We start from the raw sequence: 115,343 nt of genomic DNA on the forward strand, positions 1-115,343 counted from the left end.
ACTTCCATTCTTCCGATCCTCCCACTCCATGATAAGCCTGTAGTTTTGTGGTTCCCATAAGCCATAAGACATATCTTCTGCAGACCCAAAACTCAAATACAAAATTAAAAAAGAATCTAATTAGTTGCTGAGCATCGACTCGCATAATTCTGGTAAACGTCGCTAGTAAATACATATATAAAATAATGACCCCAGTGAACACAACGTAATGGAGAACCACTTTTAGTTTCCCGCCTTGGTCAGGAAACCATCGATGAAAGACAACCGCCACGGTCGGAAAGAAGATAAACTCCGAGGTAAAACTAATTTTGGTTGCTTTTTCAAATAGGCGAACTTCTGTTGATAAGGCTCCAAAGGCTGTAAGAACAATGCCAAAAATCCAAGTTAATGACTGAAAAAAGAAAAACACTGCCATAAATTCTCGCACTCTTGATTTTGGAATGACAATGAGCAAAGTGATAATAGAAACAATCCAAATCATAGCGAGAATGAAATAATCAAAGTTCATATACTGCCTCCTTATGGAGTTAGTATTAGGAGTTTATTGGATACAAATACTTTTGGGTTTGTAAAAATTGTAAAAGACATGGGAAAAGTCAAGGGGACGGCTCTTCTGGCTTTTTGCCAGCGGAACCGTCCCCTTACTTCGCAGACAAAATTGATGCACAAGAACCGTCCCCATGCCTCACCCATGCTTAAGCGCCTTCATGCTGTACATGTTCTTATCAGCTAATTTCAATAGGTCATCAAATGTTTTTCCTTCGCTGGGATATAGGGCTGCACCGATGGATACGCGGATTTCAACCTCAACAGGTGATACGTCTTTCAGATTTTTATGGATTTTGTCCATCATTTCAGCCAAATTTTCCTTTTTCTTGGTTCCTGGGGTAATGATTAAAAATTCATCTCCACCCCACCGTGCGAGGATATCCTTTTCCTTTACACTTTTCTTTAATTGAGCAGCGATCGTCATTAAATATTGATCACCGGCTTTATGGCCATAAACATCATTTATCACTTTAAAATCATTCACATCCAGCAGCAAAAGAGCAAAGTTTTGGCCCTTCTGTGTAGAAATATACTTTTCAACAAATCTTCTATTGTAAAGTGTCGTAAGGATATCCTTTTCTGAATAATAGATGGCAATATCATATTGTTTCCCGAACCACCAAGCAAACGCAAGCATAATAGGCAATCCGATTATTTCAAACCAGCTTGTATATCCATCCCTATAAAAATAATAGCTCATATATAAGGAATTAATGATTAAAACCATCAAGAACGTTACAACCCTGCCTTTTATTCCCATAAGACCATCATCCTTCTTATCATTTAAAAAATTCTTTACCCCTTCGGAAAGTTTCATATGGACTATTCTCACGGTTTTTAAAGTGTGCCGGTGAAACGGCCCTTTTGTTTTTTGGCCAATATGCTGCCGATAGGAAAATGGTCGTTTCTCTTCATTATGATGTCTTCTTTTTTCCTTTGGAATAGGCTTAGAAAAGCATCCGCAATTTCAGGGTCGAATTGCTTCTCTTTATTTTTTTCAATCTCTAGCAGCGCCAATTCCAACGGCACCTCTGGACTGTAGGCACGTTTTGAAATGATGGCATCAAAGGTGTCCGCAACCGCGACGACTCGAGCGGCTAATGGGATCTCTTCCCCTTTTAATCCGCTTGGATAGCCCTTTCCGTCGAATCTTTCATGATGGTATAAAACGATGTCTAAAATCCCCTTATCTTGAAACTCTTTCACGTGTTGAATCATTTCGCAGCCAATTATAGGGTGTTTTTTTATAAAAGAAAATTCCTTCTCCGTTAATTTTCCTGGCTTTAAAAGGATGGATTCAGGGACCCCGATTTTTCCAATATCGTGCAGCAATCCTCCTATTCTGACGGTTTCAATCATCTCATTTGGTAATTTCAATTGCTTAGCGATTTTTACGGCATAGTCCGATACATTGTGGGAATGTCCGGATGTATAGGTATCCCTTGAATCTAATGCATTGGATAAAGCAGAGATTAATTCTAAATGATCATCCTTTATCTTCTGGCTTTTTTTCATGAATCCAACCGAAATATACAGAATGATAAGATAAGTAACTTCTAGGATCATGAACCTTAGTAACGTGTTAGACTGCAGGTCAAGCTGGAACCTGCTATAAACCACCAACGTGGTTACGGTAACCAAGAATGAAGTGGACCGCCGATAATAGCCGATGCCTAAAAAAACGACAGCGAGGATAAAACCAAGATATAAATTTTGCTCCCCCATTTTAAGGAAATGAAAAAAAATATTAATCCCCATAAGAATTATAAAACCATAACGAAAAACAACTGGATTATTTAATACATCATTCATTCTAAGCTTCAAACGATTCTCCCCCAAACACAAATCAATGGGCATATTTATCTAATGACAATTTTACTATATCTATCATAAAAAATAATTTTTCCCAGCCAGAATTCAAAATTTCGACAAAAAGCTGATGCATGGGGACGGTTCTCTTGCCTCACTTTATCCAAAATCATCTATGAATGATGCACGAGAACCGTCCCCATGCCCCATACCTAAAATTAACCCCCATAAAATGACAAAAAAACTAAACCCCGCCATGTAAGCGCTTGATGTATACTAGAAGGAGTGTATTTTAAAGTTTAGGAGAGTTTGCTATGTGGTTTGTTTTTGCTGTTTTGGCAGCTACTTGTTTTGGATTGAGGGGAATTCTTTATCATTGGACCTCGCAGCGGCCGATTGATCGTAATCTTATGCTGTTAGGCGTTTATATTTCTGGAACCGTTATCACCCTGGCCAGCAATGTAGTGTTCCAGCAGCCGTGGACTATTGAAGCATTGTTAGGTTTCCTTTTGGGGCTATTTTCGTTTATCGCAAATGCCTCGATGTATAAGGGTTATGCCGTCGGCAAGGCCTCGATTATCGCATTATTTACAGGACTGCCGCCGCTGGTAGTCGTGATTCTTGCTTACATCCTTTGGCGCGAAGCACTTTCAACGTGGCAGTTCATCGCATTCTTCATCGTGTTGGTTGGTCTGCTTTTAATCAAATATTCACAGGATTTAAAGCTCAATCAATTAAAAGGGATTCAATGGGGAATCTTGACGATGCTGTTTTTCGGGTTTACCGACACGACCGTAAAACTAGCTACCTTGTCTGGTGCTTCAACGTTTCCTGCTTTAACGGTCATGTTTGCAACTGGTGCCGTCTTGTTCGGACTATCATGGGCATTGGGCAACGCCAAAGCAAACAAAGCCCGGCATGAAGCGGCAGCCGCTGTTGAAACAGGGTTAACGGAGCGTGCCGGCAGCTGGACCGTGAAAAAAACACTCGGTGTTGGAATGGGAGTGGGAATCACCAATGCAGCAGGTATGATTTTAATCTTCCCAGCCTTCCGCGATGGGATTACCGGAATTGTCTCCGCCATCGTCGCCATGAACGTGGTCTTTGTCATTCTTTACGCCCGCTTCTACCTCAAAGAAGCCTGGAACAGACGCGAAGTCACTGGCCTCATCCTGGCCTTTATCGGCATCCTGATATTGCGGGTCGCCTCGTAGGATGATGCATAGGGACGGTTCTCATGCCTCATTTTGTTGGTTCACAGGGACACGTTTGGTGCACAAGAACCGTCACCATGCATCAAAAAAGCGGCCAATTTCATTTAAACTGAAATTGGCCGCTTTATTTATTTTTGCTCATTTATTTGTCTCCATGTTTTATTGATTGATCATGTTTTCTTCTGTTTGTTCCGGAAAATAGTCGGAAATACGGGTAAACAGGTAAGTGAGATAAGATTGAAGTTCAAATCGGTCTTCTTTTAAAAAGTCGTCAAACGAAGTTTTACTTTTTTCCACGTCTCTTCCCCTTTCTTCGTCGTGATTTGGAATTCTAGACATACACCATATCTAAATAAAAATAATTTTACCTTAAGATTTTAATCCTCGGTTAAATGCCTAGCCTTACAGTATCAGCCCCGCCCTACGCACAATACCATGATGGCCACACGCGCCATCCACCTGTTCTCATTATAATTGAAAACGGTTTCATATTCAAAGATTATTATATTACAAGTTTTGACAAAGTGCTACAAACGAAGTGGCAACCACCCAACCAGCTGGAAATTGGCGGTTTTTTATAAATCAACCTGTATAATAATTAGTGATGCATGGGGACGGTTCTTCTGCATCATTCCCCATCCAAATTCAAAATAAAAATGATGCATGAGAACCGTCCCTACGCTTCATATTCTTTTATTTGTTCTTTCAAGGACAATATGTAGTTCATCATTGCGACTCTGACGATGGAAGGATAGTAACGGTTATAAAGCTCTTGTTCACATTCTTCTAAATCCATCTTTTTTACTTCGATAATCTTGTTTAATTCTTCTACTGTCATTAATAGCCACCCCTACCTTTTAAAATATCTCTATTTCTGCCAATCTAATAAACTTCCCCAAGATGTATCTATATTTTAAGGATAGACACTTTTTTCATAGATTATACCCACGTGTCGCTTCTTACAAAATACTTATAATAAAATTAATATTCCTCTCCGGGTAACGCAGACGTATAATTAAAGATAAAGGCTTGTACTGCCGAGTCTGGGAAAGCTGAATCCGAAGGCCAGGGACGAAAATGATTGGCGAAAAACAAGCGAACCACCTTGCTAGTTTCCTTTAGCAAAAGAGGTTCGCTTTTTCGAGAAATCCATATAAAAGTATTCATCTAAAAATGAAGCATAAGAACCGTCCCCATGCCTCATTCTCCCTAATCTACCACTCCTTTTTCTAATATATCTACATGTGCTTTTAGATTTACTTTTATATGCGGGTATTGATTTAACCATTTTTGGTCTTGAAAGTTTCTTACCCTGCTTCTTACTTGTGTCCCTAGTCCTAATGGATCAATGTGCAATTTTTGAAACGAGCGAATCATTTCAGTTCCCTGTGTTTCTAATTGTTTCTCCATTAATTTCTTAATATGCTCGACTGCTTTTTTGTTGGTCTTTTTCCCCATCGTTTCTCTAATAATTCCATTCACCTTTAGTTGGATCGTGATTTCCGGCTTATTTTTTTTGTTCTCTACATGGAAATTATGTTTTGTATGAATATTTTCGATGGCAATAAAATGATGGTTTCTTAATCTAAGCTTATAAGTCCCCTGCTTGACCTTCTGTAAAAGCGCCTTAAAAATAAATTGATGGTCTTGACGGAGGCTTTTCACATATCGGTCCCCCTTAAATAAAGCAATCCCCTTTATATGAATATCTTTACCTTTTTGTCCGATTAAAGGTAAAAACGGATCGCTTAACTTGGAGTAGTAGGTGTTTAAAAACTGATGAAGATTATAAGTGGGCACCAAACCTACATCCATATTTTGTTCGATTAACATGGATAAATAAATACCCGTATCACGGTCACCATACCGTTTACTTAAAATCCTTTCTGCCTCTTCATCTGTAACCGCCAAAAATAATCTTTCACTGATAGAAGGATCCCTTTGTAAGGTATCAATGAGATCGCCAATTCCTTGTTTGGCAAGTTCTTTACTATATAGTGCCACTTCCAATTTGCCGTTCACCATTTGCCTAGAGGAAGCCATATTAATTTTCTTGAGGGTTTCCTTACTCAGTTCATCACTGGCAGTAAATGTTTCATTTCCAACGCTCTTATCAGGTTTATATATCGGGAGAACAGATGTTGCTTTAATGATATATTTGTTTACATAGTCGTATCCGACAGCTGATTCCATGTTAATATCATCTAAAATCAGTTTTGGAACACGGCCAAATCCAAAAGCACAAAAAAGAATGAGGATAACCGCCGCTGCCTTTGCCTTTTTCATCATATCTTTTTCCTCATCTTAAACCGAATGTGATAACAAACAAAAAGAACAGGCAGATAGCAAAACAATATATAAAATCCAATTTCTGACGCCCATTGATTGTATTGCTGAATCGTTTCTCTTTCTGTTAAAAAGCAGCTTATCGTAAAACAAATGAATAAAAGAACAACGAGAGCTTTCTTCTGTTTAACCTTAAACAACTTCTTAATTCCGCGGCTTGCTGACCAAAACATCAGACAAATAATTGGCATCATCACGACTGCCCACGTGGTAACGCCAATTATTTCGAAGCGCTCCACAAAGGGTAACTTTATAATCTTCCACATCATTAACGTTGGCCATATGACGATTTTTAGATACTCCTGATCAAAGAAGGCCAATGTTACAATCATGATGAGCAAATATAGGAGTGTAGTAAAAAGATTTCCATAATGCGCATATTTTTGCGAACTTGCCGGATTTTTAATAAACGGATAATAAAATAATAAATATTCAAACCCGGAAAAAGATAAGGATGCTCCCTTAATCGATTTCGCCATATCATAAATGGAATGATCGAAGATGGGCAGCAGATTTCGAAAATTTGAAAATTCAATTGGTACAAAGAAGGTTAGAATCAAATAGGCAGGAAACACAACAGCTAAAAAACAAATACCAGTAACGGCGCGGAATCCGCTTGTAACAACATAATAGACAATAAGCAACAAGACTAAAGCGAACGGCCATGTTTTTAGTAAAGGAAACATCCACACTTGAACGATTTCAATATACGACCGAAGCACTGTGATTGCCATGGTGAGAACATAAAGAATAAAAAGAAGGCTAAATAAATTGCCGATCCATTTCCCGAATGTACGTTGGTGAATTGTAAATAAATCGCCCTTATCATTATTTAGCATTGTGTATATCATCCAAATCAAAATATGAATAATGAATCCAGTAATAATAATCGAAATCCAGGCATCATGACCTACAAATTCTGCGAGCTCCCGTTGAAAGCTTAAAACCCCTACCCCATATTGCGTCCCATGGACAAGGAAGGAAACAAGAAAGGGAGAGACAAGAAACTCAGGTTTAATTTCCGTTTTCATAACAGCCCTCCTTCGCTTAGGCTCCTACTCATCTATATCCTTCACCTCACTTGCTTTGTTCTTTAAAAATCGCTTCTGATCCTGAGGCTGTAAAAAATGCGGTCTGTTTGATTGTAAAGAAAATGGCAATCGTATGATGGCATCTTTTAAATCCTTCATTCTAGGAGGATAGATTGGTTCTAAATAAGGTCTGCCTAACGATGTTAAACGCAATAAATGGTTCATTAAAAAGAGAAAAGCAATCGCAATCCCCAATAGCCCCCACAATTCCGCCATCAACAGAAAAGGAAATCGCAGCAATCGAATCGTATTACCCATTCTGTAAACCGGGGTCGTAAACGAGGCCAAAGCCGCAAGGGCGACAATAATCAGCAGTACATTACTCGTTAACCCGGCATCCACGGCTGCTGTTCCGATCACGATACCACCTACGATACCGATGGTTTGTCCAACCTTTGTAGGAAGTCTAGCTCCGGCTTCCCGAAGCAGTTCAATCGTTAACTCCAGGATGACGGCTTCCAAAAAGGGAGGTAATGGAATGGTTCTTCTTGATGAAACTAAGGTAACCATTAAATCTTTCGGTATTAATTGATAATGATAGGTTAAGACGGCCACATAAATCGGGGTAACCAAGATAGAAAACGATACAGCCAATACCCGGATTAGTCTGAATGCCGAAGCCATTTGCCAATTGATATAATAATCTTCAAATGCATTAAATAGCTCCATGATGGAAATCGGTCCAATTAAGGCATGGGAGGAGCCATCCACGATAATCACGACGCTTCCCTCCGCAAGAACACCAGCCACCCGGTCTGGCCGCTCAGTGTCAATTAATTGCGGAAACAGGGAGTTTCCATTATCTTCGATCAACTGAGAAATAAAAGAACTATCCAGTATTTGATAGAATTCCAAGTTTTCCAGACGCTGACAAACAGTATTAATGTTTTCCTCATTCGCGATCCCTTCAATATAGAGCACAGCCACTTTTGTTTTAGAAAGTGATCCAATTGTATACTCTCTAATCTGTAATTCTGAAATCGGCAATCGGGTGCGAACTAGATTTAAATTCGTTGTAATGGATTCCACAAATGCCTCTTTTGGTCCAACAACACTATACTCCTCTTCAGGAATAGTAACCTCACGGGATTTCTTCATTTCCGCCCGGACAAGGGCACAGGCCGCATCCTTTTCATGGAGTTGAATCAGAACTGACCCTCTTAATAGGGCATCTTCAATGATTTGCCGTTCACTTGTAATCAATACATCTTCAAAAGGAAGGATCTTCTTTACGTCTTTAATTGAAGTAGGGGCTGTCCGGTTTAAATAAGGAAGAATATCCCGATGCAGAATCTCCACGTCAATTAATGAACCAAAATAAGAAATCCAGTAAGGCTGGGGTGTCTGGGGGTTATGAAAATGAACAAAATCACCCGACTTTTTATATTGCAAAATCAGGTCAAAAAGTGTGTGTTCTTCACGTTTGGGAGGATTTTTACGAAACCACATTTTCACGGAGCACGGCCCCCTGCTGCTTATAGTAAAGTCGTCTTTCTACAAATAATGATTTCCAAGTTAAATATTATTAGTTATGTTAAATATAACCAAATCCATTTGATTGACGCCTGTCAAAGTTTGATTTTTCGATAAAGCTCGAGCTATTCCTGAATTGTTCGGCTCTCTTACAAGAATTCAACATCAATGACATAGTTGATTTGCATTAGATATTTATTTACTTTTATTGTAGATTCTATTTTGCATATGGCAGGTAAACCAAGGAAGTCCATATGAGCAATGGAAAGATATTGATTGTTGAGAATGAAAGGAAAATTGCACGCCTGATTCACTTAGAGCTCGAGCATGAAGGATATGAAACGGTGACTGCCTACACGGGGTTAGAAGATTATTCATTATTTCAACAAGAAAATTGGGACCTGCTGTTATTAGATGGGATACTGCCAGAATTAAGCGGCCTTGAATTGTTAAGGAGAATCCGCTCTGCCTATAACCAGACCCCTGTGATTGAAAATGCCAAGAAAAGATGCATGGGGACGGTTCTCATGCATCTTTCTTTTCAAAATAAAACAATAATGATACACAAAAGAACCGCACCCACGTCACATCCAATATTGATTCGTGTCATACATTCCTTTGATATGTTGGCCGTTTGAGGTGAGTTTTTTTCTGATTTCCATGTTTCTTTGATGGTCCCATCGCCAAGGTCTTCGTAGTTCGGCGATGATATAGAGATTGTGAGTTAGTGAGTTTTGGACAAAGTAGATGAGGTCCTGGGGGGTATAGTTGTCATGGAGATTTTCGATTAGCAGAATTTCCTCTTCAATTATATCGATGCCGCTTAAAATCCATCGCCGGGCCTGGTCCCTATGCATTTCAAGTGAATCCGAATTGGCTGAATTGATAAAATATAAAACATCGCTCAAGTGGGAAAGTTGTTTTTTATGGATGGCAATCAAAAACACATAGAGATTCTTATATCTTTTGTTATCTAAACTTGAAAAAGTAAACCCGGCCGTTTGGTGGCTTTCCGTTACCAGTTTTTTAAAATTCTCTACATCTTGATCAGTCAAAAAAATTTTTTCAGAATAAGGGATACCCAAAAGTTGAACAAGACGGTTGAGATACCATTCTGCATAAAAACTAAAGCCACTATAAATCTCAAATTGCTTCCGCAGCCCCTCTCTCCGTCTTTTTTCCTCATTCACATTCGTCGTCACGAAGACGATAAAAATCGAGGTAAAGAAAAACGTCCGCAAATCCCATAGGGCATCGTACCAGGTTTTGTATTTTTCCATCATAAGACCAATTGGAATGATGACAAGGCTAAAGATCACGGCACATACGGAGACAATAATCAGGTTCCTTGACCTAAACAGCACCCTCTTGATCCCCCGCAAAATCCGGCGGGTCCCCAACCAAAACAGCTGCCTCAAAATAAAAAGACCATCCCGCAAATTAATCTGATAGGTCGACTTTTTATAGCGCACCCAAATATTCCACTTCCGTTTCAAATGGACAAACCCCTTCTATACGGATTTCTGTACCACTTATATGTATATTAGGGAAATGGCGGGAATATGACTGATGCATATGGACGGTTCTTATGCATAATCTTTCTAAAGTCAAATAAAAAGTGAGGCATGAGAACCGTCCCCACGCCTCACTTTGCCCACCGCTTAGAAAGTCTTCCTAGTATGGTGATTCCAATTATGAATGGGGCTGTCCAAGAATGAATGATGCTAACTAGGTTTAAGCCCCAGATTCCCCATTGGTATAGTGTGTAAAGTGAATGAACGACATACCATGCTAGCAATACTGTTGAAGCCGCTAGGCACAGTGCAGGTAGTCTGTATAGAAGGAGCTTCTGTTTTTCTACAAAGTTTCCTTTTGTCATTTTCCTTTTCTTAATCCAATCCATCCCATTCTCTATTACCCATACAATCGACCAGCTTAATAGCGGCGCTTTAATGATGTATCCGTACGCCACCTGTGTAGCTGGGGCCGTTAATATATTACTGCCAATCGCTAAATTTAATAATACAGCTAAACCGAGCGCCACAAAGAACAGAATGCCCATTCCTGTAAGTATTACTGACACATATTTGATCGGCCAAAGGTCTTTCGAGACGAGCGTGTATATAACAAATAACGTATAGAGTATGCCGGATATCCATTCTGCATGAAATAGTGCGGCCCCCAACGCTGTCATAACTACCCATATTCCGATTGTGGTTTCAGGATCGCTTACCTTGCCTCTTCGGGACCGCTTTCTGCGAGATCCTTTAGGGATAAAACTTTTCAGGCTGGGGATCCTGGTCCTAGTTTTCCTCTTTGACCCTTTCGTACCGCTACCGGTATACACGCCGCCGTCATATCCATCATACCAATCGTCATCCATGTTGATTCCCTCCAATGATGTATTGTTTCTGTTGTGTAAGCTGGGAAGAAAACTCCTAACTTTAGCCTGATCCATTTATATTCATTGAAACTAACAAAATGGTCTAAACATGAATAAGCTTTCTGTTTTAACCCATTCATAGCAAGGAACTATAATCTTAAACGAAAAATACCTCAAGAATACGAGACAACAGTCATCGTGCCGGACTATATTCCTATATTAGTATAATACAAAAAAATAAACAGTATGGATGCCAGGTTTTCCCTTAGCCAAACCCTAAGTCCTCATCCAATTCAAATTTATCCTGGTAATGAAAATAAAAAGTACTGCGGTTATAATCCTCACACTAAATAATGTCTTTACGGAAACAGAATAGCAACATTTAAATGATTGGCAGTTATATTGGGATAAAAGTAATTGAAACATTATAACGTTATATTGACTAAAATAAAAATCGGTGTTAATCTATTTTTGCAAGAGAGAAAAAATAAACGTAACCGGATAATATTAACCGTTTACATGAATTTAGGTTTTCCAAAAGGGATGATAACATGACAGCCAGATTCGTTTTACGCAATGTAAAAACGACAGATGGAAATGCTGCAGATATTGTAGTGGAAAATAGAAAAATTGTAGACATTGCTCCTCCCGGTACTGGAACCGGAGAAAAAATATTCGATTTTGAAAACAACGTCTACGTCTCCAGCGGTTGGATTGACATGCATGTACACGCCTTTCCGGAATTTGATCCGTACGGAGATGATATTGACGAGATTGGCTATAAATTAGGCGTCACAACCATTATTGACGCCGGAAGTACCGGGGCCGACCGGATACATGACTTGGTCAACAATTCGAAAAGGTCAAAAACGAACCTCTTCGCTTTCTTGAACATTTCACGAATCGGCTTGAGGCAGATCGATGAGCTTTCCGACCTTGCTTTGTTAAATGAAGAAGCCTTATTAAAAGCAGTAACGGAATATAAGGATGTCATTGTGGGACTGAAAGCGAGAATCAGCAAAAGCGTGGTTGGCCCCAATGGTGTTGAACCTTTAAAAATAGCCCGGAAGTTCTCAAAGGCTACTGACCTGCCGCTTATGGTCCATATCGGGTCAGGTCCTCCAGATATTAATGACGTCCTTGATTTACTCGAGGAAAATGACGTCATCACCCATTTCTTAAATGGGAAAGCCAATAATTTATTTGGCGAATCCGGAAAACCTCTTCCGAAGCTTCTTAAAGCAATCGAACGTGGGGTTCATCTGGATGTCGGCCATGGAAATGCCAGCTTCTCCTTCCGTACAGCGGAACAAGCCAAAGAGCATGGCATTCACTTCGATACGATCAGCACAGACATCTATCGAAAAAATCGCCTCCATGGTCCTGTCTATAATATGGCAAACGTCTTAACAAAGTTTTTATATTTGGGTTATTCCCTTAAAGAAGTCATCGATGCGGTGACAGTGAATGCGGCCAAATGGTTAAACAAACCGGACCTTGGAAGAATTCAAACTGGAGATATCGCCAACCTCACCCTTTTTTCAGTTGAAGATGAACCCATCGCTTTACTGGATTCAGAGGGTGAAGAACGAATAGCCGATCAAAGAATTGTTACAAAAGGAGTGGTCATAAATGGAGAATACATTGAATGCTAAATATGGTTTAAAAAGAGTCATTAATGCCAGCGGACGGATGAGTATTTTAGGTGTTTCCGCTCCAACTGATACGGTAATGGAAGCAATGAAAATTGGCGGGCAAAATTATGTGGAAATCGCCGATTTAGTTGACAAAGCCGGGGCGCATATTGCCGGTCTCCTTCATTCTGAAGCAGCGGTTGTCGTAAACTCAGCCTCAAGCGGCATTGCCCTCTCTGTCGCAGCGATTGTTACGGAAGGAAACCGCCGAAAAAGTGAACGGCTTCACCAGGAAGCGATTCAGAAAAATGAGATCATCATGCTGAAAGGCCATAATGTGCAATATGGTGCACCGGTTGAAACAATGGTTTATCTCGGCGGCGGTAAACTTGTTGAGGTTGGTTATGCCAATGAAGGGAAAGCGGAGCATATCGCGGATGCAATCAATGAGAATACAGCAGCGATTTTATATGTAAAGTCCCACCATGCTGTTCAAAAAAATATGATCTCCGTTGAGGAAGCCTGGGAAGTGGCCCAAGCAAATCACGTTCCACTAATTGTCGATGCCGCTGCTGAAGAAGATTTGAAAAAATATGTACAGGTTTCCGATTTAGCCATATATAGCGGTTCTAAAGCCATTGAAGGACCAACTTCCGGAATTGTGGCCGGAAAGCAAAAATATATCGAATGGTTAAAAGTTCAGCTCCATTGCATCGGCAGAAGTATGAAGGTTGGGAAGGAAACCTCCTTTGGCCTGCTGCAGGCATTGGATGAATATTTTGTTAAAAAGGACAATAGCGAACACGAAAAAGCCAGTCTTGAAGTTCTTAATTCATTAGATTCCATCGATGGCGTAAGAGTAACGATTGTACAGGATGAAGCGGGACGAGCCATCTTTAGAGCGCGGATTCAAATCGATCCAGCAGCTTCCAAAACAACCGCGAAAGAAGTAAATGACAAACTAAGAAATGGTGAAATTGCCATTTACACAAGGGATTACGGAATCCGTCAAGGCTTCTTTGATATTGACCCAAGGCCGCTTCAAGGTGATGACATCTATGTGATTGAAGCAAGATTAAAGGCCATTTTGAGAGGAGAAGAATAATGAACATCGAAAAACGTTTTTTTCAAAATCGTGTGGCATTAAATGTTTTGGCTAATAGTGTGGAAAATGCAAAGGAAGTCTTTGAAGCTGCCGAAGGACATGTGTTGGTGGGTGTGCTTTCAAAGGATTACCCTACGGTTGAGGCTGCTGTTACAGCCATGAAGGAATATGGCGCAGCCATCGATGAGGCCGTTTCGATCGGGTTAGGTGCCGGGGATAATAGGCAGGCTGCTGTTGTCGCGGAAATTGCGAAATATTATCCTGGAAGCCATATCAATCAAGTTTTTCCTGCAGTAGGGGCAACACGGGCAAACCTGGGAGAGAAAAACAGCTGGATCAATTCACTTGTCTCTCCAACTGGCAAAGTCGGTTACGTCAATATTTCTACTGGCCCAATCAGTGCCGGCACCGAGGAAACAGCGATTGTCCCTATTAAAGCTGCCATCGCACTGGTTCGCGATATGGGCGGAAATGCATTGAAATACTTCCCGATGAAAGGGTTAAAGCATGAAGATGAGTTTCGTGCGGTAGCAAAGGCTTGCGGCGAAGAAGGCTTTGCATTAGAACCAACTGGCGGCATTGATTTGGATAATTTCGGGAAGATTTTAGAAATCGCCTTAGAAGCAAAAGTGCCTAAAATTATTCCTCATGTGTATTCATCCATTATTGATAAAGAGACTGGAAAAACAAACGAGGAAGATGTAAGAAAATTATTGGCAATGACCAAAGAGCTGGTTGGTCAATATGCCTAAAAAAATCGTCGCATTTGGTGAAGTGATGATGCGTTTGCAGGTGCCGGGCTATGAACTCCTGGCACAGGCGGACACATTAAAATACTCTTTTTCAGGCACGGGAGTAAACGTTGCTTCTGCCATGACAAAGCTGGGCCATGATGGCTATCTTGTGACCAAATTGCCAAACAACCCTTTAGGTGACGCAGCCATTTCATTCTTGCAGCGATTAGGAATTGGAAGAGATTTCATCTCTAGAGGCGGCAAATATCTCGGCATGTATTTTTTAGAAAATGGCTTTGGGCAGCGTGCGAGCCGTGTCACCTATACAAATCGGCTCGAAAGCAGCTTCAATAAGGCTGGCGTTTCTGACTATAATCTGGATTTGATTGCCGAACAAGGCGATATCATTCACTTTTGCGGCATTACCCTGGCGATGACAGATCAAGTCCGCGAGACCATGAAAATACTGGCCAAAAAGGTAAAAGAAAAAGGCGGCATCGTCTGCTTTGATTGCAATTACCGCCCTTCTTTATGGGATGGCGGCTATGAGCAAGCCAAGCCCCATTATGAGGATATGCTTGGTTTAGCCGATATCGTGATGATGAATGAAAAAGACGCGATGTATATTTTGGGAATGGAGACAAAAGAATCATCAAGAGAAGAACAGCTGAAGGATCTGATACCGAAAGTGGCAAAGCGATTTGGCATTCAAACAATAGCCGGAACGCATCGGGCGATTAACAGCGATAATACCCATTCACTCAAGGGGTATATGTATAAAAACGAATCCTTTGTATTTTCAAGAAACCTTTCTTTTTCTGTATATGATAGAATTGGTGCTGGCGATGCATATACCAGCGGGATCCTGCATGGTGAATTGGCCGGTTTTCCAGCGGAGAAAACAGTCCAGTTTGCGGCAGCAGCCGGTATGCTTGCATGTACTATTGTCGGGGATACCCCGATGTCAACAGAAACGGAAATCCTGTCTGCCATGGCAGGAACAATTGAAGATATAAAGCGATAAGGCAGGAGATAGGGAATGAATGTGAATAGAAAAAAAGGACCATTGTATTTACAAATTAAAGAAATCTTGAAAGACCGTATTCTACATGGTGAATATGCTCTTAACACAAACATTCCCTCCGAGCCTCAATTGGAAGAAGAATTTAATGTCAGCAAAATTACCGTTCGGAATGCAATTAAAGAACTGGTTCAGGAAGGCTATCTTGAAAAAAGAAGCGGTAAAGGAACGAAAGTTATTGCCAATGTCACCAATGCCCGGCTTTCAAAAGGTAAGCGTTTTACGGAGATATTGGTTGAAGAAGGTCACCATATTACCAAAAAAATCTTAGGCGTTAAGAGGGTCGAATTGTCTTCTGAATCAGCTCTTCATTCTATATTTGGGGATCACTGCATTCAAGTTGAGCGGATTTACCTATTGGACAATGAACCGTATATTCACTTTACTCACTACATTTTGCTGGACTTAAGTGAAGAAGAGGTAAAAGATATTCGGATTAATTCATTGTACCGCTTTTTGGAGGAACATAATATTCGTCTTGAATCATTTCGGGATGAGTTTGCTGTAGCCATTGCACCTCCTCATATTTGCGAAACATTAAAACTGGAAAAAGACACAGCCTTATTAAAACGCATGAGACATTCCAGCGATGATGAAGGGAATGTCTTGGAATATAGTGAAGGGTACTATCATACAGCAAAACATAACTATATTGTTACCTATAACGATTCCATTCAGTAACTAAGATTATTGATAAAAAAGAAAGCGATTTCCCGGAGGAGAGGAAAATTATGAATTTATATTTACTAGGCATTACAGTGGTCGCCATCATCATTGTTATCTTAGGCGTATCATGGTGGAAATGGCATGCATTTATAAGCTTAACAGTAGCAAGCTTGTTTTTGGCTGTTTTTTCAGGACTGCCAATGGATAAAATTGTTGGCGCTTACGAAACTGGAGTCGGGGCTGTTTTAGGCCACCTTGTTGGGATATTAGCGCTTGGTACCATCTTGGGCAAGATGATGTCTGATTCAGGAGCTGGGATGCAAGTAGCCGATTTCTTTATCAAAAAATTCGGCGAAAAGAAACTTCCATGGGCGATGCTATTATCTGGATTTATTATCGGGATTCCAGTCTTTTTTGAAGTCGGTTTGGTTATCTTGCTTCCTATCGTTATTTCCATTTGGAAATCAACGAAGAAAAACATTATATTGATTGGTATTCCTGTTCTAGCCGGATTATCGATTGTACATGGTTTAGTTCCGCCGCATCCAGGTGCGATGACAGCGATTGGCATTTACAATGCAAATATGGGACATGTTCTTCTCTATTCCTTAATCATTGCATTCCCAACCGCATTAATTGCCGGTCCAATTTTTGCAAAATGGGTTCATAAACGGGTAGTTCCTGTTGGAGAACCCGAACTGATCCGCGTAGAGACAAAGTCAAATCAATTGCCAAGTACCGGGACTTCATTCTTTATTATCTTATTACCTGTTCTATTAATGGTTCTAACTGTCATTGCTCCATATCTATCATTGGCTGGAGCTTTTGAAAAATTCCTATTATTTATAGGAAGCCCTGTCATTGCTCTATTAATCTCTTGTTTTGCAGCTTACTTCTTCCTAGGTTACCGCCAAGGAATGGACAAAAACCTATTGAAAAAGTTAACTGAGGAGTGTTTATTGCCTCTAGCTTCTATTATCATTATCATTGGTGCGGGCGGAGGCTTTAAGCAAATCCTGATAGAAAGCGGTGTCGGTAATGCCATTGCCAGCATGGCTGAACAAATATCCCTTTCACCAATTGTCCTTGCCTTCTTGGTGGCCGGATTAATCCGAATTGCAACTGGATCAGCTACGGTTGCATTGACAACAGCAGCCGGAATCGTGGCCCCAGTCGTGGCAAATATGCCAGGAGTAAATTTAGAATTACTAGTTATTGCGACAGGTGCCGGGTCCCTCATGTTCTCCCATGTCAATGACGCAGGCTTCTGGCTAGTAAAAGAATATATGGGCTTAACAGTTAAAGAAACGTTCAAAACCTGGACAGTAATGGAAACAATCCTATCATTTGTCGCATTTATCTTTGCTTTAATTTTGGATGTGTTTATCTAAAACTATAATCTTATGAATAGAGGCTGTCTCAAAAATAAAGGTCAAAGACCTTTTCTGAGACAGCCTCTGTTTATTAGGCAAAAAACGGAAACGTTTTTCCCCATATCCCACTGAGGCACGAGAACCGTCCCCATGCTTCAATAGCATTCAACCAGCAAGTCCACAAAACTATAATAATGGGCTGCGGTTAGGATTTGGGTGACGTTGCCTTCTTCGGTCAGGATGGTGGCGAGGGCGTCGAAAACTTCGTGAAAGAGCCTTCGATCGTCTTTGTTAACGGATAATAGTAAGACGAGGTTTACGGTTAAATCTCCCCACTGGATTCCTTTTTCATTGATTAAAGCAAACATGCCTGTCTTTTTCGCATTCATCTTAATCGCATGCGGAATGGCAATCCGGCCAAAAGCCGTTGACGACATCGCCTCCCGTTCCACTACGCTAGAAACAAAAGTGAAATCAACATACTCCTTCTTCTCCATCATTTCGCACATTCTCGCTAAAGCTTCCTCTTTTGTCCCTATTGAATCAGTTATTTCAAAAAGCTGCTCGTCCATAATTGCCTTAATATTACGCTTAAATGAATCCTTCCGCTTCGTCTCTTTTAGCTCGTTAATTTTATTGCCAACCTTGTTCATATCGGCACTGGAGAAAAACGGATTAATAATAACAAATGGTACCTTTGGTACAGAATTAAGCTGTACGGCCGAAATAATCAAATCGCTATTTAATGCTTGCAAGTCACTTTCATTTGTTACGACATGCTGGATAAGCAAATCTTCACCAAAATGTTTCTTCAATTTTTCCATCAGCTGCACGTTAAAATTATAGTAAAACGGGAAAAGGATGGAGCACGTAATTTTTAAATTGGCCTGCTTTTGCATCTCCAAGGCATATCCTAAATGAAAGGCAACGTAGGCAATCTCATCATCATTCATTGTATACCCCGTTTCTTCTTTGATTGTATGCGACACATGAACAGCACAATCATAAATCGATGGGGAATTCAATTTGATCGTTGAAGTCAAAGGATTTTTACTAGAAAAATTGTTCTGCAACCGTATCAACAGATTCTTTATATGAAGAGTGAAACGAATTAAAAAATCTGGATCATCAATGTCAATATAATAATTACTCCGCAGCTCTTCTAAAATCTTGCCTACTAAATTTAAACAACGAATTCCGGCTACATCCTGCAATTCCGATAGCTGCAGGTGCATAAAGTTGATGCTGGTGCCGCTACTAGAAATCAGCAGTGCCAGGTCGCGGATTTCACCTTCCGAATATTTGACGCCAAAGTGCCCTTCGAGACGTCCGGCTATCTCATTCGCAATAGTATGTTCCTTTTCCAGATTAGCTCCCCCATCCACCTGCTCCGTATAACTAAACCCATTTTTCATCCGGTCAATTGCAACCGCAATATGCAAGACGACATTTGTTAGTGCATAATCATTTGTAAAATATTGATGAGACGAAAAAACCTCCGCAATTACATCGCGAATATAGTCAATATCAAATCCCTCAAAGGAAGCTTTCAGCTTATCAATATCGAGAAAACTATCATTCGTCTCCCGATAGAGAATAGAGCTCATCAGTTTCCGTTTACTTTTTTCATTTCCAATAATTTGAATGATATCGCCTGAAATCTTTAATTCCAACTGATGATCGGCTAAGCGCTTTCTTACTTTACGCAAGTCGTTTTTCAACGTGATTTCACTGATATATAATTCATCGCTTAAATCGTAAATATCAAGCGGCCCATCTGCGTTCACCAGGGATTTTAGGAGGTAATCGGCTCGTTCCTTCGGTGTTTGCGCGATGGTTCCGTTCGACGATGATAAAAATGGATTTAATTTTTCTAAATCAACCTTATAACCCTTTTTCGATGAAGTTATCAAACCTTCTTCCATCGAATTAATATCGGCAATATAGGTTTTCACGCTTCTTTTTGAAATGCCAATGGCTTTGGCAAGCTGGGCAGAAGAGGTCCAGTCATCCTGCATACTTAAATGCCTTAGTATGTTTCGGTATTTGACATTCAAATCGATAACCCCCTTTGCAAAAATGTTTTGCACCACAAAATATATATTTTTGCACTATAGTATATAACTTTTTGCACCACTCTAGTGTAAACGCTTATTTGAGAGTTGTCGAGAATCATTCTATAGTTAAAGTGTAGAAATGATAGCGCTATCACAAGATGAAAACACTGGAGGGGCAATAATCATGAAAAAATTAAACGTATTATTAGTGTGTGGTTCTGGAGCAAGTTCTGGGTTTATGGCAGCCAACATTCGCAAAGCAGCGGCAAAACGGAATCTTGAAATCGATATCAAAGCCCGCGGTGAAGCAGAAATTGAAAACTACATTGGCGAAATCGATGCCTTGATGGTTGGACCTCATCTTGCCTATATTTTGGATGAGATTGAAGAATATATCGGTGATGCCGATGTCAAAGTACTACTGATGAAACCTGACTACTATTCTACTCTAAACGGTGATGCAGCATTAGATGATTTATTGAAGGAATTCTAAAACCTAATAAGTCGAGGTGCATAAAACAATGCAAAAGATGATTAAATGGCTGGAAAATGATTTTTCGCCAAAAATGATGAAAATTAACAATAACGTTTGGGTCACAACGCTAAAAGACTCGATCATGCAATTACTGCCATTCATCCTATTAGGTTCTGTGTTTTGTTTGTTAACCATCCCTGGCGATGTGTTCCATATTAAACACTACCCGAATTTCTGGACACTGTTCGGTTGGACAATGGGTGTGTTATCCCTATTAATTTCCTTCTTAATTCCATTCAATTTAATGGAAAAGAAACGGCTGCGCAAACAACGTTTTATCGCCGGTTGTTCCGGTCTGATCACTTTTTTAATTATTATTACCCCACAAGTAACTGCTGATAAAGCGATTGGTTTTAGCCACGAATCATTGGGCGCAGGAGGTATGTTTGTTGCAATCGTTGCTGGCGTATTTACCGGCTGGGTAATGAGCCTATTCGGAAAGTTCTCGTTCTTTAAAGAAGAGTCGGTCATTCCTGACTTTGTCCGTGCCTGGTTCGACGCTATGCTGCCAATTGCCGTTGTGATTGTTGCAACATGGTTATTAGTAGATATCTCTGGTTTTGATTTATATAACACGATCCAGAAACTATTCAAACCGCTTGGAAACATCATGGAATCACCTTGGGGCTTCCCATTGATCAGTTTCATTACCTGTTTCTTGTATACATTGGGGATTTCCACTTGGGTGCTAACACCAATAACAAAGCCAATTTGGTTAGCTGCCATTACTGCAAATGCTACAGCTGGAGCTTCTTATCTAGTTACTTCGGAAACGATATTCTCAGCTTACCTGTGGATCGGGGGAATTGGTGCGACATTGCCATTAGTAATCATGATGGCTTTTTCAAAAAATGCAAAATTAAAAGCACTTGGACGAGCTAGTATTACCCCCGGGATTTTTAACATTAATGAACCGATTGTCTTTGGGGCGATTGCCTGGAATCCAATTATGATGCTGCCAATGTGGATTATCTCGATTGTACTGCCAATCATCATTTGGGTTGGAACAAAAGTCATTCCATTTGCACCAATCCCGAAAATTGTCTTTGATTTATGGTATGTTCCGTACCCAATTTCAACATGGATTACAACCGGTACAGTCAGCGGAATTATTTTAATGCTAATCTGTGCGACTGTTGCCACCCTTATTTGGTACCCATTCTTCAAAGTGTATGAAAAGCAAGAAATGGCGAATGAAACAAAAGAGGCTAACAACTCAGCCACTTTAAAAGCAGCGAAATAATGATGTTGAGGAGATTTTAAAAATGCTTGATGAAAAAACTGCACAAAATGCGATGCAAATAATTCTTCATGCCGGAGATGCCCGCGTTCATTGTATGAATGCCTTAAAGGCGATTGAAAATAGTAATTTCACAGAAGCAAAAGAAGAAATGAAGCGGGCAAATGATGAAATCGTCAAAGCTCACAGGATCCAAACAAATACTATTTCTGCGGAGACACAAGGTGAAGCCGGTGATTATTCTGTCCTCTTTGCCCATGCACAGGATACCTTAATGACAATTTATAGCGAAATAAATATCGCAAAACGCATGATCAAGATTTTTGAAACGTTTGACGCTCGTTTAGCAAAGTTGGAGCAGAAAGAAAAGGAGGATGGACATGAGTAAAGTACCAACAGGTTTTCCAAAGGACTTTTTATGGGGAGGCGCCATTGCAGCCAACCAGGCTGAAGGCGCCTATGACGTGGATGGTAAAGGCTTAAGTGTCGCCGATATTAACGAATTCCGCGCCGATATTCCAATTGAGGAAAAATCAAACAGGGAACTCGATACAGCATACATTGAGGCCGCCTTAAACAGCACAGATCGCATTTTCCCTAAACGCTGGGGAATCGACTTCTATCATACGTACAAAGAAGATTTGAAATTACTAGCAGGAATGGGCTTTAAAACATTCAGGACCTCTGTTGCCTGGACACGCATTTTTCCAAATGGGGACGAATCAGAACCCAATGAAGCAGGTTTAAAATATTATGATGATTTGTTTGATGAAATTATTAAAAATGGCATGGTACCGATGATTACCATTTCCCACTATGAAATGCCGTTACACTTAACAACTGCTTACAAAGGCTGGTATTCTCGGGAATTGATCGAATTCTTCACCCGTTTCTGCAAAGTGTTGTTCGACCGTTACCACAGCAAGGTGAAATATTGGATCATCATTAATCAAATTAACTTAATTGGTCATGAATCTTTTAACCATTTGGGAATTGCCGAGGATAAGGTGGATAATCTATTTGAGGCAAAATATCAAGGGGTTCATAATGAAATGGTTGCTTGCGGGCACGCGACAAAATACGCGCATGAGAACTATCCAGATTTACAAATCGGCATGATGTTATGCGGAGGCCCTACCTACTCGGCAACTGCCAAACCGGAAGATGTATTTGCTACACTCCGTCATAATCAAATGGAATATTTCTTCTCTGATGTACTGCTTCGCGGATATTATCCTGGTTATGCCTTCAGATTTTTTGAAGATAACGGAGTCAAGATTGAATTTGGCGAAGGTGATGAAGAAGCTCTCAAAAATACGGCTGACTTTATGTCCTTCTCCTACTACTATACTCGTGTTTGTGATGCGGAAAGTTTCGCTAATGGCAATGAAGACCATCGTAACCCGCTATTGGAAGCAAACCCTTGGGGCTGGTCGATTGACCCGGTTGGATTAAGAACCTTCCTCAATCTGTTCTACGACCGCTATCAATGTCCAATTTATATCACTGAAAATGGCGTTGGCTACTATGATGAATTGGTAGATGGCAAGATTCACGATCCGTACCGGATTGACTACCTCCGTGCCCACATCGAACAGATGAAGGAAGCCATCAAAGACGGTGTTGACCTGCGCGGCTACTACGCCTGGGGCCCAATAGATATTATCAGCTGCTCATCATCCGAAATGTCAAAACGCTACGGCTTCATCTACGTCGACCAAGACGACTACGGCAAAGGCAGCCAGCAGCGCATCCTGAAAGACAGCTATCACTGGTACAAAAAAGTCATCGAAACAAACGGCGAAGAACTAGATTAGTAGTTTTTGAGGCACGGGGACGGTTCCCATGCCTCATTCTTTCTAGTGTCAAATAAAATTGAGGCAAAAGAACCGTTCCGATGCATCAATAATTTGAAGCAAGAGAACCGTCCCTCTGCATCATTTTTGATAGATTTTCATTTTCGATTGTTAATTCTGTAACTTTTACATTTGAAGGCATTAGCGGATGGTTTCGGATGACGTCAGCGCTGTTTTGTTTATTGTTAGCTGAGGCTTCGTTGCCCTCGAGCCATTCTCTTATGCCGCCTTTTGGGTGTTCTGGCATGGAGTTTTTAAACAGGTAATCTAGTGTTTGAATTTTCTCTTGTAATTCTTTATTATTATATATTTTCTTTAGAGTCTCTCGAGCATTCTTTCGATTAGCTGTTGGAACGGCAACGCATATTTCTTCAACATTTTCACGATATACAGCAATGATGATGTCCCGCATGAGATCACTAAAGGGTGCAATGGCGGGTCCATAAGATTGCAAGACTAAAATATTGTCCGGATGAAGACCACTCATCTTTTCTATGATACTTTCTGGGCTTTGCTCCATTCCAATTACAAACAGCACTTTTTTATTATCGTTAATTTTCATTACGTTCACCCCATTTTTGAATTGAATACAGACGAAATCCGTAATTACGATAGTTCTTTCTCCAAATTTCCCGAAAGTTTACATACCATGACCCTTTCACCGCTTTGGGTGCTGATGTCGGTATGGAAACTGATGAGTTCCTGGCCTGTTATCGAAAAAATAATTTGCTTTAACTCCTCTTGCCCTGATTCCACCAAGCCGTTTCGGGTTGTTTTTATGGATAACAATCCTTCTTTATCTTTGCATAAGGCATATTCAGCGGGGGTTAAGATGCCGTTCAATACAACAATCACCATATCCCGTAAAATATCAGTCTTTACAGAAAGGGAACCCCGTCCAAGGTAACTTTTCTCCCATTGCGTTAATGCTTTACTAATTTCAGCTTCAATAGCGCCTTTTGATTTCTCCATATCGACTTTTATCCCTTCTCTACCATAAATGGCTATATTACTTTATAACCAAAGCTGTCTAAAAATATTTTACACCGAAGCGGCGTTAAGACCAGCTTTTCCAGTTCCCTTCCGGATCAATCGACGCTAGCCGGAGCCAGCCGTTCTGGACTTTTTGAAAAAAGGCCCGGTCTTGGTTCAACAATCTTTCCACATATTCCTTTGGTGCCTGGATTACTACCAGCAGCCTTATTGGTGCATGATAGACTGTTTCGTCCGATTGCATCACGGACTGCCATGGGAGTCCGGATAATAAATCGCTGGCGTTCCCCTGCATCACGCCGATTCCGGATGTCACGGTTTGGGTGGCTTTATTTCCGCTGCCATAATAATGAGGCGCAACGGCCGATGCGTAATATTGCAGGTTAATCATTTGGCAAACCGTTCCCGGCCCGGCAATGATACCGGCAAGCAGCGAACCGTTTTTATCCTTTTTCCAATTATAGTTATGAAGAAATACTCTTCCCTCGAGATTGCACGCCTCGGTCAAGCTTCTCTCCCCGATCACAAACGATGCATTGCCTGCCAGTCCCCATTCCGGACGGATCTCACTCCAATCCTCTGCAAGCCGCTCTACTTCAGCTTTCGGATTTTTCAAATTGCCTTTAAGACTCGGCAATTCCCGGATTCGCTCAAGGGTAGCCAGCTCACTCACCTTTGGCAATGCGGCCTGGATTTGTGTATATGCTACTTCAGCTTTATCCGAAAGTTTCGGAAGATAAACCCAATGCAATTCATCAAGTGTTGTAATATGCTCGGCCGCCGCAAAAACGGTCTCTTCCGGAATAGAAATCCCCCTTGCTTTGAGGGCCTGCCGTACATGGGGAAGGTTGCACAATGCCGCCAGCACCCGTGCATTAAATGCGCTGGAAGCCCCGCCGCAGGCCCCGCAATCGAGCGAAGACGCATATGGATTATTGGTGCTGTGACTTCCGTGTCCGCAAATCACCACGAGCGGAGCGAAATAATCGGTGAGCCCGATCGTTTTTAACGCCTGCTCCACATAATGCACTTTCTCTTCCTCTGAAAAACCGACCGGGATCTCCATTTCAGGGTCCTCCATCCGGTCAAGCGTCAGTTTTACATCCGGTTTCCTGAACCAGGTATCAAGCAATTTCTTGAACGTGCGCCCAGCCCTTCTTGGTAAAAAAGTTCGGCCCAGCGTCTGCATACTAAGCCACGGTCCGGTTACCTCCGGCAGTAACATGCTTGCAAGCAGGTTGTGCTTCATGGTTTTAAAGGTACCTTGCAGTGAATTAACTGCCTGTAGCCGCTCATGAAATGGTTGATACTGCGATTCGGGCAAGTATTCTTTTACCTTAAATTGCGGTTTATTCAACACCGGCAAGGAAGGATGGCTATGATGGCTATGCAGCTTGAAGGTTTCAATCGGCAAGCCGAAAAATCCGGCTGCCCCAAAGGTTTCGAAGCCTTCTGTCTGTTCGAGTTTGCGACGGAAAGGCTCTGACCTTACGTCAATGCAAAAAACAAACTGCGCCAATGAAGGTGATTTTTGCATGGAGGCTGCATGCTGTTTCGCGGTGATTTTCCCCATCAATTGCTGTTCATATGTTTTTTCCCAAGCTTCCATCCAAAGTCTGTTGCGGACCATCTGATCAAATTGCCAAGCAAGGTTCAAACGAGCTTTTTGCTCCACGGCAGGCACTTGTGACCATGCCTTGAGGGAGAAGTTCCCCCAATGAAGCCAGGCAGCAATTAGAGATTCCAGGAGTACGTCCTCTTCCGTTCCTTGGGCGGGCAAAGGAAGATGGGGCTTCATCAAGATTAGCTCCATGGAAATTCTTACTGCCAAATAGTCCATCAGCAAGGAGCTTTCGTTACGATGTTGCTGCGAGCGCCAAAGCATCATTCCCGCCCAGCCTGGCAGGGCCAGCAAATGAGCTTCTAGATATTCTCTAGTCTCTGAAGGGTGGATACCTAAATGGGACAAGGCCTCATTTAAAGCCATGTCTGCTTCTTTCGGCAAATTTTTGATCTGTCTGCGTTCCTCTAGAGATAAGGCTGGGTCTAAGGATGCCATTCGCCGCCATGCCTGGTAGAAGCCTTCCTCGCGATTTGGCATCGACCAGACAGCCTGGGACTCATCCAAAAACAACTTGCACCACTTAATCAGATGGCGGTTGAGATCTCTTAACACGGACCCGTTGCCAATCTTCTCGAAACGCTGACTAAGTGTTTTCACGGATTGTCTTGCCTTCAATTGGTACTTAAAGCCACTAAGTTTTTTGGCCAATCGTTTCACTTCGGGATGTGCCGTCAAATCAGAAGATGGCGTATCCTTTGTTAGTGCAACGCGGCAAAACTGCTCTGCAGCTGCCCGCGGGAGTTCGAAAGAGTGCCTATCAAGCCATTGCTGCAGCCCTTTTTCTAAAAAATTCACATCAATTTCGCCTTGATCCCGTGCCGATTTTAATACAGAATCATGGGGAAATAGCTCGATATCACAAATATCTTTAAAACGACGTGCCGTCTGTTCAAAAGATTGCCGTTCTAAGCCGGCCCAGGGGCTGCGTGCCGCAAACTTGCTGATAGGGCCAAGCGGTGCGATGACTTCGCTAGCTGATTTCACCAATTCATGAATATCAAGACTAAGATCTTCCTGTATCTCTTCCCAATGTAATGGTTTGGCTAATGTCGTTGCCATCTGAATGACCTCCTATAAGACAAGTATTTTGGATGACTTTCTACTAAATCTTTGTGAGGCTCACCCAAATGGACAAGCCAAAGATAAATAACCGTAAATGCCGTTGAGGAGCGATTGTTCGCCAGCCATAACCCAAAAGCGCTGCCGCCGAGCAAGATAAACAGGGCCAAAATGACCGTTGGCGTGGGTGGCTGCATACCTGTCAGAACCGTTTCATGTAACAGACTGTCCAAGAGCGTATGGATGAATTTAAACATGATGACCGCTCCGGCAAGGAACGCTAGCCCTGCCACTCGGCCAATCCGGCCTGACCCAAAGGCAACAAGTCCGACCCAAGCAAAGATCACCGACCAGCCTAAAATGAGGGTGCTGATGATGTGATAACCCTCCCCACCGGAATTCAGCCAATTGCCAATCGAAAAAATGAGACCTAAAACCACTCCGGTGATCGTCCACAAAACGGGAAACTGCCGGCCTTTGAAGGAATGAGTCTCCCGGTGCTGGATGGCCGATCCGGCCTGCAAAAAAAGACTCGCTTTGAATAATCCATGTAAGACAGCATGAATAATGGCTGCCAAATAGGCTCCTAACGCACACTGGATGAGCATGAATCCCATTTGGGCAATGGTTGAGCCTACTAACTGGCGTTTATAGTCCACATGGACAAGCATAATTCCGGTCCCCATCAGGACGGAAACACCGGACAAAACGAGCAGAATCAGCTGGGCTGTATCACCGCCGTTAAAGAGCGGTGCAAAACGGGTAAACATCAGACCGCCGGCATTAACGATGCCGGCATGCATGACAGCCGAAACAGGCGTCGGAGCCACGACCGAGTCTAGCAGCCAGCGTTGGAAAGGAAACTGTGCTGACGGAATGATCATTGCCACAATCAACAGGAGGCTGATACAGGTCTTCTCCCACGATGCAAGTTGAGCAAGGTTATTTTTTTCAAGAATAGCCGATAGCTGCCAGTGTCCTGTCGTTTGTGCAATCCAGATAACAGCCACGAGCAGGATCAGCCAGCTGAGTAAAAATATCCTACCTGAGGAGGCAGATGCTTTTCTGGCCACCTGCCACTCCTTATTTAATCTAATCAGCAGGGTCAAGCCCAAAAGGGTCACTCCCCAGCAGATCAACAGAATACGAAGATCATTGCTGAGCCAGACAAGGGTATCAGCAAACGTAGTGAGTGTCAGCAGTGTAAAATATTTTCGGTAAGAGCGATCACCGAACAAGTACCGAACCGAATAGCGCTGCACAACGACACCAATGGTCAGGACAAAAAGGGCAAGGAGTAATGAGAGCGAATCGAAACGCCAAGGTCCATACATTACACTTCCATCGTGTTTGCTAGAGAAAAGCCCCCACAAGGCAAGGATTGGCGGCAACGAAATGATGCCTATATGATATCGAACAAAATGTACGGGGACCTTTTCCCATAGCAGGAAAAAGGCGCTTACCAAGGAAACTGCTAGAATGATAAAAAATGCAGTCGGTAATGAAATTAGCTCCAAATAATTGGACATCCTCGCTCTCCCCCTCTTAGATTTTGATAATATGAATCTTCTAGTTTTTTAAAAACAAAAAAACCGGCAAACTTTAAGCTTAATGGTCATACTACAACCATTAAACTTTGAAGATTGCCGGTTTACCTTTAACTTCCCAATCGGGCTTTTAAATAGTCTACCTTAATCATATGTAATTCATTAAAAAATTGGATTCCTTTTCAATACGATTCCTTTTTCATAAAAGCCAATAGATCATTATTAACAATATGCTAAAGTTCTATATTAAAAGAAATCACCTAAACACTATAATCACGTACTAAATATTACTATTTGTTAAAGATTCTGTCAAGTGAAGCATGGGGACGGTTCTCTTGCCTCACTTTGTAAGGCAGAAGAACCGTCCCCATGCTTCACTAAAATCTGCTTGTTTTCGGGTCGCCGAGGTATGTTTTGAGTGTTTCGATGAATGTTTGTAATGCTTTTGTTTGATAGGTGGCGTGGGTTAGGATGGAGAAGTTGCGTTTAAACGGGAGTCCCTTTACTCGAAGGGTGCCGATGTAGCCGTTTGTGAGCTCCTTCTTAATCGCCCAGCTAGATAACAAACTAATGCCAAGACCTGCTTCAACCGATTCCTTGATGAGTTGGGTGCTGCCGAATTCCATGACTTTTTTCGGGGTGAACTTGTACCGCCGAAATAGATTTTCCGCAGCCTCTCTGGTCCCAGAGCCCTCTTCCCTGAGAATCCACGTTTCTTCCTCCAAGTCAGCCAGCCTTATTTCCCCTTTATCGCCTAAAAGAGGATGACGAGGCGAAGCAACAATAACCATTCGATCTTTAGAAACCACTTTCGAATTAAGGACATTTTCTTCATAAAATCCTTCGATAATGCCAATGTCCAATTGATGTTTTTTCACCAATTCAATGATTTCCTTGGTATTTTGAATCCGAATCGACGGATGAATGTCGGGGTATTGCTTCTTCATTTTGGCAATAATATGCGGCAGGATATACTCGCCAAACGTGTAGCTCGCCCCAATCGAAATCGGGCCGCTCGCCTTATTAGTCAGGTCATCAACCAAGGACTGCATTTTAGTATAAAGGGCGATGATTTCTTTCGCATGGTGATAAACGATCTCACCGGCCTGATTGAGGCGGACATACTTATTACTTCTTTCCAAAAGCCTTGTGCCAATCGATTGTTCTAGCGTTCTAATATACTGGCTTACCGCCGGCTGGGTCATATGCATCTCCTCCGCCGCTTTTGAAAAATTCTCCTTTTCCACCACTTTAAGAAACACCTCTAAATGCTGGTCCATCCTCTGCCTCTTTCCATGTATATAAATTTACTTATCATCCCTATTATATATCATTATTTTCCTTATACACCAATCGCGAGTATGCTTAAGTTACAAAATCAAATAATTTGAGGTGATTGAAATGGGAAGTCAAAGTGCAAGAATTTTACCTCAAGACGAACAGAACGAACAACCTCTTAAAAAGCCGGAAACAAAACCTTCCGCTTATTTTTGGCTGGGGGGAATTGCTTTTACCATTGTCATTGCAGCGTTCGGATTTGCGTTAGCAAAAGTCCCAGGGTTTGATCGTGTCGGGCCACTTGCCTGTGCGATTGTGCTTGCGGTAATGTACCGGCAATTTTTCGGTTATCCGGAAAAAATCCGTGCAGGAATTCAATTTTCCTCCAAGCGCTTTTTACGGTTTGCGATTATATTATACGGGCTCAAGTTAAACATAGATGTGGTGATTCATCAAGGGCTGGGGCTGATTGCCCGTGATATCGGTGTCATTGCTTTTGCGATACTGTTAACTGTATGGCTCGGAAAATTGCTGAAAGCAGAATCCTCCCTCGTGCTCCTGCTTGGTGTGGGAACCGGTGTATGCGGGGCTGCCGCGATTGCCGCCGTTTCACCCATTCTCAAGGCAAAGGACGAAGATACAGCCATCGGGGTCGGAATTATTGCCTTGGTGGGGACGATTTTTTCGATAACCTATACGATTCTAAGACCGTTTCTCCCGTTATCGGCCATTGATTATGGCATCTGGAGCGGAATCAGCCTTCACGAAATTGCTCATGTTGCCTTAGCCGGGGCACCTGCAGGTCCAGACGGCCTGGCCATTGCTCTTCTGGCCAAACTAGGCCGGGTACTCCTGCTAGTTCCATTGTGCTTTATTCTTATGTATTGGATGAAAAGACGCAGTTCAGGAAGTGCTGGAGATACCAAAATTGAGTTCCCTTGGTTTCTCATCGGCTTTATCTTGATGAGCTTGTTCGGAAGCTATATCCTTGGCCATTCCATCCCTGTTTCAAAAGCTGCCATGGACGGAATTTCAACCGCCACTACCTTTATCTTAACATCCGCCATGGTCGGTCTCGGTCTAAACGTCAGCCTCCGCGACCTCCGGACCAAAGCAGCACGGCCGCTAATCGCCATGCTGATCACATCCATCATCCTTTCCGTGGTTTCGTACTTTATTGCGTGATGCATGGGGACGGTTCTCTTGCCTCACTTTGTGAGGCAGAAGAACCGTCCCCATGTTCCAAAGTGAAAATGCCAGGCACCTTCCCCTTTTCTGGTCGGCGCCTGGCACTTTTTTCGTCGATTGCAGTCGACATTTGCAAATATAGGAAATCATCATTTATTTCGGCAACTATTTAGATTTCAAAAGATTATCCTTCAAAAATTGATGCACGAGAACCGTCCCCATGCATCTTAAATTTCTTTCGAACCGTTTTAACCCCTTATTCGTTTCCTTAATTGATAACTAAAAAAAATGGAGGAATGAGGATGAAAAAAAATTTGTTACTGGGTGCAATCTTTTTACTTCTGTTCACGGCCGCTGGATTTTCGGTTTACGCAAACATAGAAGATTCATCTAAGTCTCAACTGCCTGCCAATTCGGCAAAGAACGATGGAGTGATCCGAGTGTATGGCCCAGGCGGACCACTGGGACCGATGAAGGAAGCAGCAGAAAAATTCACAGCGGAAACAGGAATAAAAGTTTTCGTAACGGCTGGACCTGAATCAAACTGGATTAACCAGGCCAAACAAGATGCTGATATCGTTTATGGAGGATCGGAGTACATGCTTCGCAGCTTCATGCTAAGCAATCCTGAGATGATCAATGAAAAATCACTTACAGAATTATATCCCCGAGCAGCAGGGATTTTAGTACGAAAAGGGAATCCCAAGAACATCCAATCACTTGAAGATTTAACAAAAAGCGGCGTGAAAATTATCGATGTCAATGGTGCCGGGCAGCTCGGATTATGGGAGGATTTAGCTGGAAGAAAGGGACTAATCGGAGGGATTAGCCAAAATATTGACATCTCCGTAAAATCCAGTGCCGAAGCAATTGAAATATGGAAATCAAATTCAAAACACGACGCGTGGATTACATATGAATCCTGGCACCATAGGCTTACGGACGTCACCGATTTAGTGGAGCTCCCGGAAGCAGAAAAGCTTTACAGAGGAACCCCGATTGCTCTAACAACCAGTACGGATAACAAAAAAGAAGCCCAACAATTCATTGACTATCTAAAAACCGATGCATCCCATCAGGTCTTTCAAAAGTGGGGATGGAAATAACGTTCTCAAGGCACCCTCCAATCTTCTGGTCGGTGCCAGGCACTATTTTTTTCTATAAAAATTCGAACCGTTTTTTGTGTTTCTTCGTTACCTTTATTGAACAGAACATATAAGGAGGAGTTCATGATGAAAAAGTGGAGTTGGCTATTTATATTCCTTTTAGCAGGAGTACTTCTTGTTGGCTGCGGTGCAAAAGAAAATGCAAAGGACAAGGATACAAGTAATCAAGTAAAAGAGACAGCCACAGAGGTTAACAATGCTGCCGAAAAAACTGCTGACAAATCGGATACAGCCCTGCAGCTGAAGGAAAACGAAAAAGTCGGTAACTATCTTGCAGATGCGGACGGGATGACACTTTACTATTTTGCCAAAGATAAGCGAAACACATCAAACTGCAGCGGAGAATGTCTCCAGAACTGGCCTGCCTTCTATTCTGAAAACCTTGACGTTCCGGAAGGACTTAACAAACAAGACTTCAGCACCATTACCCGAGCAGACACAGGTGAGAAACAGACAACCTACAAAGGCTTTCCGCTTTACTACTTTGTTAATGACAAAGCAGCTGGTGATGTAAATGGACAGGGCGTTAAGGATGTTTGGTTTATTGTTAATAGCGAGACAACGTTTCCCCAATAATACAACTTTTCGAAGAATTGCCGCCGGGCAGTTCTTTTTTCTCATTCTGAAAAGGTTTCCCCTTCCGCTTTCACAATGATTTATACTATTAAAAACGCTGCAATGTAAAGGGAGAGAATTTGGCAATGAAATCGAAGACAGACGAAGAACTGATTGGACTAATTGTCCAAAAGCATCGTCCGGCACTTGAAGAGCTATATGACCGTTATGCAAAGCTTATCTATAGCTTCTCCTATAAAATAGCAAAGGGCGATACAGATAAAACGAAAGAGATAGTCCAACATGTATTTCTCCGGCTTTGGACAACAAAAAGCACCTATAATCCAGCAAAAGGACAGTTGGCGAACTGGCTTCTTACCATTACCCGAAATATTGCGATTGATCTCATTCGTAAAGAGCAAAAGCATAATGGAACCATCCCGTTAGAACTGGATGACATGCTGCATATTCAAGGGCAGCAGTCGGAGGATGTTCTGCAGCAAGTTTCAAGAAATCTATTAAAACAGCAAATTCAGGAAGCCAAACGCCATCTCTCTGAACCACAGCAACGCCTCATCAACCTTCTATACTGGGAAGGTTACTCTTTAAGCGAAATTGCAGAAATAGAAAAAAAGCCGCTTGGTACCATTAAAAGCAGGCTGCATCAAACCTTAAAAAAACTTCGGAATTATTTCAATGAGGAAACAGGAGGGGTTAGGCATGGAAAATAAATGCGAAAACCTGTCTTTATATATGATTAATGAATTGACTGCACTTGAAAAAGAAGAATTCGAGCGCCATTTGAAAACTTGTACCCACTGTCAGCACGAATTAGAATCGCTGCAAGGATTATGGCAGACCCTTTCTTATGAAGTAGAAGAGGTGGACGTTCCAGAAACACTGAAAGCAGACGTCATGAACTTTATTTTTGAAGAGAATGAAGCTCCGCAGCAGGAACAGAAAGTAAAACCAACGAAGAAAGGCTTTATCGATCTAATTAAACTCAATTTCAAAAAGCATTTCTCGCCATTATCCACTGCTGTTGCTGTCGTTCTAGTCATCGGCTTAGTCGGACTATTTTGGAATAACCTTCAATTAAAGGAGACGATTACAGCCTTAGAAACAAAAGAAGCGGACCCATCCCAAATTGTATCGACCCATATCCTCAAAGGGCAGGGGTTAGCCGCTTCGGCAAACGGCAATGCTTACCTTATTCAAGAAGGCAGCACCACCAATCTTGTCATCGAATTAAACAATATGCCGCGTACCAAAGATGAGGAAGTATATCAAGTATGGCTGTTAAAAAACGGCACTCGGCAAAATGCGGGGACTTTGAAGCCTGATCAAAACGGCAACGGTCTAATCACCTACCGCCTCCCCCAATCCCTATCGTTTGATGCTATTGGAATCACTTTAGAGCCGAACCCAAAAAACACCCAACCGCAGGGCCAAAAAGTGATGGGAACGTCTTAGAGGAGTGGTGAATGGGTGTGATATGGGAATAGTTCATAGGGGTCACTCGAAAGCTTTGCTCGTAAAAAGGCACCGCTAGTGAATTTACGCTAGTTGTGCCTTTTTATGCGAAACCCATGAAAAAAACCAACTCTCCTGTTTTAGAAAGTTAAGCCCCTGTCACTGCTACTTAACCAAGCACGTCTCCCCTTTTTCATCAAACGCAGCTTTAAAATCAAATGCAAATGGTGTGGGTCCATGCTGAATATAATGGTTGTATCTTTTGAATGCCTCTTTCCATGAGACGTCCCTTGCCTTCTCCGCCCACCACACTACATAGGAAAGGTGTTTCTCCGGATAAGGCTCCACCCATTTGCTTCGATCTCGTAACGCTTGCCGATGATGACCTGAATAGGTAAAACGATATAAGCCTTGAAGGCTTTTCCATACCGTCAAAGTCAGAACAGGGTATCCATTCCCCTTATTGGCTTCTTCAGGTAAAGGGACTCCCTCAGGTGAAAATACCTCTACAAGTTGTCCAGTTTTAGCTGCCTGATGAATGATTTCATCTCCCACTTCAAAAAATTCACGCGAGGCCGGGTGGTGATAGGGATGATTGAGCCTGCCGACAGTATAGATTGCAACGAATGCCATACAAAGTCCTCCATCTAATGGTTTTACCTATTTATATTCAAGTAAGACGGGAACTTATACCCATGCTTCCGCATGAGACCAACCCTCTCATTCATATATTTTAATGAGAAGGAGAGGAGGATCGCTTTGAAATACGGGAAATTTATCGTCAGTGGCGTGATTTTAGTCTTGGTTATCGTGGTTTTTATTTTTTCTGGTACGAAGGTGGAGTCAGGTCATCGAGGGGTTCTGTTGCAATTAGGGGCAGTGAAGCCCACGATCTTGACGGAAGGCTTTCATTTTAAAATTCCGTTCATTCAAAGTGTGGAACAGGTTGAGGTCCGGGTCCAAAAAGAAGAAAGCTCACAAAGTGCCGCTTCTAAGGATTTACAAATGGTCACGGCTAAGGTGGCCGTCAACTATTCAGTCGACCCCGGGAAGGTCAATAAGCTCTACCAGGAAATCGGCCCTGATTTTCGCGCTCGCATCGTGGACCCAGCCATCGCCGAATCATTAAAGGCGATTACCGCTCAATATACAGCAGAAGAGCTGATTTCAAAACGCCCAGACGTATCGGCTAAAGTGAAAGAAATGCTGTCCAAGAAATTAACCAAGTATTATATGCTCCTAGAAGATATCAATATTAAAGAATTTGCGTTTAGCGAAGAATTCAATAAAGCGATTGAATTGAAGCAAACAGCCGAACAAAATGCGTTAAAGGCCCAAAGGGATTTAGATCGAATCAAAATCGAAGCAGAACAGCAAATTACCCAAGCCAAAGCCGAAGCAGAGTCATTAAAACTGAAAAAAGAAGAAGTCACCCCCGAGCTAATCCAACTAAAACAAATCGAAGTCCAAGAAAAAGCCCTGGAAAAATGGGACGGACGCCTCCCAAGCGTAACCGGTGGGGCCACGCCGTTCATTGATTTGAGCGGGGTAAAATGATGCACGGGGACGGTTCTCTTGCCTCACTTTGTGAGGCAGAAGAACCGTCCCCATGCTCCACATTGTTCGATGTATTTCAGCAAATCTTTGCCCTAGTGCAACCCAATCAATCTTTTAATTAAACTGGATCAACCCCCTGCCACTGGTGGTTTTTTTCTTTCACAATGACGAAAATGACTGTCGGTCAGACAAACGTTTATGTAAATCCGCCTAAAACGCTGGTATGTCAACGTTTCTGCCCCTATCATTGTGAGAATTTTGATGAATGCTGCTGGATTAAGAATGATTATTTCTGGCAGCTGGTACACAAACTCAAAAATCTGCCAATTTCCAACAGAAATCACTACTTTATGTGAATTGGAGGAAAAGAATGTTTATACCCAATCCCGCTAATACAGCAATTGTCATAACGGACCCACAGAATGACTTTCTGTCCCCCGGAGGTAAAGGATACCATTTAACAAAAAAAATTATTGAACAATACAACACACTAGGTAACCTTGAAATTCTAATAAGTACAGCGATGAGTAAAGGTTATCAACTTTTTATATCTCCCCATTATATATATCCCCATGATTATAGTTGGCAATTGACTGGGGCTGAACAAGAAATGTTATTAAAGCTTAGAATATATCAAAAACAAAATGACTACACTTCTGTAGGAGCCGACTGGGTTCCTTCACTTAAGCCATACATTTTATCTAACCAAACTGTCATTGCGACCACCCATAAGATTGCCAGTCCCCAGACAAATGATCTTGTTTACCAATTACGTCAGCATAGGAAAGAAAAGGTGATTTTGGCAGGTGTCTTATCAAACATTTGTGTAGAATCACATATGAGAGACTTAATCGAGAATGGATTCCAAACAGCTGTTGTTTATGATGCTACTGCCACCATAAGCGAGAAAGATTTTCAAGCAGCTGTTACAAATTATCAGGCATTCAGCAGTGCTACATGGTCAACTCAACAGGCAATCTCTCAATTATAAGAAAAAAACATAGTCCCAAGTGTTGACTTAAAAGAGTTGCTATTGAAAGCAACTCTTTTTGTTATTTCTAAAGTTCTTCCAATCTCCCTGTTTGCTTTAGTACAGTATTTAATAAAAACTATTCCTAAGTATTCTAATTTGTTTTGTGTAACTATTCCAATTATGTAAAAGGCTTACTCAAAGAGTAAGCTTAACCTCGATACACACTATCACATGTTCCAGCTTTTGGTTCGTAATAACAATGATTTTTAAATTGACCAGATTGAGGTTGGTCGTACCATGTTGGAGGACATGGGGCATGCGGATTAAAGTACCAAAGGGCGTATTTTCCAGGGTGTTGTCTCCAATAATCCAAATTTTGTTTGGCTAATCTTTTTTCAGAAGTTCTTGCCCTTTGATAAAATACGTTCCCTTTTTGAACAGCTTCAAAGGAAAAATTTCCTCCTTGTACTTGAAAAATAACTGAGTTAATTGATCTTAACCCTTTAAAGTCTAAGCAATCTGCTACAAGACGATTCACAATGACATTTCCAACATATAACATTCCCAGTTTTCCTTCACCTTCAGCTTCTGCCCTCATCATCCTCGCCATTAAACTAACGTCTGAACTTCGGTAATTTGCTCTTGGCATTTTTCCACCTCCAAAATATAGTATGAAAAACAGCCTATATTGTTGTCATTGTGTATCTAATAAGAACAAAAACAAGACAGTAAAATCAATCCCTTTTTTCTGTTAAACACTCTTCTTCGGGCTTGATATCAACCTGTTTCCACTCTTCATTGCCTACCTTTCGAAATTGAGCAATTTCTACGTCAGTTCCATTCGTTAATGCGAAAAAAAACAAGTAATAATCTGCTCCATCCTTGCCTTTAAAATATATATTTTTTACATATCCATTTGTTACAGTTGGGTATCTTTTCTGAACCAACTTGCACCAACCACCATATTTCACCTCCACAACTGATTCCGCGTCATGACTCCATCCATGATAAGGAGCGCACAAAAAGTCCTCTTCCATCCTGCTCATATCTGAAATTCGATAACCTTCTTTTTCATGAACAAGCTGAATAAATCCATAATAATAGCCAAAATACTCTCCTTTTTTACCCTCAAATCCCTCAATCGTTTCGATTTCATAAAAAAACCTTATTCCATATTTTATATCTGGCACACTAAAAAGCTTGATCAAACTCGTATGCCCTACACTAGCAAATGAATGAAAATAGTCTTCATAACTTAGTTTTCTTTGGTACTGCTCGGACAAGAAATTGTATGCAAGTGGAAAAGGGGTACGGGCATGACCAACCGTACCGCAACTTCTTCCTGCCATATTTTCTGCTTCACGCAAAATGCTAAAATAATTGAGAACAGTGTCTTCGGGGGTTTTGGTCCATTCAGTTGGGAGTTGGATTTGGTCGTGGTTTTTTTCAATATATGGATCGAGGAACGATGAAGTTTCAAATCTTAAATTTAAAGCTGGCCAGCATGATGGACGAAAATATTTCTGATGATAAGTAGTTTTGTCTAATTGATTCCGTTGCAACACATTCATCACCCCAGTTTTCAGTTTATGGGTGAATGCTGGATCTGTGAAAAATAGTATTTCCTACTACTAACTTTAAAGAACAAATCACGCCTGAGTAGACACAACTTTATCGAGTTGTTTTTCTAAAATTAAACAATATAGCAAAAAATGTTAAGAACGAATATTTGTTTGCTGTTATAGTGAGTGTAGGGCAGGTGATGGGAATGGATTATTTGGTCTGTATAGAACGAACGCTTGACTACATTGAAGAAAGCCTAAATGAACAACTGACTCTAGAGAAATTAGCGGAAATTGCTTGTTTTTCTCCTTTTCATTATCATCGCGTCTTTCAGGCAATGGTAGGAGAATCTGTGATGGATTACGTTAGAAAAAGAAGGCTGACATTTGCGGCGGAACGTTTATTCTATACAGATGAAAAGGTGATTAATATTGCAATCGATGCTGGTTTTCAATACCAAGAATCTTTCAACAGAGCGTTTAAAAATTTCTATGGCGTTTCACCGAAGCAATATCGTAACGCTAAGAGAATATCTGGACCGTTACACGGCAAGGCCTGCCTCAACATAAAACTCTTTCTAGGAGGACATAAAATGGAACCAAAACTAGTCACAAAACCAGCTTTTTACATCATTGGTTACGAACTAAAAACAAAGAATGTAGACGGCCAGAACAGTAAAGACATTCCTGAATTTTGGCAGCAGTACATTCGAAATCAATTAGGCGCAAACATTCCAGATCCGATACACGAAAATGTGGAACTTGGCATATGCACCGACTTTAACCCGGAAACCGGTGAGTTCGTGTACCTAATTGGAATGGAAGTAAACGAGGGAACGCAAGCACCAGCAGGAATGGTGTACAGAAGTTTCCCTGAGCTGGAATATGCGGTTTTCACTACGCCCAAGACGAATGAAGAATCATTTACCTCTTCTATTCAGTCCACATGGAACTATATTTTTACAGAATGGTTTCCACAATCGGGTTATGAACACCATGGATCAGTTGAAATCGAACTGTATGACGAAAGATGCTACGATACCGAGAACAAACAAATGGACATCTACATTCCTGTAAAAAAACGGTGATGATGCATGGGGACGGTTCTCTTGCCTCACTTTGTGAGGCAGAAGAACCGTCCCCATGCCCCACATTGTTCGATCTATTCCAACAAATAGCTGCCCGTGTGCAACCCAATCAAACGTTTAAGTAAATCGATTCAATCCCATGCTACTGGCGGATTTCCCACTTCATCATTACGAAAATGCTTGTCGGTCAGACAAACGTTTGAGTAAAATGCCCCAAAAAGTTGATAAACCAACATTCTGCTCCCTATTTCCGTGGAAATTTTGATGAATGCTGCCGGATTACGACGAAGTATTTCTGGCAAGTGATATACAAACTCAGAATTCCGCTAATTTCCACCAAAATCAACTACTGCTTTCCCTACTTAAACGTTTGGATAAAAGCTAAGAAACTATTGATTTAATCGATTTTCCACTCTTTTTCTGCCAAAAATTTTGTCATTTATCCAAACGTTTGATTAGCATCAACCTGAGCCCTTCACGTAACTGGGTTTATAATTATTTTGCAAGCAGAAGAATGTCGAAATCGTAAATAAGATTACAAAAATCCGATGCTAACACCTGACATATTTCCGTTTAAAACCGACCCTACCTTTATCTATTTCCTTTTGAATATTTTCAGAAGCATTCAGGATGCTGCTTTTTTTCTTGTCCCGCTTGATTTCGACTAGGCCTACCGCCTTTGCGGTTTCAACCGCTTTTTCATGGAGCGGCACATAGGAAAGCGCAACGGTGTAGATAAAATTATTCATCGCCGATTTTGCTCGATCCGGAGCATCGTGAATCGTCTTTTCCACCTGGTCAAGCATACCAGCAAGCTTGGTCTCGCTAAACTCAGTGTCCTTACGATTCCCCAATAGCCAGCAGTAACAGCTCCAGCCTGCCGACATTCTTAGCTCTTCACCGCTTGCAATACATTTATCGGCAACAGCTTGCGCAATATCGGCTTCTGCCAAAGTGACCGCCACCACATAATCGGACAGCATATAAAAATATGCCCCATTCATCCAACGGTCAAAATCCTCCTCCGTCATGGCCTTTGAATCCGCAATGATGCCGGCAAAATACATGGCATCGTAGTTCCCAGTGGCATAAAGCTCCTCGGCCAAAGACTGATCTATCTTGATTTTCTTCGCAAGCGGCTTCATGGCGCCTGTTGCCACGCCAAAAACCGGCTCGTGTGCCCCATTGCCTATGTACATCTTTTTCAATCGCTCCTTGCCTAGCGCTTCCAGTTCCTGCATAACCGTTTCGAAATCCATTGATTTTGCACTTCCTTCCTTTAAAAGCATACCCTCTTCATTGTAACCAAATAGCTTCTATTCTTAATAATCATTTTACCTGAAAACATTCCACGAATCTTGAAAAAAGGGAGTAAGTTCAAGATAAAATGCCAATTATAGGGTACTTCTAGAGGGCGGTAAAAAGGGGCGGAAAGTATATTGGAAGTTTTGGAAAGTAAAAACGGGAAATCGGTAAGTATTTGGCCAAAAAGTGAAAGTAAAATCATCAAAATGGAAAGTAACCACAACATTCCGGAAAGTATATCCAAATAAATGGAAATTAATTTAAAAAAGGTCATTAAATAGTTACCTGTGCCTCTCTCTTTACCTCTATTTTTTGAAAAATAGGGCCATAACAGGCACCATTCTTAGCCTTAAAAAGGCTCTGGAAAGTAAAATAGTAATTCGGAAAGTATAAGTCGATAATCGGAAAGTATTCTTCCAAAAAGTGAAAGTAAAATCAGCAAAATGGTAAGTAACCACAACAATCCGGAAAGTATATCCAAATAAATGGAAACGACCTCAAAAAAATACCTAGGATAGGCTCTCCGCCTTGCTGTTTGGCTATAGATTCCACATCGACGGTTCTCTTGCCCCCAAAATGAGGCAAAAGAACCGTCCCTCTGCCTCACCTTATTTTTCAACAGTCTTCGCAATCACAGCGCCAACTATGAGTGCCCAAACAGGCGCGCTGATGTGGAGAAAGGAGACTTGCGACAGAGCGATGAGAAACGCAGCTAATGCACTTAAGCGGTAGCGGTTTCCGGAAAACCCCTGCTGCAAACTGGAATGCAGTACCCCAATTAAGGCAAAGCCTGCCAGCAGAGAGACAAATGCCTGTGGCAGGGATTGAATGAAGGGGACGATTTTCCATGCAAATATACCAAATAACATCACGAAAACCCCTGACAAAACCGATCCGGCATATCGTTTTGATTTTTCGCCGGAATCAGGTCCAGCGCATATCGCTGTCATCATGCCGGCGATGTTCGCGCAATGGCCGCCAAAAAACCCAGTGATGCTTGAAAACACACCGCTAATGGTGACAATTTTACGGATGGGCGGGTCATAGTCCTCGCTTTCCAGGGCGCCTATTCCCGGTGCCGCATCATTGCTAAGGACTAACATCGCAAGCGGGAGTGCCAAGGTCAATACCCCCATCCAGGAGAATTCCGGAGCATGCAAGGACGGTAAGGAAAAAGGGATTTCCTTCGAGCCCAAGTTGAGATCCTGTGTTAAAAAAAGTGCAACAAACGCCACTGCGACTGCTGCCATGACGGCAGGAATCCGCTTGCTGTATTTGGTACATACAAAAAAGCTGACCAAGGCCGCCACCCCTACCACAGGCATTTCTTTAATGGCCGGGATCAGTTTCACCACATATCCAGTCACCAATCCTGCCAGCATCGCCGATATCACTTCCTTCGGCACCCATTTGATGATTTTTGTAAAAAGTCCTGACACGCCAACAATCAAGATCGTAAGCCCCGACAACACATATCCGCCGATGAGTTCCGGAAATGTAAAATGGGCCGTAACAGTTGCGAGGAAAGCCACTCCCGTGATGGAATGGCCGCCGGTGATTGGCTTTCGAAAAAGAAGAGCCATCAAAACGCCAACCACACCGGGGAAAAAATTGGCGGCAAACATCCAGGTAATCGTTTGCTCATTCGTAAAGTGGCCGGCCGCTGCAGCCTGCAAAATAATTAACGCCGGTCCCGTCATAAGCAATGTGCTAGAAATCAGACCTGACGATAGATTTTGACTATTAATATCGTGGAGAAAATTCCTTTTCCTAGTAGACTGTAAACGAACATTTTCATCTAATTTTCCTGGTAAACCCATCTGCTCTCCCACTTACCCTCTCTTTTAGTGATGCATGGGGACGGTTCTCTTGCCTCATTGTGAGGCAAAAGAACCGTCCCCACTGTTGATAATAATCTGAATATTACATCAACACCAACCGATATTCAACTAAAGGGGTGCTATTATTAAGACAATCTTTTTCATTCCCCCTTTTTTATTATCTAGCTAAATGCCCGTGAGGATTGTTTTCGAAAAGCCTGGGGGCCATTTTTTGAAAAAGGATCACAGACTGGGGGGAAACTTGGGAAGCATCTCTTGTTTCATTACAAGATAAATGAACGCTCCCCCTCTTCACAAATCTAGTAAAATAAAAAGAGGATGAAACAAAATATTTCACCCTCTTTTTACATTTTAAATTATTCCGCATCCATAAATGGATAAGCAATATCTGCAGTTGGTGCAAAGTTTTCTTTGATCACGCGAGGACTAGTCCAACGAATCATGTTAAATACAGAACCTGTTTTGTCATTTGTCCCAGAACCACGAGAACCGCCAAACCTTGATGAAATCGGCACGCTTCCGCTCGATATGCAGGTAAAATTATTAAGAGTTCTTCAAGAAAGGGAAGTTTGTCGCATCGGCGGAAATAAGCCTATAAAAGTGAATATCCGCATTGTTGCCGCCACAAACAGTGATCTAGAGGACATGGTGAAACAAGGTACCTTCCGTGAGGACCTTTACTATCGTTTAAATGTAGTTACCCTAACCATACCTCCGCTCCGGGAAAGAAAAGAGGATCTCCCTCTATTAGTGAAAAACTTTGTTCAAGAATATGTGACAAAATATCAAAAAGAGATGCCTTCTCTTGCTGACAGTGCAATGGAAATGTTTATGAACTACTCGTGGCCCGGAAATGTGAGAGAACTGAAAAACGTCGTAGAAAGAATAGTCATTTTTACGGATAAAACGACTATTTATGCGGAAGATATCATCACTATCTTCCCTGCCTCAGTAAATAAAAAAGAAGACAAGGAAGGGTTGGCAAAGGAAAAAGCACTGTTAGAGAAGGAATGAATTGAGGATGTGCTGAAAGAAACCTATGGCAATAAAAGTGCAGCGGCCAAAATATTGGGGATATCGAGGGTAAGCCTTTATAGTAAAATCAAACAATACAAGATAAAAGAAAGAATCAAATAATTTCAGGTTAGAGTTCTGCTGAATGATATCATCAGTGGAAGCTAACCTTTTTTTTGAAAAGGAACCTTGGTTTATCCCTGAATTTGTGCTTCTCTGATACCTTGACTCTGCTTTCTTTGGTAGTTTGCGACTAGGACACAAGGATTGAGGCTTTTTTAATGGCGAATGATCTAAAAGCAGTTTGGAAAAACACAGCCCTTTCAGGATGCAGTCGGACTGTAGAAGTGAAAGAACGCCAACCAAATGTACGATGAGGCACGAGAACCGTCCTAAGCCACTGAAAAATGATCCTAAGAAGCTGGAGCGTTACTTTTCTTGAACTCACGGGTAAAATACACCGCTTATTTTTACCAGTGCTCATCTTTTCTTGGGCTCACGGGCAAAATAGACCACTTATTTTTACCGGTACTCATCTTTTCTTGGGCTCACGGGCAAAATAGACCGCTTATTTTTACCGGTACTCATCTTTTCTTGGGCTCACGGGCAGAATAGACCACTTATTTTTACCGGTGCTCATCTTTTCTTGGGCTCACGGGCAAAATAGACCGCTTATTTTTACCGGTGCTCATCTTTTCTTGGGCTCACGGGCAAAATAGACCGCTTATTTTTACCGGTGCGAAACTTTTTTTGCACTCACGGGCAAAATAGAAGGCTTATTAAAGACATTTTTGCCTTCCCCTAGACAGTTGGTCTTTAAGAAGGCACGGTAAGGAGTGTTTTTCAGTGGTCTCGAACCGTCCCAGTCATTACATGATAGTTCGATGAATTTCAACAACAAAAAATAGGGCTGTGCTCTTCGCACAACCCTTACACTTTAACGCTTTAACCGAGTGGGGGTCTGACCCCCTAATTATTCTTCCTCTCATTTCCAGGTCTATCTACCGGTGCCCCCGTCTTAAATCTCCAGACATCCGACACGGCTGTACCACCAAATTTATCGGTCACCTTCGTATACCAGCTGCTGAAGCTATTTCCAGGAAGCTTCTTCCACTCCACACTAGCAGCCGATCCGCTTTGGATGTTCTCACTTGTGCCGATTTGTTCATCTGTATAAACATTAACACCAATATAATCAGTGGCCACTTGTTTAGCGGTAGGTCTTACTTGGTAATCAATGTCAAATTCGTCTTTGCCTGGTTCGTCAAAGAAGTTTTCGTCATCCTTGTATGGCGAATACGTATTGACATGAATTTTTTGATTATCAAGGTCAAATTGAAGGAAACGCATATATCCGCTGCCGCCTTCTAATCCAGACTGATAATCGGACAACATTTCAACTACCGTTCTGCCATCATCCGTATGCTTTACATTATAGGCAACTCCATGATAGTGGCCGCAAAGGACCATAGATACATTCTTATTTGGAGCGACGATGTCAGTCCAAATCTTCTGGCCGTCCCCTCCATAGGCACCGCTTGGCGTAATGTAAGAATGAGTGGCGATAATGGCTTGACGATCAGGATATTTTTGCAGAACCTCATTCGCCCACTTAATGGTTTCCCCTTGAACATCCCAGCCTAAATACATAACGATGAAATCCTGGCCATTTTGAGAAACAAGATCATAATGGTCACGGTTGTTGTGGTTGTCACCGCCATACGTTGGCTGCTTCTCAAATCGATCTCTGCCGAAATACTTGTAATACTCGGAGTAATCCGCTTCAGAGAAGTTAACGTCATGGTTTCCGGCAACTACCCCGTAGTTCATACCCGCATCATCAAGCAGTTTCATACTTTCATCGGCAACAGCCCATTCGTCCGGACGGTACCAATCGTCTACAATATCCCCTGTATGAATCGAATAGATGATTTTCTTTTCATCCTTTTGATCTACCAGATATTTCATCATGGTTCGATAAATGTCTGGATAGGCGTCTGCATAATATTGGGTATCACTCACCCATGCAAAGGTGAAATCTACATCTTCTGGTGATGGGAATAAATCTTGAATTAACACATGCACCACATTATCGCGCACCATGTCCCCTGCATTTACTTTCGCTCTTAATTCAAAGTCCTCATTGCCAATTCCAGATGTAGCCCTTTCCCATTTTTCTGTCTTATAATTCCATGTATACATCGTTACTTGGCGGCCTTCAAGGGAATGACCATTCCATACGACCTCGACTTCATCATTTGGCGAGAGTTCTTTATCGATTGTAAAATCGAATCGGTGATATGGAAATTCACCATTTGTATCGTTCACGAAATACTGGCCATCTTTCTCTTTTACCTTTGCAATGGCCTCTTTAGGGAAAGCTTCCTCTCCGGAAGGAACTAATTCTAATGGCGGCTCGCGGTCAGTCTTGTTGGAATAAGCAGAGATTTGTGAATCCCCAGCAAAGTCATATTTATATGCTTTGTAAAAACCAACATCCAGTGCATCACCATCTGGGTCAGTCACTTTGACACTAAGATCCGCTTTGCCATTTACCTTCGAATCACCTGAAGGCTTTGCTTCGCTTGGCTGATCCGGATTATGGTTAATCATCGTAAAGGACACTTTTTTCGTTGTTACATTTCCTGCTTTATCTGTTACACTCACTTCTAACGTATGTGTACCAGCTTCCAAAATGGGAGAGAAAGGAAGCTCTACCGTTTTTCCATCCAATAAGGCAGTGATGGTCTCTACTCCGGAACCTGCATCTGTTGCTACCACACTTAAGCTCACTTGCTCTTTATAGGATTTTCCGTCTTCAATAGAAAGAGTTTCGATAGTAGGTGCCGTGTTATCTACCACCACTTTTTTCGAAATCGATTCACCATTTGCACTGGTAAGCTGCAGCTGATGCTCTCCATCTGCTAACGTTGTCGTATCCATTTTTTTTGCAACAGCCGGGAAGGCAGCAGCAGGAATATCAATCGTATAGTGGATCTGCGGCAATGCATCCTTAATGGTGATTCTTGCCTTCGGATCCGCAACCGGTGTTAACTTCCCGGTATCCGATTGAATTTGAGCAGTAATCGCTGGTTTCTCTCCATTCCAAAGAAGGATTTCTACATTTTGCAAATGGTAATCATCGTTATTTCCTTCCAACCCTTTAGGATCCTTTCCATTCCCTGAGGTCAAGGTTATTTTGTTCACACCCGGTTTTATCATTTCCTTTGGTAATGGCAGTATTGCAGATTTATAATTGGTCACACCCGGCATAATCGAGGCAAGTTCATCATTAACAAATAGCCCGTTATTGAAGGAGGCTTGCATATCTTGTGCTTCAAATGAAATATAAGCATCTTCAGGCATAGACGGCTGCGTTTCAAGGACTTGACCATCTATCGACATACTTAACTGATGATCAGCTGTCTTGCTGCGCCCCTCCAAAAGCTCAGTTCCACGCAGGTATTCACCATCCTTAATGTTTAACACCAATGGCTCCGTCTGACCAGCAAAGGTACGTTTATAAGGCTTACCGCCATGATCCAGAGTAGATACAGCATTGAACCCATCCGTCGCCGTGAAATAGTATTCAATAGATTCTGCATTCATAATTTGGTAACGCGGAATGAGTTCAGAAATATACTTTCCATCATCCGAACGGAGCATATTCACACGTGTATACTCGCTTGCACCGTTACGTTTAAGATACAAGTTTACTTGCTTAATAGATTGGTTATCGGTTACATTCGTTTCCAATGTAAAATCCTTTATCTCCTGAGCAGCTGTTGAAGGCTGATGGGATATGACTGGACTCACTTCGTCTGCGGCCACTTCCACCGGCACATCCGGCACTTGGGCATTTACCAGAACACCTGGTGTTGGCTGTTGACCAGAGCCTCTTAAGAACATCCGGTTACTTCCATCCTTTGGGTACTCATAGACAACACTTTTTCCATCAATGGCATCGTCCTGTGTTACACTGAACCATGCTTGTGAAATGATCCCCTTATCTGCATGTGAAACAGGATAAGCGGCATCGGCAGCAATCAGTATTCTGCCCTCTTCGGCATCCGGCAGGCCAAGGCCACTCCAATAAACAGGCAGTACCTTGCTGTCAGCAATTTTTGTACCATAGTGAGCTTTGAATTGGGCAATACCTTCATTCTTACTGTCATAGGATTGAAGCCAGACAACGGCTGTTTCCTGAGCTGGTAAGATAAAATCAGTTGGAATATCGATCAGCGTTGAAGCACCGCCTCGATTTTCAAAAAGAAGTTTATAATCTTCTAGATTGATCTCTTTGTTTGTATTATTGTAAACCTCTACATACTCGTACTTCTCCGTACCAACATTCGCAGGAACAATCTCGGTAATCAACAGACTGGATTCAACCTGCTTGTCCGACTTAAAAAGCTGAATCTCGAACAATTTTCCTTCTGTATCCAATGTAGTTCCCACATTCAAACCATCTGTCGCTTCAATATAGTATTGGAGCTTTGATGTCCCTTCCAGCGCCTCTTTAGGAATGACGGCATGATATTGGCCATCCGTACCGGAAGTCATCGGAGTTGATTTGAAGGTTTCGTCTTCTTTTTTCTTATAAAATAAAGTTGCACCCTTTACATTTTGGTCATCTGTCACATAGGCAGTAATAGGTAAATCCTGCACCTTAGTAGAACCCGTTGGAATCATATGTTGAATGATTGGCTTTAAAAAGTCCTCAGGAAGCTGTACTTTCTTATCCGGCATTTGCTCAGGCAAAACCGTACCTGGTGTTGGCGAGACTTTACTAGCAATCTTCGTCATGAGTGGATCACCAGATGGTTCGGCTTTATAAATAGCACTTTTGCCATTTTGATCATCCGATTTATCAGTAGAACTTCCTTGCATATTATAAGTAACCTTCGAAACAATTTCTCCTGTTTTGGTCATTAAGGTAAAATGGTGTCCACCGGTATTAACAAATCCATAAAAAGGTTCTAAAATAGCAATCTGATTCTCGGAAATGATTCCACGATAGTTCGCGATAAAATCTTGAATCGTCGCATCTTGGTTCGTTTTTTGGTTCCAAAGGACAATCGTTTCACCCGGTTGCAGAATGCGATCACCTGGAATCTCAAACTCATTAAGTGAAGGATTCGCCCAATTTCCATATCTAAGCTTATATTGATTTAGAGGAATAGGGCGATTGGAGTTATTATAAAGTTCAATGTATTCGTAGGACTCGCCCATTGTTGAACTATAATCCAAGGAGTTAAACAAGACTTCAGTGATTTGCAAATAAGGCCCTTCGCCTCCTACTTCTTCACCAATTTGAACCGTATATAATTCACTTGGTTCAGCAGGATTCCGGGTAACATTCACCCCATCCGATGCCTCAATATAATACTGAAGGCTAGCAGCCCCCTCTAGGGCAGATTGCGGAATATTGACCGTAAAGTCTGTAAATCCATTCCCATCAACGATCCCAGCCGTCATGGCCATCTTTTTAAAATCTGTATCCTTATTCGTTTTGTAAAAAACATTTGCTTCCGTGATGGCTCCATCGTCGGCAATTTTTGCTGTGATGCTGATATCTTCCGGTTGTTCCAAGTTCGTCACTGCCGTATGATTGATTTGTGGGGCAGAATTTGATTGTACCTCTTGTTCTGCTGGCTTTTGGTCAGTTGGTGCACCGCCTTCTCCTGGCACGGTTTCAGTTGGTGCTCCACTTTCTCCTGGTACCGGTTCAGTTGCTGCCCCTGTTCCTTCCTGTTCTGTTGACGCCTTACTTTCTCCTGGCGCTTGATCCGTCGGTGTCCCAGTTTCTCCCGGTCCCTGGTTGAGTTCTGGAATCACCTGATTAGTTTCGATTGCTAATGCTTGTGGTGAGAACAAACTTACAGACATCGCCATGATGGATAGCGATGAAAGCAAACGGTTTCGCTGCTTTCTCATCTTCTTCATCTTTTTCTTCAAGGCCTCTCCCCTCTTTCCCTTACGTTTTTAAAAAATCTATGAATCTTTTCTATAAAAGTCAGATTACGATAAATTCCCCTCCTTTTCTTCTAAAAAACCAATAAGGTGACATTTTTGACACCCCAATAAAATATATCAATTGAAGATTAAGAGAATTGTATGAAAAGTGTAATAATTCTTTAATTAATTGTAACTTTGTTGTAAAACTAGTAAGATTTATCCAGTACTTTTCAATTAGTTTTGTCGAATAATGTCTAAGCATGTTATATCCGCAACTCACAACAATCGGAAACCTCAATGATGAACAATCTACATTCACTGCTAATAGAAAGCAAAATACCACCCAAGTCTTCTGATGTTGCTTGAAGGCGGGTGGTAGATTCGTTTTATATAATAAATGAGAGTGGTTTATCATAAATGACATTCTGGTTTCTCTATCAATAGTCTAAAACAATGTTCGCTCAATCAACCAATACAGACCGATTATGGCAATACCTCCTGACACACAAAAGGCGGCCTGACGATACCATTTCCGCCGGCTGACAAGGATTAAAAGCGGCAGCAGAACCGCTGCGACAATGATCTGGCCGATTTCAACACCGAGGTTAAAGGAGAATAAGGATAAAATATAATGATCACCCAGTGCGCCTTGAAGAATCTGAGCAAAGCCGAATCCATGAATAAGTCCAAAACCAAGAGCTAAAAGCCAGCGCCACTTAAGCTTCTTGATCCAAATATTTTCAATCGCAATGTAAACGATACTTAGTGCGATTAATGGTTCAATGAAGCTTGCCGGTATCCTGAGAACATCCAGCGCTGCAATCGCAAGGGTAATACTGTGACCAATCGTAAATGCCGTTAGGATTTTGATATAGTTCTTCAATGGTTGTTGTAATATAACAAGAGCGGCTACAAACAATAAATGATCATACCCTGTCCAAATATGTTCGACTCCTAGCTTGACATATTCCCACATCGTATTCAGCCAGCTTGGAATGGTGATTTCCGTTGTAATGGTCCCTGAAGATACACTTGCAACATGACCGGATACAGTACGGTCATCTTTGTTAAAAACCTTCTCCACTTCCGTATCGCCTATATGTATAGTCGCAAAGTTTTGATGAAGAGCGTCAAACTGATCAAAAAAGAACTTGTAATCTATTTCGTATGTATCAACGGGCTCCGAAAATACATAATTCATATCAATGAGAACAGTTGGGCCATCTTTTCGCTCGGCCATGGATATCCCCTTAATACTAGGTTCTGCAGTTTCTCCATTGTTAGTTACAGTTAAGAATTCATGGATGAAAGGCTTGAGGTCCTCCTCCGTCCAGCTTACCTCCGGTCTAGAAGCTTCATTTTGTGATGGTTCACCAATAACAAAAACTCTTTTCGATTGCGCATCTACCCATTGAGCTACTTCACTTGGATCAAGGTATAATTGGTATTCGATGGTCTTGTCATGTATTTCAATATCGGAAAAACCAACCGTATTCATGTGCGCTTCTACCCCTCGGGGATTACCGCAAAACAGAATCACAGAAAGAATCATTAATGATAATAGGCTAATGATTTTTCTGCCTTTTAGCATAACCAAAACTATCACCCTCCTAAACATGTCAGAATATATACTATCAATTAATTATTAAGTTGATGTATGTGCCATGTTAAGAAAGTTTTAAAAATTAAGATATTAGGAATTAGTATATTATACTATGGCCCTGAGATGGCAGAGGTGCCACTGAATTTGACTCGAGCGGCTCTGATAAGATGTATAGGGACGGTTCTTTTGTTTCAGTTGATGGTGAAATTACATTGGTATCCTCCATTTGCCTCGGGTTATGATGCACGAGAACCGTCCCCATGCATCACTCATGGTTTCACAAAAATTACATATATTGTCCAGAAATCCCTATTTGAATTGGTTAAAATGAGAATATAATCCTGTTCATGATAGAGATTTATTTTTTTAATTTCTATATAAAATTTTTAAATAACAAATATAAAAAATGCTAATACGGATGGAGCGAGCATATGAATTTAAATAAACTTGATGCTTTTGTTTTAGTTGTAGAGAAAGGAAGCTTTTCCGAGGCGGCAGCGGCTCTTAATAGTTCCCAGCCTGCGATTAGCCTTAAAATTAAAAGCTTGGAAGATGAACTTGGACTCCCCCTGCTTGACAGGGGGATGTCGGGGATTCAGCCAACGGCTGCAGGCACCCTGGTTTACCAGGCAGCGAAGGAATTGCGACGAAGATGGCAGAAACTTGAGGATGATCTGCATGGACTTCAAGAGACCCTAACCGGAAATCTGACAATTGGCGCCAGCACGATTCCAGGTACATACCTAGTTCCCAGTTTGGTAAAGGCTTTACGTGATCATTTTCCAAACGTCGAGGTATCCATCGATATCAATGATTCTGAAAACTCCCTTAAGAAGCTGCTCGACCAGCAAGTGGATATCGCCATCGTGGGGATGAAGCCGGCTTCTCCCAAACTAAGCTCCCGCCAGCTTACAAATGACTCGCTCGTGTTAATCACGCCGAATCATCACCCGCTTATCCATGCGGCGGAGGCGGATTTCAGCCAGTTGCACCACTATGAATTTGTCGTCAGAGAAAGTGGATCGGGCACCAGAAAGAGAATGGAAGAATTTCTCGCCGGGCATGGGCTGGAGCTAACTGATTTAAATATTGGCTTATCCATTGGAAGCACAGAGGGGGTGATTGCCGCTGTCGAAGCCGGGCTTGGAATCAGCTTTATTTCAAAACTGGCTGCGCTTCCTGCAGTAAAGGCTGGCCGCGTCCAAATGGCAGAAAATATCGATCCAATTCAGCGCAGCTTTTATTTTACCACCCTCAAGGAAGCAGAAAATCGACCGTTAATCAAAGAGTTTGCCAATTTATTATTTAAATAGTTTTTTAAAAGGGAGAGGAAGCTATGAAAACCAGTAAAACGATGATTTTAACCTATTCGGCGATGGGGATTGCCTTAAATGTAATTTTAGGTACCGTCGTTTCATCTTTAAAAATTCCGCTTTTATTCCTGGATACAATCGGCACTGTGCTAATTGCCGTTTTATTCGGACCTTGGTGGGGAGCGCTGGCAGGCGCCTTAACAAATGTGGTGCTCGGCGTGACAACCGGGGGTTCCGCTATTTTCTTCGGCCTTGTGAATGTAGCGATCGCATTAGTGGTAGGATATATAGCAAAAAGGTTTGATTTCACCAAATGGTACGTTGCACTTATAACAGGACTGATTTTATCGGTCGTGGCCCCATTAATCGGCACGCCAATTGCTGTTGCCCTTTTCGGCGGTTTGAATGGCAGCGGGATGGACGTAGTGGTGCTCTGGCTCCGGGCTGCCGGTGATAGTGTATTTGCTTCCACGTTTATTTCCAGAATTACCGGCAACTTTGTCGATAAAATTATTACCTGCCTGCTCGTTATGTTCATGGTCACAAGGCTTCCATATTTTGCAAAACTGGTAAAGAAGGAGAACCGAAATGCAGCGTAGCAAACAGATACTCATTGTTTCCCATTGTATTTTAAACCAGAATACCGTCATTCCAGATGAGGCCAGAGCAGCGGGTGCGGTTATTTCAGCAGTAGAATGGGCCATGAAACAAGGCTATGGATTGCTGCAGCTTCCCTGTCCGGAATTTACTTTTTTAGGACTGGACCGGCCGCCGATGACGTACGAGCAATATAATACGCCGGAATACCGAAAGCATTGCCGTGAAATCCTGAAGCCTGTCTTGTCTCAAGCCGAGGATTACATAAAAAACGGCTATGAAATTGCAGGAATTCTTGGCATCCAAAGCAGCCCTTCCTGTGACCCCACGCGCGGCATCTTTATGGAAGAATTGACCGCGATGTTTTCGGAAAAGGGCATCAAACTAAAGACACTTTGGTATTTGCCCAATACCAGCGAACCTGTTTTTGACAGCGAAAAACATTTTGTAGAGTGACACTCCTCATCTTAACGGCCCGCTTTGTCGAAAAGCGGGCTTTTTCATTTCGATGATGCACGGGAGTAATCAACGCATAGATCTCTCTTTCTAAATGAAATTGATTCACTTCAACTAAATGTTTCTTTAACCCATCCTAGTCTAAATTAGACATTCTTCTTTCTTCGTCTCTCATTTGCGCAGAAATCTTAGCATTCCTCTTTAACCCATCAAAAAAGCCCATAACCATTCTCCTTCATTTTTTTACTACCTGCTTTTTTTGATTTGCTAAAAAAATAACTTTCAGGTATAAAAACCCAAAAATTATATTAAAACATCTATTTAATACCATTATAGGTCTTTTAAAGTAATAGTATATTAGGTATTTTTGTTTAAAATACTTTGCATGAATGTATATAAGTTATAAAGGATTTCACCTTGCCAACAGCCGAAATTTCTAGAACTTCAGGAAATTTCAGAATTCGAAAGCAGACATGATGCACGAGAACCGTCCCCATGCTTCAACATTTATTGTTGAAATTTATAAAAAATTGTTGTAATTTGCTGGGTGAATATTTTACTATAATAATTGAAAATATTACCTCAATTTCATAGATTGTGTAATTAATTGATATAAAAAATTGAATATAGGTGGGCAAGTAGAGATGGTTTATGATGGGATTTTGTTGTCTTTGATTGTTGGGTTTATCCGGAAAGGGAATCTGAGGGGGCTGGCTCAGTTAAAGCTTAAGTGGGGTTGGATTTTTCCTTTATTGTTGATTGTTCAAATCATTACCTTTGTCTATCAGAATGATATCAAATTTCTTGGAAAAGCCAGTGAATCTATCTATATGGTCGTTTATATCATTGGTTTGCTATTTTTATTCTTAAACCGAAACCACAAAGGGTTTATGATTATTTTTATCGGTGTTTTTTTAAACTTTTTGGTGATGGTGGTAAATGGGGGAAGAATGCCGGTCTCAGAAGAAGCGGCGGCTGTGTTGGATCCCATGTATATCCAAGCCCTTAAGGACGGTCTATACGCGAAGCATATTCTATTAACAGACTCTACTATACTTGGGTTTTTAGGCGATATCATACCATTAGGTCCACCCTATCCTCGTACACAGGTCATTAGCATTGGCGATGTAGTGATGAATATTGGCGCGTTTCTCTTTATCCAATATTTAATGCTCCAGCCAAATAAAAAAAATAGAGAAATCACCTCCCATTCTTTGAAAGGAGGTGAAACACGATGAAAAAAGCTCAAGGTCTTAAAATCACAGGTTTACTTTATAATGCAATCATTATTGCTTCCGTTATTATTGCATTAACATCTGGATTCAAATTTGGTGAATAATTATTACCGAAGGGAAGTTATGCAGCATAACTTCTCTTTTAAAAATTTATCGATATGAGAAGTGAAAAATAATGCGACTGTTTAAAACTCCAGCTAATCGATACATTTCCCTAGTTTCCATAGCCAGCATCATCGTATTTTTAGTATCAATTGACTTCAGAAACTACAGCAGTCATGACTGGACTGCCATTTATGCATTAGTTGGCGCCATCCTGCTGCTTAATCATTATAATATTCTTCTTCCGCCAAAGGGTAATGCCCTTTCGATGGATTCTTCCGTATTTTTGGCAAGCCTGTTTTTATTTGGCTTAAATATAACCCTATATGTTTTATTAATCTATTCGGTTATTTTTATGTTCACACTAAGAAAAATGGTTTGGTGGAAACATGTTTATAATTTTTCGATTTACACTGTAATGATTATAACTGCTCATTATGTCTTTCTTTACTTGGGTGGAACAACAGATTCGATTCAACCGAGTAATTTAATTCCTTATGCTGTTTCTTTAAGTGTCTATTTTGCAGTAAATATCCTTTTACTAGGAATCTATTTTTTATTAGTCGCAGATGAAAATCTAATGAACGTGTTAACAGGAATGCTTAAAGAGGCGATTGCCCCTTATGTTAGTACTCTTATGCTTTCGCTAGTTTTGGCTACTTTAATGAGTTCCAATCCTATCTTTGGCCTGTTTCTATTTACTTGTATTACCGTTTTACTATCGGTAGCATTCCAACAGCATTTTAACTTATTTAAAAAGATCTCTGAAAAAGCGAATAGAGATTACTTAACCGGTCTAAATAATCACGGATATTTCAAAGAACTACTGGAAAAAGAAGTCAAGATTGCCAAGGATACGGAGCAGCCTTTAAGTGTCGCGCTGCTTGACCTTGATGATTTTAAAAAATATAACGATATTTTTGGGCACATCCAAGGAGACCAGCTGCTGAAGGAGTTTGGTGCTCTTTTAGAAAAAGAAGCAAAATCGAACAGCTATACGGTTGCTCGCTATGGCGGAGAAGAATTCTCCCTTCTCATGCCGAGGACAAGTCTTCATCGGGCCCATTCTTTTATCGATGAACTTAGAAAGAAAACCAATGATACCCATTTTAAAGGGGTTGAAAAACTGGCCTATGGCTGCCTATCCTTTTCAGCCGGAATCGCGGAATGCTCGAAGGAAACCTATAGTATTTCGCAGCTGTTAAATCAAGCGGACCAAGCCATGTATTCCGCAAAGAACCAAGGGAAAAACCTGGTCCAGCTCTTTAATGAGAACTCCGAATATACGGTGCAGCACTCCCTTTCGATCGAAAAGGACCTCGAAGAAGCGGAGCAGCAGCTGAAAATTTTCCTTTCGAAGGATGTCTATACCTATCGCCACAGTAAACGGGTGTACCAGTATGCCGTTGATTTTTCCCGCAAGTTAAACTTATCCGATAGTGAACGAAAGAACCTGATCCTTGGCGCTCTCGTTCATGATATTGGCAAGCTCGAGATTCCACGGGATATTTTAAATAAAAAAGGAAAGCTTGAGCCCCATGAATGGGAAATGATGAAAAAGCATGTAACCTGGGGCAAGGAAATTATCTCGACCAATAAGAAGCTGGAAGATTTAATTCCTTTAGTCGAACTCCATCATGAACGATATGATGGGAATGGCTATCCTTATGGCCTAAAAGGAGTATCTATACCGAAATTAGCCAGGATTCTATGCATTATTGATTCCTTCGACGCCATGACAACCGAACGGCCCTACCAAAAAACAAAAACATTTAAGGAAGGCATCGCGGAATTAAGAGCATGCTCCGGAAAGCAATTCGACCCTCAATTTGTCGAACCGTTTATAGAAATCATCGAGCAGCGTGAACATGTTGAAGAAGTCTATGAGGATGGAAATGTGGCGGTTAATTCTTAGGGCTCAAACAGAGGGAAGTTCCTTGAGGTCAGCTAAAAGTAAATTGTGATTAATTTTTTAAAAATGGAAGGCAGCATTGTCTTTCATTTTTTTATTTACTTTATCAGTTATCTGTTTATTTTTGCTAAATTAAATTCAGAAATAGTTCCATCCGTAGGAACTTCATTCTTTTTGAAAAAGATACCGATTTTCTTTTTATCCAAAGAAAATCGGTAATGGAAATGTTTTTCCCTTTTATGCTTGCCTGCTTTCCAGCCTGCGCGCAATTAATGATAGACAATAGTTAACTATAAAGTACATGAGCGCGACTACGATAAAAACAGGAATAATGTAGTTAACGTTTTGTGCGTAAATGATTTGAGCATTATGCATAAGCTCCGGTAAGGCAACTATGACGCAGAGTGAAGTGTCCTTCAATAGAGAGATAAATTGGCTGACAATCGGAGGAACCATTCTCCTTAACGCTTGCGGCATAACAATAGTCCGTAATGTTTGGATGTACGTTAATCCTGATGAACGGGCCGCTTCTATTTGACCTTTATCGACGGAATTCAAACCGCCCCTGACAATCTCCGCAAGCATGGCAGATTCAAACACAGTCAATGCCGAGATTGCCGCTACCGTAACGCTAAGCTTGATTCCCACTTCCGGGAGAGCGAAAAAGGTAAAGAAAATGATAAGCAAAAGCGGCATATTCCTAATTGTTTCAACAAGCACAGCCACAACCTTAGAGACAACCGGAATTTTGGCATACCGCAATGTTCCTAATAGAATTCCAATAATAAAACTTAGCACAATCGAAATAAAAGCAACGTATAACGTCAGCCAAAAACCATCGGCGAGGAATTTTAAATGATCAGCTGAAAGAGCTCCTGTGATATCCATAATTCCCCTCCCTAATGATTTCTAGCCAGGCGTTTTTCCAAATAACCAACGCCGAGACTTAATGGTATGGTTAACACAAGATAGAACAGCGCAACAAAAATGTACACATCAAATGTAACGAATGTATGGGAGGAAACAATATCCCCAAAGTACATTAAATCAAGTCCTGCAATGATTCCTAGAATAGATGAATTTTTTACAAGATTAATAAACTGGTTGCCAATTGGAGGAATGACGATTTTGATCGCTTGCGGCAAAATAATCGTCCTCATCGCCTGCACATAGGTGAGACCGGATGATCTTGCTGCCTCCATTTGCCCTTTCGGAACAGATTGTATGCCAGCTCGAATCGCTTCGGCTATAAACGATGCCGTATAAATGGAAAGTGCGATCGTCCCTGCCACAAATCCAGAAAGCGTTACGCCAACTGCAGGAAGACCGACATAAAAGAAGAAGGCGATGATAAGAAGCGGTATATTTCTAATAAACTCAACATACACAGTGCCAATCCAATTTAAAGGCTTCATTGGAGCAATTCTCATAACGGCTACAATCACACCTATAATAAAACTACCGACCAGGCCAATGATACTTGCAAATATCGTGTTCTTAAATCCTTCTAAATATGTATCCAGGTTATTTATTAATATTGAAAAATCAATCATATTGGATCTCCCCCCTTTTTCTTGGAAGTAATATCAGGATGAGCACGTTGGCTCATCCTGATATCAATAGATACTTAGTTGGATTTGATCCACTTATTTTTAATTTCGTCATACTTCCCGCTGTCTTTCATCTTCTTTAAAGCGCTATTGATTGCATCGACTAATTCTTTATTTCCTTTTTTAACAGCAATTCCGTAAGGCTCATCGGTAAAAGTACCGCCGACTAACTCATAGTTTGAATCCTGGTCTACCATTCCATAAAGAATCGAATCATCCGTTGTCAGCGCATCCCCTTGTCCGGACTTCAACGCTGTAAAAGCTTCCGTATAGTTTTCAAATTCCAATACAGTTGTCTCTGGAGCCTTTTCACGAATATTTACAGCGGATGTTGAACCTTTAACCGCCAAAACCTTCGTGCCCTTTTTTAAATCTTCCAGCCCTTTGATTGGGCTTCCTTTTTTCACAAGCAGGGATTGGCCGGCTTGAAAGTAGACATCTGAGAAATCAACCTCTTTTTTACGTTCCTCTGAAATGGTCATGGTTGCTACGATCATATCAATATCGCCATTATTTAGCATCGGGATACGGGTTTTAGATGTAACCTCTTTAAACTCAATCTTTTTCTCATCACCAAGGATGTCTTTTGCCAACTCTTTTGAAATATCAATATCAAAACCTTCTACTTTGCCGGTACTTGGGTTCTTCAGTCCAAATAATCTTGTATCATATTTTACACCGACTACAATTTTGTCTTTCTCCTTAATTTGCTCTAAAGCATTTTTTGCTGCAGTGCCTGACGTTTCTTTATCGCTCTTGCCGCATGCTGAAAGGAGCATGGAAGCCGATAATAAAAGAATTCCAGTAATCTTACTTGCTTTACTTTTAAACATATAAATCCCCCTAAAGTTTAATGATTTAAGACACGGCTGAGAAATAGACGCGCTCTTTCTTCTTTCGGATTTGCGTAAAAATCAGCCGGTTTTCCCTGTTCCAAAATTTGCCCGTGGTCCATAAATATAATGCGGTCAGCAACTTCTTTTGCAAATCCCATTTCATGGGTAACGACTACCATCGTCATCCCTTCTTTTGCTAACGCTTTCATAACATCCAGCACTTCACCAATCATCTCTGGATCTAGAGCAGAAGTAGGCTCATCAAACAACATAATTTCAGGCTTCATGGCAAGTCCTCTTGCAATTGCAACCCTTTGCTGCTGCCCCCCTGATAACTGTGATGGATAGGAGTTCACTTTATCTGGTATACCAACTTTTTCAAGATAATATCTTGCTGTTTTTTCAGCTTCCTCTTTTGATTGGTTTAAAGCCATCGTCGGGGCAAGTGTGATGTTTTGAAGAACAGTTTTATGCGGATATAAATTAAAATGCTGAAATACCATCCCGATATTTCGCCTTAACTCATTGATGTTTGTTTTTTTGTCATTTACTTTTACACCGTTAACAATTAATTCTCCATCACTGATTGTTTCTAGCCGATTAATACAGCGAAGCAACGTACTTTTCCCAGATCCGGAAGGTCCAATGACAACGACCACTTCCCCCTTATTAATTTCTAGATTAATATTTTGGAGAACATGAAAGTCTCCATAATACTTATTTACAGAATCAAACCGAATCATTTCAAACCTCCTCTCAGTTGTACGTTTTTATATGTATGGGACCTGTCAAATTGTTAGAAGAAGCAAAATTTCAACTCTTTGGAACAGTCTAACAATTTACGTCCATATTCTATTCTACAATTCGTTTCCAATTTAGTAAATATCAACTAATAAACTTGTGAATATTCCTTTAAAAAACTAGATCCTGCAAACGCATATTTTACTATATTAAAAAGAATCCAATTTGACCCTTTTTGCTAGTTTATTAGGTTTGTTAATTTCTAGTGAGAAGGAAACTGGTTATTTTTTAGCCCTTTGGTGATAATATGTGTTCTCCTTTTTGTTTTTATTATGATTTGGCATTTATACCCTTCCATCAATTGACAAATTCGTTTATACTGTATATAATCATTATGAACAGTATGATTAATAAAAATTGCAGGTGTTCCGATGAATATCATCATTTCTAACAGTAACGATCAGCCTATTTATAACCAAATCAAAGAACAGATCAAGGAGCAGATTTTGCGGGGAGAACTGGCAGAGAAAACGACCCTCCCTTCTATCCGCAAACTAGCAAAGGATCTACAGATCAGTGTGATTACAACAAAAAGGGCATACGATGAATTGGAAAAGGAAGGATTTATTGAAACCTTTCCTGGAAAAGGTTCCTTTGTTGCATCCCAAAATCACGAGCTGCTAAAAGAAAAACAACTAAAGCTAATTGAAGAGAAGCTAGGTGAAATCATCGAACATAGCAAGGCTTTTAATATTAGTGTGGATGAATTAATGCAAATGCTTAAGCTGCTGTATGAGGAGTGACGAAACAATGGAAAATATTATAGAAGTAAACGGCGTCTCCAAGAAACTCAAAGATTTTCAACTGAGCAATCTTTCATTCGATTTCAAAAAAGGCTATATTATGGGATTGATTGGACCGAATGGAGCTGGAAAGAGCACGTTGATTCGCTGCTTGATGGACTTAGCCAAAATCGACTCGGGTGAAATTAAATTGTTTGGAATGACTCACAAGGAAAACACGAAAGAAATTAAGCAACGGATCGGCTTCGTTTACGATGAAAGTCATTTTTATGAAGAGTTTTCGCTGGAGAGAAATAAGCGGATTATTGCACCTTTTTACAAGCACTGGGATGACGAAACATTTTATAGCTATACAAAAAAATTCCATCTTCCACAAAAGATGAAACTTAAACACTTATCTAAAGGGATGAAAATGAAGTTTGCGATTGCGGTTGCGCTAGCCCATCATCCTGAACTTATTATTTTGGATGAACCTACGGCAGGGCTTGACCCCGTTTTCAGACGAGAATTGCTTGATATTCTGCTAGAAATCATCCAAGACGACAAGAAATCGGTCTTTTTTTCTACCCATATTACCACCGATTTAGAGCAGGTCGCTGATTTCATCACGTTTATGAATAATGGTGAAATCATTTTCAGTAAGGAAAAGGATGCTATTTTTGAAGATTATCAGATTGTAAAAGGGCCGAGTGAGCTTGTCGGGGAGATCCAAAGCCTCAATCCGGTAGGTATGAGAAAAACAGATGTAAGTATTGAGGCCCTCATTACCGATGTACACAATGTCGCCCCCCTTCTTCCCCAAGGTGTTCAACTTGAACGGCCGACGCTCGAAGATATCATGTATTACACGGTAAAGGGGATTACGTCATGAAACAGTTACTTTTAAAAGATTTATATACGCAAAGATTATTTGGTTTTCTTTTTCCATTGATATTTATCATGCCTTTCTATTCGATATCTTTAAATGGCGCTAACTATATCGTTGTTTATGTTACGTATGTTGCCATTTGGCTCTCTATTTATTCCAACTTCGGTACGGCTGCATCAAACAGACTGGGGCTAAAGCTGCTGTCGAGCCTGCCGGTCACAAGAAAAAAACTAGTACAAGGAAAATACTGCGCCGCATTCATGTGGTGGGGGATCAGCCTAATCAGTTACGGAACGATTGCTTCACTTATTTTAATATCGACGAATAATATTCTCGGTTGGGGAACCATTCTCAGTTTGGTCTTATCGCTTTGTCTAGCATTCATCATCATTTCTGTTTTCTATCCTCTATATTTTTTATTTAACTATCAAGTGGCGGCAGGAATCACGATGGTTATTCCTGCGCTGGCCTTTTTTGGAATGACTTTCTCGACAGTTATGTATGATGAAAATAGTCTGCCTTTACAGTGGGAGCTGTTTCTGATCGAGAACCTCTTATTCTACTTTTTATTTATTCTTGTAAGCATGCTGATTACATTCGCTTCTTATAGATTGTCAGTAGCTATTTTTGAGAAAAAAGATTTGTAAAGGGGACTGGATATGCTTAATGTAATAAGGCTGAACATAAGAAGTATCAAAATTTGGGAAGTGATCATGTTCATCCCAGCAGTATTTGTACTTGCGTTCCTAGCCAGCCCGAATTTCATGCATCCTTATTATATGTGGATTTTTTATTTAACATTTGGGCTATCTAGCATTTCCCTTAATCCAAAAAAACACGAAAAAGTCCAACGGACCATTTTTAGCTTACCCATTACAAAAAAAGAATATATTGGGGCAATCTATCTTCTTGTGGTTATTTGGTTTTTCCTCGCGACAATCGTTACAACATTCATTGCCTTTATGATTGATCGAGAAATGGAATTTTTTACATTCGAATTATGGATCACCATGTTTTTTCTGTTCCTATTTTTTAGCTCGATTTATTTGCCGTTTGGAATGTTTTTCAAACGAGCAGGAATGATTATTCCTATAGCCTTGATCACTTTCATCATCACCATTCGGGAGACATCGGGGATCTCTGAGATCCATTTTCATCCGATCTTATTTATTGCAATTATCCTATTCGGTTTATCGTACTTTCTTTCAACAAAGATCATCAAGGGGAAAGATATATCGTAAAATGGAATATATAATAAATGAAAACTCGCCGATTGGCGAGTCCGATAGGATGAAGACAGAGGCGTAGTTGAATTTATACTTTCCTATTAGCTAAAAAAGAGAAGTGCTGCTAACACTTCTCACTAAAACCTCTACCGTCAGGGTGGTGGTTGTTACAATATATTTATTTCTGAGAACCACCTTTTGCATTCCTACGCGGGGTGGTTTTCTTGTTTTCTAGAACGTTACTCCGAAAGAAATAAGCTCTAGTTTTACGCAGAATAATTTTTGGCACTATTTTCAATTTGTTCTACAGAGTTGTTATTTTGATATGGGTCATACATTTTTTCTCGGATAAATAAAGCTGGAATAATCCCTGCTATTGCATAAGCTATTCCAAGTGTGGCTAAACCAAATCCAATTGATTGAGCTTGTGAAATAATACCTATGCTGACAGGCGCGATCGCGGCACCAAACCGCCCAATGTTATACGCTCCTCCACTAGCCGTTCCACGAATGTGTGTAGGAAAACTTTCACTCATGTACGTACCATTCACCCCATAGGGTGTTCCATAAAGGAATCCAAAAATGGTAAGTAATATAATGATATTGCCTGGTGTATGATACATGATAAGGAATGGCAAGAAAATCGCAGTAGATAACCCGCCAATTGCATATACAGCACGACGACCTATTAAATCTGCTAACCAGCCGGCAAGAATCTTGCCAAAAATTAATGCCGTATAGGTTCCAACAAGATATCCTGTCATCTTTTTAAAATCGAAACCTAAATCCTCTACAAGATACGTTGGAAGCCATGTTCCTACACCATAAAAACCAAACTGTAAAAAGGTTGAAGTAAAAATCCAGAAGATAAAAATAGATCTTAATTTTGGTTCTTTAAAGATGGCTACCCATTCGTTTTTCTTAATCTTTTTAGGTTGTTGCTTTGCTTCAACCCATCCTTGGGGTTCAGGAATCTTCCGTCTTATATAAATTGCCAAAACAACTGGTATTATAGATATGAAGAAAAGCGGCCTCCAACCGTAAATTGGCAAGATCGCATTTGCTAACAGGGCTGCCACTAAATATCCCACTGAATAAGCTGCTTGTAATGATCCTAATATCGTCGTTCTTTTTTTTGTTGGTACATATTCGGCCATTAGCATCATAACTATAGAATATTCTGCCCCTATTCCAATGGCAGAGATAAAACGAATGGCTAGGAATTGCTCGTAAGTTTGAGCAAGCCCTAGGAATGCCGTACCAACAGAGAAAAGCACCATCATATAGACCGCCATTTTCACCCGGCCAAATCGGTCAGATAACCAGCCGCCTACAATTCCTCCAACTGCCATGCCAATTAAGGATAATGTACTGATAAACCCTGCAGCTGCTTTTGTAATTTGAAATTCTTCCATTAAACTTGGAAGAGTTAATGAGAGCATTTGTATATCCATTCCATCTACGATGAGGCCTAGAAAACAAGCGATAAATACAATAATCCAAGGTCGACTTACTTGTGTTTTTTCCATAGATACACTCCTTTTTTCAAATAATTTAATTTAAAGCGGTTACATTACTGAAATAAAAATGGCTATCCTAAACATTACTATTAAAAACTTAATAGTAGTTGTTTAAGATAGCCAGATAGTTCACTAGTTTATATTAAAAAAGGTTATTTTTTTAATAGCTAATGAATAGGCAATAATGATTTTAATAATTCTATTTTACACCAATTTTCTAATAATTCAATACATAATTTAAAAGCTTTGAATATCCCAGAAGATATAGTTAATTTTGTAAATAATTATCGTGATATTTTTGGCGGGCAACTTTTAGCGCAACAATCAAAGCTCCTTGAGATTGAATTAAAAAATCCTGCTCGATCTCCTTAAGCAAGGAACTAATATCCTTGCTAAAATCAGTTCCAATGACAATACGCTTTAAATAGTCTTTTGCCAAATCCGTAATAAAGGTAGCATCTGCATTCACGATAATATGATTTTGTTTATGAATCTCAAGCATAATTCCGATCTGCTTATTATTCTCATACATGGGTGTATTTTGCGGTGCTTTTGCATAAGCAGAAATAAATACTGTTGGCATTCCCATTACTCAACATCCTTTCAAGAGTAAGATAGTATAAACCAAGGACAATCATTGGAAAATCAGCTTAAACTGTATGAATAATCCCTTGCGTAATGCCTCACTTTATCTAAATCGATTTCCATCCCAAACCCTGGTCCGTCTGGTATAATCACTTCAAAGTTTTCAAATTGGAGATCGTTTACGGTAATGCGATCCTTGAACAACAATGGACCAAAGATTTCTGTACCGTATTCAAATTCTGAAATCGTTGCATAAACTGCTGCACAGGCAGCAGACCCAAGACTGGATTCAATCATGGTACCGCCATACAAGCCAAATCCTGAGCCTTCCGCAATGGCCGCCACCTTTTTAGTTTCCATTAACCCGCCATGCTTGCACGGTTTAAGAGCGATGCAATTCCCATAGCGATGCTTGGTAATTTGAAATACATCATGAACTGAATTGGCTGATTCATCTGCCATGATTGGAACTTTAAACCGCTCGGTTAACCGAGCCATGCCCTCGTAATTCCAAGTTGGCAGCGGCTGTTCCACCATGGAAACTCCACCATCCTGCAATGCCTCAATACAGTAATTTGCGATTGTTTCATCCCAAGCCTGGTTGACGTCCACAGTCACACGGGCCTGATCACCTACCGCCGCAATGATTTTCAAAACATGTTCCACATTTTTATATGGATCGCCTTTACCAATTTTTAATTTAAAAATTTTGTGGCGTTTTTGCTGTAATAATTCTTTTGCTTCTTCAATATCTCTTCCTGTGTCCCCGCTGGCTAACGTCCATGCCAGTGGCAGGGAATCATGGATTTTTCCACCTAACAGCTCATAAGCCGGAATGTTTTTACTTTTTGCTGCCAAATCGATCATCGCCTCTTCAACCACTGCTTTTGCAAAATGGTTCCCTCTAACTGCCTTCGAAACCTCAAACATGATTTTAGAAAAATCATTCGGATTCCTGCCAAGTAAATGTGGAGTGATATATTGATCAATATTAGCCTTGATTGCTTCCGGTGTCCCTTCCCCATAAGAAGCACCGCCAATTGTCGCTACCTCTGCCCATCCTTCCAGACCACCTTCATTCGTAATCCGGGCCACAACAATCGATTGTGCTGTAATCGTATGCATTGATAACTGATGCGGTCTAACTGTTGGTATATCTAATATATAAATATCAACTGAACGTATCTTCATTTATTCATCTCCTATTTGTTCAATAAAATCTGCTCTTTTTTGGGGCGACCTCTTCCATTGAGACTCCTGGTATTAGCTCAATCAGTCTCAACTCGCCAATCTGAATCTCATTGCCGTTAATAGTTTTCTTATATAGTTCTATATGTTTAGCACCTCTTTTTTAAATTGCTAGTTTTGAATACGCGAGCTTGAGGGTAAGACCCTTAGACAAACATAACGCATAAAAATAAAAAGGCCTTTTAAAGATGGCGGCTCTCATTTGCGAACAAATGAAATCCCTCATCTTTAAAAGGCCGTTACGTTTACTAAGTTTAATTAAAAATGGTAAATTTTTAATCATTAATAAACAGGCTAGTTATTGTATGCGTTTTCTATATTATGAAATATTTTTTTAATAATTTCAACAGTTTTATTTTTTATGAAAGTAAAATCATAAAAAAGGAAAGTAACCACACCAAATCGGGAAGTATATCCAAATAAATGGTAATCTCCCCAAAAAGATCATTATGTTTTCTCTTATTTTCACTGACAATTCAACTAGCGAAGCATATACCGGTTCCACTAAATTGGTTGATGTACTCGACCAACATGGGAATGTGGTATGTAGATTTAAGTGATAGTTCGCTAGAAGAGCATGATTTTGAAGAACGAAGTTATTAATTTTTCAATCTTCCAAAATCGAGCAGGATGAAGTCCTCCCTAAAATGAGGCACGAGAACCGTCCCCGTGCCTCACAATTACCTGGTTCCTGATGTCACAATAAGGGTCCCCTCTTGTTTAAACATATTGAGTAATTGTCTTACGACGCCAGTACCCATTTTTATGATTCTAGGCTGGGTGGTGGGATTGTCACCCCATTGACAGTTGGTTACTACACCACTGCTAGCGTTATCCCAAAACATGACGCCATTAATCTTACAGCCATTGAATACAATCCCATTTTGCCTGACATGGACATAGACAACATAAGGGTCAGTTACGCCATCACTGAGAATATGGCAATTATCAAAGGAGACATATGTGTTATTTTGGGTTGTAAAGATACCTTGAATATCGATGGCCCTTGCTGTACAGTAAATCCAGCATCCATCGAACACAAAGTCTGACATATCAATTCCTGTAACGGCAAAACGGGAGTTTAAGTCTATGATCACGTGAGAGAATTTGAACGCCAATCCTCGTACTACATTGACGCCCCATCTAGCAGAACCAATGAAACCACCCAAAAACATACAGCCCTCCGGTCGTCTAATTGAGCCCTGATAGGTGGCACCATCTACATACACACCATTATTAAAACCAGAGAATTGACAGCCAACAAAGGTGTTATTTATAACTTGACCTTGTATTTTTAAACCAGTGTCCCCGGTATAAAAGGCACTAATACTTTCAAAATAACTACCCCATACCTCCGCTAGAAATAAACCTGTAAATACATTAGAGATGGAGATATTTTTAAATGAACATTGATACACAGCATAGTTAACACTGGTTGATTGTGTAATTTTACTTTGATCTGCCGTACCCATATATAATCCGACAAGATTTCTGTAATTGGGGTTCCCATCAATTTTCAAATCCTGTATAAATTTCGTGCTCATCTTTAAATCTGTTCCTACAGCAGGTTCCCGGCCCTTTACCCAAAGCATCGTACCAACAGGAACACTAGCACCTACAGCCACTTCATTCCATACACCAGCAACCTTTATTACAGCATTATTACCGATAATCGAAATATAATCAGGAATTACTAGAGTTTGTGAAATAACATAGGTTGCAAAAGGCTTAAGGTTTAAGATCCCCATACCTCCCGGCGCACTGGCAATACAACTTTTCAAGGCTTGCGTATCATCTGTGACACCATCACCTTTTGCCCCGAAATCCTCAGCCAGCAGGTAGTAGTTCATAGAGTTTGGTTCAGCCACTATTGCTCAGCTCCTTAAAAAAATAGTACACAACCATATTAAAACGATTATTATACTATCCTATTCAAACCGTCTTAAGGAGATTGTATGCTCGTCCATTAGATTGCAGAATAGATTTTGCTGGTTCTTCACGGATGGTTTGTAAACAATGACTTGATGCTATAGCCGATGTAGTGGAAGTCTACACCGTATCCCTAAGGGCAATTATTACATTCCAAAGTACCCAAATATCCAATCACTACTTTGTAAAAGCGGTTAAAAAAATGACTTCCCAATTCCCCTCATAATCCTCAGAGCATAATCCTTCTTTCCCTTCCTTATTTGAAACAAAAGAACCGTCCCCATGCCTCAAAGAAAGGAGGTTAATGAGATGGCAAAGACATTGGAATTGATGTTTGGTACGGAGTTTGGCAAGACTGCCCGTATTGCAGTGGACAATCCGAAGGAACCGGTTGATGAGGCTGGCTACTGTCAAACAAGCGATGGCACAGATCATTGCTGCGGATGTATTTACATCAGCCAGCGGCAGATATGTTGCTGCAAAATGCGCTAGAGTGATCGTCCGCAATATAGCGGAGTATGAAATTGTTTAATAGTTTGGTATCGAATTTGCAGGGTAAATCTAATCAATAGGTTAAAGGGGAGGCCGGATTCTTTTGCGAAACCGGCCTCTTTTAAAATATGAATCGGAAGGAGAGAATCTTCCTACTGGGCAGTTGGCTTTTCAATTTAATAAAGAACCCATTGAGTAGGGGTCATTCAACTCTATCAATCTTCGATAAAATTCTGGTGGTGACAGGCACCAATCCCCTAATTAAAAATACATTTCCCTTGTTGTCCAGAATTCCTTTAGTTTCTGTATTAAAGTCTTATGCGCAACAGAATTGGGGTTAACGAGATCGATTGAATAATAGTTCATCGATAGTTTTCCTGTATGGACATATTTAGACCTCAAAATTTCTTTGTTACGAGTACTTGTTAATTTAATGATTTGAAATTCCGGGCTAATCGTTTGGGTTTTAAAGTCTACAGGGGCTGTGATGTATTGATTTTTATAGACATTTAAAACAACAAGATTTTTAGAACCCTCTTCAATTATTAAAAAATCCCTTTTGTCGCTTGCGGCTTCCGAGCCAAACACATACGCGAAAATAAATAAACCTATTAATGAGGCAGCAATAGCAGTTTTATACTTTTTAAAATGTCCAAGAGTGACAATTAATAAGATTATAAGAAATAGGACAATCAAAGAAACTTTTTGAAAAAAAATAATAATGAATAAAACGAAAGACCATCTTAACACTAACCCATATTTTGACTGGGCCAAAAAATGGAAAAATTTAAATCGATTGTTTAAGCTTTTATGGAGCTTATCTTCGATATAAATAATCAAAAAAGCTAGAAATAGAAACGTGATGAGTAAGAGCATCGTTTTGGTCAAGGAAGTAATCGTTATATCAATATAACTAGAATTCAATCTAAAGAAATGGTTATAGGAACATTCATATGTATAGGTAATTCCATAACTAACAGCAGTTAAGGGGGCAATTACAATCGCAACATCAAAATTTGTCTTAAAATATTCTCTTAGCTTTTCTAACATGAGTTCACCCATTATCTATTGTTCTCAGCAGGACCAGTAGGAATATGTAAAAAAGAAAACATATCTTTAAATTTATTTCGAAGCAACTCGTCATAATAATCATCCATCCGATCTGGAGCATCGGGGTCCATGAGATTTTTCGAATAGTCTCTTACATAAAGTAACCCTGTATTTGTTAACTTTGTAGTAATCACCGGATTATCCATTTCAATAAATTCAAATTCAGGGGTAATTAACTTTCTCTTTAAATCGACTGGTGCAGCAATATAATTATCGTCATATGTGTTTACCACTACCAAGGTCTCTTTACCATCTTTAATCAATAAATGTTCAAACTGACCGGCCGCATTCGCTGTTCCTAGAGAATAGGTAATAACAATCATACCAGCCAATAAAGTAACAACAGCTGTTATATATTTTTTAAAATAAAACAAGACAAGAAAAATTCCAATTGGGATTATCGCATTTAAAACTCTGCCGGAGTTAAATATAAATCCTCCTAAAAGGAGTAGACAAAACAATGAAATATGTGGCAGAGGCAGATGCATTAACAAAGTCCCGACTCTCTTCTTGAATAAAGATGAATCTTCTTTTAGTCTATCAGCCATTTTAAAAAACAAAATGTTTAATCCAATTGCCATAAGAATGATGACCGCAATTCCAATAATTAATAGTAATGTTTCCGAAAGCCGATTAATATTAATTTCAACAAAGTCCGCCGGCAATTTATAATGCCGGTTATAGGCCCAATAATACATATATGTGAAACCATAGGTAATCGCAGTTAAAGGTCCTATTACAAGCGAAATCTGTATCCCTTTCAAATTTCTAATTCTAAAGGTGTTCAAAATCCACATACACATTTTCCCTCTGTTACTTATAGTTGGATTTTCTATTATTTTTTAGGTGCACGAAGTGATGCTTGACTGCCCAGAAGTCAAGCTACAAAAATCCATCAGAACCGCCCCCTTGGCAACTCCTACATCGCCAACCTCTTAATCAAACTCTCTAACTCCTCAAGGTTCCCCTGTAGATGGTGGTGAAAGGCCAATGTACTTTGGTTTTGGGTTTGCGCTTCTTTCCGTTGGTTTGATATTTCTTCTAACACAACGTTATAGGAGTTGTTCTTGTATTCATCGAATTGTTTTTGGAACTGTTCCTGGGTTGATTTGGCTAGCGCCACAAATGAACTGGAGCATTCATTTTTGGCTTGCAATACCTTACGCAGGTTTTGCTCTTCTTTCACATGGCCTGTGATTTCCAGCAAGACTCCGGCGATAGCCAGAACCGGACCGGCCACTTTCGCCACGTTCGTCAGGAATTTTGCTGCATTCACAGCCTGCCATGGTTTAAAAGAATGGCCAAAAAACTTACCTACCTGATAAATGCCTTTATGTAAATCCGAACCCCTCATTGCCGAAGATTTCACAAATCCACCCGCAGCATTGTTAGAAAACTTAAGGATTCCTCCTGTTGCTTTTTCAACAATATTGTTAATTGCCTTAAAGTTTTTTTGAAGATTGGAAATGTCGGTCATATCTACATTTCCTCCTTTAATATGGGCAGTATCAATTTCTACACTGCTGAAAAAGGAATCGGCCAAATCACTATTCAAAATATCCTCGATTTGTTCCGTCAATTCTTCTCTCTCAGCCTTAAGCATATCTTCTAATCGGTTATTCGCATCTTCAATCAGTTGCCTGATTTCCGTCTCAACCTTTTTCTGCTCCCCTTCAAAGTCGACGTTTTCCCCGCCAATCAAGGATGTTAACTGATTTCCGAGCGTTACAATTGCAGAACGCATATCACTCGTAATAATATTGAGGTTATTTTGCGATTTTTCAATACTTTTCTTTACTCTGTTTTCAATCCTCTCAAGTAGTAAGAAGAACTCTCTGGAACCTTCTGTACTATTTTCCGTCAGCGCCTTTCCGATTTCGGAGACAACCTGCCTAATCGGCGTATCCATTTTTCCCAATAATCCCTTTTCATGGACAAACCCATTAATGGCTGTAACTAGCTCATCGAAGTGACTGGATTCTAATAACTCTTGAAAATCATCTTCCACACCTTCAATATAATCCGCCGCATCTATAAAGACAGGGCTAAATTCCCCCAAATCATGAGGCATCAAGGAAGTTTTTAATGTTTCTAAGTAGTTGCTTCTTAATTCTGCAAATTCCCCTTGTTCCATTGACATCTTATTGACTACTAACATCATTTTGCTGCGATAGGCATCTTCATAGGCAAGTTTCACGAAATTCTCCAAAACAATATCATCAAACAAATCACTTGTTAATACATAAAGCAGTAAATCGGATACTTTAATGGCCTCATAGGTGCGGGCATCATGGTCTTTTCTTTCCGTATACAGTCCTGGTGTGTCAGTAAGAATCACGCCGTTCCAATCATAATCTTCAGGAACATCAGTCGCAATATCTGCATCAATTTTTATATCCTTATTGCCGGTCAATGCCGAGATAATCGTCGATTTACCAGCACTATACTGACCGACAAGGGCCACTTTAATTAACGAGTCCTCTTTTACAGCACCCATCACTTTCTCAATGCTCTCTGCGTACGTTTCATAAGGAGTTCCTTGGCTCTGCAGCAGCTGCACGGAATCCCCTGATATTTGGATAAATCGCTGGCCAACCTCTTCGATTAATAACGAATAATTTGAATTCAATGTACCTCGACCCTTTCCCTGCTAATAGATTCAATAATGACATGCTCTTGGATTTTTTGAGCTAATGCCTCTTGAAATTCTCGATCAATGATTTTAGGAGTTTGAATGAAAAACCTCTTGCCAAAAGTTCGTTCGACATCCGTGACCCATTTGTTGATTTCCTTATCATTTAACGGCACCAAATCTCTATGGCGCGGTTCCTGAGCAAATAACAACCGATAGGCGTAGGCCTTATTTAGCTTCATTTCCTGATGCTGGACCATCGCTTGTGCCCCTGATAAAACGTATATAATCTTTTCCAAGCTTGATATCAACGTGTTTTGATAGGCGTCAATAGTTGAAAACAGCTCGCCATGCTTCTTTTGAAACTGTTTAATCGTGGAGGATTTCACTTCTAGCTTCTGCCTGGTGACACTGCCTGTTAACCCCTTGGTTAACTTATCAATCACCTCTTGTATTTTTTTCTTTTTTGATTTGAAAAAGAAACCCAAAACGGTCCCGACAGCAACAATGCCCCAGCCAATCCAGCCGATTGGACCGGAAAAGAGGACAAGAATGCCTCCTATTCCGGCAAAATAGGCGAAAAACCTCTTGGCATCAAACAAATTTGGCAAATTAACATCAAACCCACGGTTCAGCCTTTGGCCCGTGTAGGAAAGATCTTCGACCAATTCCTTTAAATGCTGCTCAATATCTGATGCATAACTAGAAAAAATCCCATCCAGCTTTGACTCCAAGCTTTTCTCCAGCCCAACTGACTGAACAACTTTACTCCATTCCCTCTCGAGTTCAGCCTGTTTCCGATGATAATTATTTGTGGCAAAAGGACTGATCTTATCCTCCAGCTTAGCAAACTCTTGGTCAACGGTTTGGCCAATTCGCTTTTGATAAGACTCGCCGATTTCCTTTAATTTTTTATGATTAGCCGTCTTAAACCGTTTCAGTTTATTCAACATGGATTGTAAGGCCTCCATGTTTTGCTGAAAAATACAATTGGTTTCGTGAACTGGATAAATAAGACCATCCAGTATCGTCTGTGAACGGCGAATATGTCCATCTTCAATAACCGATAACTGCAGCGCATTTAAAAATTTCTCAATGTGACTCCCATCATATAGCTTTCGTTGTTCCTCTTTTGAAAAGGACTCTTTCTTGGAGAGAAGCGCCGCATATAACTGAACCGGAATGATGTCAAACGTGCTGTTTTGATAATGCTCCTCTGCATATCTCCGAATCCTATTGATATGGCCGTCTAACGATTTGGCATCCTTTCTTTCGTAAATAAATTCAGGTTCAGCCAAGAATCGCTTTAATTTGGCTGGATGGTCCAAATTCTCCTTTACGTTTAACAGGATGACAATCGGCTTGTTTTTTTCTTTAATCCCTTTTAAAAATTTGAACTCAGCAGGTTGAACACTATCATTTTTGACAAGATAACAAATCACGTCACTCTCATCAATAATACTTTTTGCAATCTCTTCATCACTTTTTCCGCCTGGAGCTCCAATTCCCGGTGTATCAATAATTCTGATATTTCTCCACGTGTAAATACGATTGTATCTTGTGGTTCGTTGTTTACCGACACCTATGGCGTCTTTGCCCCTGCCGGTAATCACAGCATGCAAAGTGCTTTTGCCAGCCTTAGTTTTACCCATGAAAGAGATGGTAAAGTAATTCATCGCCTGTTTTTTCTTTTTAAGGGATCGACTTACTTCCTTTAGTTGAACATCAATAATTTTAGAAATTTGTTGTTCCAAATCTGTAATCGTTTGTTTTACATTAAACTCATCGGTTTCCTTCTCACCAATATTCGGTAAAATAGCATGAATCAGACGTGAAACTTCCAGTAGAGTCTGCAAATGTTCGTCAAGTATGGGGGAAGCATACGCAAAGTCTTCTTTAGCAATGGCCTTGCAATATTCAATCGCATTCTTATATTCCCCCCGACCGTTAAGCATGGTCTGGTCATTCAACTGTTCCATGCGATGGCTGCCGCTCTCGGAATACCATTTCTGAATCACATCTGTTATTTTGAAAAGATTTGTATCCGCAAGCGTTCCACTATACATTTTCCGCTTATTACTTGATTTTTGTGTAGCTAGTGAGATTAACTCATATACATTGCTTTTTAGCTCTTCATACCTCTCCTGACTGATTCCCCATAATTCCCTAGCCTTATCAAGCAATAAAGGTCCCTCATCGTAGAGGTATCCAGTGCAAACAGCAATTGCCGCTCCTGCTTCCAGGGCAACCTCCTGCCATTTTCGTTGGTTTTCTCCCTTTAGTTTTTCAACAATTTCATCAAAGGATTTTTTATCGTCATCATTGGATAAAATTTTATCCATTTCTTTTTCTTCTGATTCTGACAGGTCAAGCAGATCTAATAAATCTCGAAAAAATAGCAACTGTTGTTCATCTATTTTTTCATCCGCAACAATTAGATGAGATAGAAAATAATTAACGTATTCGCTTTGCAAGATGAATCCTCCATTAACAAGTCTTTTGCTAGGATGCCCTGAACGCAATAAGAAATTTGGGACTTTTTAACTATTATACAATAATTAGATTAAGATGGATGATTAAATCGATAATAGATTTTATTAAAAATTGGTAAGAGCGTAATGTGGGTTTCTTAGTTTTCTAGTATATTTTTCCTGAATATATTCATATAATTGAGACACAGAAACCTTCCTTGCATGCAACTTCATTTCCCGCGATACCGGTGCTTCTGTTTATTCAAACGAAAACTATCTTTGGTCGACCTTACTAATCAGAAATACTTTTGTATTGATACTCATTCTACTAGAGTTCTTCAGTTATCCATCCAAGCGATTGATATAAAAGAAAGATTCAAATAATTCAAATTAGAGTTCTGTTGAATAATTCGGGCGTAACGTGCATCGGAATTCATACCAAAACTCTACTAATCAGGATTTTATTCCTATATAATTAATATGAATTTACTTAATATTTGGGGGAATAAGTCATGGGGTTTTTTACGTCTTTATTTGGCAGCAAAGATAATAACCAGAAACAGGGTAGTAAGCCAGCAACTAGTTATTCTCAAAATCAGAGGAATACACCTGATTTCAATGATGAAACGAATAAACTAATTGGTCAATTATACAGCCAACTAGCTGGACGTATTAATAGTTATCAACAACAAACTCAAATCAATCAGATCTTATTAACAAAACGGCAACGTACTAATAATTCCAATGATTACATAGATGTCCTTATTAATAATGTTACTTACTTTACTGAAATGGAAAAGGAAATGCTAAAAATTTTAGAGAGAATGTTTAATGAAAAAAGAATACCAAGCTTTAGCCAGGTTGAAGAGGAAATAGTAGGGATACAAAATAGAAAGAAACAACAAATGCCTTCGCTCACAAGCCAAAGTAAAATAGTTTACAATAATAAATTTAGTACCAATAACCAAAAAATAGAAGCACTACAGTTTGATTATGCCTATCATTCTTTAGTTCACGAACTAATAATAGATACAATCGATGCCTTGACTAACAATCACTCCTTTACAAACCAATTATTTAGATCGTCTTCAAAATATAATATAGATACCATCAATAGATACCTGAGCACACACGCAAACATTAAACTAGAAAATATAACATTTACAGGAAGCAGATAAAAAAGTACTCGACACCCTCAGTACTTACTTTAAAGGAGACGTGACCGCATTATCATTATATTTGTGAAAAATAGGGGTATTTTCAGATAATAGAAAGATATAAAAAAAGAAGTGCTGTCAACACTTCTCTCTTTAGCTGCTTTGAATCAAATTCCGTTTCTTTTGTGGGTGCCAGGAACCACGGACAAGAACCACCCCCTCTCGCACCAGCAAAAAAAGCGAACCACCTAGAAGGTGGTTCGTTGGATTAGTTATGACGCTCACATGGCACTTACTTATTCGTTTTCTTTATCTTTTCGTTAATATAGAGTTTGCCGTCGGCGGTTTTTCGAGATTCGTTGCCGTACGTATCGACGGCTTTGACTTCGACGACGGCTCCGGCGGCTTTCATGTCTTTGGTGGCGGTGTAGTAGCCGGCGTAATTACCTGGTGACACCTCCATCATAGGAAGTTCAGTCGCGTTGGAAGCCTGGAGCTGGCCGGTCAGTTGTGTCAACGGCATTTGAATCGTGAAGGAAGCCTTTAAGCCCGGCTCGCTTGTGAACTCAATCTTCACGCTTTCGCCTTTCTTCAATTCCTTATCTGCATCTGGCTTCAGATTTTGAATCTGCGGCGCCGTGTAGTCCACATCGACACTCACCGACTTTTCTGTCGTGTTGCCTGCTTTATCCTTGGCCACCACAGAAATCTGATTAACGCCTTCCTCCAGCATGATACGGGCGGAATACTTGCCATCCTGAACCTTCGCCGTTGCTCCGTTCACCAGCACTAAATACAGGTGGTCATCTGCAACAGTGCCGCTGACGGTAACAGTTTCGGAATTTAACTTACTGCCATCAGCCGGGGTGCCGATCGTCAATTCCGGCGGGGCGGCGTCATAAATAATGTTGACCAGTGCCGAAGCATCCGTCATCCCCTGCTCAGTGGACGCCTTGGCGGTCAATTGGTTCTCACCAGCAGCCAGCTTCACATCGACCGCGTATGTGCCATTATCCTGGGCATCAACGACAGCCACCTCTGTTCCTTTGTTAAAAATATGAACCTTCGTCGTCGGTGCTACTTCGCCTGTTACCGTGACCGTTTCACTATTGGTGAACGTTCCATCAACCGGCGCGGTAATCGTTGGCGCTGTAACTTCATAATCGACGACAGCGCGAATCATATAGTTTCCTTCAGCTTCAGGGGACGGTGCCCAGCCGCCGCTGACCAGCTGCCAGCTGCGCTTGGCATTTTTTCCATTCTCGTCTGTCGCCAAACCAGGGGACTTCGTATTGATATCAGCTTGGATATAAACCAAATAGAAATCGCCTTCCACGAGGATGCCATGGCTGCTTAAATCGACATGCGTCCACTGGCCATTGCGTAGTGCCGACGCATCAAACGGTCCAGCCAGCTTCTTGCCAGGCGCACCATCAGGGCCTGATGCATCGTAAACGGCAACCTTAAAGGCTGTGCCGCCCGGAACCGGCCATTCGGATGTCCAGAAGCGGAATAATCCTCCGGTCACCAATGCTTTTTTGTGGCCCTCTGCCAGCGACATTTTCACGGCCCAGCCATTGCCGGCATCGTAAAACGCGCGGGCATTTTCCGCCGTGCCGTCATCATAGCCGATTTCACCGCGGAAACCGATGAATGGCTTAAGCGCAATGTTCTGTTCAAAGTTTCCTTTCAGTTGAATCGTTGTCTCCTGGCTATAATAATGCGGGGCAACGATTTTCAGCGTGTAATCGCCTTCATAAGCCGTAATTGAAAAATGTCCATTTGCATCGGTTTGTACTGGGGCAATTTTTGCGTCTTCCACTAGATATACCGTTGCACCGGCAACAGGCTGCCCGGTTGTTTGATTGGTGATGGTACCGGAAACGGTGCCCTTTGCCAATTCCTGAAGGTTAAAGTTAGCGGTCGCGGTACTGTCATTGTCAATCGTGACAGACTTGGTCTGAGTCGCAAACCCATAAGCCTCGGCCTTAACGGTATAGGTTCCGGATGCATGCGTCATCTCGAAGCTGCCGTTTGCCGGGTTGGTCGTCACGGAACGGCCCGACTCGAGGACGGTCACCTGTGCCTGCATCGGCAGTGCCATTGGGGCGGCTGTCATGTCGGACGCGGCTGCCTTGTCTGCTTCAGGCATCACGACGGTAATCTTGTCAGGATCGACTTGCTCTTTTTTCGCGGAATCTGCTTCTGCAGCACCCTCTTGTTTCGCGGAATCTCCCTCAGCTGTTTTTACCGAATCCGCCGCCACAGCTGCCTCACCAGTGTCACCGGCAGTATCGGCCACAGGGTCTTCTTTTTCCAAAGAAGCAGGGGCAGCCAGCGCTGTATTGGTCAGCTTGACATCATCGATATACCAGCCTTGCTTCACCACGCTGCCATCAGTGGTGAGGTTGAACGCAATGTAGATGCGTTGACCGGCGTACTCGCTGAGGTTGACCTCGCCGTCAATCCAGCCATTCGACAGGTTGTTGACGCGGAGCTTTTGCACCCAGTTGACGCCGTCTGTCGAGACAAACACATGGCCGTAATCATAGTTGCGCTCGAGTTCATACCATTGCTTGAATTGCAGGTAGCTGTTTCCTTCCGGCAAATCGATCGGCGGCATTTGCAGGTTCGCGTTGGCGCGGCTGTCGTAATTGCCAGTCAGGTTGGTCGCATAGACTTTTTCGCCGGAATAAGCAGCCCTAGGTCCGTTCGTCGGGACGCCCCACTGCCAGGAATTCATGGCGCCATAGGAAGTCCAGCCATCCGGATTGCTTTCAAAATCGGCTACATACCCGACGGTGATTCCAGGAACAACTGTTACGGTGTGCTCGCTGACGGTTTCATTTCCGCCAAAGTCGACCGCTTTCCATTTGTAGACAAGGTTACCGACGGCAACGTCGGCCCCAGGGAGGGTCGCGCGGTAGGTGCCATTTTTGTAATCACCGGCCGTGCGCTCTACAGCGGCATTAGCCCAAGTGCCATCTTGTTTTTGATATTGGAAGGATACATCTGTTACACTGATATTGTCGGCAGCCGAAGCTTCTAACGTTAGCGGCATTCCTGCGAAAACCGTGGCAGGTTGGGAATGCGTTAACACCGGTGCTTCACTGTCGTCCCCATCTTTTGTTACCTGTCCCTTCAATTTTCCCAATCCGGAGACCACTGAAGAAACTGCATCATACGCATTCAATAACCCCGACCCATAGCCGTTGTTTGGCGACGTTGGATAGGTGCCGTCCGTTAACGGAATCGCGGTCGTCTGTAAAATTTGCTCCAAATCAGCGACGGTTAAGCTGGCATTGGCCTGCTTCAGCAACGCAACAGCTGCCGAGACGTGCGGTCCTGCCATTGATGTGCCATTCCAGCCGCCTTCATAGCCGCTGCCCGGAACGGATGAACGAATGTTCACACCCGGTGCGGTTATTTCCGGTTTGATTTCCCCGTATGGAGATGGTCCCAGTAAAGAGAAGCTTCCGAGTTTGTTGTTGATATCGGTAGCCCCTGTCGCGAACGACTCCGGATAGTTGGCCGGATTCGCCACAGACCCTGGTCCGCCCGGATTGCTCAGCGTCGTATTTCCTGCAGAGAATTCTGGAAAAATTTCAGCTGCTACCCAAGCCTGCACCATCGGACGGTACCACTCGTCAAGGCCCGGCCCGCCGCCCCATGAATTATTGATGACGTCCGGCGCTTTGTCTGGGTCGCCTCCAGGATTCATCATCCACTGGCCTGCTTCCAATAAATCAGCATCTGTCCCGCCCGCGGCTGTGAATGCTTTTACCGCAATCCACTTCGCACCTGGCGCAACGCCAATAACATTCTGCCCGCTTGGATCGGCTCCGACCATGGTTCCCATAGTATGGGTGCCGTGCCCTTGATCGTCATATGGTGTTGCTTGGCCTCTGACCGCGTCAAGCCAGCTGTAAGTGTGATCTGATTGGCCTGTGGCAGAGTTATAGCCGCGGTATTTTTCCTTTAATGCCGGGTGGTCCCACTGAACGCCGGTATCGATTGAACCGATGACCGTGCCGCTCCCGTCAATCCCCATTTCCCACACTCTTGGTGCGCCGACCCGATCAATATTCCATTCGATGCCGGTTGTGGCGGCTTGCGGTTCCTGAACGGCTGTTCCGGCCGCGGATGATTTTTCCGGAACGAACAATTGTCTGGTTTCGTTCGGCAGGATTTTTTCAACCTCCATGAAGGCGGCTGCTTTTTCCATAACTTCCTGTGTGGCTGTGACGGCAATCGCATTGACCACGAAGAAGGATTGGACATCCTTGGCGTTGCCGGCTTTGACCTGCTCTTCCAGGTAGGCGATCAAGTCAGCCTGCGATTCCTGTGCTGTTGCTTTCAGCTCGGAAACAATTGTGTTCCGTTTCAACGATTTCGTCTTAGCCGGTGTGGCCTTCTGGAGTTTTGCCTGTTTCTCCGTATCCTTGGCCACCTTTGCGGTATCCACTTGCTCTTTCATTTTGATCAAGAAGGTAACTTTGTCTTCTGCTTCGAATTGCTTTGCTAAGGATTTACTTACTTTTTGCTGCGGTGTTGGAAGTGCATCCTTTGCGGATGTGCTGGCACCTTTCGTCGCTGCCACAGCATTCATGTTCGGCTGGAGCAGCATCGGCAGCATCAGGATCGCGGTTAATAGAATTGAGAAAATACGTTTTTTCCTTCTTTTCATCCACTTACCTCCTAAGTATTTTCCTTCTTAAAGTAACTTGCCGCCCTCCTTTCTTCGCACACTCTTTGTCATTACTTCGGTGCTACCTTAAAAATAAGCGTTTACAGCTCGTTTTGTTGTCGAATGTTGGTAGGTTAATTGGTTAGATTTGGTAATTGATAGTTTGGTTGTTATTGGGAAAATTAGCAAATGAGTCTAAAATCATGTCAACCCAAGTTTTATAAATAGAATAATAGGTATTCTGACACGCATCTCCTCAACCCCCTCAAAAAGTCCCCCTAAAAATCATTCCATTTACCTAGCTTAATAGATACAAAAACAACCCCCGCACCTGTCAACTTGCCCAACACTTAGTGAATTTTTCCCATTATGAAGCATGGGGACGGTTCTTGTGCATCATTCTGGTGATGCATGGGGATGGTTCTAGACCACTGAAAAAACACCTTAAGAAGGTTCGGACACTTCCGCCTCTTTCAGAAGCCCGCTTAAAGATATTTCACCCATATTTCACCCTTGACCGAGGCGGTTTTGTCTTTAAGAAGCCATAGTAGAGAGTGTTTCTCAGTAATCTCGGACGGTTCTCATGCTTCATTATGAGAGGCATGGGGACGGTTATAAGAATAGGGAATTGATAAGGAATGGGAGGGATTCTACAGTATGTACAGGAGGTGCATTTATGCGCTTTTGATGTAAGTATGGGGAAAAGATATTTAACTCAAATTTCACGGCGGCACAGTAGAAAAAGCCATGCCATTGATGTTGAAAGTAATAGAATAACTTATCAAAATGCAGAGTAGAAAACAGAAATTAGATATTGTCTTCTTGTCTCCTAGTTTCAGTGCAATGGGGGTATGACCTATAGCCAGACCCCCATTGCCTAAATAAGTGTTAGGAATAATTCCAAACAACTTATTTTTCTGTACTTGCAATTACCTCAATTTCAATCAATACATCTTTAGGAAGTCGGCTGATTTCGACTGTGGAGCGGGCAGGACGATGGTCTCCCAATGCCTTACCGTATTCTTCATTTATCGTTGCAAATTGACTCATATCTTTTACAAAAATGGTTGATTTCACAATATGGTTTAGTGTGAGTTCTTCACTTTCCAAGATAGCTTGGATGTTTTTCATCACTTGTTGTGTTTGAAGATTTATATCATTTTCTACGACATTACCTGTTGCAGGGTCAATTGGAATTTGTCCTGAAAGAAAAAGAAGATTTCCCACTTTGACACCTTGTGAATAAGGACCAATTGCCTTAGGTGCATTTTCTGTAAAAATGGTTTTCATTATAGATCACATCTCCCACGATTTTATTTCATAACACTAAAGGTATAGGTTGTTTTAGCATGATATTCATCACCCTTTTTAAGCACAATAGATGGAAAATGGGTATGGTGGATCGCATCCGGCAATCCTTGTGTTTCTAAGCAAACACCAAGATATTTTCGAGATTTTACACCTTGAATCGAAAAACCACTTGGGATCTGGTTACCTGTATACAGAACAACCGCAGCTTGATCAGTTGCAACTGTTAAGCATCTACCACTCTCATGATCCATCAAACAAATAGGATGATCGCCATTTAATATAAAAGGATGATCATAGCCAGATCCAACTAGTTTATTTTGCGGATGACTTGATAGAACACCATCCTTCAGCATTCTTCCATTCCGGAAATCAAAAGGGGTCTGATCAACATTTAAAAAACTTCCAGTAGGAATGAATTCAGAATCAAGTTCTAGGAAACTAGAACTATTTAATGTAAGCGAATGTTCTAGAATATCCCGCTTCATATTTCCACTTAAATTAAAGTAGGAATGATTGGTTAGATTTAGAAGGGTATCTTCATCTGTCGTTCCATGATAGGAAATGACCAACTCATTCTGATTAGTTAACAGGTAAGTTACCTTGACATGTAAATTACCTGGATACCCTTCTTCATCGTCGGGGCTGAAATACGAAAATTGTACACCAGCTGTCCCCTCAATTTGAATCATTTTTGCCTTCCAAACGACATTATGAAATCCACGTTCTCCGCCATGAAGATGATTCCTGTTCTCGTTATTGGGCAATACATAAGTCTTTGAATTTAACTCAAACTCGGCCCCTTTTATTCTTCCTGCAACTCGTCCAATGACGTTTCCAAAATAAAGCGACCATTTGCGATAGTCATCAAGCTGATCAAAACCAAGAACAATATTTTCGATATGACCATTGCGGTCAGGAACCTTAATAGCAGAAATAATACAACCATAATCTAGACAGGTAATTTCCATACCATTGTCGTTTTTCAATGTGTAAGCGGAAATAGGTTGATTGAGCAATCTTCCAATTTCCTCTTTAACAACCTTCATAGATTTCCTTTACTCCTTATTAGCTGATTTTTCTACCCCATCAACTAATCCTTTTTTCTTCAGATTATCCCGCAACTTTAGATGAATGAGTTTCCTGCTTACCTTCAATCTCGGCAAGCATTTGTTTCTGCTCTTCAGGCGATAATTTTGCAATTCCAAAGCCTGTAAAGCCCCAAATAGTAGCAAAAATAATTCCTGTCCAACATAATACAGCCCAAGGCAAATAGGATAAGGTGGCAACTCCTAATGTTCCAGCCATATAAGCCCCGGCCGCAGTCCATGGTAAGATAGGTTCAATAATCGTAGCCGAATCTTCTACCGTACGTCCAAGGTTTTTTGGATGGAGTCCTCTTTTAATATAACTATCTCGTAACATTTCACCTGGCATGAGAATAGAAATTTGACCATTGCTTGTTACACCAATCATTGTCAGTCCCGTAATAATGGTTGTAACAATAAGGCTGCCTGTCGATTTAACCTTACTCATCATTTTGTTAATGATTAAATCTAGAGATTTCGTTACTGAATAAGTCCCGGCGAAGGAAATGGCAGAGAAACAGATTAATAGTGTTCCCATCATTGAATTCATACCACCGCGGTTTAACAATCTAGGAATATCTGCAATCACGGTGTTCGGATCGAATCCTGGTGCTTTGATCATCGAAATATTAAAGCCACCCACAACTGAAGAGACAGCATCATTCAAAGTAAATCCTTGAAAAATCAATGCATTGGCCATTGCGAAAATCGACGAAATCAGCATGACCGGAATCGTAGGTTTTTTCCAGACAGAACCAACAAGCACAATCAGAATCGGAACAACTAAAAGAAGATTCCAGTTAAAAGCTAGATCCAATGTACTCATAATGGTGGAAACCTTTTCAGGAATTTCTGCAGTTGCTGAACCTGAATTTAAACCGACAACAATATAAACAATACTGGCAACAATAAAAGAAGGAACTGTTGTATAAAGTAGATGTCCTATATGCGTATATAGATTTACACCCGTTGCAATGGATGCAATATTAGTGGTATCCGATAATGGTGATAACTTATCTCCAAAATAGGCACCTGCTACTACTGCACCTGCTACAGCTGCTAAGTTGGCATCCATTCCAGCTGCAACTCCTATAAATGCAACCCCGATTGTACCAGCAGAACCCCAAGAGGTCCCTGTACAAAGAGATACGACAGAAGTAACAAGGAAAGCAGTAATTAATAAAAATTGTGGATCTATAATCTTTAGACCATAGTAAATCATCATTGGAATCGTTCCGCCAACCATCCAAGCCCCGATCATAAAACCGACAACAATTAAGATCAGGATGGCTGGCATTGTTTTAGCAATTTTTTCAGAAATGGAATCCATAATATCTTGATACGAATGACCTAAATAAATAGCAATGGCACCTGCCACAATGGCAGACATAATGATTAATGGCTCTGGAGGCAATTGAAAAAAGATATAACCGAAGGATAAAAATATCACCATTGCGATAATCGGTAATACAGCTAAGAACATTGTTGGTTCCTTAATTACTTTTGATTTCCCCATCTTATTCACCCTTATTTATATTTTTATTGTGTCAATCCTTTTGTATACTTGTGCAATACGGATTAAGCCATCATGTAAGAGCCTTCGTGGTGTCGCAAGATTGATGCGGATAAAGCCTTCGTATTCTTTTCCAAATGAAGAGCCAAAGCTTACATTTACCCTTGCCTCCTCTAAAATCCAACGTTTTAAATCTGCTTCATTCATACTCCAGTCCCTGCAGTCCATCCATAATAAATACGTTCCTTCAGGTTCAATCGATTTAATCTTCGGAAAATTTTCCTTGCAAAATTCCTTTGTAAAAGAAAGATTATCATGGATATAACTTTTTAGACTCGTGAGCCAGTCATCGCAACATGTGTAAGCAATCTCTAAAGCAGGGACGGCAAAAAAGGTTGGATTATGAATCCCTGCCTGAATTAAAGATTCTTTAAACCTGGCACGATAGGTGTCATTTGGAATAATAATATTGGCAATCTCTAGGCTTGCCAGATTAAACGTTTTTCCGGGAGAAGTACAAATAATCGATTGCTGTGCCAGCCGTTCTGAAAGGCTTGCTACAATGGTATGCTGATGATCTCCATAGATAAAATCTGCATGAATATCATCCGAAACCAAAAGAACATGATATTTTAAACATAACTCCCCTAATCGCCACAGTTCTTCTTTTGTCCAAACTCTGCCGGTTGGATTATGAGGTGAACACAATAAGAGAATTTTCACTCCCTCTCTCATCTTTGCTTCTGTATCCTCAAAGTCTATCTCATACCGGCCATCTTTTAATTCTAACGGACTTTCGACCAGTGTCCTTCGGTTTACCGTTACTGCATTGGTAATAGGCGCATAGGATGGAGTATGGACGAGAACCTTATCCCCTTCCTTGATAAAATGCTGCAATATCAAAGATACCGCTTGCACAATTCGGGGACAAAAAACGATCCATTCCCGATTGATTTTCCAGTCAAACCTTCTCTGAAACCAACCTTCCACGGCCTCATAGTATGGAGGAAAAAGTTCTGTATATCCATAAATTCCATGTTTAGCCATTTCTATCATTTTATTTACAAGGACTTGTGGTGCACGCAAATCCATATCAGCAACAGATAAAGCGATTACATCTTTGCCATAATCGTTAGAGATACCGTCCCATTTAGCAGAATTCGTATGAAAACGATCGACGACCTCATCAAAGTTTGTGTTCATAATCAGCTGCTCCTAACGTAATAAGCTATCCTCTATTAAATAAATTTCCTCATATACACCTTTTAAAGAGGAATATATTTTTTGAAAAATTGGGAACATCTTCGAATAAATGATCGTGTTTTGCTCCATTGGTTCATAAACCTGACTTTCGACATCCATCTGCTTACAAGCATCTTGCAAAGATGAATAGGCCCCATTTCCAACTGAAGCTAAAATCGCTGCACCTAAAGCTGGTCCACCTGTATTAGATGACGTGACTAATGGAACCTGAAACACATCAGCTAGTATTTGCATCCATAATGGGCTTTGTGTCCCACCGCCAATCACTTTTGCTTGTGTAAATGGGATGTTCAGCTTTTTAAGAATGTGGACAGAATCATGTAAAGCAAATGCTACTCCTTCTAATATGGCTCTTGTCATCTCCCCTCTCGAATGGGAAGAACTTAAACCGACAAAGGTTCCTTTGGCATATGGATCATTATGGGGTGTCCGTTCACCTGACAAATAAGGAAGGAAATAAAGTCCATTACTGCCGGCCACAGCCTTTTCGGCTTCAAGTAAAAGAGTGTCATAATCACTCTTGTTCACATCCTCAACCCACCACTTAAGAGAGGCAGCTGCTGACAACATGACTCCCATCACATGCCATTTCCCGCTAGCATCACAAAACGTATGTAGACTATTATGACGGTCTACTGAATAGCTATCTTTGGGTGAGAAGACTACCCCTGATGTGCCTAGCGATATAAGGGATGTTCCTTCCTGGAGAATTCCGCTGCCAACAGCACCAGCTGCATTATCACCTGCGCCTGCTACAACCTTCACACCAACTGGAACTCCAATTTGAGCAGAAGCAAATTCGTTTACCGTTCCTGCTATTTCAAAAGACTCATAGACCTTTGGCAGCATCTCTTCTCGAATCCCAATAATATCAAGCATTTCATGTGACCAGGTCCGGTTCTTCACATTAAAATACAGCGTGCCGGAAGCGTCCGAAACATCAGTAAACATATTGCCTGTCAGTTTATATCCGATATAATCCTTTGGAAGCAGAAAATAACGAGCTTCTTCCATCATGCTCGGTTTATTCTTTTTTAACCACAGAATTTTGGGTGCTGTGAACCCTGTAAGGGCAATATTCCCTGTATGTGTCGACAGAAAATCTTTTCCTATTTTTTCATTTAAAAAGGAACATTCTTCATGAGTCCTTTGGTCATTCCATAAAATAGCTGGGGTTATGACATCCCCATTTTTATTTAGAACAACTAAGCCATGCATCTGTCCGCTAATGCCAATTCCTTTAACCGCATCTGGAGACATAAACGTAAAAAGTTCTTTTAGTCCTTCAACGGTCGCATTCCACCAATCATCAGGGTTTTGCTCAGACCACCCCGGTTCGGGATGGTAAAGGGGGTAGTCCTTGGTTACCTGATATTTAACTTCCTCTGCACTTTCGATATAGACAATCTTTACTCCAGACGTTCCAACATCAATCCCAATATAACCCAAAACGGCACCTCCTTATTGCTCATCTGTATTGAATACTTTTTGAAACGGAGTAACAGCAGCGCCTAATATGGATGAATCTGCATTCAACGTAGAAAATAAGATATCTACATCACTGCTACTATGGAAGACTGATTTTTCAAATACTAAATCTCTTAATTCATCAATAAATAAATTCCCATGCTTCGCCAGATTACCGCCAATAACGATTTCCTTTGGATCTATCGCCAAGAGAATATTTTGCAAGCCCAGCGCCAGATTATTTAAATACTCACTAACCACAGCCTTCGTATCTTCGTCCCCAGCCTTATATTGAGCAGCAATATCATCTAGAGTACCGCCAATTGTATGTTTTGTTTGGTTGTACCTATCCAATAGAACGGTCTCTGAACTAAACAACTCCCAGCAGCCTGTCCTTCCACATTTACACAATTTTTCAGAGTAACCGATATGCATATGTCCAAACTCGCCGGCACGCTCCTTATTTCCTCTATAAAAGCCATCCTTCGTCATAATCGAGGCCCCAATACCTTCTGTGATAGACACATAGACTGTTTGTTCCCCCACTTGTTTACGGCCAAGCAATAATTCGCCAAAAGCTCCGGCATTGGCTTCATTCTCAATATAAATGGGGAATGGAAACATCTCATTTAGAAATTCTAACGAGAATTGCTTTACTCCTAAATTTGGTGCTAGTTCAAGGACAAAATGCTCGCGATCGACAGTTCCAGGAACAGATAGGCCAATACCAGCAATTCGAGATAGCGGGATATCCAAGTCATGAACCATTTGTTTAATTTCATCAGTCAATTTCAAGATAATTCGATGGAAATCCGCTGTAATATCAAATTCATCCAACAAAAACTCTTCACGACTTTGTATTTGACAACATAAATTAATAAGAACCATACTCACCTTAGTTGGAGCAATTTCTACCCCAATGGAATAAAGGGCATTAGGGATTAGGCGGATAATCTTTGGCTTCCTTCCACCAGTAGACTCTGCAATTCCCGCTTCTTCCACTAGCCCTTCCTCTAATAATTTTGTAAGGTTGGAGGTAACAGTTGGTATACTAATATTCGTCTTTTGGGCAATATCAAATTTTGTCAGTTGCCGGTGTGAATAAAGTGTTGCCAAAATTTTATCTCTATTATTTAGTTTTTCTAAATTTTGAATATACATAAAACCACCAATTTCTATCTATTTCGTTCGAAAAATATAGGAGTTGACAATACTCTCAAGCATCTCTTGTCTACCTGAAGATAATTTACTATCACCATGCTCCAGTGCATATTGGTACAAGTCACTTAATCCTACTTTTCCGTCGATAATTTCTTGTCCAATGCCGCTCGTATAACTTTCGTAACGTTTTTCGATTACGTCTTCCAAAACACGGTCTTCAAGAAGTTTATGAGCAACTCTTAATCCTTTAGCAAATGTATCCATCCCCGCAATGTAGGCAAAGAATAAATCTTCTGGTTCAAATGAAGCCCGTCGAACCTTCGCATCAAAATTCAATCCACCTGGCGCAATACCGCCTTGTTTCAGTACCTCATACATCGCCATCGTAGCATCATAAATATTGGTAGGAAATTGATCCGTATCCCAGCCCAATAATAAATCCCCTTGGTTTGCATCAATACTTCCCAATGCATTATGAATTCTAGCCATATTGAGCTCATGTTGAAAAGTATGTCCTGCCAATGTGGCATGGTTGGCTTCAATATTTAACTTAAACTCTTTTTCAAGCCCATAATGACGTAAAAATCCTAAGACAGTGGCAGTGTCAAAGTCGTATTGATGCTTGGTAGGTTCCTTTGGTTTAGGCTCGATTAACAGTTGTCCAGTAAATCCGATTTCATACTTGTAATCCACAACCATTTTTAAAAATCTAGCAAAATTGTCCAGCTCCAACTTTGTATCTGTGTTTAGGAGCGTTTCGTATCCTTCTCTTCCTCCCCATAGCACATAGTTTTCACCGCCAAGGCGTTTTGTGATATCCATTGCTATTTTCACTTGAGCGGCAGCTCTAGCAAATACATTTGCATGACAAGAGGTGGCTGCGCCATGCATAAATCTTTGATGGCTAAATGCATTAGTGGTTCCCCACAATAATTTAATCCCAGTCTCTTTCATTTTCTCTTCTATAAGATTAACGATTTCATACAGGTTTCTCTCAGTTTCCTCGAGTGTCTCCCCATCCGGCGCAATATCGACATCATGGAAACAGAAATATTCAATTCCTAATTTCTGCATGAACTCAAATGCAGCAACTACTCTTCTTTTCGCAATAGTCATTGGATCACCCAATGAATCCCATTCTCTCTCCATTGTTGGCAATCCAAATGGATCCATTCCCTTAAATGTAAACGTATGCCAATAACTCATAGCAAAACGCAGATGGTCTTTCATCGGCTTACCACCGATCATTTCTTCCGCATTATAATATTTAAAAGATAATGGATTGGTTGAGCCTTCACCTTCATATGTAATTTTAGGTATATCTTTAAAAACTGCTTCGTCAATAGTAGAAATATTCAAGAGAAGTGCCCCTTTCATTAGAACATATATTTATTAAAATATTGTATTTGCTGTCTACATGAGATATTGTACACCCAACTGAAAACACTTTCAATCTTTTTAAAGTTATTTTTAAAAGTATTTTTAAAAGTGTTTTAAAAAGTGCATATTAGTAGGTTCTCTCTCTTTATTCAAAAGAATACTTTTCGAAAAATATGAATTTACTTCACAAAAAAAGAGCCCGAAGGCCCAAACACACACGCCTTAATCAAATGCTTAAAAGAATCCGCGTCTACGTTCGAATTCAAACCGTCTTCTTCTTTCAATCTCGATTTCAATCCGTCTTCTTCTCTCAATCTCGATTTCAATTTCAATTCGTCTTCTTCTCTCTATTTCGATTTCAATTTCAATCGGGACAAACCGTCTTCTTCCAAATCCAAAAAATCCAAATGTCATTAAATCCCCCTCCTTTCATTAGAGGTTTAAATTCAACAAGGCAAATTAATTCTGTTTTTTTAATATTTGTAAATCATAGGGGAATTTTACAAAAGACAGGTTGTCCCAACCTGTCCTTCTACTGAAAATCAGTAACATGACCCTTCTACGACTTAGTAACCATAACCAGTTGAAAAACTAGTTCCTACAATGATCAGTAATACGAAAAGCACAACGATTAATGCAACCATGTGTCCAAGTCCACCGGACATGTAAATCACCTCGATTCTAGATAATTTGACTATTAAAATCCAGAATGGACATTTTTACCAAATAGCAGTAGTTGTTAGTACGATAATTAATAAAACGAACAATACAACGATTAACGCGAAGTTAGTACCCATCCCATATCCTCCGCCGCTATATCCATACATAAATTATCACCTCCTTTTATTTTTCTGAGATATTAATTGAATCCCACTATTAAGATATTTTTTTGTAAAAAAAATGATTGGACGAGTTCATAATTTTAAGAAAAATCGGCTATTTCATTATAAAACTCTCTTAAATGACCATTTAGTATTGGGAATTTTGAAGGCTTCTAAATTGTTTATTAAGTGTACGGATGAAATGCAAAGAAGCGTATCTAATAAAAAATACGCTTCTTTGGATTGGAGGTGTACTATATGGAGGCGGATATGGCGAGAGAGATTCCTGTCCCTCGTATTATAAAATATGCAAAAAAAAATACAGAAGATTGGACAAGCGTTGATAACAGATAAAATTATTTTGAAAAAATTATTAATTAGTCACCGTTGCTGCTTTGATTGTCGCATTCATTGTTAAAGCTGGCGAGAAATTCCTCAAAAGATCGATGATCCTTATCCGCGGTATTCATTTGCTATTCATTCTCATCGTCTTTCTAGGGGTGCTTACTCAGCAAATATTGGGCAATTTCTCTGGAGATATGCAGGAGATTACTGTCCTATATTAAACCGAAACATGGCTGGATCAGATTCAATACTGAATTTCGAACTTTCTCTCTTTAAGAGAGGAGGCGATATTTACTATATCGAATGAAACACAGGGACGGTTCTTCTGCCTCACAAGGTGAAGCAGAAGAACCGTCCCCTTGCATCATATGAGCAAATGAAGTGGTGAAAGTCACATCGCCCTTTGGAAATCCTAAAATGACGAAAGCCAACTACCTTTTCAGAGTGGCAGTTGGCTTTTCAATTTTAAAAGAACCTTGATTAGGAACGGAACTCTCGCTGTCCCCCGTTTCGTGGAATAGCAACTTTCTCAGCCCAATGGATAGAAATGACACACGAGAACCGTCCCCATGCATCATTCTAATGGAACCATCCCAACGGAACCATAACAAGAGATGGAAATAGTGTTAATAGGATAAGTATAATGATTTCCGCTATTAAAAATGGCCATACGCCTTTCATGATATCATCCATACCAATTTTCCCTACCCCTGCAGCAACATTAAGAACGGTTCCAACTGGAGGAGTTAAAAGACCAATACAATTATTTAATACGAATAATAGGCCAAAGAATACCGGATCAATTCCTGCTTGGTTGACCACAGGCATAAGTACCGGCGTTAGAATTAAGATGGTTGGTGTTACATCCATTGCTGTCCCAACAATAAGGACAATTAAATTGATGATGATAAGCAGCAAAAGTTGATTGTCCATAAACGGCTCCAGCAACGTGATAAGTTGACCTGGAATATTGGCCACGGTGATTAACCAACTGGATACCATTGCTGCCGCAGCCAAAAGCATGACAATACTAGTTGTTTTAGCCGCAACGACTAGTACCTCATAAAGTTTCTTTAACTTTAATTCCCGATAGATGACCAATCCTACAAACAAAGCATAAAAAGCAGCAACAGCAGCCGCTTCGGTCGGTGTGAAAATACCACCCCGTAATCCACCGATAATAATGAGAGGCATGAGCAATGCCCAAAAGGCAGAACGAGTTGCAGCCCATTTCTCTTTAGCCGTCTTACGCGGCTGGGCAACTGTTTTATCTTTTCTGACAATAATTGTCCAAGTGATGGTTAAAGAAACTGCAAGTAACAGACCCGGTACGATGCCCGCCATAAATAACTTCGAAATTGAAACACCCGCTGTCACTCCAAATACAATCATCGGAATACTAGGAGGAATGATAGGCGCAATGATTCCACCTGCTGCAATAAGTCCTGCTGAACGGTTCCGATTGTACCCTGCACTTACCATCATCGGAATAAGAATGGCACCGAGTGCTGCTGTATCCGCTACAGCTGACCCAGATAATCCAGCAAATAAAACACTCGCAATAATGGCTACATATCCCAGTCCTCCACGAATATGACCCACATACGCCATGGCAAAGCTAATAATCCGTTTTGAAATTCCCCCTGCATTCATTAACTCTCCAGCAAGGATAAAGAAGGGAATTGCCATAAGTGGAAAATTATCGGCACCATCAATTAAGTTGGCAGCTAAAATTTGTGTATCAAAATTACCCATAAATAACATGAGAATAATACCGCTAAGTAAAAGTGCGAAAGCAATTGGAATGCCAAATGCCATAACAGCTAGAAGTGACCCTACAAAAACTGCCAATGTCATGACATCTTCTCCCCTTTTCCATCATTAGTATGTTCGAGCTCCATTTGTTCGACAAGTTCCTCCGAGTCCGTTGTCATGACAAATTCACTTTCACTCATTTTGTTAAATAAAACACGGAATAGTCTTAGAATAATAATAAGCCCCATACCGACACTCATAACCATACCAATCATATAAATATAGGCATACGACATACCGGTAGCAGGTGCCGATTGGTCGACATTCATCATTGTAAGCTTCCAACTACCATCGAAAACGAGGATCAGTGTAACCATCATTAGTAAATTGCTGATCACGTAAACGATCTTTTTCCCTTTTAAAGGTAATTTCTTTACGATCGAATCGACTCCTAAATGCTCATTATCTTTCAATGCAAGAATGGCACCTAAGAAAATTAACCAGATAAATAAAAAACGCGATACTTCTTCTGACCAGGTAATTCCTGAATTAAAGGCGTAGCGCAATACAACGTTTCCAAATACAAAGATCGCCATTAGCGAGAGAAACAGCGCAATGATGAATTTCAAAAAGGAGTAAACCTTTTGGATCAATACTTCCACTAAACACATCCCCTTACAAAACGAATAGAGCGTTCCAAAAAGCAGAGCAGGGTTCCTAAAGAACCCTTACTCTTTAACCATGATTATTTTCCCTGTTGTTTAATTTTCTCTACCATTTCTTTTGCCCACGGAAATTCTTTATAGTAGGATTCATACATTGGCTGAACGGCTTTTTCCATCTCACTCATAAACTTTTCATCTGGAGTAACAAATTTCATCCCTTTTCCTTGCAAGAATTTCTTATCAGATTCATAGCTTTCCTCTGATAACTTCCACTCATAATCAGCATATTCTATTGCTGCCTCTTCTACAGCCTTCTTTTGATTAGGAGATAACTTCTTCCAAAAAGCCTGATTGACAATAAGAACATTTGGCGTAAATCCGTGGCGCGATTCCAAGATGTGCGATTGAACCTCATAAAAACCAGAGGATTTGACTACGCCAATTGGATTATCTTGACCGTCTACCACTTTTTGTTCCATCGCTGTAAATACTTCTGAAAGGGGCATTGGTGAAACATTTGCTCCTAATGCTTGTCCCAATTCCACGAAAACAGGTGTATTAGGCATACGCAGTCTAAGTCCTTTAAAATCTTTCATACTGGCAACCTCTCTATTAGAGGAAACCATTCTAAATCCGTTTGCACTCCATGCTAGTGCATGAACGCCATGAACTTTCTCCAACTCATCCGTCATTTCTTTTCCAATAGGGCCATTTAATACTTCCTTTGCATGTTTGAAATCTCTTAACAAGAAAGGTCTTTCTACAACACCCATTTTAGGAACATCGGCCTGCATAATCATACCAGGTATGCCCATTTCAATCGTTCCGTTTCGTACACCTGTATAAAACTCTTTTTCCCCGCCTAGTTTATTATTTTCGTAGATTTCTACTTTTAACGATCCACCTGACTTTTCTTCAACTAGCGGTTTAAATTTTTCCTGCAACGCAACATTTTGAGGATGATCGATTGCGTAGTAATTGGCTACCTTGATCGTATAGGATTTGTCTTTGCTGCCTTCGCTCTCCTTATTGCTGTCCTTATTCCCCGATGCTTGATCAGTTTTACCTCCACAAGCAGCTAAAACAGTTGTGATCATAAGAATGACGGCTAAAATCATACTCCACTTTTTCATTACCTTATCTCCCCTTTATCTTAATTTTTATATTTAGCTTAATAATTAGAATGTAATCATTGCCTTTATGGTGTTTGACTCTGGTTTAGAAAGAGATTCAAATTCCTCCATTATTTCCTCAAACGAAGTTTTTGAGGTGATAAAGGCATTGGTATCAACCTGCCCTTGTTTAATGGTTTGAATCACATACTCAAAATCTTGTTTTGTCGCATTCCGGCTTGAAAGAAGCGTTAATTCCTTCCTATGAAACTCTGGATCCGGGAAAGAAATATCTGCCTGAACAAGTCCAACATAGACAATTCTGCCTCCATTAGCAGCATAATTGTATGCGTTATTCATTGAATTTACATTGCCAGTAACATCAAAGACAACGTTTACAAAATCACCATTTGTAATCTTCTTGATTTCTTCAATGGCATCAGTTGAAGCAACATCGATCACATAATCAACATCAGCCCATTTTTTGCAAAAATCTAACCGCTTTTCATTCACGTCCAGAGCAATCACCTTTGCTCCAGCTAATTTGGCAAATTTCATAACCCCTAAACCAATCGGGCCAGCACCGATGACAGCCACAAATTCAGAGTGGTTAATATCTGCGCGTCTAACTGCATGTGCACCAATGCTAAAGCATTCAACTGTAGCCGCTTGTTCTAATGTGATATCATTCGTTTTCATTAAATGCGAAACGGGAATCGTCATATATTCCTGCATACCACCATCCGTATGTACCCCCAGAACCTCTAACTTTGTACAACAATTAGGTTTTCCATTACGGCATGCAATACATGTTCCGCATTCAAGATACGGAATGATCGTTACTTGGTCACCAATGACATAATTCTTTTGGCTGGTCTTTATATCGACAATTTCCCCTGCCAATTCATGACCTAAAACCCTTGGGTAACTAAAATACGGCTGACGCCCCCGATAGGCATGAAAGTCCGTTCCACAAATGCCAACACGACGAATACGAATTAATGCCTCACCGTCTTTTATAGATGGCTTTGTAACATCATTCATAACAAACTGATTAGGTTTTTCACAAACAAGACTTTTCATGTTGTCTTCCTCTCTTTTCCGTTCGTAATCTAAATGAAAAAATAACTCTAATTACAGACAATGAACCAGCCCCCCGATGGCAACGTTTACAATTAATCCATAACATAATTCGTTCATTTACTAGCATCTCAATTTCCCTGTGAAGTGTAACATGTTACACTTCACAGATTTAGAATACATTCCTTCTAATTAATCGTCAACACTTTTTTGAATTAACTGATAAATAAAAGTGAAAGCGGCTCTTAAAAATCCTTATTTTTCACTAATCAGTCTTGAATAGTAAAAGGTCTTCTACTAAAAAGAATTGACGATTTGCAGCTCATTCATTATAATTTTTACAGTATAGTAATTTTACTAATTTTTACTTTTATTCATTTCTGTGATATGTTACGTATTACAATGCAAAAATCAAGGTAGGTGAATAGAGATTGTCCGGTGAAATCGAGACTTCACTTTTAACAAACCAGGTCTATAAAGTGCTTAGGGGAAAAATTATCGATGGAAAATACAAACCAGGCGATAAACTAGATATTTATAAGCTTGCAGACGAATTCGAGGTAAGTCGTTCTCCAGTGAAAAGCGCTATTGATCAGCTTGTTCATGAGGGTCTGCTAGAGATCGTCCCCCGTAAAGGGACCTATGTCACACAATTACAATTTACTAATTTTATTGAAGTCCTTGATGCGCGCTTAATGATAGAAATGTGGGCTGCACAAAGAATTATCAACACAATCTCAGAAACTCAACTCCAAGAATGGGCAACTATAGTAGACGAAATGGATTCGTTAATAGAGGTAAACCCATTCCCATTTGATTTGTATATTGAATTAGATGTTAAGTTTCATAAAGCTTTAGTCGAATGGGCAAACAATAAAAAAATCAAGGATATTTATAGTTCTTTAAATACACATGTTGCCTTGTCTCGCATTGTGCATCCAACCTCACTAAAAAGTACGATTAAAAGACATAGTCACCATCATCGTTTAGTTGAAGCCATGAGGGAACGAAATCTTCCTACTTTTCTAGGAGTATTAAAGCTTCATATCGAAAGTCTAAAAAAAGAGTCCGAATCATGCTGGGACGATGTTGTAAAATAAATTCCACATGGACCGTTCTTTAAGGAGACAATCGAAGGTATTGCGCGTGAAAAGGCCCGACTAGCGAATAGGAGCTAGTCGGGCCTTTTGCTATTTTATGTAAGTGAGTGGGAGTCAGACCCATAGCCCGGGTTCGGCTTCCCCTTCCCTTTATGGGGTACCTCACCAACGCCTTTTTACTGCGGCTCAGGCACCCAGACCCTTCTGATTAGGATTGATATCCCCTCATGATTGTACTTCATTTTTACTGTTCATGAGTCCAAGAGACAGCTTCTCCTGTTGATGGGCAGCTTGGGAATTTTTCTCCTTGGTTAAGTACTATATGTTCGCCATCTGCATCTACATAATGCCCTGATTCCATTACTGTTTCACCAGTTCTATGAGTATGGCTTTCGTGCGTCCAGGTTGTAGATTTCCCTGTTGATGGGCATTCAGGAAATGTTTCGCCTTGACGAAGTTCTTTCTTCTCTCCATCTGCATCTATATATTGCCCAGATTCCATTACTGTTTCTCCTGTATGATGATGGTCTGTGAAGTGACTCAAAAATAACTCCTCCTTTGAATTAGTTAACCACCATATTCTCCCACAGACCCATTATTTTATTCTGTTATTTGTCCTCTCACTTATTTTCGCCACACCTAGTGATTTGAAGGAAAAAGCCGTAAGAAATAATGAATATCCGCCATTCCTAAACCGACGTCCCTCCATATAACTCTACGGAGCGTTTGTTGATTCAAAACTTTTAAAGTTCTATCATGGCAGTAGAGCAGGAGGAGAAATTGATGGATAATCGTAAAATTGGAGAGTTAATTTTAAATTTGCGGAAGGAAAAGGGACTAACACAGAAACAATTAGCTGATCAAATGAATATTTCTGATCGAACGATTTCAAAATGGGAGCGTGGGTATGGCTGCCCAGACATCACGCTATTGCCAAGCTTATCAACTCTCCTCGGAGTAAATATCGAAAATATCTTAGATGGTGCATTATCGTCGAATGAATTTGTAGGGGGAAATATGAAAAAGTCTCATTATTTTGTCTGCCCGTCCTGTCTTAATATAGGATTGGCAACTGGAAATATGACCGTATCTTGTTGCGGAAGAAAGCTGGAACCATTAGAAGCGAAGATAGCAACAGACGAAGAAAAGCTATCCGTTTCAGAAATCGATCATGAATGGTTTATTTCAAGCGACCATCCTATGACAAAAGATCATTATATTTCATTTATTGCTTTTGCAACAGGTGACCAGGTACAAATTATGAAACAGTATCCCGAGTGGAGTCTACAAACACGTATCCCGAAACGCAAACACGGCAATCTGTTATGGTATGATACTCAACTCGGTTTATTTTATCAGCTTGTCTAGTTTTACTACCCTATTTTTTAACTTTCCCTCACTCTTTGAAGGTGAGGGATTCTTTATCGGATGGCCCCTTCTTTTCAAAGAAGGGTATAGAAGGGAAAATTCTACTCTAAAAAGGGGTTGGAAAGTAAATCGCTAATTTTGGAAAGTAAAAGTAGAAAATCGGAAAGTATTTGCCAAAAAGTGAAAGTAAAATCATCAAAGTGGAAAGTAACCACACCAAATCGGAAAGTATATCCAAATAAATGGAAAACACTCCAAATAGGTCATTATTTTTTCTCTTATTTTCACTGATAATTCACACAGTAAATCGTATACCACTTTCGTAAGACCGCAATTTTCATTGTATTGTTACGATTTTAGTGCTAAAAACAGGTACGAAAACACAACTTTGATAAAATGGAATGCGATATTTAGTGCAAAATGCATACATTTTAAAAAAAAGCACTTTAAAAGAGTGAAACAAATTTCTTTCACCCAATTATGTTGATGTCCCAAACATTCCCACACATTCAACATCCATTCTCGAATCATTCCGTCTCGACTTTCCCCTGGTTGTTGGTTCAAAACATCAAGAACATTCAATGAATAAACGGATTGATCGGGTACCTGCAATTTCTTTTGAAAAAGGAACCTTAGATTGCCCCTGAATCGGTGTTTGTCTGATACCTTGGCTCCCCTTTCTTGGTCAAGTTCGCCAATAGTTTGACAAATAAAAAAGCAAAGGTAAAAAAACTTTACCCTTGCTCAGAACATTAACAATTACAGATCATTAAAACATTACCATCTAAGTCCTTGAAATTAAAATAGGCAAAGTCACCTATGCGCTCTATTTCTTTAACGACTATTATCCCTTTATTTTTAATAAACTGGTAAGCTTCATCAATATCTTGGACGAAGAAATTAAATAGAACGTGGTTTGAAGGCTTCAATTTAAAGCCTGGGTCAAATGTGTGATCATCTAAAGTAAGGCCGGTTTCTGAAGTTACAGGGACATTGTAGACAGGAGAATTAACTTCTTCCTTATTAAACGGTAACCCAAGTAAATCACTGTACCATTCTGCAGATTTTTTTAAATCACTAACATGAATAAATACATTATTTACCTTACAGGCAATCGGAGAAACCGTTGAATTCATATACTTTCCACCTTTTTACTTTTTGTATATTAGAATTCAACAAAAAGTAAACAATAACCTCTTAAAAATTTTGAATTAATTAAGGCTGTTGATTTTCTTCAACAGCCCCAATCACTAACAATATTATTCTACTTTAATGCGTTTAAGCCAATATTTGCAAGCAACTCATGCCCGGCAAGAGACGGGTGGATGTCTCCCGATAAAAGGTAAAACGGACTCAATCCGATAACGTAGGCATTGGCAATGGCTAAATTCGGATAGTTTAACCCCTCTAATGCATGATTGATAGTCTGAATAAGAGGATTACCTAACAAATTAATTGGGTGTGATTCACCAAGGAATAGAAACGGATTATAAAAATTATATAGCACTATTTTAGCATGAGGGTTTAGCGCATTAATTTTTCCAACAATTAAACTAATATTTAGTTGAAGAATTTGGGCAGATGGACCAAGGCTATTAATTAATCTTATTATGGCCTCATTATCCAGATTTCCTCCGCTCGCCACATAAGCGTCTTTAATTGGCTTTAACAAATCGTTACTGCCAATATTCAACGTAATATAATCTGCCTTACTTACCGCTTGAATGAACTTTTGATCATGATTTAGCGCATTCAACAAGTCTGATGTCTTCCATCCTGGGACAGCTAGGTTGCGGACGCGGAGGTCGGCTGCTTCTCCAATTAAATACGGAAAGGCATCTCTTGATGGTTCATCCATACTATCGGTAAGCCCATACCCAAATGGGATAGAATCACCCAATGCAACCAATGATTTTTTTGCATTTTCACTCTTGGCAAATCCTGATGTTGTAAAAAATAAACTGACAACTAAAAGCAACGGCAACAGCTTCAAAATTCCTTTCAACTTTTTTCCTCCCTCATTCCTTATTATGTAGCCATTATTCATTATAATTAGGCCCAAAGAAGGAGTTTGTCGAAACTAATAGATAGAATAGTATTTAATTTCTATTATAAACTGACAAATTAACCATCAGATGCTCCATTATGAGCCATATCCAAAAAGTCTGAACACCAGCAATATCCGAGCGGTGACAGCTGCACCCGAACTTTTTATAAGATTTCTAATGCGTTTTATCACAAATGTCGAATTATTAGGTATATAATACTAAAGGGCTTTTGAGAGTGTCCGCTCATCAAAATCTACATAACGCGGAAAAGGAACTCTCAAATAAAAGATACGAAAACTAGTGATTTTTATTTTAAAAAGATATAAGAAAAAGTGGGAGTACATAAGATGAAAAAAATATGCGCATTACTGATGGCAGGCCTTCTATTAACTGGTTGTTCAGCAGCTTCGACTGGTTCATCATCTGATTCCGAAGCGAACTCGGACACTGTAACGGAAAGCGACATTAGTTCTGAGGAAAATGGTATTGCTCGGTATATTAATAGCTATATAGAGGGTTACATTGAAAATGTTCAGAGTAAGATGCCTTCTCCTGATGATTTAATGTTAATGGATTCTGGAAAAAAAGAATCTGTTGTTTTTGAAAGTTTGCTTTACTTGCATAAAGATATCGCACAAGGTTTAGAAGTGCCTAAATACTATGAACCAGAGAAATACACAAAAATTATCGAGTTATATCACCTTTCGATAGAAAAATATCTAGAGTATCTCCATGCCTACCAACAAGGAACCGGTTTATTAGACGAACCCTATGAACTAGGCTCACAATATGCAAAAGAGGCACAGGCGATCATTGATGATATCAGTAATAAGGAACCATCAACTAAATTGGTTGGTACCAAAAAGAAAGACGTTTCTTATAAAGTTGGCGATTTGTACTTATTGAAATATGATATATCAGGTACGAAAACATTAAAGGATTATCAAAAATTAAATAAAATGATAGATCCTGTACCTGTACGAACAGAGACGGGGCTAATCTTCGCAGGGGATGTCGAAACGAAAAATGGTGAAATGAAAGAAGTAGACGTTGATACGATCTTTCTTCCAAAGGACAGCTTGATTCATATAAAAGAAATGGATAAAGAATCAAATGACCTTGCCTTGGTAAAAATAATTGAGGGCGAGAATAAAGGTCAAGAATTATGGATCGATACGTCCATTTTAGATATATCTGAAAATCAGTAGAGTCAGGTTTCTTAATATTTCTTTTCTTAAATAAGGGATTGTAATCCAGCCCTGTCTGAGCGGATGAAGGCGTGAGAAACATTCATGAATAAAGCCAACCACCCTGTTTTAAGGATCGTTGGCTTTTATTCTTTGAGAGTATGTTCATCTTGGGGAGATTACCACAATAACTAAATGGATCCAGCCATAACCGATCACTGTTTGCGCCTCTTAGCCAATGTTAGAAATGACACACGAGAACCGTCCCCATGCATCACATTACTCGTCTGAACCAACAAATTTCCACTGACCATTTTCTAAAACAAAAACCCAGTTGGTGTTTATCGTTTTGGTCTGTCCGTTTTGAGTAATTTTCATACGAATGGGTTTTTTTAATACTTTAAAAGAACCGTCCTCTTTAACAGATTCTTTCCCATTATCTTTAATATCCTCTACTGTCAATCCTTCTGGTTTACTTTGCAGGAACTGTTCCAACGTGAGATTTTTAGTGACAGTACTACTCAGAGATTGATAGATAGCAGTATAATCATTTTTTTCATAAGCCTCTTTTACGCTATCCACAAACTCAGCAGCTGAATCATCCGTTTTTGTTTTCTGTACATTTGCCGAAAATGATTTTTGGCTTGCCGTTTTGCCGTGATTGGATGACAGAAAATATACTGTGGCTCCTAATGCTATTAACACAACAGCAGAAATAGCAGCCACCCACCATTTTTTCATCGCTTATTTCTCCTCTCGATTCTAGTTGCTACTTTATCCTTTGTCATTGAACCATGATGTTAATTTTATATTCAAGATCCCATTCATCCAGAGGTAAAATGCTGATATAAGAAGGGCCTGATTTAGTCGCTTTTATGATAAAAACATCTTCACCAGGTTGTACTAATTCCATGACATCCCCGCCGAATAACGTCCTTTCAAAATATTCATTTCTATCAAGTTGGTCAGTTCGTGTAACTTTAATAGTATCTCCCACCTTTAACGTAAGGGTCCCGCCGTTTGGAGTACTTGCAGTCCCTTTTCCATTTGTGGTGATTTGATAGTTCACGGCATACTCCGTTGGTGAATTGGTTGGTTGGCTCTGGCTGTTGCTGGCCGCTGAAGGTTCTATTTCAGGCGGTACAGGTTCGTAATCTGAGCTTTCCGCATAAATCATCACGTGGTCAAAATCCACATAGTTGTCGACAATATACACCTTTTTACCCATATAAGATGTCTCTTTGACCAGTTTGGCATCATGCCCATGTTTTTTCGCATACGTCTTGATTTCCGACCACGTTAGGTTTAATGGTTCATTTTTGTAATCGACGAATTTCCATTTATCCAATACCCATTTCCCGTTCTTCCTTACTGCTGTGTAATAGACCGTATCCATCGTTGCCATGATTTCATTCTTGAATTCAATAGAGGAAGCAACAATCTTAGAAGGAGTACGCTCATGGATTGTAAACCGAACATCAAAATCATCAATAGGGAAATAGGCATAATCGCCGCCGCCTTTAAAATAATTAGAGGCGATTTTTTCTAATTCCCCATCAGTAAAGTTTTGAGTAGCATAGTTTAATAGCTGAGGCCTTATCATCGAAAAATTAGACATATTCTGCACATTTTCCCATCCATGTTTTTTTACATGGTCCTGATAGGTCTGTACGATGCCGTTTTTAAGGTTTTGAATGATGTTTCTTGTTTCCGCAGCCGTTGGAGTCTCATTTTCAGCTTCTGTTTTGAATACATTCATCATGGTTTCGTACAAGTTACCCCTTGTATTGGTTTCATCACCGACAGAAATTGTATCAATCTTTCCCCAATCTGACGCAAGGATTGCAGTATGATGGTAGCCGCTATCCGAAATATTGGAAACAAATTCCTTTGATTTATTACTTATGCTTAATAAAAACGTAGCAAGTGAAACATTGAAACGCAAATCTTCATGATTTGCCCACTCATTTCCTTTTTTAAACTTAAACTTCGTTCCACCTAAATCACCTGTATCGGTCGGTGTATCTGTACCTGGAAAAATGACCCCATCCCCAATAGGGACATCTGCTCCATCGGAAATATTCCACAATCCCCCTGGAAGAACATTAATGGGATATTGTAAATGAATATCTCCATAAAAATTGTAATAAGGGATGGATTCAGGCGGATTCGTTTTGTTCGTGGTTTGGAACCATTCGCTTTTTGGGGCAAGGTCCCTTATAGCTGGAGCATTTAAATCTATAGGAGAATGATCTGCTATCGATTTCACAGCAAACTCCGCTACCTTACCCCCAACTTTTCCGTATTGTTTTTCAAAAGTCATTTCGAAACTTTGTCCAAACGCCTTTGCACCTGTCCCAATTCCGCCCCCAATAGGAGCCAGCCAGGATCCCTGCTGAACCCCGTGTAAAAAGGTGACAAATTTAATATACTTGGCATCTTCTTTTCCATACCTGGCCAATTCCCCACGGATGATGGAGGCTCCCATGCTATATCCGAAAAGAACCACTTTTTTGCCGTATTGGTCGTAACACTTTTTGATTTCCTTATGCAGTTCCTCTGCGTTTGTGGAAATATGAGGCAGGCTATTTCCACCTAATGAAACGTCGCTATACTTTTCATTTTCATCGTGATATGCAAAGTAAGACTCATTTGAGTCGCTCAATCCAACCACATGGTAGTTTCCTGTTTGTTCTAGCTCCTTTAAAAAAGCATGGACTGATGGGGCTTCTGAACTTAATTTAGTAGAGTCCATTCTAATCCCGTGAACAAAAATAATCGGCGTGGGCCCATCGGATGAAGATACGGTAGATTTGGAAGGCTGAGGACAAATGTTTGCCTCGTGCGCCGCTACAGGAGAACCGTTGAAAAAAAACAAGGTAATCATTAATGTAGCTATTATAAGTAGTGTCAAGATTTTCTTCTTTTTCGAAAGCACAATCAATTTTTATATCCCCTCTTAAATGTATTTTACACGTCTATGAGACTATAGATTCTAAATCACCTACTAATGGACTGATTGACAATCTCATCGACAAAAAAGAGCTTGGCTTATAGCCATAACTCTTAGACCTTTCTACTTTAAACTTTAGCTTGCTGGGCGTTTAAAACGAAAATCAATTTGTTTTTAATTTTATTTGCATCTTCCCTAATGTGAGGTAATTCATTTTTTAATTCGGAGATTTCCTTAGCAATCGTTTGAGAATTAGCTTTATTAGAACGGATATATTGTTTGATTCTTTCTTCGTTCCTACTTTTTTCTTCTAACGCCCTTGATAATACAGGAATACTAGTAAAGATACCAACGAGCACAAATACTCCAACAAAACCAGCAAAAAGAGGCATTACTGTAAATAAGAAAACCGAAACGATAGTTGATATTATTAACCCCCAAATATTCCCATTAGCGAAAAGTGTTTTCCAAAACTCACCATTAATTTGTTTATACTCATTTTTTAATCTTACTTGGTTCGTTTCATTGCTATTCAATTGTTTTGATTTTGATTCTATTTTTGCTTCTATATCCTTTATAATTTCAGCAAGTTGTTCACCAAGTAAAGTTTCAAACTTGTTAATTAATCTTGAAGCCGAAGTGATATATTCATCAGCTTTCCGATAACTTTCATATGTATCTTTTTCAAGTAACTTAGAAATCTTAGAGAGTAGTTGATGTATTTCTTCTCTCTTTTCATCCACTAAATTAGAAAAGTCGGAAAAGTATTTTCCTTTATCTGTAAGACTTAAAATTTCTTTTGAATCAGGAATAGATAAGAGCCTAATAGAATCAAATTTTTTCAGCACGTCGTCTTTTAAATATTCCTTTAAGGAGATAAGAAAATCATCTACTTCATCCTTATAAGAAAGAAAGTCTTTTTCAATGGCTGCTAGCGCGAAAAGCTTTGGATCTCTTTCAATAGAACGCTTTAATAGTTGAATGCCATCTGTTAAGTTACTTGTTTTCATCTCATAACGTGCATGATCAAATAAGTATCCCGGCTTTTCAGTTGAACGGATTGCTAATTTGATTGATCGTAGTGCTTCCTGATATTTCCCCATATTGTAATAGATCATGGAAATTAATTGATGGGAATACCCTAAAAAGTCATACTCCTCTCCATCAGGAGCATGAAGAACACTTTCATTCGCATAATCCAATGCTTTTTCAAAGTTATTCATTTTTATATATGCCAGTGAAATACCAATATAAGATCGGTAATGTAATGGATTAAGGGCTATTGCTTTTTGGAAATATTCAATAGAACGTTCTATAGCACCTCTTTCTACTAAACGCATAGCAAACCCGAAGTTTTCCATTGCTTCCGTTTTGTTCGGTGCTTTTAACGTTTCTTCTATATTTTGTAATATTTCATTTCTTTTCTTATTTTGAGATACTAACTCTAACCGTAATTGATGAATTTCATTAGATAGAGATTGTAAGTTATGAGATAAGTCTAAATTATGGAGTTCTTCTTCCATCCTGAACTTTCCTAAAGAATCATTAAATTCAGATACATAGTTTGAAATACTCCTTATATCACTTTCCAAAACATTATTAAGTGTGTTCATGGTGGCCTCCTGTAGAACAAGTGTTACTTTTTTACTAATTATAGATTAGATTAATTGTTTTGTCATAGTAAAAATTTATTCTTATCGAGATATCACCAATACTTTTCCGATGAAAGTGACAAACAGGGATGATGCAGAGGGATGATGCAGAGGGACGGTTCTAGTGTCTCAAATGGCTTAGGCTATAAACGAAGCTGCAAATGTAAATAGGAGGTTATCAGTATTTGAAAATGAGGCAAAAGAACCGTCCCCATGCCTCAGTTTGGAAAGTAAAAGTGAAATTGCCGATGAGGCACAAGAACCACCTCTATGTGTCTCTTGGAAATAAGTTAATAGTTACAATAGATATATTGTGTGAGAGAATGGAAGACTGATGTTATTTCACAAAAGGAGGTTTTCATAAATGAAAACTCAAAAAAGGAAGAAAAAGTGGGTTAAAATTACGCTCATCACTCTTCTTGTGTTGTTCCTATCATTCGGAATTTATAGTTATTCAGTATATAAATCGTTTAAAAACGCAGTTGATACCATGCACCAGCCAATCGAACGAAAACAATCAGATAAACGACAAGAGCCAGTTGAAGTAAAGAAGGATCCATTTACTGTCTTAATGCTGGGTGTGGATGAACGGCAAGGTGACAAAGGTCGTTCTGACTCCATGATCGTATTGGCTGTAAACCCACAAAAACAGTCGGTAAAAATGTTAAGCATACCGCGTGACACACGCACTGAAATAGTCGGCAAGGGAAAAGAGGACAAGATCAATCATGCTTATGCATTCGGCGGAGTACCGATGGCAATGGATACGGTTGAAAACTTTCTCGATATCCCGATTGATTATTATATCCAGATTAATATGGAAGGCTTTAAAGACATTGTTGATGCGGTTGGCGGGGTGACGGTTCAGAATGACCTGGACTTTACTGTCGGCCAATACCATTTCGCAAAAGGAAATATCACTCTGAATGGGGATGAAGCGTTAAGTTATTCGAGGATGAGACACGAGGACCCTAGAGGGGACTTTGGACGACAAGAAAGGCAGCGTCAAATCATTCAGGCAGTTATAAAAGAAGGTGCCAGCCTTTCTACCTTAACAAACTTCTCTGACATCTTTTCCGCACTTGGTAAAAATGTCAAAACAAACTTAACCTTTGACCAAATGGCAGCCATTCAAAAAAATGATAAAACGGCCGGAAACAGCATTGAACAAATCGAGATAAAAGAAACAGGCACAAAGATTAACAAAATTTATTATGGATTAGTCGCTCCAGAAGAGAAACAAAGGGTGCAAAGCGAATTAAAATCACAATTGGAGTTAAGCAATTCTAACTAAACTAATGTAATTAATGCTCGAATTAAGGTGATCCTCCCAATCCAGCACTCACCTAACAATAAAAACCAACAACCTTTGAAAGGTTGTTGGTTTTTTCGAATCAATATACCAATCTCTACTAAAAAGAACAGTTGCCTTATTATGGTTAGCAAGTTGCAATATCACTCTATGCCGTATACTGATCCTCCTGATTATACGCCGAAGGCGCTGCCGGGACTCCTCTATTGAGTTCGATTTTATTTACGATCAAGAAGGTTAATAAGCTGGCTACGCTTCCGGCAATGACAGCCATGATACCGAATGGTTCTTTTGCTAGCTGCCATCCGAGCCCGATAACGGTACCTGCTATAATAGAGTACAAACCGGCTTTTGGTGTAACTTTATCCCATACCAATCCTAGTAGATATGCTGCAAAAGGACCGGTTGAACGAAGAGTAAAGGCAAAAACAAGCAACGGAATGATTTGTTGGCTGAATAAAGAAATGCCAACCGCCACTAAACCTGAGATAACAACAAGCATTTTACTTAATTTAAGCTCTTTATGAGATTCTACGGCTTTCTTCGTAACAATTGGATAAATATCTTTTACGAATACACTTGCTACAGCAAGTAAATTTCCAGAGGCACTAGACAATGTTGCAGAAATGACACCTGACAGGAGAAGCCCTGAAATAAGCGGCGGCAATAATTCAACAGAAACGGTGGCCAATGCATCATTGGCATTAATTGTTGGAAACACAGCTAACGCAATTAAACCAAGAACAGCTGGAATGAAGGCATATAATGTCATTAAGATGCCGCATAATAGTGAACCTGTTACGGCTACTTTTTGATTTTTTGCGGAATAATAGCGCTGTACCGCTTCCTGTCCGGTTGAAAAGGTCATAAAGTACATGATGGTTAACCCGATGATGGTTCCCCATCCAATCTTGGTAAAGCCTAACTGTTCCTTCGGCAGATTGGACATAACCGCGTCTACACCTCCCGCACTGTGAAAGGCGAAGGGAACGGCAATCGCAAACCCAAAAACAATAAGGAAAAATTGCACAAAATCCGTAAGTGTAACACTCCACATTCCACCTAGATAGGTGTAGAACACAACCCCTAATCCTGCAATCAGAATTGCCCATGTTACACTAAAACCTGTTAATATATGGACAATTGATGCCGTTGCTGTAATTTGAACTGCAGCCAAGGCAGTTGAAGCTACAAAAGACAAGAAACTAGAAATAGCATAACTGCTTGTACCATATCTCCGGCCAATAATTTCCGGAACAGTTGTCGCCATTGCCTTCCGCATATAAGGGGCCACGAAAGATACTAGTAATATACCAATCCCAGCTGATACTACATACCAGCCGGCAGACAGCCCCCAATCACCATAAGCTTTAGAGGCGACACCAACAGAACTTCCTCCGCCAATCTCAGTTGCGGCCAATGTCCCTGCAAGCATAATTGGACCTAATCGACGGCCAGCAAGGTGATAATCGTTACTATCCTTGACCTTTGTTTTTGCATATAATCCAATTCCAATCATGGCTGCCATATAAACGATAACAATTGTCCAAATAATTCCCATAAATCATCCTCCTTAAAAATAGCTTGCATGACAATCTATATTTCAACTCTGTTCTTAACGGGACAATAACTCTTTTTCATTAACTCCTTGAACCCCTGGATAATGACGGCGAATCACCTTTCCCACAGCTTTCCGATAAGCCTGCTCACCTTGAATGACAACATCACCGTTGACGATGACTGTATCAATTCCAAGATTGAACTGGCGCGGTTTTTCAAATGTGGCTTGGTCGATAATTTCGTCTGGGTTAAAGATGACAATATCAGCGGCCAATCCCTCCCGTAAGATTCCGCGGTCCTGCAAACCTATGATTCTCGCAGGCTGAGATGTCATACGGCGAATCATATCTTCTAACGGGAGAACCTTTTCTTCCCTTACATATTTTCCAAGAATCCGAGGAAACGAACCGTAGGCACGTGGATGTGGTTCACCGCCTAATAAGCCGTCACTTCCAATCGTCCCAGCCGGGTGTGCAAGGATCGCCTTAACGGATTCCTCATTCATGACAAAATCAATCATCCCAACGCCATTTTTCTCATGGAGAATCAAATCCAGAGCTACTTCGGCACAATTTTCCCGGCCATCTAATTCAGCAATTTGTTCAATCGTCTTACCTACACAATACTGTTTCTCAGCAGATTCTACGGATGTAACAATAATTCCATCCCAACCTGCCCACTTCGACATGCTATCCCAGCCCTTAAAGCCTGTTGCCATCTCCTCGATCATTTTCTTCCGAAGCCCTTCATCGGCGAGGCGTTCGAGCAGCTGATCGGTGCCGCCAGCATGGACCCAAGGCGGCAGAATGGCACTCAGCATCGTACTTCCGGCCGTGTACGGGTATTGGTCAAAGGTTACTTCTAACCCTTCTTCCCGAGCTTGGTCAATCTTTTTTAATACATCCGGTGTCTTATGCCAGTTATCCTTACCGCAATTCTTTAAGTGTGAAAAATGAAGGTGAGCTCCGCACCGCTTCATCATGTCAATCAATTCCTGCATGGATTCCAGAATTTCGTCACCTTCACTTCTCTGGTGGATGACAAGCGGCACCCCGTATTCCGCAATCACTTGGCATAATGCCTCTAATTCCTTCATTTCGGCAAAACAGCATGGCGGGTATATTAATCCGGTCGATAAGCCAACTGCTCCTTCATCTAAAGAACGGCGGAGAACGTCTTGCATTTGTTTAATCTCGTCATCTGTAGCTGGACGATTGTCCAGTCCCATAACCTCCATACGGATATTCCCGTGCGGGGCAAGCACCGCCAAATTATAGCTTGGATTGTTCCTCTCAATCTTATCCAAATATTCAGAAACCGTTGTCCAGTCCCATTCAATTGGCGGATTACCATCTAATCCAGCCAAATTTTTTCTCCATGGCGAAACATATTCCTTCGGCAGCGGGGCTGCGGCAATTCCGTCCTGCCCTAGCAGGTCTGTTGTAATTCCCTGGCGAACCTTTGCCTCAATCAAAGGCTCATCAAGAATAACAAGATCGGAATGAGTATGCATATCAATAAATCCAGGACTTACAACCTGATTCTTCGCATCAATTTCTTCCTTAGCCTGGCAATTTGTTAATTTTCCAATCTTGACGATTTTTCCGTTCTCAATTGCCAAGTCCCCGTAGTACCATGGAGAACCCGTTCCATCAATAATTTTCCCGTTGCGAATAATTAAATCATACATGTTTTACAGTCTCCTTTTCCTTGGTATGAATGGATGTTAACGCTCTCATAATGGCCGAGTAGCCTGCTGTAGCTTTTACCAATTGAACTATCTCGATATATTCATCATCAACGTGAGCCTGTGATTCTAAAGACGGACCAAAACCGATTGTTGGAATATTTACTTCACCTGCAAAGTGGCTTCCATTTGTACAGAAGGAATAATGAGACAGCTCAGGTATAAGTCCAATCGCAGCTAATTCTTTTAATGGAAGCTGGACAAAATCTTCGTCATCATCATATAACCATCCTGGAAAAAATCGCTCATCACTAATTAAAGCCCCTGTATAACAGCGTTCCTCGCCGAAAGCGTACTTTAAGCTTGCTTTAAACTGCGGATCCTCCAACTGAAGCTTGTCAATGAGGTTCTGGATTGGCGCCAAAACGGATTCCTTTGTTTCCCCCACCAGCAGCCGGCGGTCAAATGTCACTGTACATAAGGATGGAACGACAGATGCCCCAGGATAAGGAGAGGATTTGATATCCGTTAATTCAAGTATTCCCTTTCCTAATACCTCATGTTCATTCACTGGCAGGTTCCGAATCTCAGAAAGGAGCTTCATCATATGATAAACCGCATTAATTCCTTTTTCCGGATTAGAGGAATGGGCAGGTTTTCCAACGGTTTCGACGACGATTTCCGCACGGCCCCTTTGTCCCCGATTTAGTTTTAAATTCGTAGCCTCTCCAATGACGACATAATCTGGGTTTACAATTTCACTAACCCGTCTTGTCGCTACTCCCTCAAAGCACTCCTCATGGACGCTGCATGAAACAACGACCTTACCAGGAAAAGCTTTCTTTGTATCTTCAGCAAAATTGATTGCTGCAGCAATCATGGCACTGACAGCCCCCTTCATATCGGAGGTTCCTCTGCCATAAATTTTTCCATCTCTTATTTCGCCTGAAAAAGGGTCGACTGTCCACTGCTCAGTATGTACTGGTACAGTATCAATATGGCCATCCAATAATACGGTCGGTCCCTCCATATTGCCGTTTATTACGAGCATGACATTCCCGTACTCATCCACAATACATTCATCAAAGCAATGCTGTTCAGCATATGCCTTAATCTCTTTTGCCACCAAATCCTCTTTGCCGGAATAACTTTTTAATCTCACTAATGATTGACAAAGCTTAATCACACTTTCTTTCCGTTTTTCTGTTAACACCTTTACTCCCCCTATAAAAAAATTGTATTCCTTTTCCAGATTGGCTCTTAGGCAAGGCACTTCACCGCGTCATCCCAACATTGAATATAGCCGTTCCAAAAGCCTTGGCCCGAGCCACCTATTTTAAATCGGACAGCGCCCTTCCCAAACAACTTTTTTATAATGGTCCGGGTCAGTATCCCCTTCTGTGCTAATCAGCAAGATTCTAGAATTTGAGTCTAGTAATATCTCATCATTTACAGATTGGTCTGCTTCCAGTTTCCGTAAATAGTAGACAAGCCCGAGGGTCACCGCGCCTGATTCACCAGAAATAACCCGAGGGTCATCCTTCAGCGGATTTCCGTAGAGCCGCATCCCCAATGCGGAAATATTATCGTTACAGGAAAAGGCTGCCTTGGCGTATTGACCCAATACCCGAAACGCCCTTGTATTAGGTTCCCCGCAGGCCAAGCCGGCCATGATGGTGTCCATTTCGCCGCCGACAACCTCTCGCTTCCCTTCTTTATTGGCAAAGGACCTGTAGTAACAATCAGCTTTTTCCGGTTCCACTACGATAATCACCGGCGGATTATCTCGATAATGCTGAACCATATAAGCAGCGATCCCAGCGGCAAAAGATCCAACTCCGGCCTGCAAGAAAATATGTGTAGGTGGTTCTCCTCCGGCGCTGCCCATTTGATCGACCACTTCTTTAGCCATCGAGGCATATCCCTGCATGATCCAAAGCGGAATTTCATCATAACCTTCCCAAGCGGTATCTTGAACCATCACCCAGCCATTTTTAATTGCAAGGTTGGCACACATTCGAACGGCATCGTCATAATTTAACTCCGTAATATCCGCCTCTGCTCCTTCATTCCGAATCGCATTCAGACGAATCAATGACGAACCCTTTGGCATATAAATGATCGATTTATGACCCAGCTCTCTTGCCGCCCAGGCAACCCCGCGGCCATGGTTCCCATCCGTCGCAGAAATAAAGGTGACTTCCCCAAGCTTTTCTTTTACCCGAGGGGACTGCAGTTCTTTAAATGAAAGGTTCTCAATGTTTTCGCCAAGTTGATTGGCCAGGTACTTTGCCACCGCATAAATACCGCCCATTACTTTAAAGGCATTAAGGCCAAAACGGTACGATTCATCCTTCACTAGGATTTCGGAAATATTTAGGTAGCCTGCTAGATTTTTTAATGAATGCAAGGGTGTTTCTGTATAGGATTCATGGGATTTTTGAAACTGGTGGATCTTTTCAACCTCTTTATCTTGAAAAAAGGATAATTCATCTTCGTTATAGACAGGATCATAAAATGTATTGGAAACCCATTTTATCCCCTTTCTCATGGTACTCTGCACTAACAACCCCTCCTTTTCTATTTTGTTACTGCAATGACTTCGATTTCCACCTTTGCCCCTTTAGGGATGGCAGAAACCTCGAAACAGCTTCTTGCGGGCTTATGTTCTGAAAAATATGATCCATACACTTCATTTACACTTTGAAATGAATCAATAGAATCAAGGAAGATCGTCGCTTTCACAATATCCTCTAAACCCAGATTTAACTCTGACAGCAATCCTGAAATATTTTTCAAGATTTGCTCAGTCTGTTCGGATGCGGAATCCCCTACTATATTCCCAGTTTCACAATCTAGCGGCAGCATGCCAGATAGAAAAACAAAACCATTGGCAATGATTGCTTGAGAATAGGGGCCTACCGCTGCTGGTGCTTTATTTGTTTTAACTTGTTGCAGCATATATTTGCTCCTCCTTTAGAGTTTTTCTATCCTTATACATTGCAAGTCGCGTGCCAAAATGAAAACCCCTGCAGTAAGCGCTTTTATAAAAATGAAAATCTTAAAAAAGTACCAAAATGATACTCAAAGTAAAAAATTCGTATCAAAATTCCTAGTAATACAATAAAGTCTCATTTTGATATCAAATATCAATTTGATACTTTTTTATTTTTCGAAACAGCGTAGCTCGTCCAATTCCTAATAATTGGCTTGCATCCTCCACGTTTAGCTGATGATTGTGAACGTATTGAAGAGCTTTTTTAATTAAATCCTTTTCCATTTCAACTAAGGAGAAAGATGTAGAGGTAAGAGGAATCTTCTGTTTTTCCATTTCTAGCTTTCGTTGAATTAATTCACCTGCTGCCTCCATGGTAATCCACCCATTGGTAATAAAATTAAATAGGTATTCAATAAAATTTTTCAATTCCCGGACATTACCCTTCCATGGATAATTTAACATGACACTTATGACATTCTTTCCAAAGCCTAGTACATTCGCATGAAATTGTTCATTGAACAAGGAAATAAAGTAGTCACTCAGAGCAATGATGTCCTCCCTCCTGCTTCTAAGCGGCGGAATCACGATAGGAATGACATTGAGCCGGAAATACAAATCCTCCCTAAACAGCCCATTGTTCACCATTTCCTGCAAGTCTTTGTTCGTTGCCGCGATCACCCGCACATCAACTGGGATAGTATGGGTACTGCCAAGACGTTCTATTTCCTTCTGCTGGAGAACACGCAACAGCTTCACTTGTAACAGCGGAGGCATCTCCCCTATTTCATCTAAAAAAATCGTCCCTTGATGGGCTAATTCAAATTTACCCGGCTTCCCTTTTTGATTGGCACCAGTAAACGCTCCTCTCTCATAACCAAACAACTCACTCTCTAATAAGTGCTCGGGAATAGCACCACAATTGACAGTAATAAAGGCATGCTCCTTCCTCATACTCGCATGGTGAATGGCTCTGGCGAATTCCTCCTTCCCCGTACCGCTTTCCCCTTGAATCAAGACGGTGGAGTCAGATTGGGATACCTTAAAGGCGTATTTTTTTACCTCTGTGATTTGTGTGCTGATACCAATAATTTGGTCAAACGGTTTCTTTTGGTCCTCCGCTGCCATTTCTGCAAGATTTCGTATCTCTTTGACATCCTGAATACTAATCAAATACTCCGTCTGATACGATGCTGGCGAAGATAGTTTTTGTTTGGTCAAAAGCAAAGATTTCTCTCCCCTGCTGGTTACAAGCGTAATGGTTCGACTAAAAACCCCTGACTCCCAAGCAAAATCACGAATTAAGTTTTGTACATGGAGAGGAACTGCCTTGTTTTCTGCTCCCAATAGCATTTCAGCTTTTAGGTTCATTTCATTCAGCTTTCCTTTTTCGTCAATCACAATCATTCCTACATGGACAAGATTCATCAACTTTTCCATTTTTTCCGAGTTGCTTGTAAGCTGTTGAATCAAATGGTATAAATGCAATTTACTTGATAAAAGGTCTGCCATTTTTCCTAAAAAAGTCAATATTCCATCCGTGTTCTCAAACAAACGCTGGCGCTGCTCTTCGTTAAAAGCCAATAGTCCAATCACACCAATCGCCCGGTTATCATATGTAATTGGCGTGCAAATCTCCCCGGTCTCTGAGCAATTTTGGAAAAGTTGGCATCTCTGACAAACCTCTGCATACCCCGGATTTGTGATAATGACTGGCTGCCCGGTACGAATGGCAGATTTATAGACGAGATCCCCCTCCATTTTGTGAAGGACACTTACCCTTTGCTCCCCTGTACCTGCAACTCTAATAAAATGATGATTGGCAATTTCAACCTCTATCTTTAAAACAGCCGCTATCGCATCTGCAATACTTTGGACAACAGGCTGAATATTCATTAAATCCATTCTTTCACCCCTACTGTCAGCTAGTTTAGTATCATTGTGATACTATACTATATTTGTAATTTTAAGACTATTTAAATTCAAATTATTTGTCAAAGAAATGCCGCAATCACTTTTTTACAACCACACCTACTCACAAAATTTCAAAGCGCACATTTACT

At 40.6% G+C, this 115,343-nt stretch carries 100 protein-coding genes (2 of these 100 only partly in view); 37 read left to right on the forward strand and 63 right to left on the reverse strand.

Features of this window, described 5'->3' with window-relative positions; genetic code table 11:
* Positions 1-8, reverse strand: partial view of a CBO0543 family protein gene (locus QNN06_RS28980; protein WP_217036713.1) — the 5' portion only. 448 nt of this gene lie to the left of the window's left edge; only the first 8 of its 456 coding nucleotides appear in the window; it begins with the start codon at positions 6-8; the stop codon falls past the left edge of the window.
* Positions 1-508: the 5' portion of a CBO0543 family protein gene (locus tag QNN06_RS28985; RefSeq protein WP_217036714.1), read on the reverse strand. 2 nt of this gene lie to the left of the window's left edge; only the first 508 of its 510 coding nucleotides appear in the window; its start codon is at positions 506-508; only part of the stop codon is in view: it crosses the left edge, with 1 base visible at position 1. The genes QNN06_RS28980 and QNN06_RS28985 overlap by 10 nt, the downstream gene beginning before the upstream one ends.
* 177 nt (positions 509-685) lie before the next feature.
* Positions 686-1,366: a GGDEF domain-containing protein gene (locus tag QNN06_RS28990; RefSeq protein WP_217036715.1), complete on the reverse strand. Its 681-nt coding sequence runs from the start codon at positions 1,364-1,366 to the stop codon at positions 686-688.
* A gap of 20 nt (positions 1,367-1,386) precedes the next feature.
* On the reverse strand, positions 1,387-2,373 hold the full coding sequence (locus tag QNN06_RS28995; protein WP_254124806.1) for an HD-GYP domain-containing protein: 987 nt from the start codon (positions 2,371-2,373) through the stop codon (positions 1,387-1,389).
* Positions 2,374-2,672: 299 nt separating this feature from the next.
* Here QNN06_RS28995 and QNN06_RS29000 point away from each other — a divergent pair, with 299 nt between their 5' ends.
* Positions 2,673-3,572, forward strand: a complete 900-nt coding sequence (locus tag QNN06_RS29000) for an EamA family transporter (RefSeq protein WP_217036716.1) — start codon at positions 2,673-2,675, stop codon at positions 3,570-3,572.
* 159 nt (positions 3,573-3,731) lie between these two features.
* Here the strand turns inward: QNN06_RS29000 and QNN06_RS29005 are convergent, their stop codons facing one another.
* The 5 genes from QNN06_RS29005 to QNN06_RS29025 all read right to left on the reverse strand — a co-directional run bounded on the left by QNN06_RS29005 (position 3,732) and on the right by QNN06_RS29025 (position 8,458).
* On the reverse strand, positions 3,732-3,869 hold the full coding sequence (locus tag QNN06_RS29005; protein ID WP_241113738.1) for a hypothetical protein: 138 nt from the start codon (positions 3,867-3,869) through the stop codon (positions 3,732-3,734).
* Positions 3,870-4,248: 379 nt separating this feature from the next.
* Positions 4,249-4,410 (reverse strand): hypothetical protein, encoded by a 162-nt coding sequence (locus QNN06_RS29010; protein ID WP_213117382.1) that lies wholly within the window; start codon positions 4,408-4,410, stop codon positions 4,249-4,251.
* A gap of 371 nt (positions 4,411-4,781) precedes the next feature.
* Entirely contained in the window at positions 4,782-5,861 is a 1,080-nt protein-coding gene (locus tag QNN06_RS29015) for a Ger(x)C family spore germination protein (protein ID WP_217036718.1), read from the reverse strand.
* Positions 5,858-6,949: a GerAB/ArcD/ProY family transporter gene (locus QNN06_RS29020; protein ID WP_217036719.1), complete on the reverse strand. Its 1,092-nt coding sequence runs from the start codon at positions 6,947-6,949 to the stop codon at positions 5,858-5,860. Before QNN06_RS29020 ends, QNN06_RS29015 begins: the two co-directional genes overlap by 4 nt.
* 24 nt (positions 6,950-6,973) lie before the next feature.
* Positions 6,974-8,458, reverse strand: a complete 1,485-nt coding sequence (locus tag QNN06_RS29025; RefSeq protein ID WP_284037999.1) for a spore germination protein — start codon at positions 8,456-8,458, stop codon at positions 6,974-6,976.
* A 278-nt stretch (positions 8,459-8,736) separates the two neighbouring features.
* On the opposite strand from QNN06_RS29025, the gene QNN06_RS29030 reads away from it, so the two are divergent.
* Positions 8,737-9,120: a response regulator gene (locus QNN06_RS29030; protein WP_284036537.1), complete on the forward strand. Its 384-nt coding sequence runs from the start codon at positions 8,737-8,739 to the stop codon at positions 9,118-9,120.
* Here the strand turns inward: QNN06_RS29030 and QNN06_RS29035 are convergent.
* Both QNN06_RS29035 and QNN06_RS29040 read right to left on the reverse strand, forming a co-directional pair.
* On the reverse strand, positions 9,067-9,978 hold the full coding sequence (locus QNN06_RS29035) for a hypothetical protein (protein WP_284036538.1): 912 nt from the start codon (positions 9,976-9,978) through the stop codon (positions 9,067-9,069). The two genes, QNN06_RS29030 and QNN06_RS29035, sit on opposite strands and share 54 nt — an antisense overlap.
* 149 nt (positions 9,979-10,127) lie before the next feature.
* On the reverse strand, positions 10,128-10,865 hold the full coding sequence (locus tag QNN06_RS29040) for a hypothetical protein (RefSeq protein ID WP_284036539.1): 738 nt from the start codon (positions 10,863-10,865) through the stop codon (positions 10,128-10,130).
* Between the two features lie 551 nt (positions 10,866-11,416).
* Here QNN06_RS29040 and QNN06_RS29045 point away from each other — a divergent pair.
* From QNN06_RS29045 to QNN06_RS29070, 6 genes are read left to right on the forward strand one after another with little or no spacing between them, the layout of a single operon-like run.
* A complete protein-coding gene (locus QNN06_RS29045) occupies positions 11,417-12,520 on the forward strand; it encodes an amidohydrolase/deacetylase family metallohydrolase (RefSeq protein ID WP_284036540.1) in 1,104 nt (367 codons plus the stop codon).
* The gene (locus tag QNN06_RS29050; protein ID WP_284036541.1) at positions 12,498-13,604 is read left to right on the forward strand and encodes a DgaE family pyridoxal phosphate-dependent ammonia lyase; all 1,107 of its coding nucleotides are present in this window, start codon (positions 12,498-12,500) and stop codon (positions 13,602-13,604) included. Before QNN06_RS29045 ends, QNN06_RS29050 begins: the two co-directional genes overlap by 23 nt.
* Complete coding sequence (dagF, locus tag QNN06_RS29055; RefSeq protein ID WP_213117975.1) at positions 13,601-14,356, forward strand: 2-dehydro-3-deoxy-phosphogluconate aldolase; 756 nt, start codon at positions 13,601-13,603, stop codon at positions 14,354-14,356. Before QNN06_RS29050 ends, dagF begins: the two co-directional genes overlap by 4 nt.
* Positions 14,349-15,362, forward strand: a complete 1,014-nt coding sequence (locus QNN06_RS29060; protein WP_213117375.1) for a sugar kinase — start codon at positions 14,349-14,351, stop codon at positions 15,360-15,362. Before dagF ends, QNN06_RS29060 begins: the two co-directional genes overlap by 8 nt.
* Positions 15,363-15,377: 15 nt before the next feature.
* On the forward strand, positions 15,378-16,100 hold the full coding sequence (locus tag QNN06_RS29065) for a GntR family transcriptional regulator (protein WP_213117374.1): 723 nt from the start codon (positions 15,378-15,380) through the stop codon (positions 16,098-16,100).
* Between the two features lie 50 nt (positions 16,101-16,150).
* Positions 16,151-17,476 (forward strand): GntT/GntP/DsdX family permease, encoded by a 1,326-nt coding sequence (locus tag QNN06_RS29070; RefSeq protein ID WP_284036542.1) that lies wholly within the window; start codon positions 16,151-16,153, stop codon positions 17,474-17,476.
* A gap of 137 nt (positions 17,477-17,613) precedes the next feature.
* Here the strand turns inward: QNN06_RS29070 and QNN06_RS29075 are convergent, their stop codons facing one another.
* The gene (locus tag QNN06_RS29075; RefSeq protein ID WP_284036543.1) at positions 17,614-19,515 is read right to left on the reverse strand and encodes a BglG family transcription antiterminator; all 1,902 of its coding nucleotides are present in this window, start codon (positions 19,513-19,515) and stop codon (positions 17,614-17,616) included.
* 184 nt (positions 19,516-19,699) lie between these two features.
* On the opposite strand from QNN06_RS29075, the gene QNN06_RS29080 reads away from it, so the two are divergent.
* The 4 genes from QNN06_RS29080 to QNN06_RS29095 are packed head-to-tail and all read left to right on the forward strand — an operon-like array spanning position 19,700 to position 23,107.
* Positions 19,700-20,008 carry a PTS sugar transporter subunit IIB gene (locus QNN06_RS29080; protein ID WP_284036544.1) on the forward strand — a complete coding sequence of 103 codons (309 nt, stop codon included), beginning with the start codon at positions 19,700-19,702 and terminating at the stop codon, positions 20,006-20,008.
* 28 nt (positions 20,009-20,036) lie between these two features.
* Entirely contained in the window at positions 20,037-21,293 is a 1,257-nt protein-coding gene (locus QNN06_RS29085; RefSeq protein WP_213117370.1) for a PTS sugar transporter subunit IIC, read from the forward strand.
* Positions 21,294-21,315: 22 nt separating this feature from the next.
* Positions 21,316-21,678 carry a PTS sugar transporter subunit IIA gene (locus QNN06_RS29090; RefSeq protein WP_213117369.1) on the forward strand — a complete coding sequence of 121 codons (363 nt, stop codon included), beginning with the start codon at positions 21,316-21,318 and terminating at the stop codon, positions 21,676-21,678.
* A complete protein-coding gene (locus QNN06_RS29095) occupies positions 21,671-23,107 on the forward strand; it encodes a glycoside hydrolase family 1 protein (RefSeq protein ID WP_217036727.1) in 1,437 nt (478 codons plus the stop codon). Before QNN06_RS29090 ends, QNN06_RS29095 begins: the two co-directional genes overlap by 8 nt.
* A gap of 85 nt (positions 23,108-23,192) precedes the next feature.
* Here the strand turns inward: QNN06_RS29095 and QNN06_RS29100 are convergent, their stop codons facing one another.
* From QNN06_RS29100 to QNN06_RS29120, 5 genes are all read right to left on the reverse strand, one after another.
* A complete protein-coding gene (locus QNN06_RS29100) occupies positions 23,193-23,708 on the reverse strand; it encodes a carbonic anhydrase (RefSeq protein WP_217036728.1) in 516 nt (171 codons plus the stop codon).
* 44 nt (positions 23,709-23,752) lie between these two features.
* Positions 23,753-24,118: a Na-translocating system protein MpsC family protein gene (locus QNN06_RS29105; RefSeq protein WP_284036545.1), complete on the reverse strand. Its 366-nt coding sequence runs from the start codon at positions 24,116-24,118 to the stop codon at positions 23,753-23,755.
* Positions 24,119-24,203: 85 nt separating this feature from the next.
* Positions 24,204-26,822 (reverse strand): DUF2309 domain-containing protein, encoded by a 2,619-nt coding sequence (locus QNN06_RS29110; RefSeq protein WP_284036546.1) that lies wholly within the window; start codon positions 26,820-26,822, stop codon positions 24,204-24,206.
* Positions 26,807-28,351, reverse strand: coding sequence for an NADH dehydrogenase subunit 5 (locus tag QNN06_RS29115; RefSeq protein WP_284036547.1), 1,545 nt, complete (start codon positions 28,349-28,351; stop codon positions 26,807-26,809). The genes QNN06_RS29110 and QNN06_RS29115 overlap by 16 nt, the downstream gene beginning before the upstream one ends.
* A gap of 395 nt (positions 28,352-28,746) precedes the next feature.
* Entirely contained in the window at positions 28,747-29,649 is a 903-nt protein-coding gene (locus tag QNN06_RS29120; RefSeq protein ID WP_284036548.1) for a LysR family transcriptional regulator, read from the reverse strand.
* A gap of 121 nt (positions 29,650-29,770) precedes the next feature.
* On the opposite strand from QNN06_RS29120, the gene QNN06_RS29125 reads away from it, so the two are divergent.
* From QNN06_RS29125 to QNN06_RS29145, 5 genes are all read left to right on the forward strand, one after another.
* Positions 29,771-30,832 carry a YeiH family protein gene (locus QNN06_RS29125; protein WP_284036549.1) on the forward strand — a complete coding sequence of 354 codons (1,062 nt, stop codon included), beginning with the start codon at positions 29,771-29,773 and terminating at the stop codon, positions 30,830-30,832.
* Between the two features lie 305 nt (positions 30,833-31,137).
* Positions 31,138-31,941 (forward strand): extracellular solute-binding protein, encoded by an 804-nt coding sequence (locus QNN06_RS29130; RefSeq protein ID WP_217036733.1) that lies wholly within the window; start codon positions 31,138-31,140, stop codon positions 31,939-31,941.
* Positions 31,942-32,067: 126 nt separating this feature from the next.
* Positions 32,068-32,577: a hypothetical protein gene (locus tag QNN06_RS29135; RefSeq protein WP_284036550.1), complete on the forward strand. Its 510-nt coding sequence runs from the start codon at positions 32,068-32,070 to the stop codon at positions 32,575-32,577.
* A gap of 125 nt (positions 32,578-32,702) precedes the next feature.
* Positions 32,703-33,287, forward strand: coding sequence for an RNA polymerase sigma factor (locus QNN06_RS29140; RefSeq protein WP_213117359.1), 585 nt, complete (start codon positions 32,703-32,705; stop codon positions 33,285-33,287).
* Entirely contained in the window at positions 33,277-34,029 is a 753-nt protein-coding gene (locus QNN06_RS29145) for an anti-sigma factor domain-containing protein (RefSeq protein ID WP_284036551.1), read from the forward strand. Before QNN06_RS29140 ends, QNN06_RS29145 begins: the two co-directional genes overlap by 11 nt.
* Before the next feature lie 165 nt (positions 34,030-34,194).
* On the opposite strand, the gene QNN06_RS29150 is transcribed toward QNN06_RS29145, so the two are convergent.
* Complete coding sequence (locus tag QNN06_RS29150) at positions 34,195-34,662, reverse strand: DUF3291 domain-containing protein (protein ID WP_217036736.1); 468 nt, start codon at positions 34,660-34,662, stop codon at positions 34,195-34,197.
* A gap of 126 nt (positions 34,663-34,788) precedes the next feature.
* On the opposite strand from QNN06_RS29150, the gene QNN06_RS29155 reads away from it, so the two are divergent.
* Entirely contained in the window at positions 34,789-35,586 is a 798-nt protein-coding gene (locus QNN06_RS29155) for a prohibitin family protein (protein ID WP_249366582.1), read from the forward strand.
* Between the two features lie 370 nt (positions 35,587-35,956).
* Positions 35,957-36,577 (forward strand): cysteine hydrolase family protein, encoded by a 621-nt coding sequence (locus tag QNN06_RS29160; protein WP_213117355.1) that lies wholly within the window; start codon positions 35,957-35,959, stop codon positions 36,575-36,577.
* Between the two features lie 190 nt (positions 36,578-36,767).
* On the opposite strand, the gene QNN06_RS29165 is transcribed toward QNN06_RS29160, so the two are convergent.
* Positions 36,768-37,208 (reverse strand): cell wall hydrolase, encoded by a 441-nt coding sequence (locus QNN06_RS29165; protein ID WP_213117354.1) that lies wholly within the window; start codon positions 37,206-37,208, stop codon positions 36,768-36,770.
* 85 nt (positions 37,209-37,293) lie between these two features.
* Positions 37,294-38,124: a hypothetical protein gene (locus QNN06_RS29170; RefSeq protein WP_284036552.1), complete on the reverse strand. Its 831-nt coding sequence runs from the start codon at positions 38,122-38,124 to the stop codon at positions 37,294-37,296.
* A gap of 203 nt (positions 38,125-38,327) precedes the next feature.
* Between QNN06_RS29170 and QNN06_RS29175 the strand changes: the two genes are divergently transcribed.
* Positions 38,328-39,209: an AraC family transcriptional regulator gene (locus QNN06_RS29175; protein WP_284036553.1), complete on the forward strand. Its 882-nt coding sequence runs from the start codon at positions 38,328-38,330 to the stop codon at positions 39,207-39,209.
* A 551-nt stretch (positions 39,210-39,760) separates the two neighbouring features.
* Here the strand turns inward: QNN06_RS29175 and QNN06_RS29180 are convergent.
* Together QNN06_RS29180 and QNN06_RS29185 are read right to left on the reverse strand one after the other, a co-directional pair.
* The gene (locus tag QNN06_RS29180; protein ID WP_284036554.1) at positions 39,761-40,468 is read right to left on the reverse strand and encodes a DNA alkylation repair protein; all 708 of its coding nucleotides are present in this window, start codon (positions 40,466-40,468) and stop codon (positions 39,761-39,763) included.
* A gap of 654 nt (positions 40,469-41,122) precedes the next feature.
* Positions 41,123-42,334 carry a benzoate/H(+) symporter BenE family transporter gene (locus tag QNN06_RS29185; protein WP_284036555.1) on the reverse strand — a complete coding sequence of 404 codons (1,212 nt, stop codon included), beginning with the start codon at positions 42,332-42,334 and terminating at the stop codon, positions 41,123-41,125.
* Positions 42,335-42,796: 462 nt separating this feature from the next.
* On the opposite strand from QNN06_RS29185, the gene QNN06_RS29190 reads away from it, so the two are divergent.
* Complete coding sequence (locus QNN06_RS29190) at positions 42,797-43,369, forward strand: sigma 54-interacting transcriptional regulator (protein WP_284036556.1); 573 nt, start codon at positions 42,797-42,799, stop codon at positions 43,367-43,369.
* Positions 43,370-43,378: 9 nt separating this feature from the next.
* A complete protein-coding gene (locus tag QNN06_RS29195; protein ID WP_284036557.1) occupies positions 43,379-43,492 on the forward strand; it encodes a helix-turn-helix domain-containing protein in 114 nt (37 codons plus the stop codon).
* Positions 43,493-44,338: 846 nt separating this feature from the next.
* Here the strand turns inward: QNN06_RS29195 and QNN06_RS29200 are convergent.
* Both QNN06_RS29200 and QNN06_RS29205 read right to left on the reverse strand, forming a co-directional pair.
* Entirely contained in the window at positions 44,339-49,327 is a 4,989-nt protein-coding gene (locus QNN06_RS29200; RefSeq protein ID WP_217036739.1) for a lamin tail domain-containing protein, read from the reverse strand.
* A 445-nt stretch (positions 49,328-49,772) separates the two neighbouring features.
* Positions 49,773-50,918 (reverse strand): HupE/UreJ family protein, encoded by a 1,146-nt coding sequence (locus tag QNN06_RS29205; RefSeq protein ID WP_249366643.1) that lies wholly within the window; start codon positions 50,916-50,918, stop codon positions 49,773-49,775.
* Between the two features lie 443 nt (positions 50,919-51,361).
* Between QNN06_RS29205 and QNN06_RS29210 the strand changes: the two genes are divergently transcribed.
* The 5 genes from QNN06_RS29210 to QNN06_RS29230 all read left to right on the forward strand — a co-directional run bounded on the left by QNN06_RS29210 (position 51,362) and on the right by QNN06_RS29230 (position 56,548).
* Positions 51,362-52,243 carry a selenium metabolism-associated LysR family transcriptional regulator gene (locus QNN06_RS29210; protein ID WP_284036558.1) on the forward strand — a complete coding sequence of 294 codons (882 nt, stop codon included), beginning with the start codon at positions 51,362-51,364 and terminating at the stop codon, positions 52,241-52,243.
* Positions 52,244-52,266: 23 nt separating this feature from the next.
* Entirely contained in the window at positions 52,267-52,842 is a 576-nt protein-coding gene (locus QNN06_RS29215; protein ID WP_217036741.1) for a CD3073 family putative ECF transporter S component, read from the forward strand.
* Entirely contained in the window at positions 52,832-53,296 is a 465-nt protein-coding gene (locus QNN06_RS29220) for a CD3072 family TudS-related putative desulfidase (protein WP_217036742.1), read from the forward strand. Before QNN06_RS29215 ends, QNN06_RS29220 begins: the two co-directional genes overlap by 11 nt.
* A gap of 644 nt (positions 53,297-53,940) precedes the next feature.
* Positions 53,941-54,534 (forward strand): DUF5317 domain-containing protein, encoded by a 594-nt coding sequence (locus QNN06_RS29225; RefSeq protein WP_284036559.1) that lies wholly within the window; start codon positions 53,941-53,943, stop codon positions 54,532-54,534.
* Positions 54,535-54,706: 172 nt separating this feature from the next.
* The gene (locus QNN06_RS29230) at positions 54,707-56,548 is read left to right on the forward strand and encodes a diguanylate cyclase (RefSeq protein WP_284036560.1); all 1,842 of its coding nucleotides are present in this window, start codon (positions 54,707-54,709) and stop codon (positions 56,546-56,548) included.
* Between the two features lie 234 nt (positions 56,549-56,782).
* Here the strand turns inward: QNN06_RS29230 and QNN06_RS29235 are convergent, their stop codons facing one another.
* From QNN06_RS29235 to QNN06_RS29250, 4 genes are all read right to left on the reverse strand, one after another.
* Positions 56,783-57,433 (reverse strand): amino acid ABC transporter permease, encoded by a 651-nt coding sequence (locus QNN06_RS29235; protein WP_213117342.1) that lies wholly within the window; start codon positions 57,431-57,433, stop codon positions 56,783-56,785.
* Between the two features lie 11 nt (positions 57,434-57,444).
* On the reverse strand, positions 57,445-58,098 hold the full coding sequence (locus tag QNN06_RS29240; RefSeq protein WP_217036746.1) for an amino acid ABC transporter permease: 654 nt from the start codon (positions 58,096-58,098) through the stop codon (positions 57,445-57,447).
* Between the two features lie 74 nt (positions 58,099-58,172).
* Positions 58,173-58,988 carry a transporter substrate-binding domain-containing protein gene (locus QNN06_RS29245; RefSeq protein WP_217036747.1) on the reverse strand — a complete coding sequence of 272 codons (816 nt, stop codon included), beginning with the start codon at positions 58,986-58,988 and terminating at the stop codon, positions 58,173-58,175.
* Positions 58,989-59,005: 17 nt separating this feature from the next.
* Entirely contained in the window at positions 59,006-59,734 is a 729-nt protein-coding gene (locus QNN06_RS29250; protein ID WP_217036748.1) for an amino acid ABC transporter ATP-binding protein, read from the reverse strand.
* A 429-nt stretch (positions 59,735-60,163) separates the two neighbouring features.
* On the opposite strand from QNN06_RS29250, the gene QNN06_RS29255 reads away from it, so the two are divergent.
* From QNN06_RS29255 to QNN06_RS29270, 4 genes are read left to right on the forward strand one after another with little or no spacing between them, the layout of a single operon-like run.
* Complete coding sequence (locus QNN06_RS29255; RefSeq protein ID WP_284036561.1) at positions 60,164-60,535, forward strand: GntR family transcriptional regulator; 372 nt, start codon at positions 60,164-60,166, stop codon at positions 60,533-60,535.
* Positions 60,536-60,551: 16 nt separating this feature from the next.
* The gene (locus QNN06_RS29260) at positions 60,552-61,406 is read left to right on the forward strand and encodes an ABC transporter ATP-binding protein (protein WP_284038000.1); all 855 of its coding nucleotides are present in this window, start codon (positions 60,552-60,554) and stop codon (positions 61,404-61,406) included.
* Positions 61,403-62,050, forward strand: coding sequence for an ABC-2 transporter permease (locus QNN06_RS29265; RefSeq protein WP_213117336.1), 648 nt, complete (start codon positions 61,403-61,405; stop codon positions 62,048-62,050). Before QNN06_RS29260 ends, QNN06_RS29265 begins: the two co-directional genes overlap by 4 nt.
* A gap of 12 nt (positions 62,051-62,062) precedes the next feature.
* Entirely contained in the window at positions 62,063-62,644 is a 582-nt protein-coding gene (locus QNN06_RS29270) for an ABC-2 transporter permease (protein WP_284036562.1), read from the forward strand.
* A 251-nt stretch (positions 62,645-62,895) separates the two neighbouring features.
* On the opposite strand, the gene QNN06_RS29275 is transcribed toward QNN06_RS29270, so the two are convergent.
* From QNN06_RS29275 to QNN06_RS29290, 4 genes are all read right to left on the reverse strand, one after another.
* Positions 62,896-64,158: an MFS transporter gene (locus tag QNN06_RS29275; protein WP_284036563.1), complete on the reverse strand. Its 1,263-nt coding sequence runs from the start codon at positions 64,156-64,158 to the stop codon at positions 62,896-62,898.
* Positions 64,159-64,417: 259 nt separating this feature from the next.
* Positions 64,418-64,738 (reverse strand): DUF3870 domain-containing protein, encoded by a 321-nt coding sequence (locus tag QNN06_RS29280; RefSeq protein ID WP_213117333.1) that lies wholly within the window; start codon positions 64,736-64,738, stop codon positions 64,418-64,420.
* 56 nt (positions 64,739-64,794) lie between these two features.
* Positions 64,795-65,925: a muconate cycloisomerase family protein gene (locus QNN06_RS29285; RefSeq protein WP_284036564.1), complete on the reverse strand. Its 1,131-nt coding sequence runs from the start codon at positions 65,923-65,925 to the stop codon at positions 64,795-64,797.
* Between the two features lie 737 nt (positions 65,926-66,662).
* Entirely contained in the window at positions 66,663-67,850 is a 1,188-nt protein-coding gene (locus tag QNN06_RS29290) for a glycosyl hydrolase family 28-related protein (RefSeq protein ID WP_284036565.1), read from the reverse strand.
* A 482-nt stretch (positions 67,851-68,332) separates the two neighbouring features.
* Between QNN06_RS29290 and QNN06_RS31300 the strand changes: the two genes are divergently transcribed.
* Positions 68,333-68,443: a DUF2922 family protein gene (locus QNN06_RS31300; RefSeq protein WP_349654924.1), complete on the forward strand. Its 111-nt coding sequence runs from the start codon at positions 68,333-68,335 to the stop codon at positions 68,441-68,443.
* Positions 68,444-68,664: 221 nt separating this feature from the next.
* On the opposite strand, the gene QNN06_RS29300 is transcribed toward QNN06_RS31300, so the two are convergent.
* From QNN06_RS29300 to QNN06_RS29315, 4 genes are all read right to left on the reverse strand, one after another.
* A complete protein-coding gene (locus QNN06_RS29300; protein ID WP_284036566.1) occupies positions 68,665-69,453 on the reverse strand; it encodes a hypothetical protein in 789 nt (262 codons plus the stop codon).
* A gap of 11 nt (positions 69,454-69,464) precedes the next feature.
* Positions 69,465-70,310, reverse strand: coding sequence for a hypothetical protein (locus QNN06_RS29305; RefSeq protein WP_284036567.1), 846 nt, complete (start codon positions 70,308-70,310; stop codon positions 69,465-69,467).
* 122 nt (positions 70,311-70,432) lie between these two features.
* Complete coding sequence (locus QNN06_RS29310) at positions 70,433-72,142, reverse strand: GTPase (RefSeq protein ID WP_284036568.1); 1,710 nt, start codon at positions 72,140-72,142, stop codon at positions 70,433-70,435.
* Positions 72,139-74,619: a GTPase gene (locus tag QNN06_RS29315; protein ID WP_284036569.1), complete on the reverse strand. Its 2,481-nt coding sequence runs from the start codon at positions 74,617-74,619 to the stop codon at positions 72,139-72,141. Before QNN06_RS29315 ends, QNN06_RS29310 begins: the two co-directional genes overlap by 4 nt.
* Positions 74,620-75,128: 509 nt before the next feature.
* Between QNN06_RS29315 and QNN06_RS29320 the strand changes: the two genes are divergently transcribed.
* Positions 75,129-75,794 (forward strand): hypothetical protein, encoded by a 666-nt coding sequence (locus QNN06_RS29320; RefSeq protein WP_284036570.1) that lies wholly within the window; start codon positions 75,129-75,131, stop codon positions 75,792-75,794.
* 271 nt (positions 75,795-76,065) lie between these two features.
* Here the strand turns inward: QNN06_RS29320 and QNN06_RS29325 are convergent, their stop codons facing one another.
* The 15 genes from QNN06_RS29325 to QNN06_RS29395 form a co-directional block, all read right to left on the reverse strand.
* A complete protein-coding gene (locus QNN06_RS29325; RefSeq protein WP_284036571.1) occupies positions 76,066-80,460 on the reverse strand; it encodes a S8 family serine peptidase in 4,395 nt (1,464 codons plus the stop codon).
* 909 nt (positions 80,461-81,369) lie between these two features.
* Positions 81,370-81,750 (reverse strand): RidA family protein, encoded by a 381-nt coding sequence (locus QNN06_RS29330; RefSeq protein WP_254124370.1) that lies wholly within the window; start codon positions 81,748-81,750, stop codon positions 81,370-81,372.
* A gap of 23 nt (positions 81,751-81,773) precedes the next feature.
* Positions 81,774-82,817 (reverse strand): aldose epimerase family protein, encoded by a 1,044-nt coding sequence (locus QNN06_RS29335; protein ID WP_217032792.1) that lies wholly within the window; start codon positions 82,815-82,817, stop codon positions 81,774-81,776.
* 64 nt (positions 82,818-82,881) lie between these two features.
* Positions 82,882-84,372, reverse strand: a complete 1,491-nt coding sequence (nhaC, locus tag QNN06_RS29340; RefSeq protein WP_284036572.1) for a Na+/H+ antiporter NhaC — start codon at positions 84,370-84,372, stop codon at positions 82,882-82,884.
* 15 nt (positions 84,373-84,387) lie between these two features.
* The gene (locus QNN06_RS29345; RefSeq protein WP_217032789.1) at positions 84,388-85,572 is read right to left on the reverse strand and encodes a MalY/PatB family protein; all 1,185 of its coding nucleotides are present in this window, start codon (positions 85,570-85,572) and stop codon (positions 84,388-84,390) included.
* Positions 85,573-85,584: 12 nt separating this feature from the next.
* On the reverse strand, positions 85,585-87,081 hold the full coding sequence (gene xylB, locus QNN06_RS29350; protein ID WP_284036573.1) for a xylulokinase: 1,497 nt from the start codon (positions 87,079-87,081) through the stop codon (positions 85,585-85,587).
* Between the two features lie 12 nt (positions 87,082-87,093).
* Entirely contained in the window at positions 87,094-88,260 is a 1,167-nt protein-coding gene (locus tag QNN06_RS29355; protein ID WP_284036574.1) for an ROK family transcriptional regulator, read from the reverse strand.
* 18 nt (positions 88,261-88,278) lie between these two features.
* Positions 88,279-89,613, reverse strand: a complete 1,335-nt coding sequence (gene xylA, locus QNN06_RS29360; RefSeq protein ID WP_481819277.1) for a xylose isomerase — start codon at positions 89,611-89,613, stop codon at positions 88,279-88,281.
* Positions 89,614-89,874: 261 nt separating this feature from the next.
* Positions 89,875-90,054 (reverse strand): hypothetical protein, encoded by a 180-nt coding sequence (locus QNN06_RS29365; RefSeq protein ID WP_213117324.1) that lies wholly within the window; start codon positions 90,052-90,054, stop codon positions 89,875-89,877.
* 152 nt (positions 90,055-90,206) lie between these two features.
* Positions 90,207-90,311: a YjcZ family sporulation protein gene (locus QNN06_RS29370; RefSeq protein ID WP_481819278.1), complete on the reverse strand. Its 105-nt coding sequence runs from the start codon at positions 90,309-90,311 to the stop codon at positions 90,207-90,209.
* A 48-nt stretch (positions 90,312-90,359) separates the two neighbouring features.
* Complete coding sequence (locus tag QNN06_RS29375; protein ID WP_213117322.1) at positions 90,360-90,467, reverse strand: YjcZ family sporulation protein; 108 nt, start codon at positions 90,465-90,467, stop codon at positions 90,360-90,362.
* Positions 90,468-91,385: 918 nt separating this feature from the next.
* Positions 91,386-92,663 (reverse strand): TRAP transporter large permease, encoded by a 1,278-nt coding sequence (locus QNN06_RS29380; RefSeq protein WP_217032780.1) that lies wholly within the window; start codon positions 92,661-92,663, stop codon positions 91,386-91,388.
* The gene (locus QNN06_RS29385) at positions 92,660-93,223 is read right to left on the reverse strand and encodes a TRAP transporter small permease (protein ID WP_284036576.1); all 564 of its coding nucleotides are present in this window, start codon (positions 93,221-93,223) and stop codon (positions 92,660-92,662) included. Before QNN06_RS29385 ends, QNN06_RS29380 begins: the two co-directional genes overlap by 4 nt.
* An 83-nt stretch (positions 93,224-93,306) precedes the next feature.
* On the reverse strand, positions 93,307-94,359 hold the full coding sequence (locus QNN06_RS29390) for a TRAP transporter substrate-binding protein (RefSeq protein ID WP_284036577.1): 1,053 nt from the start codon (positions 94,357-94,359) through the stop codon (positions 93,307-93,309).
* A gap of 45 nt (positions 94,360-94,404) precedes the next feature.
* Positions 94,405-95,421, reverse strand: a complete 1,017-nt coding sequence (locus QNN06_RS29395) for a zinc-binding alcohol dehydrogenase family protein (RefSeq protein ID WP_284036578.1) — start codon at positions 95,419-95,421, stop codon at positions 94,405-94,407.
* Between the two features lie 428 nt (positions 95,422-95,849).
* Between QNN06_RS29395 and QNN06_RS29400 the strand changes: the two genes are divergently transcribed.
* Entirely contained in the window at positions 95,850-96,518 is a 669-nt protein-coding gene (locus QNN06_RS29400) for a GntR family transcriptional regulator (RefSeq protein ID WP_213117317.1), read from the forward strand.
* Positions 96,519-96,762: 244 nt separating this feature from the next.
* On the opposite strand, the gene QNN06_RS29405 is transcribed toward QNN06_RS29400, so the two are convergent.
* Complete coding sequence (locus QNN06_RS29405; protein ID WP_213117316.1) at positions 96,763-97,062, reverse strand: hypothetical protein; 300 nt, start codon at positions 97,060-97,062, stop codon at positions 96,763-96,765.
* Between the two features lie 239 nt (positions 97,063-97,301).
* Here QNN06_RS29405 and QNN06_RS29410 point away from each other — a divergent pair, with 239 nt between their 5' ends.
* Positions 97,302-97,886 (forward strand): helix-turn-helix domain-containing protein, encoded by a 585-nt coding sequence (locus QNN06_RS29410; RefSeq protein WP_284036579.1) that lies wholly within the window; start codon positions 97,302-97,304, stop codon positions 97,884-97,886.
* A 752-nt stretch (positions 97,887-98,638) separates the two neighbouring features.
* On the opposite strand, the gene QNN06_RS29415 is transcribed toward QNN06_RS29410, so the two are convergent.
* Both QNN06_RS29415 and QNN06_RS29420 read right to left on the reverse strand, forming a co-directional pair.
* Entirely contained in the window at positions 98,639-99,022 is a 384-nt protein-coding gene (locus tag QNN06_RS29415; RefSeq protein ID WP_213117314.1) for a VOC family protein, read from the reverse strand.
* 128 nt (positions 99,023-99,150) lie between these two features.
* Positions 99,151-99,891 (reverse strand): SGNH/GDSL hydrolase family protein, encoded by a 741-nt coding sequence (locus tag QNN06_RS29420; RefSeq protein ID WP_284036580.1) that lies wholly within the window; start codon positions 99,889-99,891, stop codon positions 99,151-99,153.
* 390 nt (positions 99,892-100,281) lie between these two features.
* Here QNN06_RS29420 and QNN06_RS29425 point away from each other — a divergent pair, with 390 nt between their 5' ends.
* A complete protein-coding gene (locus QNN06_RS29425; protein WP_284036581.1) occupies positions 100,282-101,142 on the forward strand; it encodes a hypothetical protein in 861 nt (286 codons plus the stop codon).
* Positions 101,143-101,400: 258 nt separating this feature from the next.
* Here QNN06_RS29425 and QNN06_RS29430 read toward each other — a convergent pair whose 3' ends face one another.
* From QNN06_RS29430 to QNN06_RS29440, 3 genes are all read right to left on the reverse strand, one after another.
* Positions 101,401-101,862 carry a hypothetical protein gene (locus tag QNN06_RS29430; RefSeq protein WP_284036582.1) on the reverse strand — a complete coding sequence of 154 codons (462 nt, stop codon included), beginning with the start codon at positions 101,860-101,862 and terminating at the stop codon, positions 101,401-101,403.
* 43 nt (positions 101,863-101,905) lie between these two features.
* A complete protein-coding gene (locus QNN06_RS29435; protein WP_284036583.1) occupies positions 101,906-104,065 on the reverse strand; it encodes an esterase/lipase family protein in 2,160 nt (719 codons plus the stop codon).
* Positions 104,066-104,202: 137 nt separating this feature from the next.
* Positions 104,203-105,687: a tetratricopeptide repeat protein gene (locus tag QNN06_RS29440; protein WP_284036584.1), complete on the reverse strand. Its 1,485-nt coding sequence runs from the start codon at positions 105,685-105,687 to the stop codon at positions 104,203-104,205.
* 403 nt (positions 105,688-106,090) lie between these two features.
* On the opposite strand from QNN06_RS29440, the gene tagU reads away from it, so the two are divergent.
* Positions 106,091-107,020 (forward strand): polyisoprenyl-teichoic acid--peptidoglycan teichoic acid transferase TagU, encoded by a 930-nt coding sequence (gene tagU, locus QNN06_RS29445; RefSeq protein WP_213117308.1) that lies wholly within the window; start codon positions 106,091-106,093, stop codon positions 107,018-107,020.
* 166 nt (positions 107,021-107,186) lie between these two features.
* On the opposite strand, the gene QNN06_RS29450 is transcribed toward tagU, so the two are convergent.
* From QNN06_RS29450 to QNN06_RS29475, 6 genes are all read right to left on the reverse strand, one after another.
* The gene (locus tag QNN06_RS29450; protein ID WP_213117307.1) at positions 107,187-108,599 is read right to left on the reverse strand and encodes a sodium:solute symporter family transporter; all 1,413 of its coding nucleotides are present in this window, start codon (positions 108,597-108,599) and stop codon (positions 107,187-107,189) included.
* A 54-nt stretch (positions 108,600-108,653) separates the two neighbouring features.
* A complete protein-coding gene (locus tag QNN06_RS29455) occupies positions 108,654-110,288 on the reverse strand; it encodes an N-acyl-D-amino-acid deacylase family protein (RefSeq protein ID WP_213117306.1) in 1,635 nt (544 codons plus the stop codon).
* Entirely contained in the window at positions 110,281-111,498 is a 1,218-nt protein-coding gene (locus QNN06_RS29460) for a YgeY family selenium metabolism-linked hydrolase (protein ID WP_213117305.1), read from the reverse strand. The genes QNN06_RS29455 and QNN06_RS29460 overlap by 8 nt, the downstream gene beginning before the upstream one ends.
* Positions 111,499-111,621: 123 nt before the next feature.
* Complete coding sequence (gene dpaL / locus QNN06_RS29465) at positions 111,622-112,848, reverse strand: diaminopropionate ammonia-lyase (protein WP_284036585.1); 1,227 nt, start codon at positions 112,846-112,848, stop codon at positions 111,622-111,624.
* A gap of 17 nt (positions 112,849-112,865) precedes the next feature.
* Entirely contained in the window at positions 112,866-113,246 is a 381-nt protein-coding gene (locus QNN06_RS29470; RefSeq protein WP_372447581.1) for a RidA family protein, read from the reverse strand.
* Positions 113,247-113,427: 181 nt separating this feature from the next.
* Complete coding sequence (locus QNN06_RS29475) at positions 113,428-115,185, reverse strand: sigma 54-interacting transcriptional regulator (protein WP_284036586.1); 1,758 nt, start codon at positions 115,183-115,185, stop codon at positions 113,428-113,430.
* Between the last annotated feature and the right edge of the window lie 158 nt (positions 115,186-115,343).

It is taken from the genome of Neobacillus sp. 114 (assembly GCF_030127045.1).
GTDB classification, from domain to species: domain Bacteria; phylum Bacillota; class Bacilli; order Bacillales; family Cytobacillaceae; genus Neobacillus; species Neobacillus rhizophilus.

Coding starts and splice junctions, on each gene's coding strand:
- QNN06_RS28990 (WP_217036715.1), bottom strand. CDS start 1,366: ATGAAACTTTCCGAAGGGGTAAAGAATTTTTTAAATGATAAGAAGGAT.
- QNN06_RS29000 (WP_217036716.1), top strand. CDS start 2,673: ATGTGGTTTGTTTTTGCTGTTTTGGCAGCTACTTGTTTTGGATTGAGG.
- QNN06_RS29010 (WP_213117382.1), bottom strand. CDS start 4,410: ATGACAGTAGAAGAATTAAACAAGATTATCGAAGTAAAAAAGATGGAT.
- QNN06_RS29015 (WP_217036718.1), bottom strand. CDS start 5,861: ATGATGAAAAAGGCAAAGGCAGCGGCGGTTATCCTCATTCTTTTTTGT.
- QNN06_RS29020 (WP_217036719.1), bottom strand. CDS start 6,949: ATGAAAACGGAAATTAAACCTGAGTTTCTTGTCTCTCCCTTTCTTGTT.
- QNN06_RS29025 (WP_284037999.1), bottom strand. CDS start 8,458: ATGTGGTTTCGTAAAAATCCTCCCAAACGTGAAGAACACACACTTTTT.
- QNN06_RS29030 (WP_284036537.1), top strand. CDS start 8,737: ATGAGCAATGGAAAGATATTGATTGTTGAGAATGAAAGGAAAATTGCA.
- QNN06_RS29040 (WP_284036539.1), bottom strand. CDS start 10,865: ATGGATGACGATTGGTATGATGGATATGACGGCGGCGTGTATACCGGT.
- QNN06_RS29045 (WP_284036540.1), top strand. CDS start 11,417: ATGACAGCCAGATTCGTTTTACGCAATGTAAAAACGACAGATGGAAAT.
- QNN06_RS29050 (WP_284036541.1), top strand. CDS start 12,498: ATGGAGAATACATTGAATGCTAAATATGGTTTAAAAAGAGTCATTAAT.
- QNN06_RS29060 (WP_213117375.1), top strand. CDS start 14,349: ATGCCTAAAAAAATCGTCGCATTTGGTGAAGTGATGATGCGTTTGCAG.
- QNN06_RS29065 (WP_213117374.1), top strand. CDS start 15,378: ATGAATGTGAATAGAAAAAAAGGACCATTGTATTTACAAATTAAAGAA.
- QNN06_RS29070 (WP_284036542.1), top strand. CDS start 16,151: ATGAATTTATATTTACTAGGCATTACAGTGGTCGCCATCATCATTGTT.
- QNN06_RS29080 (WP_284036544.1), top strand. CDS start 19,700: ATGAAAAAATTAAACGTATTATTAGTGTGTGGTTCTGGAGCAAGTTCT.
- QNN06_RS29085 (WP_213117370.1), top strand. CDS start 20,037: ATGCAAAAGATGATTAAATGGCTGGAAAATGATTTTTCGCCAAAAATG.
- QNN06_RS29090 (WP_213117369.1), top strand. CDS start 21,316: ATGCTTGATGAAAAAACTGCACAAAATGCGATGCAAATAATTCTTCAT.
- QNN06_RS29095 (WP_217036727.1), top strand. CDS start 21,671: ATGAGTAAAGTACCAACAGGTTTTCCAAAGGACTTTTTATGGGGAGGC.
- QNN06_RS29100 (WP_217036728.1), bottom strand. CDS start 23,708: ATGAAAATTAACGATAATAAAAAAGTGCTGTTTGTAATTGGAATGGAG.
- QNN06_RS29105 (WP_284036545.1), bottom strand. CDS start 24,118: ATGGAGAAATCAAAAGGCGCTATTGAAGCTGAAATTAGTAAAGCATTA.
- QNN06_RS29110 (WP_284036546.1), bottom strand. CDS start 26,822: ATGGCAACGACATTAGCCAAACCATTACATTGGGAAGAGATACAGGAA.
- QNN06_RS29115 (WP_284036547.1), bottom strand. CDS start 28,351: ATGTCCAATTATTTGGAGCTAATTTCATTACCGACTGCATTTTTTATC.
- QNN06_RS29120 (WP_284036548.1), bottom strand. CDS start 29,649: ATGGACCAGCATTTAGAGGTGTTTCTTAAAGTGGTGGAAAAGGAGAAT.
- QNN06_RS29125 (WP_284036549.1), top strand. CDS start 29,771: ATGGGAAGTCAAAGTGCAAGAATTTTACCTCAAGACGAACAGAACGAA.
- QNN06_RS29130 (WP_217036733.1), top strand. CDS start 31,138: ATGAAAAAAAATTTGTTACTGGGTGCAATCTTTTTACTTCTGTTCACG.
- QNN06_RS29135 (WP_284036550.1), top strand. CDS start 32,068: ATGAAAAAGTGGAGTTGGCTATTTATATTCCTTTTAGCAGGAGTACTT.
- QNN06_RS29140 (WP_213117359.1), top strand. CDS start 32,703: ATGAAATCGAAGACAGACGAAGAACTGATTGGACTAATTGTCCAAAAG.
- QNN06_RS29145 (WP_284036551.1), top strand. CDS start 33,277: ATGGAAAATAAATGCGAAAACCTGTCTTTATATATGATTAATGAATTG.
- QNN06_RS29150 (WP_217036736.1), bottom strand. CDS start 34,662: ATGGCATTCGTTGCAATCTATACTGTCGGCAGGCTCAATCATCCCTAT.
- QNN06_RS29160 (WP_213117355.1), top strand. CDS start 35,957: ATGTTTATACCCAATCCCGCTAATACAGCAATTGTCATAACGGACCCA.
- QNN06_RS29165 (WP_213117354.1), bottom strand. CDS start 37,208: ATGCCAAGAGCAAATTACCGAAGTTCAGACGTTAGTTTAATGGCGAGG.
- QNN06_RS29175 (WP_284036553.1), top strand. CDS start 38,328: ATGGATTATTTGGTCTGTATAGAACGAACGCTTGACTACATTGAAGAA.
- QNN06_RS29180 (WP_284036554.1), bottom strand. CDS start 40,468: ATGGATTTCGAAACGGTTATGCAGGAACTGGAAGCGCTAGGCAAGGAG.
- QNN06_RS29185 (WP_284036555.1), bottom strand. CDS start 42,334: ATGGGTTTACCAGGAAAATTAGATGAAAATGTTCGTTTACAGTCTACT.
- QNN06_RS29190 (WP_284036556.1), top strand. CDS start 42,797: ATGTTAAATACAGAACCTGTTTTGTCATTTGTCCCAGAACCACGAGAA.
- QNN06_RS29205 (WP_249366643.1), bottom strand. CDS start 50,918: ATGCTAAAAGGCAGAAAAATCATTAGCCTATTATCATTAATGATTCTT.
- QNN06_RS29210 (WP_284036558.1), top strand. CDS start 51,362: ATGAATTTAAATAAACTTGATGCTTTTGTTTTAGTTGTAGAGAAAGGA.
- QNN06_RS29215 (WP_217036741.1), top strand. CDS start 52,267: ATGAAAACCAGTAAAACGATGATTTTAACCTATTCGGCGATGGGGATT.
- QNN06_RS29220 (WP_217036742.1), top strand. CDS start 52,832: ATGCAGCGTAGCAAACAGATACTCATTGTTTCCCATTGTATTTTAAAC.
- QNN06_RS29225 (WP_284036559.1), top strand. CDS start 53,941: ATGGTTTATGATGGGATTTTGTTGTCTTTGATTGTTGGGTTTATCCGG.
- QNN06_RS29230 (WP_284036560.1), top strand. CDS start 54,707: ATGCGACTGTTTAAAACTCCAGCTAATCGATACATTTCCCTAGTTTCC.
- QNN06_RS29235 (WP_213117342.1), bottom strand. CDS start 57,433: ATGGATATCACAGGAGCTCTTTCAGCTGATCATTTAAAATTCCTCGCC.
- QNN06_RS29240 (WP_217036746.1), bottom strand. CDS start 58,098: ATGATTGATTTTTCAATATTAATAAATAACCTGGATACATATTTAGAA.
- QNN06_RS29245 (WP_217036747.1), bottom strand. CDS start 58,988: ATGTTTAAAAGTAAAGCAAGTAAGATTACTGGAATTCTTTTATTATCG.
- QNN06_RS29250 (WP_217036748.1), bottom strand. CDS start 59,734: ATGATTCGGTTTGATTCTGTAAATAAGTATTATGGAGACTTTCATGTT.
- QNN06_RS29255 (WP_284036561.1), top strand. CDS start 60,164: ATGAATATCATCATTTCTAACAGTAACGATCAGCCTATTTATAACCAA.
- QNN06_RS29265 (WP_213117336.1), top strand. CDS start 61,403: ATGAAACAGTTACTTTTAAAAGATTTATATACGCAAAGATTATTTGGT.
- QNN06_RS29270 (WP_284036562.1), top strand. CDS start 62,063: ATGCTTAATGTAATAAGGCTGAACATAAGAAGTATCAAAATTTGGGAA.
- QNN06_RS29275 (WP_284036563.1), bottom strand. CDS start 64,158: ATGGAAAAAACACAAGTAAGTCGACCTTGGATTATTGTATTTATCGCT.
- QNN06_RS29280 (WP_213117333.1), bottom strand. CDS start 64,738: ATGGGAATGCCAACAGTATTTATTTCTGCTTATGCAAAAGCACCGCAA.
- QNN06_RS29285 (WP_284036564.1), bottom strand. CDS start 65,925: ATGAAGATACGTTCAGTTGATATTTATATATTAGATATACCAACAGTT.
- QNN06_RS31300 (WP_349654924.1), top strand. CDS start 68,333: ATGGCACAGATCATTGCTGCGGATGTATTTACATCAGCCAGCGGCAGA.
- QNN06_RS29300 (WP_284036566.1), bottom strand. CDS start 69,453: ATGTTAGAAAAGCTAAGAGAATATTTTAAGACAAATTTTGATGTTGCG.
- QNN06_RS29305 (WP_284036567.1), bottom strand. CDS start 70,310: ATGTGGATTTTGAACACCTTTAGAATTAGAAATTTGAAAGGGATACAG.
- QNN06_RS29320 (WP_284036570.1), top strand. CDS start 75,129: ATGGGGTTTTTTACGTCTTTATTTGGCAGCAAAGATAATAACCAGAAA.
- QNN06_RS29325 (WP_284036571.1), bottom strand. CDS start 80,460: ATGAAAAGAAGGAAAAAACGTATTTTCTCAATTCTATTAACCGCGATC.
- QNN06_RS29330 (WP_254124370.1), bottom strand. CDS start 81,750: ATGAAAACCATTTTTACAGAAAATGCACCTAAGGCAATTGGTCCTTAT.
- QNN06_RS29335 (WP_217032792.1), bottom strand. CDS start 82,817: ATGAAGGTTGTTAAAGAGGAAATTGGAAGATTGCTCAATCAACCTATT.
- nhaC (WP_284036572.1), bottom strand. CDS start 84,372: ATGGGGAAATCAAAAGTAATTAAGGAACCAACAATGTTCTTAGCTGTA.
- QNN06_RS29345 (WP_217032789.1), bottom strand. CDS start 85,572: ATGAACACAAACTTTGATGAGGTCGTCGATCGTTTTCATACGAATTCT.
- QNN06_RS29355 (WP_284036574.1), bottom strand. CDS start 88,260: ATGTATATTCAAAATTTAGAAAAACTAAATAATAGAGATAAAATTTTG.
- QNN06_RS29365 (WP_213117324.1), bottom strand. CDS start 90,054: ATGACATTTGGATTTTTTGGATTTGGAAGAAGACGGTTTGTCCCGATT.
- QNN06_RS29375 (WP_213117322.1), bottom strand. CDS start 90,467: ATGTATGGATATAGCGGCGGAGGATATGGGATGGGTACTAACTTCGCG.
- QNN06_RS29380 (WP_217032780.1), bottom strand. CDS start 92,663: ATGACATTGGCAGTTTTTGTAGGGTCACTTCTAGCTGTTATGGCATTT.
- QNN06_RS29390 (WP_284036577.1), bottom strand. CDS start 94,359: ATGAAAAAGTGGAGTATGATTTTAGCCGTCATTCTTATGATCACAACT.
- QNN06_RS29395 (WP_284036578.1), bottom strand. CDS start 95,421: ATGAAAAGTCTTGTTTGTGAAAAACCTAATCAGTTTGTTATGAATGAT.
- QNN06_RS29410 (WP_284036579.1), top strand. CDS start 97,302: ATGGATAATCGTAAAATTGGAGAGTTAATTTTAAATTTGCGGAAGGAA.
- QNN06_RS29415 (WP_213117314.1), bottom strand. CDS start 99,022: ATGAATTCAACGGTTTCTCCGATTGCCTGTAAGGTAAATAATGTATTT.
- QNN06_RS29425 (WP_284036581.1), top strand. CDS start 100,282: ATGAAAAAAATATGCGCATTACTGATGGCAGGCCTTCTATTAACTGGT.
- QNN06_RS29430 (WP_284036582.1), bottom strand. CDS start 101,862: ATGAAAAAATGGTGGGTGGCTGCTATTTCTGCTGTTGTGTTAATAGCA.
- QNN06_RS29440 (WP_284036584.1), bottom strand. CDS start 105,687: ATGAACACACTTAATAATGTTTTGGAAAGTGATATAAGGAGTATTTCA.
- tagU (WP_213117308.1), top strand. CDS start 106,091: ATGAAAACTCAAAAAAGGAAGAAAAAGTGGGTTAAAATTACGCTCATC.
- QNN06_RS29450 (WP_213117307.1), bottom strand. CDS start 108,599: ATGGGAATTATTTGGACAATTGTTATCGTTTATATGGCAGCCATGATT.
- QNN06_RS29455 (WP_213117306.1), bottom strand. CDS start 110,288: ATGTATGATTTAATTATTCGCAACGGGAAAATTATTGATGGAACGGGT.
- QNN06_RS29470 (WP_372447581.1), bottom strand. CDS start 113,246: ATGCTGCAACAAGTTAAAACAAATAAAGCACCAGCAGCGGTAGGCCCC.
- QNN06_RS29475 (WP_284036586.1), bottom strand. CDS start 115,185: ATGGATTTAATGAATATTCAGCCTGTTGTCCAAAGTATTGCAGATGCG.